At 45.4% G+C, this 93,014-nt stretch carries 84 protein-coding genes, 1 tRNA gene and 3 pseudogenes; 50 read left to right on the forward strand and 38 right to left on the reverse strand.

Going from position 1 to position 93,014, the window contains the following annotated elements:
• Nucleotides 1-235: 235 nt before the first annotated feature.
• The 4 genes from H6F63_RS14405 to H6F63_RS14420 form a co-directional block, all read right to left on the reverse strand.
• Complete coding sequence (locus tag H6F63_RS14405; protein WP_190638314.1) at nucleotides 236-2,071, reverse strand: ABC transporter ATP-binding protein; 1,836 nt, start codon at nucleotides 2,069-2,071, stop codon at nucleotides 236-238.
• Between the two features lie 64 nt (nucleotides 2,072-2,135).
• The gene (locus tag H6F63_RS14410; RefSeq protein ID WP_190418151.1) at nucleotides 2,136-2,369 is read right to left on the reverse strand and encodes a hypothetical protein; all 234 of its coding nucleotides are present in this window, start codon (nucleotides 2,367-2,369) and stop codon (nucleotides 2,136-2,138) included.
• Between the two features lie 14 nt (nucleotides 2,370-2,383).
• Entirely contained in the window at nucleotides 2,384-3,025 is a 642-nt protein-coding gene (gene hisG, locus H6F63_RS14415) for an ATP phosphoribosyltransferase (protein ID WP_190638315.1), read from the reverse strand.
• 259 nt (nucleotides 3,026-3,284) lie between these two features.
• Entirely contained in the window at nucleotides 3,285-5,339 is a 2,055-nt protein-coding gene (locus H6F63_RS14420; protein ID WP_190638316.1) for a 5'-nucleotidase C-terminal domain-containing protein, read from the reverse strand.
• Nucleotides 5,340-5,770: 431 nt separating this feature from the next.
• Here H6F63_RS14420 and rppA point away from each other — a divergent pair, with 431 nt between their 5' ends.
• Nucleotides 5,771-6,463 carry a two-component system response regulator RppA gene (rppA, locus tag H6F63_RS14425; protein ID WP_190638317.1) on the forward strand — a complete coding sequence of 231 codons (693 nt, stop codon included), beginning with the start codon at nucleotides 5,771-5,773 and terminating at the stop codon, nucleotides 6,461-6,463.
• 197 nt (nucleotides 6,464-6,660) lie between these two features.
• Nucleotides 6,661-6,888: a hypothetical protein gene (locus tag H6F63_RS14430; RefSeq protein WP_190418159.1), complete on the forward strand. Its 228-nt coding sequence runs from the start codon at nucleotides 6,661-6,663 to the stop codon at nucleotides 6,886-6,888.
• Between the two features lie 175 nt (nucleotides 6,889-7,063).
• Here H6F63_RS14430 and H6F63_RS14435 read toward each other — a convergent pair whose 3' ends face one another.
• Both H6F63_RS14435 and H6F63_RS14440 read right to left on the reverse strand, forming a co-directional pair.
• Nucleotides 7,064-7,666 (reverse strand): DUF3177 family protein, encoded by a 603-nt coding sequence (locus H6F63_RS14435; RefSeq protein WP_190418161.1) that lies wholly within the window; start codon nucleotides 7,664-7,666, stop codon nucleotides 7,064-7,066.
• Between the two features lie 206 nt (nucleotides 7,667-7,872).
• Complete coding sequence (locus H6F63_RS14440; protein ID WP_190418163.1) at nucleotides 7,873-8,094, reverse strand: Calvin cycle protein CP12; 222 nt, start codon at nucleotides 8,092-8,094, stop codon at nucleotides 7,873-7,875.
• 405 nt (nucleotides 8,095-8,499) lie between these two features.
• Here H6F63_RS14440 and H6F63_RS14445 point away from each other — a divergent pair, with 405 nt between their 5' ends.
• Nucleotides 8,500-9,756, forward strand: coding sequence for an FIST N-terminal domain-containing protein (locus H6F63_RS14445; protein ID WP_190418165.1), 1,257 nt, complete (start codon nucleotides 8,500-8,502; stop codon nucleotides 9,754-9,756).
• 173 nt (nucleotides 9,757-9,929) lie between these two features.
• Here H6F63_RS14445 and H6F63_RS30555 read toward each other — a convergent pair whose 3' ends face one another.
• From H6F63_RS30555 to H6F63_RS14460, 4 genes and pseudogenes are all read right to left on the reverse strand, one after another.
• Nucleotides 9,930-10,664 carry a DapH/DapD/GlmU-related protein gene (locus tag H6F63_RS30555; RefSeq protein ID WP_190638318.1) on the reverse strand — a complete coding sequence of 245 codons (735 nt, stop codon included), beginning with the start codon at nucleotides 10,662-10,664 and terminating at the stop codon, nucleotides 9,930-9,932.
• Nucleotides 10,665-11,010: 346 nt separating this feature from the next.
• Nucleotides 11,011-11,142: a hypothetical protein gene (locus tag H6F63_RS30560; protein WP_277873942.1), complete on the reverse strand. Its 132-nt coding sequence runs from the start codon at nucleotides 11,140-11,142 to the stop codon at nucleotides 11,011-11,013.
• A gap of 135 nt (nucleotides 11,143-11,277) precedes the next feature.
• Nucleotides 11,278-12,054 (reverse strand): annotated as a pseudogene (locus tag H6F63_RS14455) (metallophosphoesterase); the annotation flags it as partial.
• A 101-nt stretch (nucleotides 12,055-12,155) separates the two neighbouring features.
• Nucleotides 12,156-12,482 (reverse strand): annotated as a pseudogene (locus H6F63_RS14460) (metallophosphoesterase); the annotation flags it as partial.
• A gap of 325 nt (nucleotides 12,483-12,807) precedes the next feature.
• On the opposite strand from H6F63_RS14460, the gene trmB reads away from it, so the two are divergent.
• Entirely contained in the window at nucleotides 12,808-13,440 is a 633-nt protein-coding gene (trmB, locus tag H6F63_RS14465) for a tRNA (guanosine(46)-N7)-methyltransferase TrmB (protein ID WP_190638320.1), read from the forward strand.
• 53 nt (nucleotides 13,441-13,493) lie between these two features.
• Here trmB and H6F63_RS14470 read toward each other — a convergent pair whose 3' ends face one another.
• A complete protein-coding gene (locus H6F63_RS14470; RefSeq protein ID WP_190638321.1) occupies nucleotides 13,494-15,014 on the reverse strand; it encodes a phospholipid carrier-dependent glycosyltransferase in 1,521 nt (506 codons plus the stop codon).
• 243 nt (nucleotides 15,015-15,257) lie between these two features.
• Here H6F63_RS14470 and H6F63_RS14475 point away from each other — a divergent pair, with 243 nt between their 5' ends.
• The 12 genes from H6F63_RS14475 to H6F63_RS14530 all read left to right on the forward strand — a co-directional run bounded on the left by H6F63_RS14475 (nucleotide 15,258) and on the right by H6F63_RS14530 (nucleotide 30,157).
• Nucleotides 15,258-16,697: an NCS2 family permease gene (locus tag H6F63_RS14475; protein WP_190638322.1), complete on the forward strand. Its 1,440-nt coding sequence runs from the start codon at nucleotides 15,258-15,260 to the stop codon at nucleotides 16,695-16,697.
• A gap of 376 nt (nucleotides 16,698-17,073) precedes the next feature.
• Nucleotides 17,074-17,373 carry a hypothetical protein gene (locus H6F63_RS14480; protein WP_190638323.1) on the forward strand — a complete coding sequence of 100 codons (300 nt, stop codon included), beginning with the start codon at nucleotides 17,074-17,076 and terminating at the stop codon, nucleotides 17,371-17,373.
• A 95-nt stretch (nucleotides 17,374-17,468) separates the two neighbouring features.
• On the forward strand, nucleotides 17,469-19,394 hold the full coding sequence (locus H6F63_RS14485; protein ID WP_190638324.1) for an ATP-binding protein: 1,926 nt from the start codon (nucleotides 17,469-17,471) through the stop codon (nucleotides 19,392-19,394).
• A gap of 304 nt (nucleotides 19,395-19,698) precedes the next feature.
• Complete coding sequence (glmM, locus tag H6F63_RS14490; RefSeq protein ID WP_190638325.1) at nucleotides 19,699-21,186, forward strand: phosphoglucosamine mutase; 1,488 nt, start codon at nucleotides 19,699-19,701, stop codon at nucleotides 21,184-21,186.
• A gap of 172 nt (nucleotides 21,187-21,358) precedes the next feature.
• Nucleotides 21,359-22,027 (forward strand): methyltransferase domain-containing protein, encoded by a 669-nt coding sequence (locus tag H6F63_RS14495; RefSeq protein WP_190638326.1) that lies wholly within the window; start codon nucleotides 21,359-21,361, stop codon nucleotides 22,025-22,027.
• Nucleotides 22,028-22,060: 33 nt separating this feature from the next.
• Nucleotides 22,061-23,755 carry a hormogonium polysaccharide biosynthesis protein HpsL gene (gene hpsL / locus H6F63_RS14500; protein WP_190638327.1) on the forward strand — a complete coding sequence of 565 codons (1,695 nt, stop codon included), beginning with the start codon at nucleotides 22,061-22,063 and terminating at the stop codon, nucleotides 23,753-23,755.
• A 105-nt stretch (nucleotides 23,756-23,860) separates the two neighbouring features.
• Nucleotides 23,861-24,898, forward strand: a complete 1,038-nt coding sequence (hpsN, locus tag H6F63_RS14505; protein WP_190638328.1) for a hormogonium polysaccharide biosynthesis glycosyltransferase HpsN — start codon at nucleotides 23,861-23,863, stop codon at nucleotides 24,896-24,898.
• A 23-nt stretch (nucleotides 24,899-24,921) separates the two neighbouring features.
• Nucleotides 24,922-26,115, forward strand: a complete 1,194-nt coding sequence (locus H6F63_RS14510; protein WP_190638329.1) for a glycosyltransferase family 4 protein — start codon at nucleotides 24,922-24,924, stop codon at nucleotides 26,113-26,115.
• Between the two features lie 16 nt (nucleotides 26,116-26,131).
• A complete protein-coding gene (hpsP, locus tag H6F63_RS14515) occupies nucleotides 26,132-27,319 on the forward strand; it encodes a hormogonium polysaccharide biosynthesis glycosyltransferase HpsP (protein ID WP_190638381.1) in 1,188 nt (395 codons plus the stop codon).
• Between the two features lie 106 nt (nucleotides 27,320-27,425).
• On the forward strand, nucleotides 27,426-27,599 hold the full coding sequence (locus H6F63_RS14520; protein ID WP_190638330.1) for a hypothetical protein: 174 nt from the start codon (nucleotides 27,426-27,428) through the stop codon (nucleotides 27,597-27,599).
• 123 nt (nucleotides 27,600-27,722) lie between these two features.
• Nucleotides 27,723-28,055 carry a pentapeptide repeat-containing protein gene (locus H6F63_RS14525; protein WP_190638331.1) on the forward strand — a complete coding sequence of 111 codons (333 nt, stop codon included), beginning with the start codon at nucleotides 27,723-27,725 and terminating at the stop codon, nucleotides 28,053-28,055.
• 422 nt (nucleotides 28,056-28,477) lie between these two features.
• Complete coding sequence (locus tag H6F63_RS14530) at nucleotides 28,478-30,157, forward strand: GspE/PulE family protein (protein ID WP_190638332.1); 1,680 nt, start codon at nucleotides 28,478-28,480, stop codon at nucleotides 30,155-30,157.
• A 302-nt stretch (nucleotides 30,158-30,459) separates the two neighbouring features.
• On the opposite strand, the gene H6F63_RS14535 is transcribed toward H6F63_RS14530, so the two are convergent.
• The 6 genes from H6F63_RS14535 to yidD form a co-directional block, all read right to left on the reverse strand.
• A complete protein-coding gene (locus H6F63_RS14535) occupies nucleotides 30,460-31,980 on the reverse strand; it encodes a site-2 protease family protein (protein ID WP_190638333.1) in 1,521 nt (506 codons plus the stop codon).
• 154 nt (nucleotides 31,981-32,134) lie between these two features.
• Nucleotides 32,135-33,055 (reverse strand): N-acetylmuramic acid 6-phosphate etherase, encoded by a 921-nt coding sequence (murQ, locus tag H6F63_RS14540; protein ID WP_190638334.1) that lies wholly within the window; start codon nucleotides 33,053-33,055, stop codon nucleotides 32,135-32,137.
• Nucleotides 33,056-33,067: 12 nt separating this feature from the next.
• Complete coding sequence (locus H6F63_RS14545; RefSeq protein ID WP_190638335.1) at nucleotides 33,068-33,448, reverse strand: DUF3110 domain-containing protein; 381 nt, start codon at nucleotides 33,446-33,448, stop codon at nucleotides 33,068-33,070.
• A gap of 96 nt (nucleotides 33,449-33,544) precedes the next feature.
• Complete coding sequence (locus tag H6F63_RS14550) at nucleotides 33,545-34,252, reverse strand: M15 family metallopeptidase (protein ID WP_190638336.1); 708 nt, start codon at nucleotides 34,250-34,252, stop codon at nucleotides 33,545-33,547.
• Nucleotides 34,253-34,434: 182 nt separating this feature from the next.
• Nucleotides 34,435-34,986, reverse strand: coding sequence for a hypothetical protein (locus H6F63_RS14555; RefSeq protein ID WP_190638337.1), 552 nt, complete (start codon nucleotides 34,984-34,986; stop codon nucleotides 34,435-34,437).
• Nucleotides 34,987-35,414: 428 nt separating this feature from the next.
• Nucleotides 35,415-35,648: a membrane protein insertion efficiency factor YidD gene (yidD, locus tag H6F63_RS14560; RefSeq protein ID WP_190418206.1), complete on the reverse strand. Its 234-nt coding sequence runs from the start codon at nucleotides 35,646-35,648 to the stop codon at nucleotides 35,415-35,417.
• 58 nt (nucleotides 35,649-35,706) lie between these two features.
• On the opposite strand from yidD, the gene H6F63_RS14565 reads away from it, so the two are divergent.
• Nucleotides 35,707-36,411, forward strand: a complete 705-nt coding sequence (locus H6F63_RS14565; RefSeq protein WP_190638338.1) for a phosphatidate cytidylyltransferase — start codon at nucleotides 35,707-35,709, stop codon at nucleotides 36,409-36,411.
• A gap of 651 nt (nucleotides 36,412-37,062) precedes the next feature.
• Entirely contained in the window at nucleotides 37,063-37,755 is a 693-nt protein-coding gene (locus H6F63_RS14570; protein WP_190638339.1) for a hypothetical protein, read from the forward strand.
• A 95-nt stretch (nucleotides 37,756-37,850) separates the two neighbouring features.
• Here H6F63_RS14570 and H6F63_RS14575 read toward each other — a convergent pair whose 3' ends face one another.
• Complete coding sequence (locus H6F63_RS14575) at nucleotides 37,851-38,003, reverse strand: hypothetical protein (RefSeq protein ID WP_190418212.1); 153 nt, start codon at nucleotides 38,001-38,003, stop codon at nucleotides 37,851-37,853.
• A gap of 488 nt (nucleotides 38,004-38,491) precedes the next feature.
• Here H6F63_RS14575 and H6F63_RS14580 point away from each other — a divergent pair, with 488 nt between their 5' ends.
• The 5 genes from H6F63_RS14580 (at nucleotide 38,492) to H6F63_RS14600 (ending at nucleotide 43,504) form a co-directional block, all read left to right on the forward strand.
• Nucleotides 38,492-39,904, forward strand: a complete 1,413-nt coding sequence (locus H6F63_RS14580) for a nicotinate phosphoribosyltransferase (protein WP_190638340.1) — start codon at nucleotides 38,492-38,494, stop codon at nucleotides 39,902-39,904.
• Between the two features lie 61 nt (nucleotides 39,905-39,965).
• On the forward strand, nucleotides 39,966-40,556 hold the full coding sequence (locus H6F63_RS14585) for a nicotinate-nucleotide adenylyltransferase (RefSeq protein WP_190638341.1): 591 nt from the start codon (nucleotides 39,966-39,968) through the stop codon (nucleotides 40,554-40,556).
• The gene (locus tag H6F63_RS14590) at nucleotides 40,529-41,266 is read left to right on the forward strand and encodes an NUDIX domain-containing protein (RefSeq protein ID WP_190440713.1); all 738 of its coding nucleotides are present in this window, start codon (nucleotides 40,529-40,531) and stop codon (nucleotides 41,264-41,266) included. Before H6F63_RS14585 ends, H6F63_RS14590 begins: the two co-directional genes overlap by 28 nt.
• A 45-nt stretch (nucleotides 41,267-41,311) precedes the next feature.
• The gene (locus H6F63_RS14595; protein ID WP_190638342.1) at nucleotides 41,312-41,605 is read left to right on the forward strand and encodes an isochorismate lyase; all 294 of its coding nucleotides are present in this window, start codon (nucleotides 41,312-41,314) and stop codon (nucleotides 41,603-41,605) included.
• Nucleotides 41,606-41,737: 132 nt separating this feature from the next.
• Nucleotides 41,738-43,504, forward strand: a complete 1,767-nt coding sequence (locus tag H6F63_RS14600) for an NAD+ synthase (RefSeq protein ID WP_190638343.1) — start codon at nucleotides 41,738-41,740, stop codon at nucleotides 43,502-43,504.
• 47 nt (nucleotides 43,505-43,551) lie between these two features.
• On the opposite strand, the gene H6F63_RS14605 is transcribed toward H6F63_RS14600, so the two are convergent.
• From H6F63_RS14605 to hetZ, 3 genes are all read right to left on the reverse strand, one after another.
• On the reverse strand, nucleotides 43,552-45,867 hold the full coding sequence (locus tag H6F63_RS14605; RefSeq protein ID WP_190638344.1) for a DUF3488 and DUF4129 domain-containing transglutaminase family protein: 2,316 nt from the start codon (nucleotides 45,865-45,867) through the stop codon (nucleotides 43,552-43,554).
• A 173-nt stretch (nucleotides 45,868-46,040) separates the two neighbouring features.
• On the reverse strand, nucleotides 46,041-47,054 hold the full coding sequence (locus H6F63_RS14610) for a hypothetical protein (protein WP_190638345.1): 1,014 nt from the start codon (nucleotides 47,052-47,054) through the stop codon (nucleotides 46,041-46,043).
• Nucleotides 47,047-48,210, reverse strand: coding sequence for a heterocyst differentiation protein HetZ (gene hetZ, locus H6F63_RS14615; RefSeq protein ID WP_190418221.1), 1,164 nt, complete (start codon nucleotides 48,208-48,210; stop codon nucleotides 47,047-47,049). Before hetZ ends, H6F63_RS14610 begins: the two co-directional genes overlap by 8 nt.
• A gap of 76 nt (nucleotides 48,211-48,286) precedes the next feature.
• Between hetZ and H6F63_RS14620 the strand changes: the two genes are divergently transcribed.
• The 7 genes from H6F63_RS14620 (at nucleotide 48,287) to H6F63_RS14650 (ending at nucleotide 54,087) form a co-directional block, all read left to right on the forward strand.
• Nucleotides 48,287-48,772, forward strand: coding sequence for a hypothetical protein (locus H6F63_RS14620; RefSeq protein ID WP_190418223.1), 486 nt, complete (start codon nucleotides 48,287-48,289; stop codon nucleotides 48,770-48,772).
• A gap of 351 nt (nucleotides 48,773-49,123) precedes the next feature.
• Nucleotides 49,124-49,717 carry a proprotein convertase P-domain-containing protein gene (locus H6F63_RS14625; protein WP_190638346.1) on the forward strand — a complete coding sequence of 198 codons (594 nt, stop codon included), beginning with the start codon at nucleotides 49,124-49,126 and terminating at the stop codon, nucleotides 49,715-49,717.
• A 243-nt stretch (nucleotides 49,718-49,960) separates the two neighbouring features.
• A complete protein-coding gene (locus H6F63_RS14630) occupies nucleotides 49,961-50,824 on the forward strand; it encodes a hypothetical protein (RefSeq protein WP_199298043.1) in 864 nt (287 codons plus the stop codon).
• A 194-nt stretch (nucleotides 50,825-51,018) separates the two neighbouring features.
• Nucleotides 51,019-51,765, forward strand: a complete 747-nt coding sequence (locus tag H6F63_RS14635; RefSeq protein ID WP_190638347.1) for a DVUA0089 family protein — start codon at nucleotides 51,019-51,021, stop codon at nucleotides 51,763-51,765.
• A gap of 4 nt (nucleotides 51,766-51,769) precedes the next feature.
• Nucleotides 51,770-52,645 (forward strand): cyanoexosortase A, encoded by an 876-nt coding sequence (gene crtA, locus H6F63_RS14640; RefSeq protein WP_190638348.1) that lies wholly within the window; start codon nucleotides 51,770-51,772, stop codon nucleotides 52,643-52,645.
• 5 nt (nucleotides 52,646-52,650) lie between these two features.
• Nucleotides 52,651-53,337 carry a cyanoexosortase A system-associated protein gene (locus H6F63_RS14645; protein ID WP_190638349.1) on the forward strand — a complete coding sequence of 229 codons (687 nt, stop codon included), beginning with the start codon at nucleotides 52,651-52,653 and terminating at the stop codon, nucleotides 53,335-53,337.
• 42 nt (nucleotides 53,338-53,379) lie between these two features.
• The gene (locus tag H6F63_RS14650) at nucleotides 53,380-54,087 is read left to right on the forward strand and encodes an HpsJ family protein (RefSeq protein WP_190638350.1); all 708 of its coding nucleotides are present in this window, start codon (nucleotides 53,380-53,382) and stop codon (nucleotides 54,085-54,087) included.
• Between the two features lie 75 nt (nucleotides 54,088-54,162).
• Here H6F63_RS14650 and glgX read toward each other — a convergent pair whose 3' ends face one another.
• The 6 genes from glgX to H6F63_RS14680 form a co-directional block, all read right to left on the reverse strand.
• The gene (gene glgX / locus H6F63_RS14655) at nucleotides 54,163-56,289 is read right to left on the reverse strand and encodes a glycogen debranching protein GlgX (protein ID WP_190638351.1); all 2,127 of its coding nucleotides are present in this window, start codon (nucleotides 56,287-56,289) and stop codon (nucleotides 54,163-54,165) included.
• A gap of 760 nt (nucleotides 56,290-57,049) precedes the next feature.
• Nucleotides 57,050-57,472, reverse strand: a complete 423-nt coding sequence (locus tag H6F63_RS14660; RefSeq protein ID WP_190638352.1) for a hypothetical protein — start codon at nucleotides 57,470-57,472, stop codon at nucleotides 57,050-57,052.
• A 135-nt stretch (nucleotides 57,473-57,607) separates the two neighbouring features.
• A complete protein-coding gene (locus tag H6F63_RS14665; RefSeq protein WP_190638353.1) occupies nucleotides 57,608-59,599 on the reverse strand; it encodes an FHA domain-containing protein in 1,992 nt (663 codons plus the stop codon).
• Nucleotides 59,600-59,616: 17 nt separating this feature from the next.
• A complete protein-coding gene (locus H6F63_RS14670; protein ID WP_190638354.1) occupies nucleotides 59,617-60,168 on the reverse strand; it encodes an FHA domain-containing protein in 552 nt (183 codons plus the stop codon).
• 479 nt (nucleotides 60,169-60,647) lie between these two features.
• Complete coding sequence (nfi, locus tag H6F63_RS14675; RefSeq protein WP_190638355.1) at nucleotides 60,648-61,310, reverse strand: deoxyribonuclease V; 663 nt, start codon at nucleotides 61,308-61,310, stop codon at nucleotides 60,648-60,650.
• Nucleotides 61,307-62,302 carry a glycosyltransferase gene (locus tag H6F63_RS14680; protein WP_190638356.1) on the reverse strand — a complete coding sequence of 332 codons (996 nt, stop codon included), beginning with the start codon at nucleotides 62,300-62,302 and terminating at the stop codon, nucleotides 61,307-61,309. The genes nfi and H6F63_RS14680 overlap by 4 nt, the downstream gene beginning before the upstream one ends.
• A gap of 337 nt (nucleotides 62,303-62,639) precedes the next feature.
• Between H6F63_RS14680 and H6F63_RS14685 the strand changes: the two genes are divergently transcribed.
• Nucleotides 62,640-62,843, forward strand: a complete 204-nt coding sequence (locus H6F63_RS14685; RefSeq protein ID WP_190638357.1) for a hypothetical protein — start codon at nucleotides 62,640-62,642, stop codon at nucleotides 62,841-62,843.
• Here the strand turns inward: H6F63_RS14685 and ispD are convergent.
• On the reverse strand, nucleotides 62,829-63,515 hold the full coding sequence (gene ispD, locus H6F63_RS14690) for a 2-C-methyl-D-erythritol 4-phosphate cytidylyltransferase (RefSeq protein ID WP_190440644.1): 687 nt from the start codon (nucleotides 63,513-63,515) through the stop codon (nucleotides 62,829-62,831). The two genes, H6F63_RS14685 and ispD, sit on opposite strands and share 15 nt — an antisense overlap.
• 96 nt (nucleotides 63,516-63,611) lie before the next feature.
• Between ispD and H6F63_RS14695 the strand changes: the two genes are divergently transcribed.
• The gene (locus tag H6F63_RS14695; RefSeq protein ID WP_190638358.1) at nucleotides 63,612-64,574 is read left to right on the forward strand and encodes a glycosyltransferase family 9 protein; all 963 of its coding nucleotides are present in this window, start codon (nucleotides 63,612-63,614) and stop codon (nucleotides 64,572-64,574) included.
• A 60-nt stretch (nucleotides 64,575-64,634) separates the two neighbouring features.
• Nucleotides 64,635-65,258, forward strand: a complete 624-nt coding sequence (locus tag H6F63_RS14700) for an HAD family hydrolase (protein WP_190638359.1) — start codon at nucleotides 64,635-64,637, stop codon at nucleotides 65,256-65,258.
• A 21-nt stretch (nucleotides 65,259-65,279) separates the two neighbouring features.
• Here the strand turns inward: H6F63_RS14700 and H6F63_RS14705 are convergent, their stop codons facing one another.
• The gene (locus H6F63_RS14705; RefSeq protein WP_190638383.1) at nucleotides 65,280-66,185 is read right to left on the reverse strand and encodes a sugar ABC transporter permease; all 906 of its coding nucleotides are present in this window, start codon (nucleotides 66,183-66,185) and stop codon (nucleotides 65,280-65,282) included.
• A gap of 269 nt (nucleotides 66,186-66,454) precedes the next feature.
• On the opposite strand from H6F63_RS14705, the gene H6F63_RS14710 reads away from it, so the two are divergent.
• The 8 genes from H6F63_RS14710 to H6F63_RS14745 all read left to right on the forward strand — a co-directional run bounded on the left by H6F63_RS14710 (nucleotide 66,455) and on the right by H6F63_RS14745 (nucleotide 77,060).
• Nucleotides 66,455-68,773, forward strand: coding sequence for a bifunctional diguanylate cyclase/phosphodiesterase (locus tag H6F63_RS14710; protein WP_199298044.1), 2,319 nt, complete (start codon nucleotides 66,455-66,457; stop codon nucleotides 68,771-68,773).
• 66 nt (nucleotides 68,774-68,839) lie between these two features.
• Nucleotides 68,840-69,223, forward strand: a complete 384-nt coding sequence (locus H6F63_RS14715) for a hypothetical protein (protein WP_190440633.1) — start codon at nucleotides 68,840-68,842, stop codon at nucleotides 69,221-69,223.
• A 157-nt stretch (nucleotides 69,224-69,380) separates the two neighbouring features.
• The gene (locus tag H6F63_RS14720; RefSeq protein ID WP_199298045.1) at nucleotides 69,381-70,187 is read left to right on the forward strand and encodes a FecR family protein; all 807 of its coding nucleotides are present in this window, start codon (nucleotides 69,381-69,383) and stop codon (nucleotides 70,185-70,187) included.
• A 186-nt stretch (nucleotides 70,188-70,373) separates the two neighbouring features.
• On the forward strand, nucleotides 70,374-72,878 hold the full coding sequence (locus H6F63_RS14725; protein WP_190638362.1) for an EAL domain-containing protein: 2,505 nt from the start codon (nucleotides 70,374-70,376) through the stop codon (nucleotides 72,876-72,878).
• Nucleotides 72,879-72,941: 63 nt separating this feature from the next.
• Nucleotides 72,942-73,538: a DUF4129 domain-containing protein gene (locus H6F63_RS14730; protein WP_190638363.1), complete on the forward strand. Its 597-nt coding sequence runs from the start codon at nucleotides 72,942-72,944 to the stop codon at nucleotides 73,536-73,538.
• Nucleotides 73,535-74,647, forward strand: coding sequence for a DUF4350 domain-containing protein (locus H6F63_RS14735; protein ID WP_190638364.1), 1,113 nt, complete (start codon nucleotides 73,535-73,537; stop codon nucleotides 74,645-74,647). The genes H6F63_RS14730 and H6F63_RS14735 overlap by 4 nt, the downstream gene beginning before the upstream one ends.
• Before the next feature lie 103 nt (nucleotides 74,648-74,750).
• On the forward strand, nucleotides 74,751-75,698 hold the full coding sequence (locus H6F63_RS14740) for a MoxR family ATPase (RefSeq protein ID WP_190638365.1): 948 nt from the start codon (nucleotides 74,751-74,753) through the stop codon (nucleotides 75,696-75,698).
• A gap of 54 nt (nucleotides 75,699-75,752) precedes the next feature.
• Nucleotides 75,753-77,060, forward strand: coding sequence for a DUF58 domain-containing protein (locus H6F63_RS14745; protein ID WP_190638366.1), 1,308 nt, complete (start codon nucleotides 75,753-75,755; stop codon nucleotides 77,058-77,060).
• Nucleotides 77,061-77,256: 196 nt separating this feature from the next.
• On the opposite strand, the gene H6F63_RS14750 is transcribed toward H6F63_RS14745, so the two are convergent.
• Complete coding sequence (locus tag H6F63_RS14750) at nucleotides 77,257-78,237, reverse strand: stage II sporulation protein M (RefSeq protein WP_190638367.1); 981 nt, start codon at nucleotides 78,235-78,237, stop codon at nucleotides 77,257-77,259.
• 77 nt (nucleotides 78,238-78,314) lie between these two features.
• Between H6F63_RS14750 and H6F63_RS14755 the strand changes: the two genes are divergently transcribed.
• Both H6F63_RS14755 and H6F63_RS14760 read left to right on the forward strand, forming a co-directional pair.
• A complete protein-coding gene (locus H6F63_RS14755; protein ID WP_190638368.1) occupies nucleotides 78,315-79,151 on the forward strand; it encodes a DUF975 domain-containing protein in 837 nt (278 codons plus the stop codon).
• A 66-nt stretch (nucleotides 79,152-79,217) separates the two neighbouring features.
• On the forward strand, nucleotides 79,218-80,006 hold the full coding sequence (locus H6F63_RS14760; protein WP_190638369.1) for an RDD family protein: 789 nt from the start codon (nucleotides 79,218-79,220) through the stop codon (nucleotides 80,004-80,006).
• A 54-nt stretch (nucleotides 80,007-80,060) separates the two neighbouring features.
• On the opposite strand, the gene H6F63_RS14765 is transcribed toward H6F63_RS14760, so the two are convergent.
• The 3 genes from H6F63_RS14765 to H6F63_RS14775 form a co-directional block, all read right to left on the reverse strand.
• Nucleotides 80,061-80,142 (reverse strand) — tRNA-Leu (locus H6F63_RS14765).
• Between the two features lie 72 nt (nucleotides 80,143-80,214).
• On the reverse strand, nucleotides 80,215-80,997 hold the full coding sequence (locus tag H6F63_RS14770; RefSeq protein WP_190638370.1) for an SDR family NAD(P)-dependent oxidoreductase: 783 nt from the start codon (nucleotides 80,995-80,997) through the stop codon (nucleotides 80,215-80,217).
• A gap of 224 nt (nucleotides 80,998-81,221) precedes the next feature.
• Complete coding sequence (locus H6F63_RS14775; RefSeq protein WP_190419754.1) at nucleotides 81,222-81,506, reverse strand: DUF427 domain-containing protein; 285 nt, start codon at nucleotides 81,504-81,506, stop codon at nucleotides 81,222-81,224.
• 64 nt (nucleotides 81,507-81,570) lie between these two features.
• Between H6F63_RS14775 and recQ the strand changes: the two genes are divergently transcribed.
• The 3 genes from recQ to H6F63_RS14790 all read left to right on the forward strand — a co-directional run bounded on the left by recQ (nucleotide 81,571) and on the right by H6F63_RS14790 (nucleotide 86,545).
• Nucleotides 81,571-83,733, forward strand: a complete 2,163-nt coding sequence (gene recQ, locus H6F63_RS14780; protein WP_190638371.1) for a DNA helicase RecQ — start codon at nucleotides 81,571-81,573, stop codon at nucleotides 83,731-83,733.
• Between the two features lie 237 nt (nucleotides 83,734-83,970).
• Nucleotides 83,971-85,926, forward strand: a complete 1,956-nt coding sequence (locus tag H6F63_RS14785; RefSeq protein ID WP_190638372.1) for a long-chain fatty acid--CoA ligase — start codon at nucleotides 83,971-83,973, stop codon at nucleotides 85,924-85,926.
• A 169-nt stretch (nucleotides 85,927-86,095) separates the two neighbouring features.
• A complete protein-coding gene (locus H6F63_RS14790; protein WP_190445185.1) occupies nucleotides 86,096-86,545 on the forward strand; it encodes a YlqD family protein in 450 nt (149 codons plus the stop codon).
• Nucleotides 86,546-86,615: 70 nt separating this feature from the next.
• On the opposite strand, the gene H6F63_RS14795 is transcribed toward H6F63_RS14790, so the two are convergent.
• Both H6F63_RS14795 and H6F63_RS14800 read right to left on the reverse strand, forming a co-directional pair.
• A complete protein-coding gene (locus H6F63_RS14795; protein WP_190638373.1) occupies nucleotides 86,616-87,167 on the reverse strand; it encodes a hypothetical protein in 552 nt (183 codons plus the stop codon).
• Nucleotides 87,168-87,210: 43 nt separating this feature from the next.
• Entirely contained in the window at nucleotides 87,211-87,444 is a 234-nt protein-coding gene (locus tag H6F63_RS14800) for a hypothetical protein (protein ID WP_190638374.1), read from the reverse strand.
• On the opposite strand from H6F63_RS14800, the gene H6F63_RS14805 reads away from it, so the two are divergent.
• On the forward strand, nucleotides 87,443-88,759 hold the full coding sequence (locus tag H6F63_RS14805) for a dihydrolipoamide acetyltransferase family protein (protein WP_190638375.1): 1,317 nt from the start codon (nucleotides 87,443-87,445) through the stop codon (nucleotides 88,757-88,759). The genes H6F63_RS14800 and H6F63_RS14805 overlap by 2 nt on opposite strands.
• 80 nt (nucleotides 88,760-88,839) lie before the next feature.
• On the opposite strand, the gene H6F63_RS14810 is transcribed toward H6F63_RS14805, so the two are convergent.
• Nucleotides 88,840-90,105: an EAL domain-containing protein gene (locus H6F63_RS14810; RefSeq protein ID WP_190638376.1), complete on the reverse strand. Its 1,266-nt coding sequence runs from the start codon at nucleotides 90,103-90,105 to the stop codon at nucleotides 88,840-88,842.
• A 527-nt stretch (nucleotides 90,106-90,632) separates the two neighbouring features.
• On the opposite strand from H6F63_RS14810, the gene H6F63_RS14815 reads away from it, so the two are divergent.
• From H6F63_RS14815 to H6F63_RS14825, 3 genes are all read left to right on the forward strand, one after another.
• Nucleotides 90,633-90,926 carry a hypothetical protein gene (locus tag H6F63_RS14815; protein ID WP_190638377.1) on the forward strand — a complete coding sequence of 98 codons (294 nt, stop codon included), beginning with the start codon at nucleotides 90,633-90,635 and terminating at the stop codon, nucleotides 90,924-90,926.
• A gap of 127 nt (nucleotides 90,927-91,053) precedes the next feature.
• Complete coding sequence (locus H6F63_RS14820) at nucleotides 91,054-91,557, forward strand: ankyrin repeat domain-containing protein (protein WP_190638378.1); 504 nt, start codon at nucleotides 91,054-91,056, stop codon at nucleotides 91,555-91,557.
• Nucleotides 91,558-91,581: 24 nt separating this feature from the next.
• Nucleotides 91,582-91,737 (forward strand): hypothetical protein, encoded by a 156-nt coding sequence (locus tag H6F63_RS14825; RefSeq protein ID WP_190638379.1) that lies wholly within the window; start codon nucleotides 91,582-91,584, stop codon nucleotides 91,735-91,737.
• A 60-nt stretch (nucleotides 91,738-91,797) separates the two neighbouring features.
• Here the strand turns inward: H6F63_RS14825 and H6F63_RS14830 are convergent, their stop codons facing one another.
• Together H6F63_RS14830 and H6F63_RS14835 are read right to left on the reverse strand one after the other, a co-directional pair.
• Entirely contained in the window at nucleotides 91,798-92,319 is a 522-nt protein-coding gene (locus tag H6F63_RS14830) for a hypothetical protein (RefSeq protein ID WP_190638380.1), read from the reverse strand.
• A 423-nt stretch (nucleotides 92,320-92,742) separates the two neighbouring features.
• Nucleotides 92,743-93,014 (reverse strand): annotated as a pseudogene (locus tag H6F63_RS14835) (ISKra4 family transposase); the annotation flags it as partial.

A 93,014-nucleotide genomic window follows, 5' to 3' on the forward strand; every position in this document is an offset into this window, starting at 1 on the left:
TTGGGTTTCAATCATTTAATTAATGCAATGAATCAATTTAAACCCTTTTACGCTTCTGGATAATTTTGCTTGTTTCCTATTTTCTCTCTTCGGAGAGTGACAGAAGAGGGATAACTTTGAAAATGGCTCCCTCCGGCTCCCCTTCCCTGGCAGGGAAGGGGCTGGGGGTTAGGTCTGTCACTTGTATGTACGCGGTAGCCTTTTTAAGATGAGGTTGGAGAAATCTCTTTATACCTTAATCATTTCCCAGCATTTGCAATTTGTATAAACTCGCATAAAGACCGCCTTGCTGCAATAATTCTTCGTGACTGCCCGACTCCACCAATTGCCCGCGCTTCAACACCAAAATCCGATCCACATTGCGGATAGTAGAAAGTCGGTGAGCGATGATAATAGCTGTGCGTCCTTCGAGCAACTTATCTAAAGCATCCTGAATTAAAGCTTCTGTAGCAACATCCAGACTTGCCGTTGCCTCATCTAACACTAAGACACGGGGATTGCGGATAGCAGCACGGGCGAAAGCTAACAACTGCTTTTGTCCGCTAGAAATATTAGTGCCTCGTTCTCTGAGTTGGGTGTCGTAGCTTTGAGGTAGCCGTTCGATGAAACTACCAACATTGGTTTTTTCGGCTGCTGCCTTAACTTCCTCGAATGAATAAGTGTCTCCCAGGGTGATATTGCTCTTGACATCGCCAGCGAAGAGAAAACCATCCTGAAGAATAACGCCCATGTGTTCCCGCAGTTCTTGTTGCGGTAAGTCGCGGATGTTTATTCCATCGAGGAAAATACGACCTTGGGTGGTGTCGTAAAGGCGGCACAGCAGACGGATAATAGAACTTTTTCCGGCACCTGTTGGGCCAACTAGAGCAACTTTTTCACCTGGCTTGATGGTGAAGTTTAGGTTTTTGAGGACGTATTCATCGTTTTTGTAGGCGAAAGAGACATTTTCAAAGCGAATTTCACCTTTTCGTCCGTCGTCCGTTGTCCGTTGCCCGTTGAGCGTTGCCAATGACGACTCGGAATCGCGGATTTCAATCGGCTCATTTAGAATATCAGTGATGCGCTCGACAGCGGTAAAACCAGATTGTAGCGCGGTGAACTTTTCAGCAAATTGACGCAAGGGATCGAATAGACGCTGGGCATACAAGACAAAGGCTGATAGGGTGCCAAAATTTATGGATTTCCCCATAATCAGGATGCCGCCTAACCAGAGTACGCCCGCGATCGCTACCAAGGCAACCCACTCCAGTGTCGCCGATACCGCTGAGTCGTGAAAGATGGTTTTATCAACTTCACGGACGTATCGCTGGTTGGTAGTGCGAAACAGTTCGGCGTTGAATTTCTCCCGCCGGAACAACTGCACCACGTTTACACCAACGATATTTTCTTGCAGCGTCGAGTTAAGCGCCGAAAGTTCGTCCCTAGCTTTGTAATTAGCTTTGCGGTACTCCTGCTGGAAGTAAATAATCAAACCTGTTACTGGTACCAACAACAGCACCAGCATCAATCCCATCTGCCATTGCAAGGCAAACATGGTGATAGCAATTACCAAAATCGAGACTAAATCGCTGACAATCCCAACAGCACCTGTAGAAAAGACATCCCCCAAGGCTTCTACATCGCTGGTGAGGCGCGTAATCAATCTCCCTACTGGTGTCCGGTCAAAAAACCGCACTGCCAGAGAAGTTACATGGTTAAATAAATCGGTGCGAATTTCTGCGGTAATTTGCTGCCCGACCTTCTGCACCGTGTAACCTTGGATTGCTGTAAACACCAGCCTTACCACCATTGTTACCAGCAGTAAAAGCGAGAGAATATTGATCCCATCTAATAAAGGTTTACCCCTAAGAAAAGGCCAAACTTGTTCGGAGCGAATCAACGAGATTGCTTGCCCGATTATGATTGGTTGAATGGCTCCTGCTACGGATAGCGGCAGCAACAATATGAGAGAAATTATTAGTAGACCACGACTGCGACGCGCATAGGGTGCTAGTCGTAGGAAAAGCCGCCAGTCGCTTTCGCGCCGACGCGGTTTTGCCAAATTATCCGAAAGAAGCGGGGATTGAGTCATGATCCTTAGTCTTTAGTCTTCAGTCATTAGCCCTTAACTAATCGCTAATGACTAATGACTAACTTTATTCTTTCCCCTTCAGGAGTGCGGTGGCAGCTGCCTGGAGAGATATGTAGGCAGTTTCTGGTTGTCCGTTGATGTAAGAATTACCGTCTTCGGTTTCGCAGAGGAGGCCTATTTTTTGCCCATCAGCACCAACTACCTCTAGTACGTCCTGAATCGTCTCAATGTCAAAACCTTCGACAACTGAACTCCAATCACTTTTGTCAACTGCGCGAATTCTAATAGTTTCTTCCATCTAGTTGCCTACTCCTAACAATTCAACGTTGCGTTTCGCAACTGTTCCACCCATTTATGAATATCGCCACCGTTCAGACGATATGAGAGAGGGTGGGCAATCAGCCGCGCCGTACTCTCAAATAGTGTATCAATTTCTACTAAACCGTTTTCTCGTAGAGTGCGACCTGTGGAAACCAAATCTACAATCGCCTCCGACATTCCCGTAATCGGCCCTAATTCCACTGAACCATACAAAGGCACGATTTCCACAGGTAAATCTAAGCTATCAAAGTATTCGTGGGCGCAGTGAACATACTTAGATGCGACTCTACCATGAGGCGGCAATTCCAGCACAGAACGATATGGACTTTCGGCGCGTACTGCCACGGACATCCGACAGCCTCCAAACTGAAGATCGGCTAAATTAGCTACCAGGGGATTTTTTTCTCGCAGCACGTCATAGCCGACTATTCCCAAATGCGCTTGCCCATATTCAACGTAAACGGGGACATCTTGCGCCCGTACCAGTAGCGCTTTAGCTGTACCTGTGGGATCTTCGATCTGGAGTTGGCGGTTGGCAGAATCTTGAAAGGCGCTAAAATCGAGTCCGACAGATTGGAACAGTCGAATGCTATCAGATAAGAGTGCGCCTTTAGGCAATGCAACGGTAATCATGAATAGTGCAGTAAACGTCCTGCAAAATGGTAGCTGAAAGCTGACACTTTGCACCGTCACTCTTAAGAAGAATGGCAGTGATTTAAGACTTAGAGGATAGGTAGCGCGATCGCGCTACCTATCCTCTCCCTTATTTTAGTTGGGTTTCTCGCCCCTCACCCCTCGGCTCTTGCCGAAAAAGGGTAAAAAGAAAACTCTAAAATATTTTTCTGGCTCCCCTTCTCTGATTATGGGAGAAGGGGGTGAAGCGCATTGTGACTCAGTTAGCCCTACGACGCTTCAGGCGAGTAAGCCCTACAACTGCCACTAAACCTAGTAGCGTAGTCGGTTCTGGTACGGAAACACCATTGCCATCACCAGGTACAATTACCTGGCCCCCAGTTGCAGGAGCAACCAAGGATGAGACATCGCGGACACGAATGCCTTCACCCCTCTTAATATCGCTTTCATCAATTGTGCCTCCCAGATTTCCGCGGATATACTGTTCCAGAGCTTGCTGGTAGGTAACACCTGAGAGCGTGAACTTGCGATTTTGAGGAATATTCGCCAGAGTTGCGAAGTTGTCCCCACCGTTGGCGGTAAAGTTAATTGTTGCCAGATCGAAGAGTCCTTGGTCAGAGTTTAGCAGGAAGCCACCCTGAGCCACATCATAGAGGAATTGTCCCGTCCGGTCATTGTCAGGATCGAGGAAGATACTCTGAATGCGCGAGCCGGGAGTAGTAATGATGCCATCCGCAGTCACCACCTGAGCAGGGCTGGTAACATCATAAACAACCTCTAACCCGGATAGCTGGAGGAATTGACCGCCACCACCCACATCGGGTGCAGTTTGCCCAGAAACGGCTCTTTCTAAGATTTCCAGCAGTTCTGACGCTGTGATGTCTGTAACTACTGAGACAAAATTCGAGAAGGGCAGAACATCGAAAGTGTCAAACTCTGAGATTGTATCACCGGGCAAGAAACGGCGATCGTTGCGAATGCCACCTCCGTTCTGAATGCCTACTAAAATATTTTCTGGATCTAAACCTACACTTTCTGCACCATCGCGGGCAGCATCACGCACAGCATCAGCAATCAAACTACCAGCAAGTGTACTTTTGGCACGAACATTGGTACGGATGCTGTCCAGAGGTACATTCGTTACTCCAACTGGTGTTTGTTGCAGCCTATCAACAAAGGCCGCAACTGGGTTCTGAACTTGCTCTACCAAATCTTGACGGGGAGTCAGCCCATCTAGACTCGTGTTGCGCTTGGGGCCGCTTTCTGGTTCTAAAATGCTTGTAACCCTACCATCAGCGAACTCTACCTGCAAGTTGCCCAGATATTTGTATTCGCCATCTGTGGAAACAATCAGCACTGGTTCGCCCGTTACCGCCACCAGACTGTTGACCTGTGTGCCAGTGCTGGAGTCATAGACCAGGGGGTAAGAGGGAACTGGCGTTTCTCCGGTAAGGGGCAGCAAAGGGTCATCTGGATTTGCTAGACGAGTATCGCTGCCAGCTGCAACGATGATGTCTACGTCTTTGAGTAGACCTGCTAGAGCTTTTTCCTCGTTGATGTTCTGGAGGTGAGAAACCAGTACAACTTTATTGATGCCTTGCTGAGTTAGTTTGTCAACTTCGGTCTGCACTTGGTTGGCTAAGGCGGCAAAACCAGGAGTACCTACCACGTCACCGATTGTCTCCACATCTTCGGGGCTGGAAATTGAGCGCAGTAATGGGGTTGTCACGCCTACAACACCAAGGCGCTCTTGCACTCCATTCACGGTCTTGGTGACAATGGTGCTAGGCTGAATCAATCCTTTGAGGGGATTGTTGTCTGGAATAATCAGGTTGGAGGAGACGAAGGGACGGAAACCAGTACCATCGCCTTCTGGGTCGATGAATCTAGCCAGCACATCTGGGCCAAAGTCAAATTCGTGGTTGCCGATGCCACCGACATCAATGTTAAATAGTTCTAGTGCTTTTGCATCGTAGAATTGCTGCCCTTCTGGGAGGCTCAGGCTTGCCTGGAATTGCGGCCCTGATAAGTAGTTATCTCCAGCTGTCACCAGTAGGTCAAAGTCTGTGCTGCTGGCGTTGCGTTGCCTATCGATTAAATCGGCAAACAAGCCAACGCCACTATACTCAAATGTGGTCGGTGGCGTGGTCGTTGGGGAAACAGTGCCAGTTCGGGTTAGCAGGGAGGATTCGGCATCGCTGAAGTGCAGCAGGTTGAGTGTTAGGGCGTGTGTTGTGGTGGATACTAAGGCACTGGTTAAACTCAAACTGGATACTAGCAACCAGCGCTTGCCACCAGAAAGTTGCTGAAACATTTTATTTATTTCCCTTCAATTACTTAGGTTTCTGCAAGTGGGAAGGTTGGGTCGCTAATAGGTAGCGATCGCGCCCTCTGGGTTGCTCCAATTTCTCCCCACTTTTTTGGGGTTAGATTAATAAAGATTAAGCAAATACCCTATACGTATTTGTACGAGTTAGTTCTGAATATCTGATAAACTTCTAGTAAAGAAGAGATTAATAAACTTAATATTTACTTAATCTTCATATAAATACCCGACTGCTTCACAAAAGCTTTATATATTAAACGGATTGTCAGTTTTTATACTCAGTGGGTCGGAAAAAGTAGCTGAAAGCTGATAAGCAATTCCTTTATAGGTTGTGGCGAGTCTGTCCTTTTTTCGAGGCATCCTATACGTCTCGGAAGAAGAAAATTTTATGATTCATAAAGAAATTGCCATAGCTAATTATGCGGATTCTTTTGGTAGATGATGAAATTGAGCTTGCTGAACCGCTTTCTCGCTTACTTAATCGTGAGGGGTACAGTGTTGATGTGGCTTATAATGGCGCAGATGGCAGCCAGATGGCAATGCAAGGCGGTTACGATTTGCTAATTTTGGATTGGATGCTACCGCAAATGACTGGGTTGGAGATTTGTCAGCAGATGCGATCGCTTAAACTTACCACACCAGTTCTGTTTCTCACTGCCAAAGATACTCTAGACGACCGAGTTCTGGGGTTGGACGCGGGTGCTGATGATTATCTGGTAAAGCCGTTTGAACTGCGGGAGTTATTAGCAAGAGTTCGCGCTTTGTTGCGGCGTTCTGCTGCTGATGCGTCTATAGCACCATCAGCATCAAATATACTTCATGTAACAGATTTAGAGCTTGACTGCGACAACCAGCTAGCGTATCTTCGAGGACGCACTATTGAGCTATCGGAAAAAGAAAGCCAACTGCTTGCCTATTTTATGCGTCATGCTGGGCAGTTGCTAACTCATAACCAAATTTATCACCATTTGTGGGATTCCGGAGAACAGCCCAGCAGCAACGTTTTAGCAGCTTTAATTCGCCTGTTGCGGCGCAAAATTGAGGCATCTGGGGAGACACCACTAATTCACACTGTTTATGGCAAAGGTTATCGTTTTGGCGATGGCAGTTGAACAATAGCGATCGCGCTTGTACAATTCTGCCTACGGAATTGCGATCGCTGTACTGAAGTTGTAATTCAGTATAAATTTTTATAAAAATATAATCTAAACAATGCTCTACAAGGAAATGGCCTTAATTGTTGAGTTGTCTATTTATCTTGACTACAATGAAAATAGCTCAAAATTAAATTACAAAAAACAGAGTTGATATGCCTGAAGATTTTAAAGATCCATTGATAGCTTGGAACTTGAGAAATTTAGATATCATTTTTACGAGTATTCTGTTTATAGGTTTAGCATTCCTTCTGGGCTGGCTAACTCGAAAAAATCCCTATGCTTTGTGGACTACTCTAGTTACTGCTGGCTTAATAATTCTATTATTATTAGTAACGCAGAACGATCATGGTTTTGCTTTTTTCAGCCTGAAACTTGAATAATTAGCTTAGTGTAAAACTAATCAAACTAAACATTTAGTATAGGTTGGGGAGCCACCCCCCCGCTGTGTTCCCCGCGTTGAATGGCGTGGCGTTTGAGGAATCTCACCCAACATTGACAAAATTAAAAATTAAAAAAATATATTAAATTTTTAATTTTTAATTTTTACTTCTTTGATTACTGCTCCATAGCCGAGCGTCCTTGCTTGCCTAGTCGAATCAGGACAAAATAGCTCAAGTACAATACATAAATTATCAATCCTACCATTCCTAGAAAACCTAAAAATTGGGGTGAAGTTGTGGAACCGGAGTGGAAAAACTGTTTGTAAAGTCTGGGGGCTTCCAACCAGACATTGCAAAATGGAGACTTAATCGATCCAGGGGAAAACGCACAAGAAAGGAAAGGTAGAAAAGCTAACGCGCCTAAGGTGAGGTAAACAGTGATAGCCCAACGCCATGCTGTTAGCGCTAGTTTCAAAGGACGCAGGGGCCGATCGTCAATGTCATCGTTGATATCTTCCCAAAACCAGAGAGAGACGGGAACCAGAAGGCGAGATCCGAAAGAAGCGACAAAAGCAATAGGCCATGCAGGAATCATCAGGTAAAGTGCGATCGCCATCAAACTAGAGACGCGCCAGTAGATAATTAACAAGCGGACAATGGCATCAGCTCTCTGGACAAAAGCCCAAATGAGCAGAATCAGGGGGATGATAACCGTAAACAACACTCCCAGTCGGTAGTCCATCCAAACTAGCGGTCGAAACCAGATGTCATTTTGCATGGGCGGTGTATGGCAGAAATGGCGATTTTTACCAATTTATTTTACCTGCCATTAACACCTTGCACCATGCCCATACACTCTCTATGCGATCGCGCTACAGCATAACGCACCCAAAAAACAAGCAAGGAGAACGCCCTTGTTAGACGTTCTCCTTGCTCATATCTCAGAACTATGCCGGAATAGCGGCGTTTAGCACCACGTTAAATCTATTCTTCGTAAATGCGGCACTCAGCAGCGTCCGGATTATCGTCGCAGTATAGCTCAAGAGAGTTTTTCGGTTTTTGTTGACGCTTATGAGACGCTTCTGCTTGCAGTTCTTCAACGGCATCCCACGCAGCAGCGCACTCACCGGAAGTGTCACCCTTGGCATCACAAACAGCCCGGGCTTGATCGCGTTCTTGTTCGATTTGTTCTTGGATATTGCTCATGACTTTATTAGTCCCCGTTTCTTCTTTCAGTTCAGGAAACCTGGTGAATATCGACCTTTGGCGGCATCCAGTCAGGTGTACTACTTAACTTACTCAGTTATTTCAATGATTCCTTATTTGTCATATCTGAATATGCAGTACCAGCACTGGATTGATCTTTATCTTTTAAGATTTGGTCATTTCTCCCTCACCGATGTGCCAGTATACACAACATCTGGCGCATCTAGGTTCATATTAACTAATGTTAATACACCATTACACTAACTTGGTTCCCCCATAGAGATATTGCCCTGGTAGTATAACCAAGCTAACCCGTGCTGGTGTTAGGCTTATGATAAAGCTTTGACATCCTGCCAATCTACCCAAAGGCATCGGATTTCTAGGTGAGACTTTTGTGTAATCCCTATGACTAACCAGATCAAGTGGGCAAACGCCTTATCAACCCGTCCGTCCTTGGAAGCGGCAGTCGAGGAAGTGGTCGAACGCGCCACTAAATCGTTAGAAGCACCTACTGACTTGGGTTTGGTGTTCATCTCCTCTGCTTATGCAAGTGAGTATACGCGGTTGATGCCATTGCTGGAGGAGCGGCTAAAAACAAAAGCCCTGATCGGCTGTGGTGGCGGCGGCATTATTGGGATGAACTCGTCTGGCGAGGTTGAGGAAGTTGAGGGAAAACCAGCTTTAAGCCTCACCTTGGCTCATCTGCCTGGGGTTAAGGTTCACGCTTTTGATATTGCTGGCAATGCTCTACCTGACTTGGATAGCCCTCCTGATGAATGGGTGCAACTGGTTGGCGTATCGCCTGCTGATGAACCGCAGTTCATCTTGTTAGGCGATCCTTTTTCTTCCAAGATTAACGACCTGCTCCAGGGGCTAGATTTTGCTTATCCGGGATCGGTAAAGGTGGGAGGGTTGGCTAGCGGTCGCAACATTGGAGGCAATGCTGGTTTGTTTTGTAACTACCAGTTATACGATGAGGGCGTTGTTGGGGTTGCCTTGAGTGGGAATATTGTTCTAGAAACGATTGTGGCGCAGGGTTGTCGTCCTATTGGTCCGCCTTATCGGGTAATTCAAGGGGAGCGTAATATTGTGCTGTCTGTTTCCCAGCAGGATAATGCTGATGTCAGCAGCAGCGATGGGCAATCTCAGACACCCCTGGAAGCGCTACAGAAGCTAATTGAGAACCTAAGCGAGATAGATAGGCAGTTGGCGCAGGATTCGCTGTTTGTGGGGATTGTACGGGATGAGTTTAAGCAGCAGCTAGAACCGGGAGACTTTCTCATCCGCAACTTACTGGGGGTAGATCCAAGAGTGGGGGCGATCGCTATTGGCGATCGCGTCCGCCCAGGTCAGCGCATCCAATTCCACCTCCGAGATGCCCACACCTCCGCCGAAGACCTGGAACTGCTACTCCAGCATTATCAAAAAGCAGCCACAGGCGAGACACCTACCGCACAAGAAGCAGGTGCCTTGATGTTCTCCTGTCTGGGGCGCGGAGAACGACTTTATCAAAAGCCTAACTTTGACTCCCAGTTGTTCCGTCGCTATCTGAAAAATATTCCTGTGGCGGGTTTCTTCTGTAATGGTGAAATCGGCCCAGTGGCAGGTAGTACCTTTCTACACGGCTACACCTCGGTTTTTGGCATTTGTCGCCAAGGTTAAAATTTTGTATTTCCTCGTTTCCAGCACCTTCATAAGGCGCTGAAACGAGGAAAATTAAGAGCTTATACCAATTTGATTAATATCTGAAAGCTTATACGTGGGTAGGAGCATGGCAGTGCCATGCCCCTACCCTCAATTGATGTGTTGCATTGTTTTTTAAAATTGGTATTACATTACAAAAGTGGTACTTTTTCTGAGTTCTCTGAATTACTATTTCGCTTTTGAATTACCTTTGCAGGAACTCCAACTGCAACTGAGTAAGGTGGAATATCTTTGGTGACAACGGCTCCTGCACCAATGACGCTACCTTGACCAATTGTGACTCCATCAAGTACCTTTACTCCAGCCCCTAGCCAACAGTCATCCTCGATCACAATTCCTTTGCGGGTGACTCCTTGGTTCCATATATAACGAGAGGGATCTGCAAAGTTATGATTGTTTGCATAAATCCCAACGTATGATGCAATTAAACACTTTTTACCAATTTTGATATTACCGGGGCCAGCTAAACAGGTGTAGGGGGAAATGTGCGTACCTTCACCAATTTCAATATGGCAGTTACCTTCGTGAGGAACAACGTTGATATCAACACCTCGATCGAGGCAGACATTAGAACAAATGCGGATCTTACTATTTTTTTCACAAGCGTTTAAACGAACGTCACGGAGAATCTTGACGTTATTCCCAATCTCAATGCAACTAGCACCAATAAATTCACACCCAGTCTGAATATATACAGACTTACCTAACCAACCAAACATTTTAGGGTATAGTAGTTTCCGCATTATAGTGCCTACGGGCCGCCGAATTTGTCCTAATAATATAGTCAATACAGCTTCTTTCACCCGCGACAAACGTGTAAGAGAATGATGTTCCGGTGAAGGAAATTGAGATTTTTCATTATTCATAACAAGACTCATGGTAAATACACTCCCTGATTGTTAAGTAAAATCAAAGCTAGTTTTTAAAAACCAACTTTGGTGATGGCATGTGCAGCTTGTTGGATAGCTTTTTCGACTGAATGAAGTCAGTCTAAAGTAGCGATCGCTTGAAATTATGTAGGAAAACGTTCTCAAAGAAGTTAATACATCAGGCAGACTTCCTTGAGGTTGCTATTAATTTGTTTTCAGCAAAAAAACGTACTTACTAGAAACTGGTATAGTTTTTAGTAGTATCTGTAGGGTATTTATGGAGAAGTAATTTAAACCTACGCAGTTACTTCCCACAGCTGTGTCTTAATACCTGTGACCCAAATTAGGGTGGATTATCTCCAACTTCAGCCATCACGTTAAAATTTACCATCGGTGCAAATAATAAAGGACTTCCACGACGGCTATAGCGACTTTCCTGCAACCAATTTTTTTCTTCTACTGTTAGTGGCTTCACGATGTAGAGAGTGAATTTATAAACTAAGTACAGACAGAGTGCAACTAAAGTTATATGTTTTAAGACTTAATCTAGTCAAGGCAAATATTCAACACCATCCCCCTAATGGTAGATATTAGGAGTAGGGATCGTAAACTAAATGAATAAAATTGTGGAGTTGTCGATAAGCTTAGGGGTGCCATCGGTAGCGATCGCGCCAAATGACTCGAAATATCGCTTTACTGCGGGAGGGAATTCCGAAAAGTCAAATAAAGCGTCGCCGTTAGCAATATCTGCCCAAAAATAGCGCAAATTGGGGACTAATTTTTCTGCTTCTGCTATTGGTAGATTTAAAGGCGCATCGGTTAGCAGTTTGAGCATAAAGGGAACAGAGCGATCGCCCATCCACTCTCTCGATTTCTGCGACAGCATTGGGTAATTTGGCACAGATTCTACCCGTGGTGAATCAATCTGTAAGGATTTTCTACCTTCCTTGTCGGTGCGAAAATCCAATATCCGGTAGGGATGAGGATAGCTAACTAGAGAACCCGTGGTAATATCAAATACATTGCGATCGCAAGCGATATCCTGAACGTGCAAATGCCCTGTAAATACCAGATTTACTCCAGAATCGCGGAGTATTTGCAACAGTAAAGGTGCGTTTTTCAGCATATACCTACGTCCTAGCTGATGTTGCGATTGTTCAGGCAAATGCTCGACAACGTTGTGATGCACCATCACCAGCACCAACTCGTTATCATCAATATCTGCTAACACCTGTCGCAGCCAAGCTAACTGTTGCTCATCTAAACACCCTATCTGTTTTCCCTGATCATCAAACTGATTAGAATTCAGCCCAATTAGCCGCACTCCAGGCAAAATTTCACAAGTATAATACAACTGCTCTGGATTTTTATAACCGAACTGCTGATAAGCTGTTCGTCATTTAAACCTGATTGTCAAGAATTGCCGAATCCTTGTAGTGCGACCATCTTGGTTGGGACTAATAACCAATTTAAAGGAGTAACAGCTTAGTAGTAGGGAAAGTCTTTTAGCCCAATATTTTGCCCAGTTGATACTAAACTCAGTACATCATGATTCCCCGGAACGACGAAGACTGGGAAAGGTAGCTTCAACAGACGCTTAGCAAGCCAAGCGTGATTATCTGGTTCCCCATCTTGGGTTAAATCTCCGGGTAACAACAGAAAATCTAGGTCGAGTTTTTCTATATTTTCCAGTACAATCTCTAGTGCTGGGATACTTACTTCCACCAGATGAAATCGGCTGGGATGATCGGAAATAGTGTGAGGAAGCGCGATGTGTAAGTCGCTGACTACAGCAAAGCGAAAATTCAGACTCATAGAGATAATGCCAAGAAAGATCGAGGGATGTAATAATAACTGATCCCTGTAGATCATAACCTTTGCTACATTACCTTACGACAAAAGCTGGCGCAGAACTTCAGTATGGCGCTATACAAATTAAGCCTGAGGAGAGTAGGCTTATTATCTATAGCAGTCCTATTTGATTCGTAAAAAACGAACCACTTCAGGCGCAGAGGGCGCAGATAAATAAAAGAGAGAGGGTTACAACTCATTTAGGATTGTTATATAGCTTGCTGTCTTCAGGCTTAGTTTGTTCGACCTTGACTTTAGTGGCCGAATATTTGAAAAAGGAGTTTAAATTTTGGGATCTGTCCGAGTTCGCCAACACGTTAACCCACTTTCACAGAAGTATCTTGAACCAGTGAATCCTCCCGACTGGGAGAAAATTTATGCCAATCCGACACAACCGCTGCATTTGGATATTGGATGCGCCAAAGGGCGATTTTTGTTGAAGATGGCAACTGTGGAACCTGATTGGAATTTTCTAGGTTTGGAAATTCGAGAACCATTAGTAGAAGATGCAAATGAACGGAAAGTAAGCGCTGGATTGCAAAATGTCCACTACATATTTTGCAATGTGAATAATTCGTTAAATCCTCTTTTAGGTTCTTTGCCAGATGGCACCTTGCAGCGCGTGACAATTCAATTCCCCGATCCCTGGTTTAAAAATCGCCATGCTAAACGTCGCGTCGTGCAGCCAGAGATGGTAGAAGTTTTAGCAAAATATCTTGTTAGTGGAGGAGTTGTATTTTTCCAGTCAGATATTGAGGTTGTGGCGGTAGAAATGCGTGATCGCTTCTCATCTCACCCAGCTTTTCAAAGGCAAGGTGATACCTGGCTAGATCCTAACCCGTTACCAGTCCCGACTGAGCGCGAAGTATCTACTATTTCTTCTGGTGAACCCGTTTATCGCGCCATATTTAAAAAGCGATAAACGGGTTTCTCTCGTTCTCTAGGCATAAGCTTGGAGAACGATCAATAGCTTTTCTAAACCCAATTTGGCAACCATTGGCGTAACCAAAACGGCACATATTTACCATTGAAGCGCGGCATTCGCCAATTATAAGCTTCCGGTGATAAAGGTAAACCCAGATAAATCGGCATCCAAAATATAAAAGCTAACAAAATTGCCACAATTATTGTGATAGCGATCGCGCGAAACTCAGGTGTCGGACTAAATAGCCATCGATCGACAATCCAAGCTAGCGCCAATGCAGCAAACACGCATGCTCCCATGTAATGATACAAAAAAGTGCAGCGTGTCACTCTCACCCAAGGCAACAAGTTTGCTAACCAGTTAAAAACTAAATACAGGCCTATCCAGGTTGAAGCGCTTGGCGTATATTTCCAACTTTTTTTAGTTAGAAACCGTTGAGTTACTAGCAACAGCAGTGAAATAATTGCCACTGTTGACAGCCACCACAAAATAGGATTCCCCATCGCATGAACATCATAAATTACTTTCGCTGTACCTACAGGCAAAGGTGGTAAATTTGGTACAGTTTCAGTAGTATTTTGAGCGGTTTGGTAAAAGTAAGCAACTGGGCGCAGCATCAACAGCCAACTGTACCATCTGGAGCAGTAAGGATGAACTTTAGGCCCATCACCTACCCCTTGGTGGTACGTCAAAATTTTCTTTTGCACTTCCCAAAATCCAAATTCTGGGTTTAGTTTTAAGTGAGGAATCCAGATGACGGAGTAAAACAGGAAGGGGATTATTGCTAAATTTATTAAAATGTGAATTAACTTTATTTGCGTTAAATTTTGTAGCGGTATTTTGGGAATAAGAGGGGATAAATTATCGGCAACAATTGAAGAATTATCTTTAGCTTTATTTTTAAGTATTTTATTATTAACTATTTGTAGTATCCAGGCAAAACCCCAGATAAAATATACTCCTAATAGAAACCATAAGCCATTCCATTTTATGGCAACTGATGCGCCGAAAAACATACCAGAAAGAGCAAGAGTTAACCAACGTCGTGTTGATTGATTAGCTAATGCCAACAGGAAAAAATATTGTCCTAGCAGCCCGAAAATAACTAGGTAAACGTTATTAAGGGCATAGCGGGACTCTACTAGGAATAAACCATCAGCAGCGGCAAATATGGCGGCGATTAAGGCATAGCTGCGGCGGTAACTCAGCTGATAAGCGATCGCTCCCACAACTAAGGGAATAAAAGAGCCTGTGAGTGCGTTCAGCCACCGGTAACTCCAAGGTGATCGCAAAGAACCCGATAATCCATTCATCCCATCGCCCACAGGGAAGCGATCGCCTATCCACATCCCGACGGCGATGATGTATTTACTCAGAGGCGGATGTCCATCAAAAAAACGAGTTTGAGTTAGATAGTTGTTGGCAAATTTAGCATAGTAAACTTCATCAAATACCAGAGTGTTAAATCGTTCCAAACCCCAAAATCTCAGGGCAAGTGAAACTAAAAATACGCCAGTCATGCCAAGCCAGAACCAGTGGTGCCTGATAGAAAATTTGTTCGATGAGGACATAAAATTACGTTAAAAATATTCCTGATATTCCTATTACAGTGCGGCTAGACAAACAAAGCTTGACAAGAGCAGGCTAACAAAAGGCTAATGCTTAAAGGCTGCTAACGCAGTTTTTTCTCAAGTAGCTGCACCGTTGAGGGTGTCGCCTACTCTCAGGATGCACCTCCTCAAAACTGTGTAGCATCATCCCAAAAGTTATTCAATAAGAGTTTATCCTGAGTGCAGTAGCTGCTGGGTACAACCATGAAACACGATGATTTGAGCGATCGCGAAGTCGTTGCTAGTCGCGGATCTTCTCCGCCGCCGTCTGGGTGGCAAGGCGCGATCGCGAGATTCTTTAAGTTTGACGAATTCAACACTAACTTTCGCACCGAGGTGCTGGCTGGTGTCACTACCTTTATGACAATGGCATATATTCTGGCAGTCAATCCGGGGATTTTGTCAAATGCGATTTTTCTCTCCCAGCCGCAGGATTTGTTTGGCGAGTTGGTAATAGCGACGGCACTTTCCAGCGCGATCGCTACCTTGGTGATGGGCTTAACGGCAAATTATCCCTTCGCTCTTGCGCCGGGGATGGGGCTAAATGCCTTTTTTGCTTTCTCCGTAGTTTTGGCGCTAAAAATCGATTGGCGGGTGGCTTTAAGCGCTGTCTTAATCGAAGGACTAATTTTCATTGCCCTTACCCTATCAAATATTCGCAGCCAAATTATTAAAGCAATCCCCGAATGTCTCAAACAAGCCACAGCAGCGGGAATTGGCTTGTTTATTGCTTACATCGGTTTGGCGGGCGATCCCAAGACTGGCGGCGCGGGAATAATTGTGGCAAACCCCGCCACGAAAACCGCTTTGGGTAATTTTGCTCAACCAACGACTTTGGTAGCGATCGCAGGTATTCTCATCACCGCCGCTTTTGTCGCCCGCCGGATCAAAGGGGCGCTACTGTGGGGAATTCTCGCAACTGCCTTACTCGGATGGATTCTTCGCATCGCACCCGCGCCTTCTGGTATTGTCGCATTACCGCAGTGGCCTGGAGATTTATTTGGGCAAGCTGTCGTAGGTTTGAGTCAAATTGGTAGAACTAATATCTGGGATTTAGTCGCTGTTACCTTTGTCTTTCTATTCATAGACTTATTCGACACCATTGGCACCCTCGCAGGTGTCGGAACGCAAGCAGGCTACATTGATGAAAATGGCGAACTTCCCCGCGCCAGCGAAGCGCTGATGGCAGATGCGGTAGGAACTACAGTAGGTGCAATTTTGGGAACTTCCACCGTCACTACTTACATTGAATCTGCGGCTGGAGTTTCAGAAGGAGGACGCACCGGTTTTACTGCTGTTGTCACCGCCATTTTATTCACCCTATCGATATTTTTTATTCCCCTCCTTTCAGCAGTTCCCGCTTTCGCCACAGCACCAGCATTGTTAATTGTTGGCGTATTGATGGCGGGCAATGTGCGGATGATTCGTTGGGACGACCCAGCAGAATCTATTCCCTCATTTTTGACAATTTTACTAATGCCTTTAACTTACTCAATTGCCGAAGGTCTAGCGATTGGCTTTATCACTTATCCGCTGATTAAATCGTTTCAAGGGAAAGCCCATGAAATTAGTTTAGCAGTGTGGATTTTGGCTGGAATTTTCGTGCTGAGATTTGTGTTGATGGCTGTAAGAGCAGGTAGTTGAAGAATGCGATCGCATTTTACCCTAAACGCGATCGCTTCCTACCTACTACAATTTTTCTTCTTTCTCTAAATTTTTAATGTATATCCTCCTCTGTAATCCGCTAAAATTGCTTTCTGCTGAAAATACTTTATATTACACAGAATTTATCCCCCGTAAACAACACCTTGCAGCGGTAAAAAAGTTGGACAAGCCCATCATATTGAAATTTTTAATAATACGATGCCTTTAATAATTTATTAATAAAATAAAAAAAACCATGCCTTTATCTACAAATTTAGAAAACTGCATGGGAACTATCTGGTATTTTATCTATCATTAGAATAGATCGCTACTTGTGTAATAATTTATTACTATATATTGACCACTAACAATTTATATGAGCAATTCTGTAGCACAGCGTCTGGAACAATACACCGTCAAGCGATCGCAAGAGGTTTTACTTGTCACCGTTTTAGTTGCTGAGGAAGAAGATCAAATTGCCATTTTTAAAGGATACTCTAGTTCTTTGATGCGCCCCACAGCTTTTGATCCCGATATTCCGGTGCTGCCAGACCATGCAAAAATTATCTCTATTGATAGGCTATTTGCCCCCTATAATCCCTCTTCTCCCCATTATATACAGCAAGGCTTGACGTGGGAGACACTGCAACCGCTCTTGTCTGAGGTGGGAGTTTGAGCAAAACTAAGTTAGGCTGATAGTAAAAGCAGAGTGTAAATTTAAGTAGTGACAGGTTAAGAATAGTATTTAAGTATTTCACTTAACGCTTGACTATGCCACCTCAAGACCCTGGTTGTTCCCCAAGAAGCAAAGTTGTAGCTGATAATCCTGCGCTAGAGAGTCAACCTCAGCTCTCACAACCTTCATCCCAATGGGTAAGCAAACTTATCCATCATTCCAGTATTAGAAAAAAAATTGGCCTTGGCTATGTCCTTGCCCTTTCTGTAGCCATTGTAGGAACTAATATTGGGCGTTTAGTAGGAGGTTATTTATATGAAATTCAGGCTAAGGAAAAGCTAGAGCTTGCCCGTAAAGAAACACTTCTTTTCCATGAATTGAGGTCTAACGTATTAGAGGCACGAAACCACCAGCAACAATTTATATCTTTTATATCGCAACCAGAGGAATTTAAAAAACACTATTCCCACTATATTGAGCATTCAGATGAAGTTGTGCATCTGCTGTCTGAAATAAAAACTTTAGCAGATATCACAAATCGCCAGGATTTGCAGCAATTTCTCCAAAATCAGAACAAGCAAGTAGAAGGCTACTTTCAGCAAGTAGAAGCCCTTTTAAAGCAAATTAACTGGAATAATTTAAAACCAGAAGGAATTCCAGCGGCACAACAGGCACTGATCGCTTTTACAAACGAAAGCGTGGCTACCGATTTCGATGAATTTTCTGAAGATATAGAAAACTTGATTGCGATTGCTCGCAAGGCAGAAGACGAAGCCTATCTTGCCCTACAAGAGGCAGAGACTTTAGGAACAAAGGTGGCAATTATCGTAATGCTACTGTCGATCGCGATCGCTACAGTGATCGCCATTTCTACCAGTCGCGCGATCGCTCGTCCCATTGAAGCTGTCACCAGAGTAGCGCAAAAAGCGACGGAGGAAGCTAATTTTGATTTGCAAGCTCCTGTCACCACCAAAGATGAAGTAGGCGTATTAGCGATCGCTTTCAACAATCTCATTCACCGAGTAAAAGACTATACCGAAAAATTAGAGCTATCTCGTATGACATTGGAAAGACGAGTAAAAGAACGCACCGTCGAACTTTGGCGCAAACATGAGCAGCTAGAGGAAGCTCACGAAGATTTGCAACAGCTAAATATGGAATTAATATCTCAGGCTGACGATCTCAATCAAGCTCTGCAAAATCTCCGAGAGACCCAGGCACAGCTGATTCAAACAGAAAAAATGTCCAGCCTGGGGCAGATGGTAGCAGGAGTGGCACATGAAATTAATAACCCAGTTAACTTCATCTATGGCAACCTGTCATACGTCAATGAATATACTCAAAATTTATTAACTTTAATCGACTTTTACCAACAACGCTATCCTAATCCTGACCAAGAACTCCAAGACTACATGGAAGCCATTGAACTAGACTTCTTGGGTGAAGATTTACCGAAAATGCTTTCTTCGATGAAGATGGGAACTGACCGCATCCGCCAGATTGTTCTTAGCTTGCGGAACTTTTCTCGTCTCGACGAAGCTGCTATGAAATCTGTCGATATTCACGAAGGAATTGATAGTACGCTATTGATTCTCAATAGTCGTCTCAAGCAGGGAATTGAAATTACTAAGAAATATGGAAATTTGCCTTTGGTTGAGTGTTATCCAGCTCAACTAAATCAGGTGTTTATGAATATCTTGAGCAATGCGATTGATGCCCTGCTAGAACAAGTAGAGCAACCAGTCAAACAGATAGTGATTCATACAGAAACTGTAACTCCAGAAAATAATATCCCATCTGTACTGGTGCGGATTTGTGACAACGGCCCCGGTGTTCCTCCAGAAATCCGAGCTAAACTATTTGAAGCGTTTTTCACCACGAAGCCAGTAGGAAAAGGCACCGGGCTAGGGTTGGCGATTTGTTACCAGATTGTTGAAAAGCATGGCGGCAGAATTGAGGTAATTTCGCAGGTTGGACAAGGAACCGAGTTTGCGATCGCATTACCTATTCAACATTCTTAAAATAGAAATCCATTCATTCTCTTTTCCCATACTGTGGGCGAATGTGGAACCAAACGCACAAAGCTGGCTCAGATTCTGAATCTGGGTTTAAATACTTAATATTCGGCAATTGAAAGAAAATATATAAAAAGCTATATGGGGTGAACCCAGAGGCAGGGCAAGAAAGCAACCTGCCTTCAAAATCGTCCCACCATACCTAGTGTAACTGCCAAGCGGCTAAATATCTGTGCCTATAGCAGTAGAGTGTCAATCCTGAAAGTGCTATTCTCCACTGTAAGTGTGTTGTGTGGAGTGATTATAAAATATGGTTTCATCCCCTATTCGGACTCAGCCCTCTGGCCTGTCTGAATCTACCTTGTCTTTGGCTGATGCGGCGCCAGCTGTAAAAAACCTTAATGTTAGAGCTGGTTCGAGTCCCCTAGCATTACCAGCGACACCATTGTTTGGCACAGATGGGATTCGTGGAAAATTCGGAGAACTGCTGAGTGAAACGCTCGCCTTGCAAGTGGGCTTCTGGGCAGGACAAGTGCTGCGAGCATCGGCAAAAACAGCCGGGCCAGTGATTATTGGGCAGGATTCGAGAAACTCTAGCGATATGTTGGCGATGGCGCTTGCTGATGGTCTGACCTCGGCAGGGCTTGAAGTTTGGAATTTGGGGCTATGCCCAACTCCCTGCGTTGCTCATCTGGTGAGCGCAACGGATGCGGTGGGAGGAGTGATGATCTCTGCCAGCCACAATCCGCCAGAAGATAATGGGATTAAGTTTTTTGGCTCAGATGGTACGAAACTGCTCCCGGCGATGCAGCAGGAGATTGAAGCGGGGTTGAGAGGAAATGGGAATTTTGCAATTTTAAATAAAAGTTGGGGACAGCACTATCATCGACCGGAATTGGTGAGAAATTATGTTGACTCGCTTCAGCAAAGTTTGCAACCATCGATAAAATTACAAGGTTTGCGGGTTGTGCTGGATCTCGCTTGGGGTGCTGCTGTGCATCTGGCACCTGCGGTATTTAAAGCTATGGGAGCAGAGGTTATTTGCTTGCACGATCTTCCTGATGGCGATCGCATTAACGTTAATTGCGGTTCCACTCACCTCGCCTTCCTCCAGTCAGCCGTAAAGCAGCACGGTGCAGATATAGGTTTTGCCTTTGATGGGGATGCTGACCGAGTGATGGCAGTTGATTCCCAAGGTCGCGTTGTTGATGGCGATTATATCCTTTATTTCTGGGGAACAACCCTCAAAACATCGGGGCAGTTGCCTGGGGATTTGATTGTCGCGACGGTGATGGCAAATTTAGGCTTTGAACTGGCTTGGAAACAGCTAGGCGGCAAATTTGTTAGGACTTCTGTAGGCGATCAGTACGTCCAGGCAGAAATGCTGCGGACTGGCGGAAAACTGGGCGGCGAACAATCAGGGCATATCCTTTGTCACCATTACAGCCTCACCGGAGATGGACTGCTGACCGCTTTACATTTGGCGGCTCGTGTGCGTAGTACCGGAGAATCCCTATCGCAATTGGTAGATAAAAGCTTCCAGACATATCCGCAGGTGTTGCGGAACGTGAGAGTCGAAGATCGCGATCGCCGTCGGCGATGGCAAGAGTGCGAGCCACTGATGAATGCGATCGCTAAAGCCGAAGCCGCAATGGGAGACTCTGGACGAATTTTAGTTCGCGCCTCTGGCACCGAACCCCTCATTCGCGTTATGGTAGAAGCCCAAAGCGCCGAACTTACCCACCACTGGACAGAACAGCTGGTACTAGCGGTTGAGAAACACCTAGCCGTCTCCTGAGACCTCAGCAATTCACGCAATTAAATCTTACTGGGAGGATAGGAAAAGCCTGTCCTCCTAATTATTTTATTTGCCAATATAAACCTGAGGCAGCTATCTTGGAATGGGCATCTTGCCCAGCCCATATCTGCTCTTTTAGGCTAACATCAACTTTAATTGAGAAAAAACAACGATGAATCAGGCGATGGAGATGAATAAAAATGGAATTTGTTTAAATATTGGGTGTTGGATAGATGTAGCGGAAGGATGGGAAAACATCGACGCATCACCCTACGTTAAAATTTCTAAAATTCCTCTCATCGGTTCCCGCGTTCTCTCGGCTATCGGTGCTCCAACCTTCCCAAAGTCTATCAAGCATGGTGACTTACTAAAAGGTCTAAATCTCCAGCCGGAAAGTTGCGAATTGATTTTTGCATCCCACGTTCTTGAACACTTGAGCTTGGCTGATTTTGATGTAGCACTAAAAAACATTTACCTTTATTTGCAGCCCGGAGGGATTCTGCGAATCATCGTCCCAGATTTGGAAAAGTATGTAAAGACCTATCTTACTCAGCGTTCCGATAATTCATTATCAAGCAAGGCAGCTCATAAGTTTATGCACAACTCCTTTCTGGGAAACACAGGAAGTAGAATTACTATTAAAGAGCGGCTTAAAGAATTATTCTCTAATTCAAGACATCAATGGATGTGGGATGAACCATCACTTACCGAGGCCTTGACAAAGCATGGCTTTAAGAATATACGACGGTGCGAGTATGGCGATTGGTCAAATCCCAAATTTGGAACTGTCGAAAGGAAAGATAGGCATGGGGATGCTATCTGTATAGAGGCAATCAAGTAATTATGCGGAGTATTTTATAACTTTTACTCCACCATGCCACGTAAAAAATCAACATCGAAGAGTAAATCTAAAAAGCAGCCAACGCCTGAAACTCCAACTCTTACTAAGAAGGAAGAATCAGCACTAAAGCGTAAGGCTATTAAGGAGCGCGAAGAATTCATAAGCTATACCAGCGCCACCTTATTTGGCTCTCTTTTTCTGGGTTTATTCCTGTTTCCATTTGGCGGTCCGAAAATAGCGGGGGGAGCAGTTGGAGCAATAGTTTCTATAGCTCTTTCCTACAAATATCCCCGTAAAGCTCTTTGGTTATTCCTGATATATATGCCCTTCGGAGGAACGGTAGTATATATGGCTGCTGGCGGAAATGCCCTATTTCAGGTAGCTAAAGATGCTTTTTATATTCCAGCAGCGATCGCCTTCTATCAAGAATGTAAAAAGAAACGCTTACCCTTCCTGCTTCCCAAAGGGCTGAAGACACCCTTAAACCTTTTGTTGGCGTTCTGTATAGTGACCTTGCTGTTAGTAAATGGGTCTCAGCAGTTTATAGGCAAAAGACCAGGCGATCAGCCGATCGCAATGGGGCTTTTAGGTTTGAAAGTTCTGCTGGGATACCTTCCCCTGATCGCTTGTGCTTACTATCTAATTCGTAACAAGCGAGAGCTACTTTTCCTAACTCGATTGCACGTAGTTCTCGCTATTATCTGTTGTGTGCTGGGATTGGTACAGTACAATATGCTACTCACTGGGATCTGTAAGAGTACAGAAGCTTTTGCTGTTGAAGGAGCAGATTTATTTAAAGCTAGTCTGGAGGCAAAGTGTTTAGTCGGCGGCTCTCTACTGTATAGTACGTCGCAGGGAGTGATCCGCTTGCCTGGTACGTTCGTTTCTCCCTGGCACTGGGCATGGTTCCTGATATCAAATGCCTGTTTAACTTATGCTACTGCCTTCAGCGACCCTAACATTCTCTGGCGGTTCGGAGGTTTAGCAGGTATGGCAATCGTGTTTGTGAATGCCGTTATCTGCGGTCAAAGAATTTCCCTAATGTTGGTTCCTACTGTCACAATAATCCTACTGATACTCACAGGCCAAATAGCTAACCTGAAAAGATTTATACCAATTGCAGTAGGATTAGCTGTGGTTATAGCAATCGGGATGGCAATGTTTCCTGGCATAGTACAAGAGCGGTTAGATAGCGCTGTTGCACGTTGGAATGCTTCGCCACCCACAGAATTTATTGCCTCTCAAGCTGAATTTACATCTAAAGGTCAAGAAGGAATTTTTGGTAATGGCTTGGGAAGAGCAACAGCTTCTACCCGCGCCTTTGGCAAAATTAAGCTGATAGAGACATACTATCCAAAATTGCTCTATGAAGTTGGACCAGTGGGAACAATCGGGTTCTTGGCGCTTGTCACCACACTCACGGTAATTACTTTCAAAATTTACCGCTCTGTTAAAGAGCAGAATTTACGAAGCTTTGGAGCGAGTTTCTGGGTTTTTATTTTGATTATCAGTTACAACACCTATTGGTATCCACTTGATACAGACCCGGTGGGTATTTATTACTGGTTTTTTGCCGGAGTTATTTTAAGATTGCCAGAAATAGAGCAGCAAGAACAGGAGAAACTAAAAGCAGCTCTGGAAAATGAGCCTGAACCTAAAAAGAAAAGAAACCTCAGTAAATCAACAGTTATGAGTCATGAATCAGAAGTTGAAATTCAACCCTCATAATTCAAAACTCGCAGCGGGCGGGTTTATGTATATTATCTGTGAGATGCCAGCACTATCATCAACCCCGCCTCTACAACTCATAACTTTTGCAAGGAGCCGTAAACTATGAACTGGCCTTTGATTTCGGTGATTATTCCCACCTACGGACGTGAGGAGCCTTTGCAAGATACGCTAAAGGATGTTTTAAAACAAGATTACCCAGCTTTTGAAGTGCTGGTAGTTGACCAAACCGCCACGCATAAGCCGGAAATTCAAGCTTATCTAGAAGAGCTAGCAGAGTCGGGAAAAATTCGCTGGTATCGAGTTGATTGGGCTAGTTTACCTGGGGCGAGAAATTATGCTGCACGGCGCTCATCTGGAGAAATTATTCTGTTTATTGATGATGACGTACAGATGCCAATTGAATATTTAACAGCCCACGCTCGCAACTATTTGGAAAACCCAGAGATAGGGGCAGTAGCTGGAAGGGTATTCGACCGAATGAAACTGGCAGATTCAAAAAAGGAAAAATCGGGCGATAACCTTTACGAAATTGAATATTTACCTTCGGAAGCGATGGACCCTGGAATTGCCTGGTATCATATTGATTTGGTGCATACGGTGAAGCCGCAGCAAGTGCTAACAGCTAGAGGCTGTAATATGTCCTTCCGCCGCGAAATTTTCACTAAGTATGGGCTGCGGTTTGATGAGCGATTTCGTGGCAGTGCAGTCCGAGAAGAATCAGATTTTTGTCTGCGGATACGGCAGACGGGTTACAAGATTTGGTATGACCCAGAGGCTTATTTGGTACACCTGGGCGAAGAAACTGGTGGATGCCACGATATTAGTACGCGATCGCTCAAATATCAAATCACTTTCTATCACAACCACTTCTTGTTAGGGCTGAAAAGCCTTACCCCAACTCAATGCCTACGATTCTTTGCCAAGCTTTTTGACTGTCACGTACTGGGACATCCCCCTTGTAACAAAAGCGGTTCCCCCCTAAAAGTTCTCAGCCGCTTTGGTTCCTACACTTTAGGCTTTCTCAGCGCTGTCTGGACACTCATACAATCGATTGGAAACGATGGACAATCTTACACTAAACAAGATGTTGAAACAACTGAAGAATTAGCCGCATCTTATCAACAATCTCCGGCTCAGTAAAAGTGAAAGCTGAGAAAAAATATATGAAGCTAATAATTCTTGCTTCACATCCAGTGCAGTATTATGCTCCTGTGTTTCGGGCTGTTTCTGAACAGTTAAGTCAAGCAGGGTCAGAATGTTTAGTGGTTTATTTGTCGGATTTTTCCATTCAAGGATATCGCGATCGCGATTTCGGAACTGCCTTTGCCTGGGATGAGCCTTTATTAGAAGGGTATCGCTCAAAAGTCTTAAATCAAGAGTCGCAACAGCAACCTAAAGGCTTTTTTGACCTGAAAGCACCAGGTTGGCAACAACTGCTACAGACAGAAAAGCCAACTAGACTGATGCTGACAACTCTGAATTATCAAGGAGCCATTAGTGCGGCAATTCAAGCACGGTTTCGGGGTATTCCTGTCACTTTGAGAGCCGAAACCAATGATGCAGCATTCATGCGCTCAAAATCAAAACAAGCTGTCCGCTCTATAATTTATAAAGGTATTTACAACTTATTTGATTCAGCGATCGCTTTTGGTTCTCTCAACCGCCAGCACTTACTAAATCATGGCATTAACCCCAAGCAAATCGGGTTGAGTTATTTTTGCGTTCCTGACCGCTTTCAATCCATAAGCTCAGAAGAAAAACAACGACTGCGGGAAAATTTACGCCGAGAGCTAGGTTTTTCTGAGGAACAAACAGTTATTTTATTTAGTGGAAAACTGATTTCCAAGAAAAACCCAGAGCTGTTATTAGAAGCGGTGAAAAAACTGCCGCGAAAGGAGCGATCGCAACTGGCAATAATTTTTCTTGGCTCTGGAGTTTTAGAAGAAAAACTGCAATTAAGTGCTGCTAATATACCTGATATTAAAGTGCATTTTGCTGGCTTTAAAAATCAGCGGGAATTACCGCCTTATTATTTAGCAGCCGATTTGCTGGTGCTACCTTCCCAACGGCAAGGAGAAGTTTGGGGTTTAGTGGTGAATGAAGCGCTACAAGCCGGGCTGCCCTGTATCATAACGGATGCTGTTGGTTGTGCCGCCGATTTTGCTGAATTGCCTGATTTTCAAATTATTCCAGAAAATGATGCGATCGCATTCAGTCAAGCGATCGCATCATCAATCGGTAAACCCCGCGATTTTGAGCGCTATCGTCTGTTGATGAAAGAGTTCTCCGTTGAGCAATGCGCCCAGAACATAACTGATTTTCTACTCAATTTACCCACCAGTGGAAAAAACCATTAGCCGCATGAGTCCGCCTCTGAGAATTTTACAAATTATTCCTTCGATTTCCCTCGTCTATGGTGGCCCTAGTCAGATGGTTCTAGGACTATCGGAGGCGCTGGCGCAAGAAGGTGTAGAGGTGACGGTACTAACAACAAACAGCAACGGAGATGTCGGTCAGCCGCCGTTGGATGTGCCTCTCGACCGCCCGGTGGAACAAAACGGCTATCAGGTGCGTTATTTCCCCTGTTCCCCGTTTCGGCGCTATAAGTTTTCCCTGGATTTGTTGCGCTGGCTAGCGGGACACGCGACTGAATTTGACTTAGCTCATATCCATGCTTTATTTTCGCCCGTAAGCACCGCAGCGGCGACTGTGGCGCGATCGCGTCATTTACCGTATTTAATGCGTCCTCTGGGGACGCTAGACCCCGCAGACTTACGCAAGAAGAAGAGAATCAAGCAGATTTATGCGGCGTTGCTGGAACGTCCCAACTTAGCAGGCGCGGCGGGAATTCACTTCACCAGCCCCCAAGAAGCTAAGATTTCCGAACGCTTCGGAACTTCAACGCCAGATATAGTGATTCCCTTGGGCGTAAAGCAGCCAGCGATGCTCCCAAAAGGTCAATCTAGAAAGGAATTAGGCATTCCGGAGACTCAGCCTTTGCTGCTGTTCATGTCGCGGATCGACCCGAAAAAGGGGCTAAATTTACTAATTCCAGCCCTGGAAAAACTTTTAGAAGAAGGTGCTGATTTTCACTTTGTGCTGGCGGGTGGCAATCCCCAAGATCCAGCTTATGAAAACAAAATTCGAGAACAATTGCAAGCGTCACCCTTACGCGATCGCACTACTATAACCGGATTTGTAACTGGTGAGTCGAAAACTGCCTTACTACAAGATGCCGATTTATTTGTCCTCCCTTCTTACTACGAAAACTTTGGCATTGCTGTAGCAGAGGCGATGTGTAACGGAACCCCGGTGGTAATTTCTGACCAAGTTTATATCTGGGAGGAAATTCAACAAGCAGAAGCTGGCTGGGTTTGCGCCTGTGATGTAGAGAGTTTAATTAAGCAATTGCGCGATTCGCTGGCTGATGCTTCCGAACGACAACGCCGGGGAATCAATGCTCAAGAGTACGCTTTGAAAAATTACAGTTGGAAAGCGATCGCTCAAGCAACCATTAAAGCTTACCAACAAATTCTTACAAGCAAAAGTAGGTTGGGTTGAGGTACGAAACCCAACATCACATCCGATATTTGTTCAATTTCACTAAGCTCGATCGCATCTCATCGTCGCTGAGATGGAAGCACAAAAATCAACATCACATTAGATATTGGTTCAATTTCACCAAAGGCGATCGCATCTCATCATAGCGATCGCTCTATCATGGGGTTTGGGGGGTGGGGTCGATGTACCAGCCGATGCCATTGGCGTTGTGGTCAAGGAGGAGGGTACCGCCGTTGGGGCGTCCAAAAGGGTCGAAGGAGGTAATTTGAGCTTCGGCTAGTTGTCCAGTGGGGAGGTCGGCGATTTGGAGGTTGATGTTGAGGGAAGGAGTGGGGTTGAAGAGGGAAGTCTAAAGGTTTTGGGCGCTATTGTTGAGGGTGTAAATGGATGCGACAGATGAGTTATGGATGCTGAGGAATTGCTCGAACGGTACAATGCTGGGGAAAGGGATTTCAGTGGCGTTGACTTGAGTAGAGCTAATCTGAGTGGAGCTAATCTGAGTGCAGCTAATCTGAGTGCAGCTATCTTGTGGGGTACTGATTTGAGGGATGCTAACTTGAGTGGAGCTGATTTGAATCGGGCTGACTTGAGAGTTAGTCGCATGGAAGGGGTCAATCTGCAAGACACCAACTTGAAAGGTGCTAATTGGCATGGCGCTGAGATGTATGGAGCTTTTTTCTGTAATACTGTCATGCCCGATGGGGATATTGTTGCTGAACCTAACTGGCTTGAGTGAATCAGGATCAAATTTTGTATTTTCTCCATTCAGATTCTCTGCAAGTGCGATCGCATTGCCTCGTAGTAGCGCGTCTAGGCTAAAATGCTGGGTTGAACAAATGTGGAAAAGGTTACATTTCGAGCTTTTTAGCCCTCAGCAAACCCAGCAAATTAAGCTTGTCGCGCTAGTAGGTTGGGTTGAGGCAAACGTTACCCAACACCACATCCTCAACTAAAAATAATTCAAAGTGCGATCGCATCGCCTCGTAGGTTGGGTTGAGGCAAACGTTACCCAATACCACATCCTCAACTAAAAACTATTCAAAGTGCGATCGCATCCCCTCGTTATAAGTGCGATCGCGTTCTCCTGTCAAAGAGCGATCGCATAAGCTAAAACAAGGTAGTCCCCTCTACAGCTGTTGGTTTTAGTTGGAAACAACAATGCAAACATCCTCTGCTACTCCCTCCGCTTGGCAACGGCTGAAAAATCGCGAAATTGACTGCGAACAAGCCCTAAAGCTCCTGATCGATGAGCAAGGAAGTGTTAACCTAGCTCTACTTGACCGAGAAGTGAGTTATCGGTTTTTTAGGGAATTTCAAGATAGAAAAGTTTTGCCCCCAGTGGTTCCGCTGCTACTCTGGCGAAACTGCTACTACCTGGGAAGCCCGAAAACTGTGTCGTTGGAAGCTATCAAAGAAATAAGCGATCGCACCTTCACCGACATTAAAATTATCCCAATTGCCGACAAAAGTTATCGCACCTGGTATCACACCCAAAATCTTAACCCCAACTGCATTTCCTCGGCTCCTCTGGTAAATCCCCTCACCGGAGAACAGGAACAAGAAAACATCAGCGAAACCACAGAACTATACCTTTCCAAAGCAGTTGACCAAATTGGGCGGATTAAAACCCTAATTTCCGGCGCATTGCGGAACCGCGCCAGCGACATTCACATGGAACCCGCGCCAGAAGGCTTAAGAGTCCGTTATCGCATTGATGGCGTACTGCGAGATATTACCACCCTGCCGCTCAATGTTAGCCGCAAGGTAATCGTCGCCCTGAAAGTCATGTCTGAGATAGACATCGCTGAAAGCCGCCGTCCCCAGGATGGACGAATTGGAGAAAAATACGCTTCGGGCGAAGAATTAGAACTGGGAATGGATATGCGCGTCAGTACCCTCCCCTGCGTGGGTGGGGAAAAAGCCGTAATTCGCTTACTACCGCGCAAAAATCCCTTTTCTAAAATCCAAAACTTAGGCTTCACTCCCACAACTCTTGAAACTTACAAAAACTGGTTGGAACAGCCGCAGGGAATGATCATCCTCACCGGCCCGACAGGGAGCGGTAAAACCAGCACGCTGTACACCAGTCTGCAATCCGTCGCCAAGGAACACGTCAATGTAGTGACGGTAGAAGACCCGGTGGAGTACATTTTGCCCCGCATCACCCAAACCCAGGTGAATGAAGCAGCGGGAATGACTTTTGCTGCTGGTTTACGGGCAATTTTGCGCCAAGACCCGGATATCATCATGGTGGGAGAAGTCCGCGACCATGAAACCGCAGAGACAGCCGTTAGAGCAGCGCTCACTGGTCACTTAGTTTTTACCACGCTGCACACTAATGATGCTCCTGGTGCGATTCCCAGAATCAAAGATATTGGCCCAGATCCCGGTTTAATCAGCGATGCTCTCTTGGGAATTGTGGCGCAGCGTTTGGTACGTCGCGTTTGTCCCCACTGTTCGGCACCTTACAAGCCCACTGCCTCGGATTTGAAGGTTTTGAGTTTGGAGCCAGAACAGGCAAATTCCACTACTTGGCGGAAGGGTAAGGGCTGCGCTCAGTGCTTCAATTCTGGTTATCTGGGACGAGAGGCAATTGTTGAGTTGCTGGATGTGGATGATACGGTGCGCGAAATTATCTATGACGGTACGATGACACAGCTGCATCGCTATTTGCGGGAAATCAACTTTTTCTCTTTCGGTATGGCAGCTGTACAAAAGGTGACAAATGGGATTACAACGGTTGAGGAAGTGTTGCGAGTATTACCCCGCAGCGCCTTCTCTCGCCGTAAGTCTCTGGCTGTACGCACGGAACAGTTTACGCCGTTGGGTGTAGGATAGCGATCGCGCTCCTGTTGCGGGAAGGCTAGATAAGCAAAGTTTTTCTTTGCAGGCTTCAAAGCCTGATGTTTCCCCAAAGGTACTATTTAACCCGAACTCACGTTAGACTATCTGCCCTGTACCCCATTTAAATTGGTATCAGTTGGGTGGAATATATCGCGGTTGTTTCGTTTTAGCCACCTTGGTAGGGAACATGGCAACACCATGTCCCTACAGATGTATCGCACCCAGCCCTTGAATTGCCATATCCTTCAGCAAACTGGCTAACAACTAATGGGAATTCACCAATTAGCAATTAGCAATTAACCGCCAATGCCCAAACTTCCCGCCAAGCCTGGAGTCAGGGGTAGGAGAGTCGCCACCATCAAGAACAGAGCCAATAACCCTAAAGCGGCTCGTGCATCATCGGGTTCAGAAATCTCATTCAGGCTAGGGCGTTCTAAACTTCGCTGCAAGAACAGAATTACAATTCCCCAGTACAGCAGCAAAGGATTCGCCGGATTCACTATTGAGATAATCCCCAGCAAAATTAAAGTTGCTACCGTAGCCCGACGGGCAATTTGCCGCCCGTAGATTGCCTGAACAATTCGCCCGCCGTCGAGTTGTCCAGCTGGCATTAAGTTAAATGCACTTACCACTAAACCCAACCAACCGATAATCGTCAGGGGGTGGACATCAACCAGGGTTTGCTGGAGGGCGGAACCAAGGACGACTCGCGCCAGCGTTCCCACCAAAATCGACCCTTGGAAAAACTGAGATGGCACTTGAAACAGGCTGCCTTCATGGGAAAGGATTAAACCTGCAATTAGCATTAACAGGGAAATAATACCACCAGTAGCAGGGCCAGCTAAGGAGATATCAAATAGCACCTGACGATTAGGCAACAGCGATTCAAAGCGGGTAATGGCTCCAAAAGCGCCAATTTGACCGGATGGGATGAAAAAAGGCAGACTCAGACGGATTTTGTGACGACGTGCTAGTAACCAGTGACCGATTTCGTGAGCGATTAAAACTGTCCAGATACCCAAGCTGATGGGTAGAACTTCTTTATATCGACTCAGGTTGTTGAAGAAATCGAAACCGAGGAAAAGCCCTGCGGTTTCTAAACTGCTGGCAATTGTGGCTATGAACAGAACACCTGCGAGAAGCTTCTGAGTTAAGGTTGCCTTTTGGGGATCATTGCTGCTGGGGAGAACAATGACAACTGGCTTCTCTTCTGGATTTTCTACTAAAAATAGGCGATAGCGATCGCCTAATCTCTCTTCCAAATTGGCAGTCAACCGGGAATGCACTGCATCAGGTTCACCCCGCAGATTCCCCCGAAAAATCGCACCCTCTTGATAGGAAATGGTTTCAGTAGCAAAGAATGTATCAATCCCAAAAATTCCTTGAATGCTTTTCAAGTCTTCGTCTGGGATGGGAACTACCTCAGAAGTGACGCGATTTAGTCCATCTGTAGGTGTCTGGGGCGTTTCGATGTCTTCCTCAGACTTATTTTCTGTAGGGTTCGATTCCTGGATCATCTTCACGACTTGCTCCCGCAGGATAGCATCCTGACCAGCGGCACGCAGTTTCTTGCCGATGAAGATATACAACCCAGCTGAGGCTACCAACATAAATAGGATGCCGACTAGGTTGATATAAATCCCGGCGGCGAACAACCCAAAGAACAACAGCCAGGGAGCCATCAACACGACTGACTGCAACCAGGCATATATTCCCAATTTGCCGAAGGGCTTGGCTCGATAGAAGCCCCAACCCAGGATGCCGAAAGCCACCAGCGCAATTAAACTTGTTGTAGCAGTCTCCGATCCAGTAAACATTTTTTATAAAACCGTGCAGCTAGTAGAGCTAATAAGTCTACTCTAACTGAGTGCGATACCGTTGCAGGTAATGCGATCGCTGTGAGATCCTACAAGTTTTGCTTATGCCAAGATTCACGTCAGTTTTACTAATCGTGTAGCAACCAGCCAACTTCTACTCTGGCTTTTGGTAACTCGAAACAGCGGCTCTGAGATTCCCGTGATGTTCCGCAAGCAAACTCGCGCTTTGTTCCCTTTCTAACCCTGTCCAGTGCATCAGTAGCGCTAACTTGACAGATCGCCCACTTTGCTCTAGTAAATAACTAGCATCTTCCCGATTTAAATCGGTGAGGTCTTGCAACATTCTTAAGGCGCGATCGCGCAGTTTTTTATTGGTGACGGCGACATCTACCATGCGATTGCCGTAGACTTTACCCAACTGCACCATCACGCCTGTGGAGATGATGTTTAAAGCCATTTTCGTTACGGTTCCGGCTTTGAGGCGTGTCGAACCTGCCAGCACTTCTGGCCCCACTATCAGGCGAATATCTAAATCTGCCTCAATGCTGACTTGTTCAGCGGGGACACAGGCAATCAAAATTGTAGTTGCTCCCCGCCCGCGTGCTGCTTGAATCGCACCGTGGACAAAGGGAGTCGTTCCCCCGGCGCTAATTCCAACGACGACATCGAGATTGGTGATATGGCGTTGCGCGATCGCATTCGCTCCATCTTCATCTTTGTCTTCCAAATCTTCAGAGCTACGAATTAAAGCGCCCGCACCACCAGCAATAATTCCTTGTACCAAATCTGGCGGCGTACAAAAAGTGGGCGGACACTCTGCTGCATCCAACACGCCTAAACGTCCACTCGTCCCAGCACCGATATAAAAAAGCCGTCCCCCTTGACTTAAGGCACTAGCTGTAGTATCTATTGCTTGGGCTAGTTCAGTTCTGGCGGATGCGATCGCCACCAGTGTTTGAGCATCCTCGCGATTGAACAAATCTACCAATTCCAAAGAACTCAGTTGATCTAAGTTCTGACTATTGGGGTTAATTTGCTCTGTTAAAAGATGCCCCCGCTCCTCCAGATTTTTCATCCTCGATCCTTATTACAACAGTCCTTCTAGTTGACGACGAATTTTGTCTAAATCCGAAAGCTCCGGTTCAGGAGCATCTGGTTCCCAATCGGTTTTGGAAAGGTTATTTTCCGGTGGAGCTAAAAAAAGACGTTCTACATCGTCTTCGGGAACAAATCCTTCCGGAATTAGCTTCCAGTCATAATCTAAGTCTTGACAAATTTCCTCAATTTCCTCTAATTCCATTGGCTCCACAGTGGGAGTAGCAAAATCTTGAGCTTCTAGTAGCAGAGCATAGCGAATAGCATCATCTTCTGCTTCAAACAGTAAGAGCAAGTTGCGATCGCCAATTCGCAGCGAGTGCATCCCCTCGTTTTCTGTCCCGGTATTAAATATTAATACGTATCCGCGCATAGTACCGCCATAATTCTTTTATCTATCTTTCTTTAATTTAGGATATCTGGCAACTTATTCAATGTCCTAACTTCTGTAAAGACATATACACCATCTCTACACTAATCTTCCATATCGTGCTGTCATTGGTTGGGCTGGATTTTCTTGATTGTAAGCCCAAGCCCACATCTGATCGCCTAGCGAGAAGTGCCACCACTCATTAGGATGACGACGAAATCCAGCTTGACACATCACAGAGTTCAACAACTGCCGATAAATATGATACTGCTGTTGGGCGGCATCAGTGCTATCGGCATAATAATCTGGATACGACGCGGGAGATATTTCATCAATCTGGGTTCCCATGTTAATAGTCTGCCCAGTGCCGTCTACTAACGTCACATCAACCGCAGCACCAGTGCTATGAGGCGGTGGTGTTGTTGGGTTCAAGTTGGGGAATGCCCAAAATTGATAAACTTGTTCCCAAATCTCTTGACGCTGTGCTTCCGTTAACTCAGTTAAATTTAACTTCCGCGCCTGAACAACTTCAGCAAAGGTGTAATCTACCATAAATTGCTGGACTTCCACCGGGCGATAAGCGTCAAAAATTTTGATTTGCCAACCCTGGTGTATTTGTTGCAGGAGAGTTTGGGCTACCTTTAAGCTATCTAGAACGCTTTGGCGGAGATAGTATGGCGAAAGCGCTCCATAACTAGCACCCAACTTTTGATAAGGATGAGGAGACTCTACCGCAAATTGCTCCAAAGGAATTGCAGCGATCGCTTCCCCACACTCTACAATTGCAATCTCCTGATAAGGTTTCATGCTCAGTCTCCTCTGTCTGACATCGTTCTTATTATGCCCTGTAGCAAATACACTTAATACTCTTTATTTATTTATATTGGGTGATATTAATCAATCAATACGGCACAATTGATAACTATCAAATTTGAGGAATTAAAAGTTGAAAATTAATAACTTCTAACTCCTCACTCTTAGATTAGCAATTAGCTACATCCTTCTACAAAATTTACTTCAGGAAGTTTACCGGATCTGATCTGAGTAACACGCTTGCCATCAGTCTCGAATAGTATGCGATAGTTTCTGTCAGCGGCATCTCGTGGCACGAATGTCAGATAGTGTCCTTTAGGAAGGTATTGATGTGGAGTAACTTTAATTTGCCCTGGATAAAGTGACTTGATTCGTGCTTCAGTATCGCCGATACGTGCGCCTCTGAGAGTAGTAATCGTCCTATTTGTCCATACATCTACTCTAGAAATGCGACCGTTTGTTACCATGAAACCAAGACCACTGGGGCCTTTTTGCGGTTTGACGTACTGGCAACTGTTATTAGTAGGGTATTCGCCAGTTGAAACTAGCCGAGTACCCGCAGCTTGTGAAGCTTGGGAAACAGTCATGCCAATTCGGACTGCTCCGATCCCTCTAATGACTACTTTTGATTGATTTGTTAGTGCTGCTTGCACTAGAGTAGCCGACATTACAGAAGAAACTGCAAGTGAGCTAATGCAGAAAGTCAAAATTTTATTATTGTTAGACATGGCGAATATTTAAGTAATTCTGGGTTTTGCCTAAATGTATCTACCAATTAAAAAGGTAGAATTCCAGATTTTAGTTTTCTTTTAAATAATTTTTATATAGGGATAAACGATAGTGAAACCAAATAAATGTTTATAGCAGCTTGGTTTTGCATCATCAATTTTAACCTACGTTTTTTTACATTTTTAAGTGTTGGTATTTATAGATAATAGGATAATTTTGATTAGCCATATAGTTAATTTTTCGATACTTTAATGGACTGCGATTTGAATATAAAATCTATCAAAATGCCTAAAAAACTATACCAATAGTTAGATTACAGGAACAATAATAAATGACCATATTGAGGACAGCATTGAGAATTTACCCGATAGAGTGATGGTAAGCGATCGCGATCGCTCACCATGACCCATAATCTCAATGACATAATTTAATCTTTAGTTGTTTCGGGCGCAGGTGGCACCGGATCGTAACCGCCGGGGTAGAACGGATGACAGCGCAAGATGCGGCGAATCGCAAGCCAACCGCCGCGCCATACTCCAAATCTCTCTACCGCCTCTATTGCGTACTTAGAACAAGTCGGCTGAAACCTACAAACTGGAGGAAACAGCGGAGAAATCAAAACCCGGTATCCTTTAATTAACCAAATCAGTAATATTTTCATTCTGGCACCTTAATCTAATAGATTGGTAATAGAGCTTTTTCCCCTTTGAATAAAGTCTTTGTTGAACTCTGTGTCTTCGTTAGAATCATTCCCACAGCTATGGCTCCAAATTGCCTTAATTGGAGTCTGTCTTGGCGTTATTGTACTACTAGCAGAGGGACTACATCGGTATACCTCGACAGATCCGGAACGGGTGCGGAAGGTAGTACACATTGGTACTGGCAATGTGATTTTGCTTGCCTGGTGGCTGAATATTCCCGCTTGGGTAGGTATTACGGCTTCGATTCTAGCGAGTAGCGTTGCCCTTTTATCATACAAATTCCCAATCCTTCCAGGGATTAACAGTGTTGGGCGCAAGAGTTGGGGAACATTTTGCTACGCCCTTAGTATTGGGATTTTAGTTGCTTGGTTCTGGTCTATAAACCAACCCGAATATGCGGCGCTGGGAATTTTAGTAATGACTTGGGGGGATGGGCTGGCAGCACTGATTGGGCAGAAATTTGGTAAGCATCCCTATCAATTTGGGGGGAGCAAAAAAAGTTGGGAAGGCTCTTCTACAATGTTTTTGGTTAGCTATGCAGTCAGTAGCTTGATTTTACTCGGCGTTCATGGCAATATCTGGCAAAGTTGGGCGGTGCCATTGGCAGTTGCCATAGCTGCTACTGCCTTAGAAGCATTTTCCTGGTACGGTATTGATAATTTGACAGTTCCTGTAGGCAGTGCAGCGATCGCATTTTTCTTGACTGGGTTGCTGCTAACCTGAAAATATTGTCTCAGCTTATAGTTACAACATCGCCTCCGCCAAATCACTATTTAAACCTTTCAACTTTTCTTGAAAAAACTCGGTTTCTCCCAGAAACCGGGTTTTTTAATGGTCGAGTTTTTCTCAATACGGTTTAGGTTTACTTAAAATCCAAACCTTGGGATTTGTTGGGAAAGAGGATGCAGAACCCAGTACCCATAAGCATTGGTTGAGTTACACTTGGGTACTGCTACGCCAAAGCAAGCTAGATACTATTCCCTAAAAACCTTCTTAAGTAAACCTCAAATTTATTTCTTTTGCCTGTTTAATTATTCAAAGCTTATGTATATAGACTTATTTTTAATGCCATTAATAAGCAATTTGTATATTTAATTACCGTTTACTCTAAAGTATTTACTACCATTGATAGATTAAAAATAGACAATATCCTTTCCACTGGCAGATTCCCGATAAAGGCTTATTAGTACAAAATTAAGCATTAACACAATACAAAGCTGTCATAAATTTAACTTGCATATTAAATTGCTTGCGAGAGCAATTATTAGCGAATAGTCATGGGCTAGATTCTTCCCCTGTGCTAATTGCTTAAATCTTCTTATGTGCAAATTAGATAAACAGCAACTTATCTATCTATTATTAGCAGCACATCAAATGACTTTTTTTAATTCCACAGTACCGCCTCTGCGCCGCAAACAAAAAAATCTTGATTTTCAGGATCTCCAAGGCCTTTGGCGTATTCATTTGCAGATCGGAAACACTACGCTTTATTCCACGTTTTATACTCGGATCGACCAAGCTTGCATTTTCTGGGGTTTGATATCAGCCGCGATTTTTTTCACCGCCCACTTTTTCCCTTTGAGTTGGAATATTCAAGCTGCTTTGTGGTCAGCGCTGACTCTGATTGGTACTACTGTAATGGTAGTATGGACGCGCTTTTGGGTTAAGGTGGAGCAGGTTAGCTGGGTGCTGTATTGCTGGGTAATTTTAATGTTAGTGGGGCTTGTCCTGACTGACTTGGGTATTTTCTTGGGCTGGGGGAATGTTTTGATGCGCCTGTGTCCGTTGTGGCTGGGGTTGAGCGCTTTTGGCTATTTCTTGACTGGTTTAGGGGTGCGATCGCGTGCTATCCTTCTGGCTGGAATTGTTCACCTGCTATGTATATTTCTCCTTCCCTACTTTTGTGGTTGGGAGTTTCTGATCGCTGGAGGCGTGATGGTGATTAGCTTGTTAATCTTAGCTGAATTTCAGTGGGATATGCGGTCGCCTATTAGTTACGATGCGTTGACCCTAGAACAAAAACAATTCAATCAACAGCAACATCAGCTACGCCGAATGATTGTTTAGAAATATTTCAATAAAATTTGGTGGAGAAGAAACGCTTTTCCCCACCAAATTATTTATTATTGACCACACGACGACAGAAAAAGACATTCGCTTGACTACCAATCAGCCCTTCTAGTTTCTTTTAAGGGGTCGCCTGAAAAAGGCTGCACTCCAGTCACAGGATAAGCATCGTCACTTGGGCCAAAGATGCGGGCAATCGCTTCGGAAAAATACTGGGTGATACTATCCATCATTCGGGTAATACCCATATACTTACTCTCCCGGTTTGTTTTTAGACTTGAAATGTAAATTAGCTTTCTATACTTACCATTATGAGTAGTTTTGGATTATTGACGTTTATTTGCAATACTTGTTTGATTAGGTTTGCAATACTTTGCTTGTCGTTGATAAAAGCTGTGCGTTTCATTAAAACTTTTACAAGTTTTTTAAACTTACTTATATTTTCAACAATTTACTTTAAAAGTTATGACTTTTAAAGTAAATTGCTCCTGTTATGGAGAGCATCCAGCTTTCTTCAGCGCCGCGCAGTTAGAGTTTTATGCGATCGCTCTTTATTTGTCTATTTTAAATAAAAATACTATTAAGAATAGTATACAAAGGAGATAAGTAGCCCTAAGAGGTCATGTAACCTACCTGATACATCTATCTTCTTTAAGAGATTATCAAAATACCTTGGCAGTATTTTGGTGAATAGCACTATAATCGTAGAAACTATTCTTGCCAAGGTAGCAAGATTATGAAAATTTCCCTTGACGGACTTGCAAAGCACCCGAACCCTCTTCATGAGCAGGTTAGGGCAGAAGATCGGGAACTGGCGATCGCGCCTGAAGATTATAGCCTCCTGACCGACCTCTACCAGCTGACGATGGCAGCTTGCTACACAGGCGAAGGTTTGGAGCAAAGGCGCGCCAGCTTTGAGCTGTTTGTGCGGCGGCTACCAAACGGCTTTGGCTATTTGATTGCGATGGGGCTGGCGCAGGCGCTAGACTACCTGGAGAAATTCCGCTTTACACCAAGTCAGCTGGAGGCTTTGCAGGCAACAGGGATTTTTGCACAAGCACCAGCGCGATTTTGGTCGCTGCTGGAGGAAGGTCGCTTCACAGGCGATGTGTGGGCAGTTCCAGAGGGAACCGCTGTTTTTGCTAACGAGCCGCTGCTACGGGTGGAAGCACCCTTATGGCAAGCTCAGTTGGTAGAAACCTACCTGCTGAACACCATCAACTATCAGAGTTTGGTGGCGACGCGGGCGGCGCGGATGCGCGATGCGGCTGGGGCGCAAGCGACACTGCTAGAATTCGGGACGCGACGGGCGTTTAGTCCCCAAGCCTCTGTGTGGGCGGCGAGGGCGGCCTTGGCAGCTGGGTTAGATGCCACTTCTAATGTATTGGCAGCGATCAAATTGGGTCAAAAGCCTAGTGGAACGATTGCTCATGCTTTAGTGATGGCGATCGCAGCCACATCTGGAAGCGAACAAGAGGCTTTTAAGGCATTCCACCGATATTTTCCTGGTGCGCCATTGTTGATTGATACATACGATACAGTCGCTGCTGCCCAAGGTTTGGCACAAATGTTAGCAGCAGGGGAAACGCAATTGGCTGGGGTGCGGATAGATTCGGGTGATTTAGTAACTTTATCTAAACAAGTGCGATCGCTTTTACCCGATGTTCCCATCTTTGCCAGTGGCGATTTGGATGAATACGAAATTGCCAGATTGAAAGCAGCTGGCGCTTGCATCGACGGTTATGGACTGGGAACTCGACTGGTTACGGGAACAGCTTTAAATGGGGTTTATAAACTGGTGGAAATTGATGGCATTCCCGTGATGAAAGAATCGAGCGGTAAGATAACTTATCCTGGTCGAAAGCAGATTTTTCGCCGCCATCAGGGAAGTCAGGTTAAAGCAGACAGATTGGGATTGTTGACGGAAAGCCCGAATGGAGAAGAACCTTTGTTGCAGCTGATGGTTAAACAGGGCGAACAGGTGCAGTTACCAGATTTGGCGGAAATTCGAGAACGTACAACTGCATCAGTTGCTAGTTTACCAGCTCTGACGCGATCGCTTGATTCTCCCATTTCTGTATCTGTGGAGATTTCTGAGGCGCTGAGGTTGTTGACTGAAAAAACTCGTCTTGGTTCATCGAAGGAATGAACCGCCTTGGCTATGCTAATGCGCGTTAGCGCTTAGCGCTATATAAACCCAAAGGAAGAAAATGAAGAGAGTTGCTTTGTTTGGTACAAGTGCCGACCCGCCGACATCTGGACATCAGGCGATCCTTAATTGGCTGTCTCAACACTACGATCTGGTGGCGGTGTGGGCATCGGATAATCCGTTTAAGTCTCACCAAACGCCGCTGGAACATCGATCCAGAATGCTACGGTTGCTGATTGAGGAACTTAATTCGACTTGGCACAATATCTGCCTGTTTCAGGAACTCAGCAGCCCAAGAACTCTGGAGACAGTGCAGAAGGCGAGGGCACTTTGGGGAATGTCGGTAGACTTTACAGTAGTAATTGGTTCCGACTTAGTTAGCCAGATGCCGCGTTGGTATAGAGTTGAAGATTGGTTGCGGCAAGTGCAACTGCTGGTAGTACCTAGACCAGGATATCTGATAGAAGACTCTAGTTTAGAGGAACTGCGGCAGATGGGAGCGCACATAGCGATCGCTCACCTTAACGCGCCAGCGGTTTCCTCTACAGCGTATCGTGAGAATGGAAACACCAAAGCCTTGACGACCACCGTCAAAGATTATATCAATAGAGAACGTTTATACGAATGCCAGGACGCGGCTCGAAAAAAATAGCACAACAACCGACATTAGCCGATTTTAAAGTCGGAGTTGATAACGTAATTTTCTCAGTCGATACGGCGCAAAATCGACTGTTAGTTTTGTTAGTAATGCGCCAAGAAGAACCCTTCTCAGGACATTGGTGCTTACCCGGTACTTTAGTCCGTCAAGGAGAATCTTTAGAAGATGCCGCCTATCGAATTTTAGCTGAAAAAATTCGCGTCAAAAACTTGTACTTGGAACAGTTATACACCTTTGGCGGGCCAGGACGCGATCTGAGGGAATGTGATGACAGTTATGGGGTGCGTTATCTATCAGTTAGTTACTTTGCTTTGGTACGGTTTGAAGAAGCTGAATTAATTGCCGATGGCGTTAGTGGTATTGCTTGGTATCCCTTAGAACAAGTGCCGCAACTCGCCTTTGACCACAATAAAATTTTAGAGTATGGTCATCGGCGGTTGCGAAATAAGTTAGAGTATAGCCCAGTTGCATTTGAAGTGTTACCAGAGGTATTTACTTTGAGTGACTTATATCAGCTTTACACGACAGTTTTAGGGGACAATTTTGCAGATTATTCCAACTTTCGCGCCCGGTTGCTGAAGCTAGGTTTTCTTTACGATACTAAAGTAAAAGTGTCGCGTGGTGCCGGTCGTCCAGCAAGTTTGTATCGGTTTGATGCTGAAGCGTTTGCCCCGTTTAAGGATAAGCCTTTGGTGTTTATTTAAATGCCAAGGTATGCAAAGTAATTTAATCTTCTGCCTAAAAAAAGTATGGAACCCGAAGAGACTTTAGATATCCAAGACATTCGTAATGAGATTGATAAAATTGACCAGAAAATTATTGAACTTCTTGGCAAGCGATTTGAATATGTGAAAGCTGCTGCCAAGTTTAAAACCAGTGAAGAAAGTGTAAAAGCCCCAGAACGGCGTAAGGCTATGATGCAGCAAAGACGTGTTTGGGCTGAAGAACAAGGCTTAAATCCTGATGTAATTGAAAAGTTATATCAAGATTTGGTCAGTTATTTTATGAATGAAGAATTACACCATTGGAAATCAAGAAAATAAATAATGTAATATATTCAAATACAGCAAACCTTATTTATATATAAAATCTTCTTTTTCTTCCTCTGCGTTCTCAGCGTCTCTGCGGTTCGTTTTAAAAAAGTAGCTTTCACACATCAAATAGGATGGCTATATATGAAAATTGCGATCGCTCAACTTAACCCCACAATTGGCGACCTCGCCAACAACGCCCAACAAATTCTCAATGCTGCTAAAATTGCCGCTGAGAATAATGTCCGTTTATTGCTAACACCGGAACTTTCTTTGTGCGGTTATCCGCCACGGGATTTGCTATTAAATCCCAGCTTCGTTGAATCAATGGCAAACGTTTTACAGCAATTAGCACAAGATTTACCGCCAAATATCGCTGTTTTAGTGGGAACAGTTGAACCAAATTCAAAAGCGCACGTTGCTGGCGGGAAACCTTTATTTAACAGTATCACCTGGTTAGAAAATGGTCAATTACAGCAAATTTTTCACAAGCGATTGTTACCTACCTACGATGTTTTTGACGAATATCGATATTTTGAACCAGGGCTGCAAGCTAATGCTTTCACCCTCGACAATCTCCACATCGGAGTAACAATTTGCGAAGATTTGTGGAACGATGAGGAATTTTGGGGTAAGCGCAGCTATGCCATAAATCCAATTGTTGATTTAGCTCAATTGGATGTAAATTTTATTGTGAATTTATCAGCTTCACCTTACAGAGTTGGTAAGCACAAGTTGCGAGAATCGATGTTGCGACATAGCGCGTCTCGCTTCAACAAACCAATCGTATATGCTAATCAGGTTGGGGGAAATGATGACTTAATTTTTGATGGGTGCAGTTTCGCTTTAAATCGTACTGGTGAGGTAGTTAGTCGCGCTTTTGCTTTTGAAACAGATTTGGTGTTAATAGAATTTGATGAGGAAAAGCGGGATCTGATCCCCTCCAACTCCTCCTCGTTAAGAGGTGAGGGAGGGATATCGCCTTTACCAGAAACTGAAGATGAGGAAATTTGGGGTGCTTTGGTGTTGGGGGTGCGAGACTATGCGCGTAAGTGCGGCTTTTCTAAAGTAGTTATTGGTTTGAGTGGTGGGATCGACTCGGCATTAGTGGCAGCGATCGCATCCTCTGCATTAGGATCAGAAAATGTATTCGGCATTCTCATGCCTTCTCCCTACAGTTCCGATCATTCTATTAAAGATGCGCTGGAATTAGCCGAAAATCTGGGCATTGCGACTGAAATTCTGCCGATTGGCGATTTAATGACAGGTTACGACAAAACTCTGGAAAAGGTGTTTGCTGACACATCTTTTGGACTTGCCGAGGAGAATATTCAATCGCGGATTCGCGGTAATTTATTGATGGCGATCGCTAATAAGTTTGGCTATCTGCTACTATCTACAGGCAATAAATCAGAAATGGCGGTTGGTTACTGTACGCTTTACGGCGATATGAACGGCGGATTAGCTGTAATTGCTGACGTACCTAAAACTCGCGTCTATTCCCTTTGTAATTGGCTGAATGCTGAGGGACTGGGGACTGGGGACTGGGGACTAGGGACTGGGGAAGAAAAGAATGCTACTCTTTCCTCTATCCGAAAAGAAATTATCCCAACCAATATCATCTTCAAGCCTCCGAGTGCGGAATTAAAACCCGGTCAAGTCGATCAAGATTCTCTGCCGTCTTATGATATTCTGGACGACATTTTGCAACGATTAATTCACGAGTATCAATCATCAGCCCAAATTATCGCCGCCGGACACGATGCAACTGTTGTTAACCGAGTAATGCAGCTGGTAGCGCGTGCGGAATTTAAGCGGCGACAAGCACCTCCGGGAATTAAGATTACAGATCGCGCTTTTGGTACTGGTTGGCGAATGCCAATTGCCAGTCGTTGGGCGGTAAATAATTAAAGACTTCAAAGCCAAGAAAGTAGACAGGCATCTTGCCTGTCTACGGTTTATTGTTTTACGAGTTTTAAACGCGATCGCTGCTCCCAAACCTTCTTTATCTGAGATTTTTTCAAACTTTGCAAGCGCGATCGCAACTGTTTTAAATTCGGTGTCTCTCTGCCATAACGCCATTGGACATATGCCTGAGAAATTTCGTTGATGACTTCGGCTTTGTCGGGTGAATGGTGTTGACGTGCTTGATAGGCATACTCTAGGGGAGTGTGTGCTGGGTGCTTGGCATATCCTTGGATACTCAACTCCTTAAGCATTTGCTGGTAGATACTTTCCATCGGCGGCAACTTACCCAGCCAGAGACGGTAACGCAATGCTTGCAACCTGTTCCAAGCCAGCCAACCCAGGAACCCCAGGCAAATTGCCAAGATAATACCAGTAAACAATCCCACCCAGCCATTGGAAAGCAGCGCCCAGAGCCAGATTATCGCCCCAATCAGCCAAATGATAATGGCACCGAATACGTTATTTAACCAACTTGATACAGGTGAAGGCAACCACCCAGCAACCCACTTCCAGAACTGGCGCAACACGCTAAAGGTTTGGTCTTCTTCAACTGAGGGGGGAATTAAGGGATTACCGGGAATCGGATCGAAGGCAAACCAGCCGTAGTCGGGAAAATACACTTCTGTCATCGCGTAAGCGTCGGTGTTGCGGACGACATAGAAGCCAGTGAAGGGATTGAACTCCCCTGGTGAAAAGCCTGCTACTAGCCGGGATGGAATGCCAACCGAACGCAACATAATTGTTAAAACGCTGGAGAAGTGGTCAGGATAACCTCCTTTGTGTTTGAAGAGAAATGCTTCTACTAAGTCTTCGTTTTCATCCAAAAAAGGCAAGCCAAAAGGGTCTTGTGGGATGGTGTAGTTTTGTTTGAGATACTGAGCTAAGTAGAGAGCTTTTTCGTAGGGAGATGTGATGGGTTTTCTCGATTTGGCTAATATTTCTTCGGTTAGCTGCCGCACTTTGTCAGAGATTTCTGGAGGAACTTGCAGATAGTAATTGCGGATTCTTTCGGAATAGTTTGTTGATGTTTTCGCCAAAAGAGCGCGATCGCGTACTGGTACTTCAGAAATCACGGTGTAGGTAAATCCTTCTCCCAAACCTGTAGGCGCTCGCAAACCGCTCTCCGTATCCATTGCTACTTCCTGTGTGGGAAAATACAGTTCTTTAGGATAGGATAAGGCGGGAATCAGATTCGGCAGTTCAGACACTATTGTGTAACTCTGAATCACCTGTTTAGTTTTCCCACTGAAGATAACCTGTCTGGGAAGGAAAAATCGGTACGACCAGGCCGGACGTTGCACAGTCTGGGTTTGCTTGTCGCGGGAAATTTCCCAACCCTGACCAGTGTAGCGATCTAACGCCAGCACTCGCCAAAATCCCTCGGCTTGCGATCGCACTCGCATCACCACTTTGGGCTTCATCTCCCCCCGGAGATTCTGGTTAATTTTGCTGCTAAAGCCGTAGTAGAAGGTATCATCCATCTGCCCGGCGCCCCTTTCTCGGTTTTGTCCGCCGCCTCCACCTCTACCTTGTTTACCTTGTCTGGCGTAACCAGGGTTAACTATGGCGCGGCCGTTACTAGAAAAATTTTGTTGTTCTAAACCTTGAGGCCCGCTAACTGGAAATGTTTGTAGTTGATAGCCAGGAAACCGGGGCATCAATGCAAAAATAGTTAGTCCCAGCCCGACAATTAAAGTAAAAAGTAAAAAGTAAAACTTGAAAGTGTTTTTAATTTCTTGGGGATTTTGTTTAACTTTTGTCTTTTTACTTTTGCCTTCAAGTAGACCTAACCGAGAGCGATAATCTAGCACCAAAACAGGCAGCGCTACACCCAAAAACAACAGCAAAATTGGTGCAAAGGTTAATGTTTGGCTGACTGTAGCAGCAACGCCCAACAAAATCAGCCCAATCACCATCGAATAACCCAAATCTTTGCGACGCGGGAGGTCAAAGCTGTGCAGCACTTGCAGATGAATTAACAATTCTGCAAGCACCAAGCGTGTATCATTCAAAGCACCAAACAGATTTCTTAGAAAAACTGTTAGTGCTACCACCATCCCAATCGCTATCAAAAATTTTACAGGCACATTGCGATCGCGTCGTCGATAGTAACTCCACGTCGCACCAAGTAGACTCAACGGCACAGCCCATAAACTAATCTGAGTTTCCGCCGCTACATCCGTGGCAATAATCCCCACAACTACGAGTGCCTGCACCAGCACCCGTAGCAGGATTGATTCTTCCGTTTCCGGTTTCGGCGTTGTTTCTAGCCGTTGCCGCACCCGATGCAAAACTGAATTAGTCATTAGTCATTAGTTATTGGTCATTAGTCTATTGTGCTTTGTCCGCTGTCAGTTGTCCGTATGTGTTGCAAGGTTGGAAAGCTGTTAGAACGAGAATCTCTACCCAACGTTTCAACTCGACAACCCTTCAGTGACGATTGACTGCTGACGAATTACTAATGACTACGAACTAATGACTACGAACTAATTGCGATCGCAAAAATCAGCGGTGGTTGATCCACTTCTGACAAGCGAATTTCCAGAGGATAAGTCTGATTAGGTTCTAAATCAAACGATTCTACACTCAGGTAGCCTGGATAGGAACGCTGCGCTGTTGCTTCTGCAACAGCAGTTCGCAGCGTCAAACTGCCGCCACGAGGTAAGCGACTAACAATCCTGCACCTGGGAACCTTACCCTCTACCTGGTATTCTGCCTGGACGCTCATGATCCCCAGAGATGTTTGCCAATGTCGCTCCACAGGCTTCGAGTCGGACGATACTGGCAACGTCAGCGCCTTGATGATTTCTCGAGCCGCCAATAAGGACAGCGCCATCTGTTGGCTATCTGTAGCTTCTTCGTAACGATTGGTGAAAAGCTGCTGCTCTTGGGGAGAACGGGTTGGGTACAGCAACACCATTCCTGCTAACTGGTTTAGTGTCTGGCGTTGTTCTGGAAACAAGGCACTAGCGGCACGCACCAATTTCGCTCCCTGCGCTAGCGGCGACTGCACGACCTCCTGACAGGAATCTAGCAGTTGTGTTAAAACCGTTTCGGGGAGGGTGACAGGCAGACTGAAGTTAGAAAGCTGTGGTATCCACAGGGGAACAGAGCTTTCAGCCTCGCCGTCTAAATAATCGGGTTCGTAGTTGCAAATTTCCGTCTCCCAAGGAAAAAGAGGTGGGTTACGTTCAATTTCAACTTGCAGTTTGCGCTTCAAAAGGGTATGGAAACGATTTTGCACAGTCGGTTTTTCTCCTCCCAAGTTGAGTGGTTGACAGCCTTGGGCCGCTTCATCGAGGTGGTCTAATACTAGGCTCAGGTCTTCTGAGTCTAGGGGATCAGAATAATCCAATTCCATTGCCTCCACAGGATCGCCTTCCAAGTTAGGGTCTTGTGGTGGTTCTGCTGCTGTGGGGTTAGAATCCTTTAGCAGCCATGCTAGGAAGCGGTTATCTATCGCTTCGGAATTGTTATCTAGGTCACTATTCATCTTGAGATGCACTTGCTCCGGATACTGAACGATTGCGAATTTCCCAGGCAAGCTCCAGCAGCTTAAACCATCGCTTTTCGACCTGAGAAACTGTACAATTTAAAGTCTGAGCGATCGCTGCTGGTTCCACTCCCTGTTGCTTTAATCGTAGTAATTCAGCCTGTTGAGCGCTCAAAACTCCTTGAAACACCTGCCATTGCTGGGGTGTTAGACCCAAATTGCGCTCCAAATCCGCTTCTAACCACTGATGCACCAGTTCCCAGCGATGGGAAAGGGCAAACCGAATTAAATGATATTTGAAGCGTTGTTGCAAATAATCCCTCTGGCGGGGAGTCAAACCCAAAATCGCCTCAATTTCCCCGGCGGATAAATCTTTCAGGCGCAGCGTAAAGTAATCGACGCATTCATGCTGCTGGCGGTCTTTGAGATATTTCATCAACTCCTTAACCACCGTTTGGCGCAGGCTCTTTTCCAACGGTTCCGGTTCATGACCTACCATTGCCTCCCGCACCTGATGCACCGTTGCTTCATTCCAAACCGAGTCTGACTCGGTACCGCCTCCCTCCGCCGCCTGCTCCATATCTACGGAAGTTTCCGGAGGTTGCTGTTGCGAAAATGTCTGCGCCCGCAGGATGATTAGTTGCTGAGTGCGATGGCCCGGAAGGGGAATGCGTCGCTTGCCGTAGCGTTCGGCAAAAGCCATGTATTCTGCCAACTCTAAAAGAGTATGGGGACGATACTTGGTAACAATCGCATTCTCGCGGCGAAACGCATTTAAGGATTCCGCATAGAATCCTTGCAAGAAATCTTCAATCAGTACCAGCCGTGCCTGATAGCTCGTTGGCACTTGTGAAGGTGTAATGTAGCGATAGACAATCGCACTCAGAGTAGCGTGTAATTCCACTCTTCCCCGATGTGCGCCCATCTGATAATAGTGAAGACATTGCTTCAAGCGAAGACGAGCCAGCGTCGTCGCCCAAGTTTCCACATCTCCTGAATCTTGGATGCGTTTACTCTCATGACAAATTCGGGCGACTTCACTGGCTATCCGCGCCGCCACCTCACGACAGTTATCCTCCGAGGCTTTTGTTGACTCTCGGAGTTCGTTAAATAGTAGTTTAAAAATTGCCTCCACGCGCTGGTAGATATTCCCCACACTGGCTAAATTGTTACCAAGACCCTAGCATACCCAAACGTCATCCGTTAACAGCACAAGCCCTTAAATTAACAATATGAATTTAGACCAACAGATTCTAGCACTGATTGACAAAGCGCAACTTTATGGTGTACCACCTGAGTGGATTACCCAAATCGCACCCGTTCTCATCGAATATGCGACCGGGTTGCAACATTTAGAGTATTACATTCTCCAAAGCCCAGAATCGGGTTGGTTATTGACAACCCTTAGTAATCGCGCCGAACCCGATGTCCAAAAAAAGGTGATACACGCTTTCTCAACTCTTGAGGACGCTAAGGGTTTCCAGTTAGTGCCAGAGCCTCAAATTGTTGCCCAAAGAGAGCCTGTGACTCACATTTTGTTTGAGACGGTCGGCAGGGAGGTTATAGACAGCACAATTTTCTTTGATACTCCTGGTAATCGTACCACTGGCTATGAAATTTTTCGGGTAAATTTAATAGAGCGGATCAAAGAACATCAGCAAATACACCGACCTTCCCCCAAATCTAACCCCAGAAACTTGCCTCCAGATATTGCTTGAGCAAGGTTTGTTATGGTGAGCTTTATTCATCAATGCTTTGAAGCTTTAACAAATGTAATCAAATGTCCGATTTGTATTAATCGTTTACGCTCGTCTACTTAAAGCCGAGCGTAAATAAACGGAACTAAAAAACCGGGTTTGTAGGGTTCCTGCAATCTCGGTTTAATCATGCTCACCTCCTTAGCCGCTAAAGTTAATTGCTCTTGTAAATGTTTGTAAAAATAGTTTCAGAGGTTCCTGGTAAGTAGAAAAAGTTCTGTAGACGTACTTATTGATTTTGGATATTGGATTTTGCGAAGGTCGGATATATTCCCAAAGCCTCCCATAAGGCAAAATCTCTTTGATATTGTTTTGACGACAGCACTGTTATACTTACCATCGAGTGCTTACGCAGCAGTTTTCAACATCGCCTCAGGCGGGCAGATTTTCGATTTTTCAACATCGGTTTTTACTTTCAGTGTCTCCGGCGAGGGAACCATCACCGACCTGAACGTGAGGTTTTCCGCCCAGCATACTTATGATTCTGACTTGACTGTTTTCTTGCGATCGCCAATTGGAACAGAAATTCAACTGTTTTCGCAGGTGGGTAGCTTTGAGGACAACTTCCAGGATACCCTGCTCGACGACCAAGCAGCGATCGCTATTACCGCGGGGAACGCCCCGTTTATCGGTGCCTACAGACCGAGTAACCCCCTGAGTGCGTTCAATGGGCAGAACCCCAACGGAACCTGGACATTGAGCATTGTTGATGACTTTGCCTCGGAGGATGGCTATTTGTACCAAGCAGGCGACGCAGCACCGTGGGGGACTGCCCTTGGTACGCAGTTGAGTTTTAGTTCTTCTACTCCAGTGCCTTACGAGTTTTCACCAACCTTGGGCATATTGGTGCTGGGCGGTTGGGGCGCGGCGACTCAACTCAAAAAACAACTGCAAAAACGCAAATAATACTTACGCGATAGCAAATTTTTCTAGTTGTTTCTAACAGTATCAAATTCCAAACTACCCAGCACTTACGAATAGTTACTGAAATTAAAAGCCACCCAACTTTAATTAGATTGTTAGCCAGTAATTACACTGAACTTTTCAGGGAAACCCTCTATCTCTCGATAGATTGTCCGGAAGTTCAAACCAGGAAGGGAAAGATGAACCAGGACGTCCTGATTGAACTTTACACTGGGAAATTATCACATGGATATTCGTTCGCTGCCCATATTTTGCAAACTGCAATTAGCCAGTTTGAAGAAAGAGCAGCCGATCCTAGACCGTGAAACAGCTACTCCAGATCGTCAGCCTCAGCAACTTAAACGTCCACTCACTTTCCACAGAAGTTTAGCATTTCTTGGATTAACAGCAATATTAGGACTCAGTGGAGGCACTGCCCCTCAAAGTGCGATTTCTCAAACTAACTTAGTTTCATCAATAGGCAGTAATGTCACCTTTTCCTGTAACGATTCTGAAGCAACAATTCGAGCTAAAAACGGACCTAAAGTCACCTTTGGATCGTCAACCATATACATCGGCTACCAGCAAGTATCAAGTATTAACCAAGACCCGCGAATGGTGCGTTTCGACAATGGTGTAAGAACTTGGTGTAAAACAGACTACGACACAACAGGTGCTGATGGTCGAGGCTACGGTTTACTTTGGAATGGCAGCAGCATTTTATATGCTGCATTCAGCACCGACGGCACACAGGGAACATCCAGCCAAGATTTCCGCCGCTTTGCTACAAATGGTTGGTTAACTACCTATGGAGAAGGTGGGGGTAGAAAAGTGGCAATTCTAGCACGGATAGATCCCAAAACTGGTAACGTTCTCAATGCGACATTTTTATCAGCTTTGCTAAGTAATGGAGAAAGCAATTCTTTAGCTGTAAAAGGCTTCTCTTGGACAGGCACAAACCTTGTCGTTCAGGCAGATTCATATTTTGCTCCTCGACGACCAAATAAAACTGCCATGACTTGCACTGGTTCTTCGCCCTTCCAATACACGGCACAATTCACTAGCGACTTAAGAACTGTGGTGCAGGCTTCAGCACTAGGTTGTTCTTAAATTGGGACTGCCAATTAACGCAATGTGCAATCCCGATTAAAACTCCCCTTAAGAAGGGCGCAAGGGGGATTATTACCTGAGTTTGTCTAGTGTAAATCCCCTCCAAACTCCCTTTTTAAGGCGGATTTCTAAAAGTGGCACCTTAAGCGAATTACTAATTGTTAAAGGTTAATTCCTAATTGGGAGAATAAAAAGTGAACAATTATCTCTTTTTGCCTTTTGCCTTTTGTATTGTGCCTTTTTTAGTTGGAGAAGTGGCACGAGCTGCTACATTTACTGAGATTGGGAATGCTGGCGAATTGCTATCAACAAGCCAGGCTGTAAGTACCCAACCGCCCGGAACACCCCTGACCAGCATCTTAGGCATAATAACGGCAGGTGAAGATATTGACTTGTTCCAAATATACGTAAATGGTGTTAATCCATTTTCAGCTACAACAGTAGGTACTGGGACTACAATTGACACGCAGTTATTCTTGTTTAATTCAGCGGGCATAGGTGTTTTTGGAAACGATGACGATGCAGGTACTCCTCAGTCAACTATTTCTTCCACTTTGTTATCTGCTGGGGTTTACTATTTAGCAATCTCTACTTTTGGAGACTCGCCAATAAGCGCTGGAGGTGAAATTTTTCCTTCACCATTGTTGGGAGTTCAAGGGCCAACTGGTGCTGGAGGTGCGTCGCCACTTAGTGCCTGGTTCAGAGATAGCTTTGATGACAATATTGGCACCTATACTATCAATTTAACCGGGGCTGAGTTTACTACTGGTTCTACTCCTGTTCCCTACGAACCGCATTCAGCACTGGGAGTATTAGCGTTGGGTGTTTGGGGTGCTGTTTCTAGATTTAAAAAAACACGAAAATTAGCCAGAAAATCATGTATGGCGGGCAATACCAGCCAAAGCGGACAACTTGCTAAAAAGCCAGAAAAGCAAGTTTAAATCTATGAAAAAACGTACTGTCAGCGTAGGTAGGTTATTAGGAAACTCAAAGTTATGGTTGTTTGCGATCGCTTTCGGCATAGCTGCGGTTCAAGTAATCTTAACCTGGAAGCTAACTCGCGATAGCGATCGCTTAAGCTTAACTGTCTTGTCTTGGTGTGCTTTATTCTCTTTGCTGTGGAAAAAACGTAATACTTTAAAAGTAGAAAGTGATATTCTTTCTACTTTATTTGGTGTCTTACTGATTGCTATCAGCCTCATCAAAAGCACATCTCTGTTTTGGTTTGAATCTTCATTTATTAAAATAGCTGTAGTATTTTTTGCTTTAGGATTGGGTTTGATAGCATCTGGTTTTAAGGGATTAAAGCAATATTCGCTGGAATTTATTATCGTGTTCCTTCTTGTTATTCCTGAAGAATTGCTTTTACAGCAACTTGAAAATCTAATTAATACCAGCTTACTAGCCGCTAAGTTTTCAACCTTCATGCTTTGGTATTTAGGATTTACAGTTTCTCGCCAAGGCGTAAACGTGATTTTACCCAATGGCGCTATAGAAATATATGCCGGATGTTCTGGATTAAATGCGATGTTCCTACTGTTACGGTTGTCGCTGCTTTTTATTTTAGTATTCCCTACGGAAATTTATAAAAAAATCTTATTACCCATAGGGGCTATTTTATTAGCATTTCTAATCAATGGGATTCGAGTTGCTTTAATGGCGGTTTTGGTAGCATCCTCAAATCAACAAGCATTTGAATACTGGCATGGATCTGAAGGCAACCAAATATTTTCTACAATTTCTATTTTGTTTTTTGGTATTTTGTGCCAATTTTTGCTACATGAAAACAAACCGGAAAATCCAGATAGTATGGAGTTTTAAAAGCAATGATATTGAGCAAAGAACTCCGAGGCATATTACTAGCCATAACTTTTTTCGGAATTATTTTAACGTTTTTAAAGTTAATTTTAAATCCAGAAGCAGGTAATAAAACTGTTAGCTTGTTCGCTTTTCCGCCAACTGTTCCATTAACTGAAGCTCAACTATTGGAAAGTAAACCTCTGAATGATACAGTTAATCAGCTACCTGGACAATACGATTCTGTTATTGCTGGAAGGCGATATCGATATATTAAAAATGGCATTTCTATCAATATAGAGATGCGCTATGTGGTAGGTACTCTGGGAAATATCGATAGCTTGCTGCAAAAACATACTGATGTTAAGCTACCTCGTGGTGAGATGATACAGGCGTTACGCCAACAAAATAAAATGGGCTTTTATAGCCTCTTTGTTTATCGGCATCAAGCTTACTTGAATGCCTGTATTAACCCACGCGGAAACAGTACAGTTACTATGCAACAATTTTTGAAAAATCAGGTTACTTACGACTTACAAATAAGACGTTTGATGCCTTGGTTATTAGGTGAAGAAACTTTGCGCGATCGCCGTTGTCTTTGGGCACATTTATCCACGCCTTTAAATGCTACTAATCTTGAGTCTTCCTACCAACTTTTGGAACAAGCTTGGGTTTCCTGGTTTCGCTGGTGGAAACCGCGTTTTCCCAAACAATAGAGAGTTTTGAGTAATAACAATTTAGAAAAAAGTTTTACTTCTATGAATCAATTAGAAAGCAAAGAAATCCAGACTATTTCTCTTTTGCGGGTCGCAGGTTACGGCTTGTTGATGTTAGCCTTCTTTGATTTTTCTCAGATTCTTGTTCCGCCACGCTTTACTAACCCAACCTGGGAATTTCAGATGATGGGTTCTCTCGTTGAAAGAGTTCCTGTACCTTTGATAGGACTGGTGTTAGTTTTTTACGGAGATTTAAGTTATCGCCGCAAATTAGAAATAACTATTTTAAAACTTTTTTCCTGGGTTTCTCTAGCATTGGGAGTATTATTTTTGCTGCTAATTCCTTTAGGAGTTAATAACACTTGGCGACTTTACAATCGAAACAATGCCCAAATCAATTACCAATCATCTCAACAGTTATCGCAAATTCAACAATTTAAAGGTAGGTTAGCACAAGCTACCACTGAAGAAGATATGAATCAGCTTTTTGCGGCTTTAAATCCCCAAGAGCGATCGCCTGAAATTAAAAATACTGAAGGCTTCAAAAAGAAACTACTTGCAGAAATTGGTAAAGCTGAGAAGATTGTCACTACCCAAAATCAAACAACGCGCCAAAATATGCGCCTTAGCCTAATAAAAAGTTCTCTAAAGTGGAACTTAGGTGCGTTGGTTTCTGCTACTTTGTTTGTTTGGATTTGGCACGCCACACGCTGGGCGCGACGCAAGCGGAGCAAGAGCATTCGTAATTAATACGTTATGGTTTATCAACCCTAAAGGAAGGCTTCGCCTAAGAAAAGGCGAAGCCTATTTAATTGGTCTTGAGTTCTATGGCAGACAGCGTAAGACTACTAGCGATCGCGCCGTGACTGGCACAGCTTTATCACCCGTGTAAATAGCTCCGTCTTCTACGAAACTAGCCTCCTTAGTATCAATCTCAACCATCCACCCTCGCTCTTGCAAATCAATTGGTAAAGTAAACTCAATCATTTCCCAGTGAGCATTAAAGAACAACAGAAAGCTCTCATCAATAATGCGTTGACCTTGGGGGCCAACTCTGGGAATTTCCTCTCCATTCAAGAAAACCCCAATTGCCTTGGAAAAACCAATCTGCCACTGTTCCTCAGTCATCTCGCTACCATCAGGATTGAACCAGGCAAGATCGCTTATCGTCCTACCGTGGATCGGTCTTCCTTGAAACCACTTGCGTCGCTGAAATACCGGATGTTTGCGGCGGAAGTAGATTAGCTGGCGAGTAAAATTTAACAGCTCAGCTTTTTCATTTTGCAAATTCCAATCCAACCAGGAAATTTCATTGTCTTGGCAATAGGCATTATTATTACCCTTTTGGGTTCGCTGCATTTCGTCCCCGGAAACCAGCATCGGTACCCCTTGGGAAAGCATTAACGTCACCAGGAAGTTTCGCTTTTGTCGTTCCCGCAACGCCAAAATTGCGGGGTCATTGGTTTCCCCTTCTACCCCGCAATTCCACGAACGGTTATGGCTATCGCCATCGCAGTTGTTTTCTCCATTCGCCTCGTTGTGCTTCTCGTTGTAGCTGACCAGATCGTAGAGAGTGAAACCATCGTGGGCAGTTATAAAGTTGATACTGGCATAAGGACTGCGCCCATTGGTCTGGTATAAATCAGAGCTACCCGTGAAGCGGTAGGCAAATTCCCCTAAGCTGCCATCCTCACCGCGCCAGAAATCTCGCATGACATCGCGATACCTGCCATTCCACTCTGACCACAGCAGGGGAAAGTTGCCGACTTGGTAGCCGCCATCTCCCACATCCCAAGGTTCGGCAATCAGCTTCACATCCGCGATTACAGGGTCTTGGTGGACAATGGTAAAGAATGCTGCCAGATTATTCACGTCATAAAGTTCTCGCGCCAGTGCCGAGGCCAGGTCGAAGCGGAATCCATCGACGTGCATCTCCAAGACCCAATAGCGCAGACTATCCATGATTAACTTCAGGATTTGCGGATGGCGCACGTTCAAGGAATTTCCGCAACCCGTGAAATCCATGTAATAGCGGGGATCGTCCTCTACCAGGCGATAGTAAGCGGCATTATCTACCCCCCGCATCGACAATGTAGGGCCTAGGTGATTGCCTTCGCCCGTATGGTTGTAGACCACATCCAGAATGACCTCAATTCCCGCTTTGTGCAGTGCCTTTACCATTGCCTTGAACTCGCGTACCTGACCCCCCGGAGTTTTATCGGCACTATAGCCAGAGTAGGGGGCAAAATAATTGAGGGAATCGTAGCCCCAGAAATTCCTCAGTCCCTTGTCAGCGAGATGTCCGGGAAAGCCTAAGAAGTGATGCACGGGCATCACTTCTACTGATGTAATTCCTAGGGTCTGGAGATGAGCGATCGCGGCCGGATGCGCCAGTCCCGCGTAAGTACCCCGCAGTTGTTCCGGGATATTCGGTTGCAGCTGGGTAAATCCTTTGACGTGGGTTTCATAGATGATCGTCTCGTGGAATGGGATTCGCAGCAGTTGATCCCCTTCCCAATCAAAGGACTCATCAATAACAACCGATTTTGGCATCAGATGGGCGCTATCAGTTTCGCTGAAGCTGAGGTCTTCTTTTGGGTCATCCCAAGAGTAGCCAAAGAGTTCTGGTCCATTGACGACATCGCCATCAATCGCTTTCGCATACGGGTCGATCAGGAGTTTGTTGGGGTTGAAGCGATGACCTTGAGATGGATCGTAGGAGCCATATACACGATATCCATAGCGTTGTCCCGGCGCTATCCCCGGCACATAGCCGTGCCAAACCCAGTTGTCTACTTCCGTCAGGGTGAGGCGTTTCTCCTTACCGTCTTTGTCAAACAGACAAAGTTCTACACCCGTTGCGTTTTCACTGAACAAAGCGAAATTTGTACCTTTGCCATCCCAGTAAGAACCTAAAGGATAAACGTTACCAGGCCAGAGTTCTAGGTGCATATATGGAAAAATTCACGAAAAATTGATAGTTAGCTAAAATCAACTCCTTACAGCGTCAGTTCACTCCAGGCAAACGCATCTAATCTCTCAAGTCTTGCTAAATGAATGACTTAATTGTAGGAATGTTGTTATTCCACGCTGTATCTTATTGATTTAATTGATGTTCAAAATTTAGATGTGTTTGCCTTACTAATCGAGTTAAAAGTATTCTTGCATATCCGTGATGGCAAGTTTTTATATTTGGGTATCAAGTTTATCATAAATTGTTTGGTTAAAAGTTCCTATTGAAACAATCTCCTCTCTTCATCAACCGCAAGCAGCATCAGCAAATGCCCATTATTGTGCGTAAACCGAAGAAAGTCTTAGACACCATGACCCTTGATTACCCACGTGTTGTTTAAAATAATTTAACTGTTACTGTTTTCTGCGGCTTCTATCCGAGAATGGAACTAAGGTTAAGCTTAAAGGTGATTTTAAATACAAAATATCTTCATATTAGTTATGGCTGATACCTAGTAGCATTCAAATAGGTCGTTTCAGTTCGCTTTACTCAGGATGACATAGCACGTATAAATGCAACTTTGTATGAGTAGTATTTTCGGTTAAGTCTGAGCGCGATCGCAAACATAAACAGCAAGAATTCAGAATTCAGAAAAATGAGGGTACAGCAAAAACGTTTCAAGGGCTAATTGTTTTAGCTGCCTATCGTTTGATCCAAGACTTTCCTAAATCTGAAATAGATAACTAGCAACGGGATAATCTACAGCCATTGTCCGCCCCGAAAACGCCAGCGGGGAAATATAATTCGCATAATTGTTTGCGATGCTATATAAACAGCAAGCCAAACAACGCTGTAGTGGAGTGCGAACCATTGCAGCGGTAAATCTCGTCTTACACCTGGTAAGCCAAATATTTTTACTAATAGCACTATAAATATTGCTTCCCAGATACCAGCAAGTAATTGCAAGACTCCGGGCCAATCGCTATCCCAGCGAAATTTCTGGATATAGTCATAAAGAACATCCCAAGCCAGTCCAAAGATAGCAACATCTAGCAATACCCAGAAATAAACTGGATTCGCTGGGCCGATAATGCCCAAATAAAAGGGTAAAGTTACTAAAACGCCTACTGTTGCAAGTAGTAATAACCGAGTTTGCCAGCGACCAAACAGAGTTGGAGTCATAGGATTTTGGATTTTAGATTTTTAATTTTGGATTGCTCCGACGGATGATGGAAACTTGCAAATTGTTGCTTTTTAGCAGAATTACTGAACGTGTATTTCCGGATAATCGCCTAACCATCGACACAGGAATTAATGCTAAGGGGATTGATTTGCTGCCCATTTTAGCCATTGTCCAAGGGAACTAAAAAGGTTTAATCGGTGCATTCCAGGCGATCGCGCGGCTGCGAGGCTATCAACTGTACAAAGTGCGGCATACTGCAAACCGAGGAAGCTATCAACAGCCGCATAGGGGCCACCTAGTGTCATGGCACCAGCAGCATACATTCGCCCGCGTGAGGCGCGCATATCAACGATTTCAAAGTCGTTGGCGACGGCTATGCGCCCATTTTCGTACAAGGGGAGGTTGTAATGGCTAACGAGGTCGTTAAGCAGGGGACTTGCTTTGACTTTGGCATCGAGTCCGGTGGCATCAATGATAAAGTCAGCTTCCAGCCGAATTTGCCCTTTTAAGCCTTTCTCTTGAATGTAGGTGATGGTGTGTCCTGTTGCTGATGATTGCGGGTCGCGTTCGACTTTTTCAACTGCACCAAAGGCGATTTGATACCAGCCTTGGCGGATGCCTTCTTCTACGATGCGCTTCCAATCTCCACGATCTGCGGTGGTGGTGCCTCCCCAGTCTGCTAGTAGGCGCGATCGCGCTTGGGGGTCGGCTTTTTCGAGCATTACCCGCAATTCGCCACCCCAGCAGGCTTTGGGCCAGTTAAAGGGTTGAAATTCGTAGTGATTTTCGACGGTACGCTGAGAGGTACCAAATTTGTTGCCTTGGGGTTTGGGCGATCGCATCAAGTGTAACAGCGCAATATTCTGATTTTTCTTTCTAGCTTCATAAATTCGCTGTACAATCCGCGAGGCGACAATTCCCCGTCCCCGAATCATCACCGTCCCGCCATATTGCTCTAAATGTTCGTAGACGTGGTTATGTTCTTCGTAGGCATTCACCACTGATTTGAAATCGCCTGTTTTTTCCCGGTATTCTTGCAAATCTGGGAGAAACTGAATTGCTGGATAGCCAGTTGCTAGTTGTACGTTGCGGGCGATTAAAAAAGCATGGTCGCGGCGGTTGGCGCTGGTGCGAGAATAAGCGATCGCATACCTTCCATCCTCTGTTTTCCGAATCGACCGCACGCTTCCGTAGCGAAATATTTGCTCCCAACCAATCCGTTTGGCTTCTCTATCTATTGAGTCAAATACATTACCAGCGCGGGGGGTGTAAGTTTGGGCAAAGGTTGGTTCAGCAAACACTTGCCATAAATACCCTAATGCTGTACTAATACTTCCCTTAAACAAGTCGCGCCAAGCTTCCCGTAAAGCATAGCTGGGCCAACCCCAAATATTATCTGGACAAGAATCTGAGTTTGAGCGCAACCGTTCGTGCAGAGGAATTTGCGAATTCATGCAAAGCCGCTGGTAACGGGCGTAGGGCTGCGCCTCCATCCCCAAAGCCGCAATGCGATCGCTTTTCACCCCGGAAATTCTCAATAAATCCACCCAGACAAAGCTGCCCAACCCCGCCCCAACTGCCGCATAGTCCACTTCATCCACCGACAACCCGGTAGCATGGAGGTCTTGTACTACAACTTGGTCTGCCCCAAACACAGGCGGGGGAAAGCTACTACTAACCGCCACCACTGGTTGAGGTGCAGGCTGACTAATGTTGGGGTCGGGTAAATCGGTGTCTGGGTTAAATAAAATCTGGGAATTGCCAGAAGGGGACGGCGCTGGTGTACTGGCAGCGAAAGTAACAATAATTTGGTAGGGGCCCATTTGCAGCGTATCGCCGTTCGCCAAAATGCTCCGCGTCTGACGTTGCCCATTGACAAAGGTGCCGTTGCTGCTGTTTTGGTCAATTACCACCACGCCGCCTGCATCCTGTTCAATTAGGACGTGGAAGCGGGAAACCTCAAGACTATTAAGAACCATCCGGGAGACGCGACGCTCGTTTATTTCGGCTGGCATCTGATTAAATTCTCGTCCTAGCGCAATTGGGACGGAGAGTATTGGTTCGCGTCGTTCTCCCGTTGCTGGGTCGTCCCAGCTAAGCCGAAGGCGCAGGGATGCGGGATTCATTCTTTATGACCTAAATATTAGTTGCCGTTGGGAGTTACTAATACACTGAGCGCTGCTGCTAAGGAAGTGCCACACCAGGGACATCCCAAATTTAGCTGCTTATACGGAGAAACTTTATTACAAGCAAAACATTGCAGCCCATAGGTTACAGGGTTAGGGCGGGTAGTTCCCGGAGCTACTGCTTTTGCTGCTGGGGAGGACGGTGGCATTATTATAGTGGCGGGAACAGTGATCGCGCCCAGACAAACAGCAGTGACTTTTAGTTCCATCTGCCCTAAGTAAAAAATGCTACCCTGACTCAGAGCCACTTCGCCTTGAGCAATGCTGCATCCATCCACTAGAGGGGGATTACTTTCTCGCAGGGAACGCAAGTAGAAGCTTTGCTGCTGCGCTTGAAAAAAAATTTCGACGTGCAGCCCCGATACTGTGGGATCTGTCAGTACGATATCGCATCGAGCTGGGTCACGACCGATGCGGATTGTTCCAGGGTTTTTACCGATTTGGTGGTCGTTAATTGTCAGGCTTTTTACCTGCGTTGCTTCGTACCACTCTAAAGTTAGTTCGTTCATCGCTCTAGCCTTATATATTGTCTACTTCTATAAAGTGCTTCAAGTTAGCCTGTTCTGATTTCTAACATGAGCTAGAAGAGAAATCCGAAATTGTGTATGAAGTTTAAAGAAGGAGGGATTGGGGACTGGGGATTGGGGATTGGGAAGACCTATACATTAAATCCGGTTAATTTGGAACCCCAGAACCCTACCCTGCTCTTCGTTGAGGCAGGGTGGTTTTATACAATGAGAAAAAATATCGAAAATTGCAACACTTTGTAGGGGCATTGCCATGCCCCTACCGCCAACCAAAATCAACGTTATAGAATTTTCTTTTAATCAATGAAGCCACTCTGCTTTTTAAGGGAGATGCAAGGGGTATCTTGTAGGGCTTGCTACAGCCAGTGGGACTTTTAAAACATCCTTTTAAATCAGTCCCATTGCACCCTACCGAACTTCAGCGGAAGGTTCCCCAATCCCCAATCCCCAATCCCCAATCCCTACCTATTCGATGCCAATTTATCAGCCCAGCGGGTTGTCTCTGGCAAACGATATTTCGGCGTACAACGCATTACATAATCTATTGCCGTTGTCAAGCTTACTCGATGTCCGCTAGAGACATAAACTGGTTTAACGCCTTTGCGAGTCCGCAAGACTGCGCCGATTGTTTCACGGCGATGGATTAAAGGTTGCCAATTGCCGCGTTCTAAAGGCAATTCCTCATGCTTCCCAACCAGCAAGGATTTCGCTACGCCAATAGTGGGAACGTCTATCAGCACTCCCAAATGGCAGGCAATCCCAAAGCGACGGGGATGGGCGATGCCTTGACCATCACATAATATCAAGTCAGGCGCGATCGCGAGTTTCTCTAGCGCGTCCAGTACGGCGGGGATTTCTCGAAACGAGAGGAATCCGGGAACATAGGGAAAGGTAGTAGGACGCTTTGCGATCGCTTGCTCTTTTAGCTCCAAGTCTGGAAAACTGAGAACGGCAACAGCTGCGCGTGAGATGCTAAAAGAATCCTCAAAGCCCATATCGACACCAGCCACATACTGCACCGATTCCAACTGATCTGAGGTGATTACTTCTTTTCTGAGCTCTTGTTGAATAGGCAGCGCTTCTTCAACTGTAAGAGGCCATGCGTGACGTTGGTGGATTTTCATTGATCAACTTCGACATCCTGATTTTTTTCCAGCCACTCAATTACTCGTGCTTCTTCTGACAGTTTCGCTTGATTTTGCCCAACTGCCCTAGCGCGGACATTGATCAAGCCAATCGGGGTACTCAACAAATCTACAAGCGTGGCTTTGCCAGCGACGCACATCGCCCCTTTTATCGGCAATTCCTTCACCAGCCACCGTCCCAGCCGCACTGCATATTGCTTGGGAGTTGGTTCGTGCATCAATTTGACACCATGCAATTCGTGCAAGTAGCGATTTGAGCGACCATAGCGCCGCCATTGGCTTTGGAGTTCTGGCACTGTGGAACGGTGGCGATGCCGGACAATAGCTGTAGGGGCAAAATGTAGCTGCCAGTTGCTTTCCCTCTGGATGCGCCAACAGATATCAGCATCGCCGCCAGTTGTCAGGTGAGGGCGAAATAAACCCACCTCTTGGAAAGCTTTTTTGCGAATTGCTAGGTTTGCAGTTTGACCGTATGGGCAGAACGTATTAGCTAAAGTATGTTTCTGGGACAAAACATCTTCTCGCTGGGCGTGTTGTTCCAGCAGAGTTTTACCCGGCAAAGCCATAATTTCGCCTACGACAATACCAATATTGGGATTCTCGAAAGGCTGGATTAAGCCTGCTAACCAATCTGGTTCTGGACGACAATCGGCATCGGTGAAGGCAAAAATGTCAGTTGTTGCTGCCCGAATTCCAGCATTTCGCGCCGCATAAGAGCTTTGGATTTTGTTTTCGGTAATTGGGCGAATTGTCCACCCAGAGGAGGCGGCTGACTCGGCGGCTGACTGGAGAAGGCTGAGGGTGCGATCGCTACTATTATTGTCTACCAGCAAATACTCTACATTCTCGGCTGGATAACTTTGCGACAAGAGGCAGCTGATTAAACCTGACAAGTCCCTTTCACCATTGTAGATCGGGACTATTACTGAAACTTTGGGCCCAAAAGGCTGTGTCATGGGGCGGGAGTTCATGCCGTTTTTTAATACCGTTTCTTATAAATTTAGGCGGCGAAATTTACCAACCAAAAGAAATACTGATTTTAGTTGAGTCGGTAATGCTTATTTTACTTTTTGGTGCAGTAGTTTATCTTCAGCCGTTTCCAGCCGCATCTCACCTCCTTTCTATGTCTTCTAACTGATGATGCTTGCTGTTCTAAAATAGCAAAGTTCTTATAACTAGGGCATCTTGCTATACCAGCTCTCGCCTGAACCTATTTATCTCCGAAGATGGAGCGTTCCGGGGATCAGCCAGTGTTACGTTAGTTTACAAGTTTTTAAAAAAATTGAAATTACTGATGGGAGGTTAGCAGTGCCTAGCAGAAAGATGAAAAAGCTAAAAGAAAAAAATGTTTGGAGCGATATTGACTTTCAGAAAGTTAAGCAAAGAATTAATAAAATAACTCAAAAGCTGGATGAGGTTCAAAGCAAGTTTGAACCCCAAGAGGACAAATTCAAATCGATGTCGCAGGAATTCAATCAAAGCGATCGCATTGAAAAATCAAATCGTTCCTAAGCGCTGACGCAAAATAAATTCAGCCAAACTTAAATCCATCGGGGTCGTCACCTTCAGATTCGTCTCTTCCCCCTGCACAATCTGTACTTTCAAACCGCATTTTTCAAACAAGGCAGCATCGTCTGTAACTTCCCAGTGTTGCGATCGCGCTTCGGCATGGCACTGTTGTAACAAATCAACCTTGAAACCTTGAGGCGTTTGCGCCGCCCACAACTGTTCTCTATTGGGCGTACTCTCAATTAATCCAGTTGCATCCACTACCTTAATCGTATCTTTCACAGGCACAGCAGCAATTAAGCCGGGAACCTCCACAAGTGCCTCAGCACAGCGATCTAGCAGTTGGGGAGTTGCTAGACACCGAGCGCCATCATGAATTAATACTAACTGAGCTGCTGGTAATGCTTGCAAGCCGTTATAGACAGATTCTTGGCGCGTAGTACCACCGACAATCAGCTGCACAGGCTTAGTCAGAGAAAGCTCAGCTAAAATCTCCTTAAAGTCGGGAAAGTCATCAGGGTGAGCAATCAAACCGATCCAGCTAATGTGCCGTGAGGCTTCCGCCGCTAGGAGAGTCCAGGTAATCAAAGGTTTACCCAGTAACATTAGCAGCAGTTTGTTGCGATCACTTCCCATCCGCCGCCCCATGCCCGCGGCTGGAATTAATAAGTGCATAATTCTCCTATTTTAGGCATTAGGTCTTCCGGTGTAGGGTGTTATGGGTATATATTCCCTTAAAATTAGGCTCAGAAGTACCCTCAGTAACTCGAGATGAGAATACTAGCCCTTGTTCCCGGCGGAATTGGCGACCAAATTCTATTTTTCCCTACACTGGACGATCTAAAACGGAATTACCCCGAAGCCCAGATAGATGTGGTTGTGGAACCCAGAGCAAAGGGTGCATACCGTGTTTGCAAGTCTGTCGATGAAGTCATAGCCTATGATTTTAAGGGTAGCAATGGCCCCGCAGACTGGGGAAATTTACTCGGTGTCATCCGCGATCGCGAGTATGATATCGTCCTCTCTTTGGGGAGTAGGTGGAGTGTAGGCTTGTTGCTATGGCTGACTGGCATTACCACCAGGGTTAGCTACAGTGGCCCAGGCAATTTGTTCCTTACAAACCCTGTACCCCTGAAGCCAGCCCAGTATGCCGCCCATATGTACCACGACTTGCTGCAAGGTGTAGGCATAAGTTCCCCGTGTCCGCCACTAGCGATTAATGTGCCTAAAAAAGATATCGAGTGGGCAGAAATACAACAGCGACAGCTGGGGATTGATGAAACTGGCTACATCCTGATTCATGGTGGTTCTAGTGCCTTGGCTCAGTCCAAGGGAATTGATAAAATCTACCCAGCCAAGAAATGGCAGCAGATTATTCAAGATATTCAACAGCGACAACCTGAATTGCCAATTGTCATCCTCAAAGGCCCAGAAGATGAGCAGTTGGTCAGCGAACTGATGCAAACCTGTCCGGGTTTGAAGGTGAGTTCGCCACCGGATATCGGGAAGTTAGCGGCTACGATCGCCGCTGCTAATTTAATGTTGTGTACGGATAGTGCGCCGATGCATCTAGCCGTAGCCGTTGGGACTTACACGATTGCGTTGTTTGGACCGACGGAAGCGAAGAAATTGCTGCCCCCAGATAGCGATCGCGTTCGCGGTATGCAATCCCCCACTCGTTGGATAGCTGACATTGCTCCGGCAGACGTTCTGGATAAAATTTGGAACACATAAAGAATTAAAAATTAAAAATGCAAAATTTTTAATTCTTCCTATAGTTCATTCTGGAAACAAATGGCTAGATCGGCAGTATTTTTGGATCGGGATGGCGTTCTCAATGTCGAAGCTGGGTATATTCACCGAGTAGAGGATTTGCATCTGATACCTGGTGTGGCTCAGGCGGTGCGACAACTCAACGATCGACAGATGTTTTGCTGTCTCGTCTCCAACCAATCTGGCCCAGCCAGAGGCTACTATCCGGCTAGTCATGTTGATGCCCTGCATCTGCGCCTAGCGCAGCTACTCCAGGCTGAAGCTGGGGCGCATTTAGATGCTTTGTATTACTGCCCTTATCTGTCTCCAGAAGAAGGAGGAATGAATCCAGAATTTACCCGTTGGAGTACCTGGCGCAAGCCAAATACTGGAATGTTGGTGGCAGCTGCTTGGGAACACGACCTTGACATAACAAGTAGCTTTATGGTGGGGGACAAAGCCACAGATATTGACATGGCGCACAATGCTGGTTGTACGGGAATTTTAGTGCAAACAGGCTTTGGCGATCGCGTCCTCACTGGTGATTACCAGCACCACACCAAACCCGATTACATCGCCCCAGATTTAGCAGCTGCCGTTGACATCATACTGAAAAATCCTCGTTCCCAGCCTCAGTCTGGGAACGAGAAGGAAAGAAAATTGTGAGGCTGGAACCAACGAAAGTTTTTAATTTGGTATTCTATTTGTCAGCTTCAAATTCAAAATCGACAAGCCTAAGATTACCAAAAACAGCACCAATCCAATTGTGCAAGCATAGCTCATTTCTAGTTCTTGAAAAGCCTGCTCGTAGAGGTAATAAACAATCGTTTTGGAACTGTTTAACGGGCCTCCCTGAGTCATAATATAAACTTCTTCAAAAACCTTAGTAGCCGAGATAGCAGAAATCACAGCTACCAGCACCATATACGGTTTCATCAACGGAATCGTAATGTCCCAGTGCTTACTGATACCATCAGAACCATCAATCGCCGCCGCTTCATAAACATCCCCTGGGATAGATTGCAACCCAGCTAGATAAATCACCATGTAATAACCTAATCCTTTCCACACCGTCACCGCCATTACGCTAAAAATTGCCCACTTAGGACTGGTTAGCCAGGGAATTCCGGATTGTAGAAACGGGATGAATCGTGTCTGGTTAATCATCTGATTTAGTAAACCATTTTCCGCATAAAGCCACTTCCAGGCAAGTCCAGCAACCACCATTGAAATTACTACGGGCGTATAATAAAAAGCCCTAAACCAGCTGATCCCACGCAGCTTTTGGTTTACTAAAATCGCCAGCATCAGAGGTGCTATAACTAAAATTGGCACTACACCAGCAAGATACAACAGTGTATTTCTGAGAGTCTGCCAAAATACCGCGTCTTTCCACAACAACCGGAAATTCTTAAAGCCGACCCACTGCGGCGGTTGACTTAGATCGGTGTACTCGGTAAAGGACAGGTAAAATGCTTGTAATGCAGGCCAAAAAACGGTCAAGCCCAAGACTAATAAGGCAGGAAACAAAAACAAATATGGAATTAGTTGTTGTTTATTAACGATCCAATTTTTCGGTATCCAATGAAGCATATTAAAAGTAGTCATTGGTCATTAGTCATGGGCTAATAGCTAATAGCTATTAGTTTATTGCCATGAACGATTAATCATTAGCGATGAGCCAATAACTAATGTTGAGCAGGGTGTAGTCTATTTTACTGTTGTCTGCCTAGTAAAGCTGGTAAAGGTAGTTTAATATACATTAACGTTGGTTTAATTAGGTATAGTAAATTACAGCCTGATTTTAGCCAACGAGCATTCTAGCACCTTTACATTTTTTATTCTTATGGGAGATGTTGGAAGTGGAGCGGTTAAAACCAGTTGATCTTCAGCAGCAGATACAGGTACTGGAAACACCGTTTGATATCACGAATGCTTTGCAGGGAGAAGATGCCTGTAAAGAGAGCGATCGCGAAGCGGTATTGCTCGTAGCACGCGCCTTTTCTACCCTGATGAGAAACCTGCCAGGCATAGCGTACCGCCGCCGCAACGACCAGAAATGGACAATAGAGGATGTCAGCGAGGGCTGCTATCAGCTTACCGAATATCATCCCATAGAACTAATTGGAAATCAGCGAATCTCCTGGGAGCAGCTCATCCATCCCGACGATCGCTCCTCAGTATGGAACGATGTACAAGCTGCTTTGGAAGATAATAGCCAATACCAGCTGGTATACCGTATCACCACAGCCTCCGGGTTAGAAAAATGGGTTTGGGAGCAGGGTTGTGGGGTTTCAGGATCGGGAGAACTGCTAGATTTAGAAGGCTTTATTATCGACATCACCGAGCGTAAGCAAGCCGAGGAGGCCTTGCGGCAAGCAGAAGCGAAATATCGCAGTATCTTTGAAAATGCAATAGAGGGCATTTTCCAAACAACGTCACAAGGGTGTTACATCAGCGCTAATCCCGCACTGGCACGGATTTATGGATATGAGTCACCAGCTCAACTGATGGCGCGGCTAACGGATATTGAGCATCAACTATACCTCGATCCGAATCGTCGGGCATATTTTGTCCGCCTGCTGCAAGAAAACGATGCTGTTTCCGGGTTTGAGTCGGCTGTATATCGAAAAGACGGTAGTGTAATTTGGATTTCGGAAAATGCCCGTGCTGTGCGCGATCGCGAAGGCAGGTTGCTTTACTATGAAGGCACGGTGGAAGACGTTACCGAGCGCAAGCGAGTTAAAGAGCAGCTGCGAGAACGCGCATTTTACGATGCTTTGACAGGGTTGCCTAACCGAGCTTTGTTCAGGGAACGCTTGAGTCAGGCGGTGGAGCGAGCTAAACAGTTTAAAGACTATTGTTTTGCTGTGTTATTTTTGGATTTAGATCGCTTCAAACTGGTGAACGACAGTTTGGGACACCTAGTTGGCGATAAATTATTGGTAGCGCTGGCTCGCCGTCTAGAAACCTGCATCCGCGCCCAAGATACCGTAGCTCGTTTGGGAGGAGACGAATTTACCATCCTCCTAGAAGGCATTGAAGATGTTAGTGACGCCACCAGTGTCGCCCAGAGAATTAACGCAGAACTCACATCCCCTTTTCACCTAGACGGACACACAGTTTTCACCGCCGCCAGCATTGGTATTGCCCTCAACCGGAGAGAGGAAGAGGAGGTAAGGGACAAGGGACAAGAGACTGGGGACAAGGAAATCCCCAATCCCCAATCCCCAATCTCTAGCACTGAAGATGACCTTTTGCGCGATGCCGATAAAGCTTTATATCGTGCTAAAGCCTTGGGTAAAGGACGCTATGAGGTGTTTGACAAAACCATGCACCAAAGCACTCTTCCAATGTTGCAGTTAGAAACCGATCTACGGCGGGCAATTGAAAATCAAGAATTTCAAATCCAGTATCAGCCAATCGTATCGCTTTCTAGTGGCAAGATTACAGGCTTCGAGGCGCTTTTAATGCTTTGGCATCCCCTCAAAGGCTTCGTACCCACTGCCGAGTTTATGCCAATTGCCCAAGAAACAGAATTAATGATCCCGATTGGCTGGTGGATGCTCCGCCAAGCCTGTCGTCAACTAATTTCATGGCAGCAGCAATGCCATGAGCAAAAATTAACTCTTCATGTGAATCTGTTTAAAAAGCAGTTTTTGCAACCAGACTTGCTATCGCAAATTGACCAAGCACTTCAGGACATGAATCTCGATGGAAGTAGTTTGCATCTAGAAATTCCTGAAAGTTGCCTGCTGGAAAATGGCGAATCTGCACCACAAATTTTAGCGCAGTTAAAAAAACGTAATATTATAGTCGGCATTGATGACTTCGGCAAAGGTTATTCTTGCTTGAGTCAGTTGCATCAATTTACCGTCGATGCTCTCAAGTTTGACCGTTCGTTATTAGCAACAGACAAGCGTACCCGCGAAAAGCCTCCCTTCAGGGAAAAAAGCAATTGGAATAATGAATATAGGCTGCCAATTGTACAGGCAATTGTAATGCTGGCTCACAATCTGGGGATGAGCGCGATCGCCCAAGGCATAGAAACAGCCCAAGAGCTGGCTGAACTCCAGCAGATGAAGTGCGAATATGGTCAGGGAAACTATTTCTTTGAGCCGATGGACGCAGAATCAGTTGGAGCTTTAATAAACAGCTGTCAGCTAATTGCTAATTTCTAAGAATCTGTGTAAAACTGCTGTGAGTCGTTTATTACCAAAGAGTCGCACCGCGATCTCAGCGCCACAATGCAGCCGTTGAAACAAACCCTGCTTGGGTTACTGCAAGCTTTGATTTTTCTATCTGTGAGCTGGCTGGTAAATAAACCTTCCCGTTCTCAAAATCTTAATCTTGAACCTATTCTCCAACCTCAGACGGAAGACGGCGTGACTGTTCTGGGACAACCGTGTGAAAATCCCTATGTCGTTGCGATTCCCTCCTCCAATCCCCAAGTTCTCGAAAAGGTGCAGCAGTATGCTCCCTCTGCATTTTTAACCGATTCGCCGCTGGGATTGTATATCCAAGCTGGCTCTTTTTCTGACAGAGCGCCAGCAGAAATTTTGAGTCTTACACTGCGACAGTACAACCTAGACGCACGAGTTGCTTATCTACCAGTACCTTGTAACCTATAGGGGGGGGAGGGATTGCGTCTTCACTTTATAAAAGACATTCTGATTAGGGTAGACCTACAGCTAAAATTTTATGAATTTGTCTTTTTTAAATTTTATTTTTCAACCCCATTCCCAGCAGCCGAAAATAAATAGTTTTATTTATTTTGCATTAATATGCTTGACTTCTAATTTTTTAGGTGTCCAAAAACCAAGTTTTGCCATCCAAGAAATACGAGTTAATCGCTGGTTGGAAGTCCGACAAATGATCGGTAATGTAATTTATTATCAAGGAAGTAAATCTTTTGCCGCTAGGGTTGGTACGCGACTTCAGAATGTCGGCGATGCTATTGAAACTGGTGCCAAATCCAGTGCGGTTATCGCTGTAGACACGGAAATGGGTGTTATAAATGTTTCCGAAAAAACAACCGTGCGCGTCCAAGAGTTACACAGTACAGGGGACGGAGGGCGAGTGACGCGGCTGCAAGTAACAGGCGGACAAGTCCGCTTGCGATTGGTGCCATTTACTAATCCGGGTTCGCAACTGGAAATTCAGACTCCGGCTGGTGTCAGTGCGGTGCGCGGAACTGAATTTGGTGTAATTGTTCATCCTGATGGGAAGACGGGGGTAGCAACCCGCGAGGGTAAGGTTCTCACTATTTCTCAAGGAAAAGGTGTCTTAGTAGGCGCTGGGTACTCGATATTGATGATACCTGGTCAAGCGCCTTCACCTCCGGTTGCTATGACTGGGGATGTTGGGGATGCGAGTTTGAAACTTCAATTGCTGACGACTGAGGCTAACCAGATGGCGCGCATTACAGGTAAGGTGGAGGCGACAAATCTGGTGAGTATTGCTGACACTCCTGTAGCTACAAACTTGAACGGGCAGTTTGATGTGAAGGTGCCGATACCTTTTGATCGTCGTATAGAGGCTGTTGTGACAACACCTTTGGGAAAGCGACAGGTGTATGAATTGGCAGTGCCTTAAAGAAAGGAAATCAGATTGTAAGTTATTTACTTGTTTTCAGGCGTAAGTCCGAAAGAAGGATTCTTGAAGGTTGTGTCTCCACCCTCACAATATAATAAGTTACCCAAGATGTGAGGCGACCACCTCACATTTTGCATTCCCAGGCCGCAGCCAAAGAACGAGAATAGATTTTTAGGGTTGTTACTAATGGCATCAGAAGATCGCAATATGGGGGAGAAAACCTCTCCTAGACAGCCACATTTTTTAAACAAAAGTGAGTTGGGTGACGAAAATCCTGACTCAGTAAAAAAATGGTGGTGGCGATCGCTTGGGGGTGCGATCGCTACTTTATCTGTCGCTGGTGGTTCTGTTCTGGGTATTTGGCAACCATTGGAACAAATTGCCTACCGTGGTTTATTCCACCTCCGAGGGTCGATTAATTGGGATGAACGGGTAGCATTAATTGTCATTGATGATGCCAGCTTAAGGGAACTGGGTCGCTTTCCCTGGCCTCGCAAGCAATACACCAAGTTACTAAATAAATTGTCTTCGGCAGAAGCAAGTGTGGTGGTGATGGATGTGCTGATGCCGGAAAGTAGTCCGGATGATGGAGAATTGGCGGCGGCGATGCTGCGGCAAGGTCGGGTAGTATTGGCGCAGGGGTGGGACGCTACTGGTGCTGCTGTGCTTCCCACGCCAGTGCTGAGAGAAAGCGCGATCGCTTCGGGTCATGTTTTAAACAGTCCAGACACTGATGGCATAACTCGCAAAGTCAAACCGCAAGTCGGAGGCGTACCGATTTTAGGCATTACGGCCCTTCGGGTTTACTCGCTTACTAAAGAGTTGGTGAAACTACCAAATATGAATCAACCCCTGTGGGTGAACTGGCCGGGGTCGATGGGTCAGATGCCGCAATATTCCTTTGCTTCTGTACTTCAGGGCAAAGTGTCTGCGAGTGTCTTTAAGGGCAAAATTGTTTTGGTGGGTGCTACAGCACTTGCTCTTGACCCGATAAATACGCCGTTTGACGGTCATCCCCCAGCGAGTGGCGTTCACCTTCACGCAACGGTTGTTAATAATATTTTGCAACAAAACTATCTGCAAATTGTAGATGAGCGATCGCTGCTGGTTTACCTGCTGTTGGGCGGGATAGTCTTGAACTGCTCTCTCAGCGTCTGGAATGCTAAGCAACAACTGATCGCAGTTGCGAGTCTTTGTAGCGGCTGGGTGATGCTGAGTTTATTGCTGTTGCACACTGGTTACTTGATACCGATAGCAACCCCTTTGGTATTATTTGGTTCAACGGCAATTAGTTTGAGCGTCCAAGAGCGGCTGAAGATGAAGGCCCAGCTGCAACGTATCGAAGGGCAGCAGCAGCAAAGACGGCTTTACGATTCCTTGACAAGTTTACCAAATCGTGCCTTATTTCAGGAGCGTTTGCAGCTGGCTGTAGAACGTTCCCAGGAGTGGGAGGATGATTTATTTGCCGTTTGTTTACTGGATCTGGATCGGTTTAAGGTAATCAACGAGAGTCTAGGTCATACGGTGGGAGATCAACTGCTAGTAGCGATCGCTCACAGGCTATGTAGCATTATCCGCCCAATTGATACAGTGGCGCGTCTTGGTGGAGACGAATTCACCATCCTGCTTGAAGATATCCACGACTTAAGCGATGCTACCCGCGTAGCTGAGGATATCAATTCTGCACTAGCAGCACCGTTTCACCTCAACGGATATGAGATATTTGCCACTACAAGCATTGGGATTGCCGTAAATAGCAGCAAGGGACAGGAGGAGAATAGTAAATCCGACCTTTTGCGCGATGCTGATATTGCGTTGTATCAAGCAAAGGCGCAAGGTGGAGGGCGTTATGTAGTGTTTGACGCGAGTGTGCAAAAAGATGCGATCGCGCTTTTGCAATTAGAAACAGATTTGCGGTTGGCAATAGGCGCTTTAATCAATACGCCATCAACAATTAGTCAATTTGCAGTATATTATCAGCCCATTGTCTCTCTCTCTACAGGCAAAATTACCGGGTTTGAGGCGCTGGTGCGGTGGCAGCACCCAAGGCGGGGTATAGTTTACCCAGGCGACTTTATCCCGGTAGCAGAAGAAACCGGACTAATTGCTCATCTGGATTGGTGGGTAATGGGCGAAGCTTGTCGTCAGGTGCGTGCTTGGCAAAAGCAATTTTCTAGTAATAATCCCCTGACGATTGGGATTAATCTCTCTAGCAGGCAGTTTGACCAATCTGATATGGTTGAACGGATAGACGAAATTATTCGGGATACTGGCTTGGAGAGTAGCAGTTTGAAGCTAGAAATTACCGAAACCTGCTTGCTGGAAAATGCCGAGAAAGCGATCGCGCATTTTGAGCAGTTGAAAGCTTTGGGAATTAAAGTAGCAATTGATGACTTTGGCACTGGTTACTCATCCTTAGATCGTCTGCATCGCCTGCCTATTGATATCTTAAAAATTGACCGTTCTTTTGTTAATTCTAGAAGCGATGAGACTGATAAATGGGAGATTGTGCGAACAATTATTATGCTGGCTCGTAATTTAGGGCTGGATGTCGTTGCTGAAGGCGTGGAAACGACAGATCAGCTATTTCAGCTTAAGCAGCTGCAATGTGACTATGGGCAGGGATACTTTTTTTCTAAACCTGTGGATGCTATGGCTGCTGAAGCATTGTTGGTGTCCCAGTTTCAGTAATAAGTAAGGTGGGCATTGTCCGGCTTACAGAATATCGCTTGCTACACAAATATAAATAAACTTATGCCTACAGGTTCTTTTGAGAAAAATAGTTTTAGTTGGCAGATACAACAGCTGCAACAACGAATTCAGGAGTGGCAAGAAACGATAAATTTTCCCGGCTTAAATAAGATGTCCTTACCATCTTGGTTGAACTCTCCTATTTTACAAACAATTGCTAAATTCGCCTTTTGGACGCTCCTGGGTTTATTCTTAGTCTGGGCTATTTGGCAGATTGGGCAAATGTTGCGTCCTTATTTTTATGCTGCTAAAACCCAACCGAAACAGTCAGATGTGACTACAAAAAGATCAGAAAATGAATTATCCCTTGCTCGTTGGTTAGAGCGATCGCAAAAATTCCAGCAGCAAGGTAACTACCGCGAAGCCTGTCTGTGTTTATATATGGCTATGTTGCAACGATTAAGTGACACTGAAATTGTCCCTCACCAACCCAGCCGAACTGATGGGGAATATCTGCAATTAATCCAAAATTTACCTCAGCAAAACCCCTATAAAATATTGCTTATGACGCACCAGCAGCTATGTTTTGGAAATGGGGAAGCTTCGCGCTCAGTCTTTGACAAGTGCCAGCAAGCTTATCGGGAAATTGAGACATTATGAAATCAAAGCGGCGATTATGGATATTCGGAGCGATCGCTATTGGCGCAATAATCCTGATAACTTTCCTAGCTGCGCCTGCCAATAATCAGCAGCAAAGCGGTTCTACTTATGCTCGTGACCCCGCAGGCTATGGCGCTTGGTACGCTTTCATGTCAGAACGAGGAAGCCCTATCCAGCGCTGGCAAAAACCTTTTGAGGATTTAATTGATAGCGAGGCGAAACTTCCCATTACCTTGTTGCGCGTCTACAGCCAGATGGAAGCAGAAATTTCCAAAACAGAGCGAGAATGGGTAGACAAAGGTAATACTTTGGTGGTTCTGGGAATCCGGCATCCAGTTACAGAAGCCGCTTTTAGTACCCGCCATAATAGTCCGCAGGGAATCATAAAGATTGACACGCGGCGAAGAAAAATAGATGCGGAAGGACTTTTAAGCGATCGCTTTGGTGCGATTGTCTGGGAAGAAAGCATCGGCAAAGGAAAGGTTGTTTACGCTACTACGCCCCATCTAGCGGCTAACGCTTATCAAGATTTCAAAAGTAACTATGAATTTCTAGCACAAATTGTTACGGAATCGGGAGAAAGTAAGAAATTATCAATTCCCAACCAGCTGTTAGTAGATGAATATCTCCACGGTTACAAAGATCCAGAAGTAATCAAGCGGGAACAAGGGGAAAACATAATTATTTATTTCACAAAAACGCCTTTATTTCCAGCTTTAGTACCGGGATTCATCCTCCTACTCGTCGCCATCTGGGGTGGTAATCGTCGTTTTGGACAACCTCTCACCTTGTCAGCACCAGTAATAGATAATAGCGTTGCTTACATCCAAGCCTTAGCAGGTGTCTTGCAAAAAGCCAATAGCACTGAGTTTGTTGTCGAGGTGGTAGGCAAAGAAGAACAGCTACAACTGCAAAAAGCTTTAGGATTAGGACAGGTTCCCCTCGACCATCAATCTCTTATAGACGGTTGGGTACAGCAAACGGGACATCCGGCGACCGAACTAGAATCATTGCTAAATTCACATTCGCGAAAATCTAAAATGAGCGAGTTAAAATTGTTAGCTTGGTTAGAAAAATGGGAGCAAATTCGTCGTCGCCTTCCATCTTAGGAGCGTGGAGTCAACAAAATGCAATTTTATTTGGTAGAGTGGGTTACGCTTACGAAGCACTCTACAAATTTTAAAAAATGGGGAAATTATTAACAACTAAATTATGAATGAAGCCACTATATTTACCCGCCTGGGTCAAACTTTAGATAAAATAATTGTCGGTCAATCTTCCCTGGTACAGCAGTTACTAATAGCGCTGCTAAGTGGTGGACACGTAATTATTGAGGGAGTACCAGGAACGGGAAAAACCCTACTGGTAAAAGTGCTGGCAAAGTTAATCCAAGCAGATTTTCGTCGGATTCAGCTAACACCGGATATTTTGCCATCAGATATTTTAGGAACGAATATTTTTGACATAAATAGCCGCAGTTTTACCTTGAAAAAAGGGCCAGTTTTTACCCAAGTTTTGCTGGCGGATGAAATTAACCGCACACCACCAAAAACCCAAGCAGCGCTGTTAGAAGCAATGGAAGAACAGCAGGTGACGCTAGATGGGGAAACTTTGCGGCTGTCTGATTTATTTTGGGTGATTGCTACCCAAAATTCTCTAGAATTTGAAGGAACTTATCCTCTACCAGAAGCACAATTAGACCGATTTTTATTTAAACTTGTTGTAGATTACCCAGATACAGCAGCAGAAAAGCAAATGTTGCTGAATGTTCAATCCGGGTTTCGCTCAAAGGCGATAGAATTGGCTCCTCTCAAACCTATAGCAACAGTAGAGCAAATTATTAGCGCTCGTCAAGCTGTTCAAGCTGTCAAAGTGGAAGATAATATATTAGATTACTTGTTGTCTTTGGTGCAGCGATCGCGCAAACATCCCGATATCACCTTGGGGGCTTCCCCTAGATCGGCTGTAGCTTGGTTGCAAACAAGTAAGGCGCAAGCTTGGTTAGCAGGGCGAAATTATGTCACTCCTGATGATGTGAAGGTAGTTGCGTCGCCGCTTTTGCGTCACCGCCTGATCCTGAAACCAGAGGCGCAGTTGGATGGGATACAGATTGACTCTGTAATTGCGTCGCTACTAAATCAAGTATCAGTACCAAGGTAAATATTAACTTTTCCAGGCGATCGCTTGGGAAGGTGACACATCTTGCGAGGTTTTATGATTCCTTCACAACGCCTCTATTTTCTATTGCTGCTAGGAATTGCGATCGCTATCATACTAGCTATCATTTGGGACGAAAAAACCAGCATTCTTATCACCCTGCTATTCGATATTTTGATATTACTTCTAGCTGTCTGGGACGGACAACGGGTGAAGTCGAACGCTGTAAAAGTGACGCGCTATCCCTTACAGCGACTTTCGATTGGGCGGGATAATCCGGTTGTTTTATCGGTGCAATCGGGAAAGCAGTCGGCTAAAATCCGCTTGCGGGACTACTATCCGTTAGAGTTTCAGGTTTCTAAACCAACCCTAGAAACAACAATCGACCCCAACAGCACTCAGGAACTAACTTATACTGTGCGTCCAGATAGTCGCGGTGAGTTTGTCTGGGGAGATATTCAAGTCCGCCAGCTGAGTCCTTGGGGTTTAGTTTGGCGTGACTGGAAGATCCCGGAAAGTCAGGAAGTGGCAGTTTATCCAGACTTAGTGGGGTTGCGATCGCTTTCAATTCGCCTCACCTTAGAAAACACTGGGACAATGCGCCAATCCCGACGCTTCGGTATGGGTACTGAATTCGTCGAACTGCGAGAATATGGTATCGGTGACGATACCCGCTTAATTGATTGGAAAGCAACCGCCCGCCGCAGTCGCCCACTGATGCGCGTCTTGGAACCAGAACGCGAGCAAACTCTGATTATTTTACTCGACCGGGGACGCTTGATGACGGCACGAGTACAGGGTTTGAAGCGTTTTGATTGGGGAGTAAATAGCACACTCTCCCTAGCACTAGCTGGGTTAAATCGAGGTGACAAAGTGGGAGTCGGCGTTTTTGACCGCGAAATAATTACCTGGATTTCCCCAGAACGAGGTCAGCATCAGCTATCCAAACTAACTGAACGTCTCACCCCCATTCAACCAGTGTTGTTAGAACCCGACTATGTTGGTGCTGTAACAAAACTGGTAACTCAGCAAACTCGTCGCGCCTTGGTAGTTCTAATTACAGACATAGTTGATGTCACCGCTTCCGCTGAACTGCTTGCTGCACTAAGCCGCCTCACGCCCCGTTACTTACCTTTTTGCGTCACTCTGCGCGATCCCCAAGTTGACCGACTGGCGCACACCCCCACCCAACAAGTTGAAGCTACTTATACTCGTGCTGTCGCCCTAGATTTACTCGCCCAGCGCCAAGTAGCTTTTGCCCAACTCAAGCAAAAAGGCGTTTTAGTCTTAGATGCACCCGCCAATCAAATCAGTGAACAACTTGTAGACCGCTATCTGCAACTCAAAGCCCGCAATCAGTTGTAATACCATAGCAATCCTTCTGTTTCTTCTCTTCGCGTCTTTGCGTCTAAAGAAAAAATTGTAGCTTGGGTTGAGCATTGTAAAAAAAAGCTAATCAGAATTTTAAGTATTTAGTCAAGCCTGAATATAGCAATCCTATTTGAGTTGTGAGCCAGCCCTTCAGATCCGCGACTTCTGTAAGAAGTCGCGGATCTCGCCCTCACGAATCCTTTAGGACTGCTATATTATCAAATCTTTTACGGCTGCAATATATTACTAAAAGGGTAAAAAGCACTATACCAGTAACATACTTAATCGCAGATGGAATCACTGGACTAGGCGAGAAAAAGCCCTCAATAGTACCAGCAATAATCAGCATCGGTACAATGCCAAATAATAACTGAGCCGCCTGCAAACTATGAACTTTTAGCGCATCAGCGCGACGATATTTACCGGGAAAAAGAATAGCTTTACCTATCAATAAACCAGCCCCACCAGCTAAAAAAATCGCAGGTAATTCCAGGGAACCGTGAGGAAAAACAAACGCCCAGAAAGGGTAAGCCAAATTATGTTGAGCAACTAAAGCAGCGATCGCGCCAATATGCAGCCCGTTGAATGCCATGAGAAATATCGTATAGGCACCAGCAGTGATACCACCACCAACAGCACCAAAGGATACCGAGATGTTGTTAATCATAATGCTGCTAGAAGCTAAAGGTTCAATTCCGACAATCGACCCCATCCATAATTCTTGGCGATCGCGTACCTGTGAAATCAATTTTTCTGGAACAAGCAGCGACAAAAACACCGGATCTTGCCAAGCAAACCACCACGCAATCAGCGCCGCCAAGAAAAAAATCGCCGTCGCTACCGCCGTGTAACCAAATGTCTCTTGCACCACCGCCGGAAAACCCCAACGCACAAAATCCCGCACCGCTTCCCATTCCTGACGGCGCGAACCTTGATAAATCTGGTTATATGCACGAGATGTTAATTTTTGCAAATCTTGCACCAGGATATTTCCCACGTTGTTTGTCTTTGCTCTAGCCAAATCTGCCGCTACAGAACGATATAAACTAGCTAGATCCCCAATTTCCGATGCTTGCAGAGACGCAATCCCTTTTTTTTCGACTTGTCTCAAAAGGGCATCTAAGCGGTTCCAGTTCGGTTCCCGCCGCGTAATCCAACGTTGAATATTCATGAAATTTCCCAGAATTCTCCCAGACTTGGCCTAAGATAGCGTTAAATTTTGCGCCTCACACAACTGGAGAAATCCTCATGTCTAAGAATCCCAGCTTTAGCCAACCCGCAGGGCCGCTGAGTGTAGGCAATGTCGTTAGCGCTGCTTTGCGGATTTATCGCGATCGCTTCAAGTTATATTATGGTCTGGCGTTCACCGCTTATCTGTGGATATTAGTTCCGATTTATGGTTGGGCAAAATTCTCTGCAATCTCAGCGCTAATCTCGCGTCTTGTTTTTAGTGAATTACTCGAACGTCCGGAAACTGTAAATGATGCCCGCCGTCATGTCAATCCTCGGATGTGGCGTTTCTTCTGGGCAGGAATCTTGGTTAGTTTGATACTTTCTGGAATAGCGCTTGCCGCCAGTATTGGCTTTGGTCTCCTGGTAGTGGTGCTGGGTGCTATCCTTGGACGGAATCCTACGGCAACTATCATTGTGAGTCTGCTGACAGTTATTGCCGTAATTGTCTTTTTGGTTGTATATATCCGGCTTATTTCCCGCTGGTTTATCGTGGAAGTGCCGTTGGCGATTGAGAATAATATGACTGCAAATTCAGCAATTAGTCGCAGTTGGCAATTAACTGAGGGATTTGTCGGGCGACTGCAATGGATAGTCTTTGTTTCCTTTTTAATCACTCTGCCTATATCCATTGTTGTTCAAATACTTACGACTATGATTCAATTGCTATTAGGTGCTTTGTTTTCCGCAGACTCTCCCATCTTTGGGGTGCTGTATTTAGTGCTATTTTTAGCGCTAACCATAGCAAGTGGGGCGCTTTTAATACCCTTCTGGCAAGCGGTTAAAGCAGTTATCTACTACGATCTCCGCAGTCGCCGGGAAGGTTTGGGTTTGAATTTGCGCGATAATAATTAGGTGTTTTACCTATCTTCGCCGGCTGACACTATTACCTAATTCAATCTCAAGCTTTGCTCAACTGCTATGCACTTTTTTAATCGAGTTACGCTCCAAACTCCGGAAAGCGTAGAACTGGACTTTACTTTAGCAGGAATTGGCAATCGAGCTTATGCGCTGTTTATCGACTATATTTTCTTAAGCGCAATTCTGCTGGTCTTCCTAATCGTTTGGGCAGTATTTTCTATTCAATTAGTAGCTTTAATTGAAAGTATTGCTTTAAATAACAGTAGTTTAAGCCTTTGGCTAATAGCCATTCTGTCCTTAATTACCTTCTCAATCTATGTAGGTTATTTTGTTTTTTTTGAAGCCTTCTGGCGGGGACAAACACCTGGTAAGCGCTTTGTCAAAATTCGCGTAATTCGTGATGATGGTAGACCGATAAGGCTACAACATTCAACGCTGCGGGCTTTGTTACGCCCTGTTGATGACATCTTGTTTCTGGGAGTGTTTTTAATCACACTTACCCGAAAAGAGAAGCGCCTGGGAGATTTGGTGGCGGGAACTATTGTGATTCAAGAAGAACAGCAAGTTATTGCTAAAACTTTCTCAGTTTCCGAGAATGCAGAAGTTTTGGCTGATAAGTTGCAAATAGAAGCAGATTTGTCAAGCTTATTGCCAGAAGATTTTGCTGTAATTCGAGAGTATTTGCAGCGGCGTGAGGCGATGATTCCGGAAGCAAGAACGGAATTGAGCCGAAAACTGGCTAAACAGGTTAAAGAAGTCATTGCTTTGGAAAATGTGCCGCCTGGAGTAAGCGCTAATTTATTTTTGGAGGCTGTATATTTGGCATATCAGCAGCAATCATCAACCTAATAGAAAAATAGTCGGGATGTACAGCTGTACATCCCGACTATTTTTCTTTGGTAATGCGGATGAAAGGACTTGAACCTTCACTTCTTGCGAAACTAGAACCTAAATCTAGCGCGTCTGCCAATTCCGCCACATCCGCATGGTGCGATCGCTATCATAGCAAAAAGTTTCACCACTGGCACGATTTTTCGCAAACACGCTGATTTCCGTTCTACCCCACCAGCAACGACTGGGTGCCATCAATCCACATTTCCGTGCCGCTGATGTGGCTAGAATTATCGGAAGCTAGAAATAATACTAGCTGAGCCACTTGCTCTGATGTTCCAGATTTACCGTCTGTTAAGGGAATTTGTCCTTCGGGATACTCCACAGGTTCCCGAATCTCTTCCAATTCGCGACGCTCAGTGTTTTGGTCTATATTTGTGTCAATTGCCCCTGGACAAATCACATTGACTCGAATCTTGTGTTCCGCCAGTTCCAGCGCCACCATTTTAGTAAAGGCGACCTGGGCGGCTTTGGTGCAGGCGTAGGCTGTCGCACCCGTGTTGCTAAACATTCGCGTGCCGTTGACGGAGGAGGTGACAATCACCGAACCGCCTTGCTTTTTCAGATGAGGCACGGCATATTTGACGGTAAGGAAGGTGCCTTTGAGATTGACATCCATCGTTTTATCCCATTCTTCGGGTGTCAAATCCTCCAGCGATGCCCAGACACCGTTAATTCCTGCATTGGCGAAGACTATATCTAAGCGTCCCCACTGATTTACCAATTGTTCCACAGCTTGTTGCATCTGCTCTGGCTCGGAGATGTCAGCCTTAAGCGTTATGGCTTCCCCGCCAGCAGCCTGAATGTCGCTAACAACTGCTTTGAGTTCGTCGTCACTTCTACCTAATGCGCCTATTTTCGCGCCTTCTTTCGCCAGCAGCACCGCCGCAGCTTTGCCAATACCCGAACCAGCACCCGTGATGAGTGCCACTTTTCCTGTAAGTTGCATCGCCCCCTCCTCTGCTTTGATTTAATGGTTTAACAAAAAACAGGAACATTACATCCGTCTACTGGGGGAAGGATATCTTTCTGCTTCCCAGTATCCGCCTGGGAATGGCTATTTTGTTACTGAAGCGCCGCTGTGGGTCAGATTATAGTAACACCCCGGAGGCTGAGACTGTTCTAAGAGCGTTCCCAGGCCGCAGCCCAGGAACGGGGTTGGGGAGAGCTTTTTTAAGCTTCGACTTTTACACCTTTCCAGAAGGCGATGTAACCCTCAATGTTCTTGGCTTTGTCTTTTGCCTGGGGATAGTACCAAGCCGCATCTTTGTTAACCTGCCCATCGACTTCGATGGTATAATAGCTGGCTTGCCCTTTCCAGGGACAACTTGTATGGGTGTTGCTTTCTTTGAAATATTCCCGGTTGATGGAGTCGGCTGGGAAGTAGTGGTTGTTTTCCACTACTTCGGTGCGATCGCTTTCGGCTAAAATTGCACCATTCCAAACTGCTTTTGGCATAACTTTACTTTGCTTCGTGATCTATTAACATTATGAGGGGAAAAAGCAGAAGCCCTCGCTAACAATGTCTCAGTTTCAATCTCTCGAACACGCGCTAAAGCGATTTTTTGGCTACGATAGCTTTCGCCCCGGACAACGCCAGATAATACAACAAGCGCTCTCTAATCGGGATTTGCTGGTTGTGATGCCTACAGGCGGTGGGAAATCTTTGTGTTTTCAGCTACCAGCACTACTGAAACCAGGATTAACTGTGGTGGTGTCGCCTTTAATTGCCTTGATGCAAGATCAGGTGGAATCGTTGCAGGATAATGGAATTGGTGCGACATTCCTCAATAGTAGTCTGAGTTTGGCGCAAGTGCGATCGCGGGAACAAGACATCCTCAACTGTCGCGTAAAATTACTTTACGTTGCCCCGGAACGGCTGCTATCGGAGAAATTTCTGCCATTTTTAGATTTAGTACAGCATAAAATTGGCGTCAGTGCGATCGCAATTGATGAAGCGCACTGCGTCTCAGAATGGGGACACGACTTTCGCCCGGAATATCGCCAGTTGCAATTGCTACGCTATCGCTACCCAAATGTCCCCTTTTTAGCTCTCACCGCCACTGCTACCGAGCGCGTCCGCCAAGACATCATACAACAGTTGGTGCTGCGGCAACCAAATATTCACATTGCCAGCTTTAATCGCCCGAATCTCTATTACGAAGTTCAGCCAAAACTAAAAACAGCTTACTCGCAACTTTTGCAACAAGTTCGCGCAGCTAAAGGTTCCGGAATTGTCTATTGTCTGAGTCGCAAGCGGGTCGATGAAATTGCTTTTAGGCTACAACAAGATGGCATCAAAGCTTTACCTTATCACGCGGGACTAAGTGATGAAGACCGCACATCTAATCAAAGACGTTTTATTCGGGATGATGTGCAAGTGATGGTGGCGACAATTGCCTTTGGTATGGGCATTAATAAGCCTGATGTGCGGTTTGTAATTCATTACGACTTACCGCGCAATTTAGAAAGTTATTATCAAGAAGCAGGAAGGGCCGGACGCGATGGAGAACCTGCTAGTTGTACAATATTTTTCGGCTACGGCGATATTAAAACTATTGAATATATTATCGACCAAAAATCAGATCCCCAAGAGCAAAGAATTGCCCGTCAACAGCTCCGACAAGTTATAGATTACACTGAAGGAACAGATTGTCGCCGCACAATTCAACTAAGTTATTTTGGAGAACGTTTTGAAGGTAATTGTGCCAATTGTGATAACTGTCGCTTTCCGAAACCTCTAGAAGATTGGACAATTGAATCCCAAAAGTTTCTCTCTTGCGTAGCGCGTTGTAAAGAAAGATTTGGGATGAATTATATCATTGATGTGCTGTGCGGCTCGAAAAATCAGAAAATTCAGCAAAACGGACATCACGAACTTTCTACCTATGGTATTGGTACAGATAAAAGTGTAGACGATTGGAAGATGCTGGCGCGATCGCTTTTACACCAAGGACTTGTAGATCAAACCAGTGACGGTTATTCTGTCCTCAAGCTTAACGCCCTCAGCTGGGAAGTATTGCGCCGTCAGCGTGAAGTTAAAATTGCGGTTCCGACTGTAGCAGTGATAGAGGAATCACCGCAAAGAGTTGCTGAAGTGGAAATGTTGTATGAAAGACTGCGCCAGCTTCGCAAACAATTAGCAGACGAACAATCTGTCGCGCCCTACGTTGTCTTCTCAGATTCTACATTAAAGTTGATGGCGCGATCGCAACCCCAAACTTCAACAGAATTTTCTAGACTTTCCGGCGTTGGGGAATATAAACTAGCGCAGTACGGGGAACGTTTTGTAAGCGAAATCCAAGCTTATTGTAAAGAGCAAGGAATTACCCCACAAACCCCGGTAGCAACAGCAACAACTCCGTCAAAAAATCAACCCAGCTACACCCAACTCAAAACATTGGATTTGTATATGCAAGGTTTGAGCGTTGCGGAAATAGCCCAACAACGTGACTTGCGTACAGGCACCATTGTAGATCATTTAGCTGAATTAATTGCCCTGAATCAGCCAATAGATATAAACTCGATGGTTTCCCCAGAACGTCAGCTAGAAATTTTAAAAGCTATTGAAGTTACTGCTACTGAATCTCTCACCAAAATTCGCGAATTCTTAGGGGAAAGCTATAGCTTTGATGAAATTCGACTGGTACGAGGAATGTGGAAACGAAGGAATAAAAATTTTTAAGGCGAAGGGTTGCAAAGAAAACCTCCGCTTACCTCTGTGTTAAAAAAAGTGACTTTTTTTTTGCGCGCACAGATTCCCATTCTATTAGAATACACTGTCAAGCTACAAAAGTAAAGTATAAAATACTACCAAGTTTAAACCGTATGGCAAAATAAAATCTGTCTGTCAAAATTGCTATCCGCTCCCCCCAAAGGAGTATGTTGGAAACACAGCGATTAGCTATAGGAGAAATTGAGTATGTCGAAAGCTCCCACCTTCCGTCTCAGCGAGCGAGAGCGTGCTAACCTCAGCCATGTGGTAGATTACAGCTCAGCCCAATCTCTACCCGAAGTCTGGAAAAAAGCGCGATCGCATTTTGGGGATGCCATAGCCCTCCACGACCCGCACTCTCAACCAGAAGTTGTGCTAACTTATACCCAGCTTGCCGATAAAATTCAACAATTTGCGGTTGGATTGCAGGTATTGGGAGTAAAACCAGAATCTTGCGTAGCTTTATTTTCTGACAACAGCCCTCGCTGGTTCATTGCCGACCAAGGTATTATGACAGCGGGTGCCTTTAACGCTGTTCGCAGCGCTCAGGCAGAGCGCCAAGAGTTACTATTTATACTCGAAAATAGCGGCAGCACTGCCTTGGTAGTGGAAGATTTAAAGACGCTCTCAAAACTTTGGGAAAACCTCAAAGATTTGCCAGTTCAGTTGGTAATACTACTATCCGATGAAGAACCACTCCAAGACTCCACTGTGAAAGTGTTGAACTTTTCTGGAGTTATGGCAGCTGGAGCAAATCAATCTTTACAAAGCGTCACGCAAACCCTAGAAAATCTGGCGACATTAATTTATACTTCCGGCACCACAGGCAAGCCGAAAGGTGTGATGCTGACTCATGGCAACTTAATGCACCAGTTAACCACCTTGGGAGCTGTTTTACAACCGCATAAAGGCGATCGCGCTATCACCATTCTCCCCACTTGGCACAGTTTCGGACGTATTGGCGAATACTTTTTTCTCTCCCAAGGTTGCACCCAGATTTACAGCAACATTCGTCACATCAAGCGAGACTTCAAAGAATATAAACCTCAGTACATGGTTGGCGTTCCTCGGCTGTGGGAATCAATTTATGAAGGTGTCCAAAAGCAGTTCCGCGAACAACCAGCTAACAAACAGAAACTGGTTCACAACCTACTAAATATAAGTCAGCGTTACATCAAGGCTCGTCGCACCTTCTCAAAGTTACGCTTAGATAACCTATCTCCCTCGCTTCCAGAGAAAATCTTGGCTGGAATACAAGCTTTAGCTTTGTATCCTATCCATGCTCTTGCTGGAAAACTCGTGTATGAAAAAATACGCGAAGCTACAGGAGGAAAAATGAAGTATGTTCTCAGTGGCGGCGGTTCCTTGGCCATGCACTTAGAGAACTTCTTTGAAATTACTGGGCTTCAGGTACTCGTAGGGTATGGCCTTACGGAAACTTCTCCCGTCACCCACGCCCGTCGCCCTTGGCATAATTTGCGAGGTTCATCCGGACAACCAATTCCCGGCACAGAAGCTAAGATTGTTGACCCGGAAACTCGTCAGCCGCTTCCTGCCGGTCAACGAGGTTTAGTGTTGTTGCGAGGCCCCCAAATTATGCGCGGCTATTACAAAAATCCTCAAGCCACCGCTAAGGCAATTGACCCGGAAGGTTGGTTTGATAGCGGCGACTTGGGTTGGCTGACGGTGGGGAATGATGTGGTGCTGACTGGAAGGGCGAAAGATACGATTGTCTTGACTAATGGCGAAAATATCGAACCGCAGCCGATTGAAGATGCTTGTCTGCGTAGCCCTTACATCGACCAGATTACTCTAGTAGGACAAGATGAGCGATCGCTTGGTGCTTTAATTGTCCCGAATGTGGAAGCGTTGGAAAAGTGGGCAGCTTTACAAAATTTACACTTGCGTCTACCAGACCAACCATCCCCAGGCACACCAGAAATAGACCTCGATAGTAAGATCATTCAGGACTTAATCCGGCAAGAGTTGAACCGAGAGGTGCAAAATCGCCCTGGATATCGCCCAGATGACCGTATTGGCCCGTTTAAGCTAATTTTAGAACCCTTTTCCATTGAAAATGGCATGATGACCCAAACCTTGAAAATCAAGAGACCTGTCGTAATGGAACGCTACCGCGATATGATCGACGGGATGTTTGCCTGATTCAGTTGGAAAGTTGAAAAGTTGGCAAGTTGAAAGTTAATAAGTTAAAAATTGGTTAAGTTTAAACCTGTAACTTTCAACCTTCAAACTGATCCTACGGGAACGCCGTAGGCGGAAAAACTTTCTAACTTTTCTGAGTACTCCTTTAATTTTCTCAAGTACAACGGATATGGATGTTTCTCAATCACACCTGCTGCTGAAGCGACCAGTTACTATTAAAGCGGTTGTCACTCCTCGTTGGAAGGAGGAAGCACAGCAGCAACTACAGACACAAATTAATCAACTTGACTCTCAGCTACAACAGCTGGAGATGCAAGGACAGAGGGCAATATCGGAAATCCAAAAACAGAGTTTGCAGCCCCCTGGCCCTCAAGTGATACAACAAATTGACAATATCCAAATCCAAGTCAATCAAAAGAAAAGTGAATTCCTAGAGCAAAAGAATCAGCTGCTGCAACAGTTGCAACAAGTGCAAATGATAGACCTCAACGACGAGGTTAATCACGGTCAAATTGAAGGCTTCTTTAAAGTTGAACCGGGAGACAACCTGATTCAAAAAATGCAGGTAGAAATTCTTCTGCGGGATGGAATTGTCGAAGAAATTCGCGGGGAAATTTAAGAATTTGGGAATTGGGGATTGGGGATTGGGAAAAAGTCTTACCTAGCCCCTAGCCCCCAGTCCCCAGCCCCTATTGACAAATTTCGGTTGACCAATCTTGATGACCCCGCCCCACATGACACTTTACCTGGGAACCAACCCAAGCTATCGTCCATTCTTGGGGCTTTTGGGCTGATGGAGAGGTTGGTGCAAATTCTACGCGATACTTAATACTACCAACAGAGTCATCTGCAACCCCAGTTTGAGTAATAATTACAACAGCTCGATCTGGTTGCGGATACTCAAGCCTAACATCCCGCGAGCCTCCCTCGGATTCAATGTCACCGAAAGCTGCAAGCGCGATCGCTTGCGGGTCACTTCCCTTCAAAGATTTAGCATCTTTGATATTCGTTAGCGGTATAGTTTTATACTTTTCTCTCTCTGCCTCTGCACTAACGGGTATACCTTGGCTCACCTGTGTCGTTGGCGATTGTAACCCAGGCGTAGGACTATTATTTATATCTGAACCTATAGCTGGATTTATAGCTGACCGAGGGTATTGTTCACGGATGTCGTTGCAAGCACCCAAACTCAGCGTCATACTTACTAAAACCAAAAAGGAAATTCCAAATTTGCCAGACATTAGATATAATAGAAAGTTTCAATTTAGTTCTATATATCCCATTCTAGCCAGCAGCACCAGCGTCCGGAGGAATCGGCGTTGTAAGGTTGTCAGCAATACAGACATATAGACCGTGGTAAGGTCTGATAGTAGGAGAGAAGCATCCCAAGCGAAAAATTTGGGATAAAGTCAGAAATTGTTCCTCGAATGCTTCGCCCCTAAGCCATCCGTCAAGATACAATATTCGTCTGGCTTTAATCTTGTTCTTGTAGACTGTCGATCCGGAAGACCACCCCATGATTCACGAAGTTTTCATGCCCGCTCTTAGTTCCACGATGACCGAAGGCAAAATAGTCTCTTGGGTCAAATCTCCAGGCGACAAAGTGGAAAAAGGCGAAACCGTGGTCGTTGTAGAGTCAGACAAAGCCGATATGGATGTGGAATCCTTTTATGAAGGCTACCTGGCTACAATCATCGTACCTGCTGGGGAAGCGGCACCCGTTGGGGCAGCGATCGCGCTGGTCGCAGAAACCGAAGCCGAAATCGAAACAGCCCAACAACAGGCTCCCAGTGCTGGCAGCGCCACCCCCACACCTGCACCAGCCCCCACTCCCCAAGAACAGCCAGCAGCCGCTACCGCAGCCGTAGAAACGCCACCAGCGGCACGCCGCAACGGACGCAGCATCATCTCACCCCGCGCCCGTAAATTAGCAAAAGAGCTGAAAGTTGATTTAAGTAACATCCAAGGCAGCGGCCCCCACGGGCGCATTGTTGCCGAAGATGTAGAAGCAGCAGCGAACAAAGGTAAACAACCTGCCGCCGCAACTGCCACACCAACAATGGCACCTGTTGCACCACAGCCAGCACCAGCATCAGCACCAGCACCAGCACCAGCTGTTAAACCCGCAGCAGCAGCCACTATACCAGCCGTTGCCGTTCCGGGTAGTGTCGTCCCCCTCAACACGCTGCAAAATGCCGTCGTGCGGAACATGGTAGCCAGCCTGCAAGTGCCTACTTTCCGCGTTGGTTACACCATCACCACCGATAATCTAGACAAACTCTACAAGCAAATTAAATCCAAGGGTGTCACCATGACAGCGCTACTCGCCAAAGCAGTAGCCGTAACCTTGCAAAAACATCCCTTGGTGAATGCCAGCTACTCAGAGCAGGCAATCCATTATCATAGTGCGATTAACGTAGCCGTAGCCGTAGCAATGGACGACGGCGGCTTAATTACGCCAGTTCTGCAAAATGCTGACCAGCAGGATATTTACTCTTTGTCCCGTACCTGGAAAGATTTAGTAGAGCGATCGCGCAGCAAGCAGCTGCAACCCGCTGAGTACAGTTCTGGCACCTTTACCCTCTCCAATTTAGGAATGTATGGCGTAGACAAGTTTGATGCCATATTACCTCCAGGGACAGGTGCTATCTTGGCAATTGGCGCGTCACGTCCCCAAGTCGTCGCCACCGAAGACGGGATGATGGGAGTGCGGCGACAAATGCAGGTAAATTTGACCGCAGATCACCGAATTATCTACGGTGCAGATGGCGCAGCTTTCTTGCAAAGTTTGGCGAAGTTAATTGAAACTAACGTGCAATCTCTGACAATGTAACCACTAAGACAAAATTGGCGATTTGTAGGGGCATTGCCATGCCCCTACGCAGGAAATTGACGGTTAATAAATCCATGCACCTAAATTTCCAAGGCAAAATCTGCATACATTGCAACACACAGAATAAACAGTTGGTTGTTGGCATCATGGAAGCGGGCTGAGACAGTGACGCACAAATCTCCCGACGGCCGCGGTACATAAAGCTCGGTCGTATAATAAGCGAATTGTGCTTCCAGCAAAAGATAATAATATTCCTTTAGCGAGTGATCGGTGCCTTTAACGGGCGCAGGAAAAATAATTGTCTTTTGTGGTTGCAAGTGCCGCAGGTTGCAGATGCAGTCACTAACTTGTATGCCCGTTTCATCCAAAACGTGGATCGATTCCACTGAAGGATAATGACCAATGATTTCGTTCAATTGCCGATCGAAATCTTCCACCTTAGTTGTGGTCAATTCCCTCAAGCAAGCGTCCACAATCGCCAAGCGTTCCTCCTGCTTGGATTTGCGGGCTTTGATTTTAGCCAGCTTATGGCTTTTGAATTTGTTTGCCGTGTCGTTGATGGTGTCTTGGAAGCCGTTGTCCCGTTCGGCATCAATGGCGTGGGGTCTGGCGAAATAATAGCCTTGCAGCAAGTCCGCACCTAATTCTAGGACTGCGATCGCTTCCTCCTGGCATTCTATCCCTTCCGCGATTACCCAACCGCCGATTTTTTCCGACAACATGACCAGCGACTTGAAAATCTGCTGCTTGTGGTATTCGTTGTGAATATTTTGTACCAAACTGCGGTCGATTTTCAAAATGTCCGGCTTGATAAAAGCAATGCGGTCGAGGTTGGAGTGACCGCAACCTATGTCATCCAGCGCTACTAAAAAGCCATGCTGCTTGTAGCTGTCCACCATCCGACTCAACGCTTTGATGTCGTCGATGTGCGACTCCAGAATTTCGATGACGATGTTGTGCGGATTTAGATTTAAGTGTTCCACCACATCCAGCAGTTCGCCGCAGCCCTTTAAGTCACTAACCACCGTAGAAGGGTGAAAATTCAAAAACAAAATCAGCTTTGGGTTGGCAGCATGGAGGCGTAGGAAGTTTTCCGCAGCCGTTTTGCTGCAAAGCTTGTCTAAATCTAGGATGGTGTCCAAGACAGCAGCCAACCCGAAAAGAGTGTCTGGAGAAATAAGCGAACCGCCTTCCCCAAGGCCTCGCGCTAACGCTTCCAGTCCAATAACATCTCTTCTACGGATTGAAACGATTGGCTGGAAATGAGGTTGCAGGCGCTTGTTTTGAATAATGTCGCGGATGCAACAGGGGGGGGAATTATCAGAATCCACATTGGCAACTTGCATGGGTGAACATTTACTAGCAATTTCTAGCAGACATCAAGTTGAAACCGCAGGAATGCAGTTACTGTCTCTAGCAATTCTTGATTGGGTGTAATACATCTGTAGGAACATGGCATTGCCATGTCCCTACCAAGCTGGCCCGAACGTCAGAACTGCCATATATTCCACTGAAAAACCCTATACAGGGCAATATGGTTTACTTAATGTGTGCGATATTCAAGTCCAATGAACCCTGGCAATTGCTGCTTTCCTACTTCTTTTATATTACAGGGCAATCTTTGAAAGAACTGTATCATCCTTACAGCTTTACCTCATCGACACTTAAGGAATATCTTTGGTAAATATAGGATGTTATTTTAAAAACAATAATTCTTTTGTTAAAAGTTTTGTTTGGTGTTTCCCACCAAAATTAACCGATAGAGGTCATCTCTCAATTATACAATGCCCCTTGTTCCGTGTTTTCGCGGTTGTTGTTTTCAACCTTGATCAGCCAAGCTCTTAATCGAAGAGTATTATCAGGTTTGATTCAAATGCTAAGAATTTTTCGTTGGACGTTTGCCCTATCTACCTTTTTGATTACACTGACAACTAAGGCTGCTTTTAGTCTTCCAGCATCGCAACTACAGTCTCATGTTGACACGCCATTTTGTTATATGCAAACAGCAAATGGTCAAATGGTAAATTTAGAAACTTTGTGCGGTAAATCAGCAACCGTACCACCAGCTAACAATACTCCCGTTTCATCTACCTTTCCACCTATACCTTCAAATCTCTCTAATTTGTCAATTCCACCTTCAGGTCTTGCTAAGAAGTTAAAAACGTAGGTTTGGTTGAACGCGAGTGAAACTCAATAGATATAGGGTGTAATGTTGAGTTTCGTTCCTCAACCCTACTAGGCGATGCGATCACACTCATTTAGGATTGCTATAGCAGCACAAACGAGATAATATCATGGACACCAATTTGTTGATGCAAGAGATCAGACAGGCTATCAAAAATAGTGATCAGTCCAAGTTAGAAAGCCTACTTGCTTCTGCGCCATCCCAAATTAATGCAACAACTGTATTTGGGAATTGGCTACATTTTGCCGTTTCTTTTAATGCCCGTATGGAGATTATAAAATATCTTATTGAAAAGGGAGTAGATATTAATCAAAAAGCAGGATTTTTGAAAGGAAATGCCTTGAATATTGCTGCCACAGAAAGGCGAATAGATGTCATTAATTATTTGTTAGAAAAGGGGGCAGAGATAGATATATCTCTGCCAGAAAGAAATCCCTTGTTTAGTGCAATTTACAGCGGTAGCATAGACATCGTAGAGGTTCTGATCACGCATAAAGTTAATTTTAAGATAAAGTACACAGGAGAGCGTATGAAAAATATGGACGCATTAGCATATGCAAAAGAGAGAGGGCAGATAGAAATAGCAGAGATGCTTTCCCTGTTATCTGAATAACTCTATAAAATATTATTAAATTTCTTGACAGCCGCACTTCAAACTCATTCAGAAGCAGACAATCTAATAGATGAACTAACTGTAGATACTATCAGTACCGATACTGCCATCGGGCATGATGGTTTCATAAAACACAACATTCTCAATCCTAACTTCATTCAATCTTCTAGCTCCCCTTAAATCAGTGCGATCGCATCGCCTCGTAGGTTGGGTTGAGGTACGAAACCCAACATCACATTTTCAACTAAAAACTTGAGAGCTAAAGTAAGCTTTGCCGTCGTGTTGGATGTTGAGGAAGGAGTCAGTTTGAGTTAGTCCGGTTGCGGTACCGACTAGCGAGGTGTAGGTATTGGTGTCTAGGAGTGCTACCTCAAAGGCATCTGGTGGGTCGAGGGGACTGGTGCCGAGGGTGGTATCTAGTAGGGTGAATTGTAGGTATTTGGCTGCTTGGAGGACGATGAAGGTTTGAGAGAAGTTGCTGAGTAGGTGGGGGTCTTCGCTCAAGATTGCCTGTCCGTTAAGGATGGCGGTTGCGCCTCTGGTTGACCAGCCGTAGTCGGGTTCTGTGGCGTTCCTAGAGTCGAAGTTACCGTTGAGAATGGCGATTAGGGGGTCAGAGTCAAGGGGTGCGTGTAATAAGGTATTTCCCCCCTCTCCTACTCTCCCACTCTCCCACTCTCCAAGTGAGCGGGCAGCGTTAAGGATTTGCAAGTCAAGAAGAGAGGGTAACTTGCGGACGCCAGAAGTTAGCGTCGGGTTCATTAGGTCGTAGGGATAGAGCTTGGGGTCGAGGTGGCTGCCATCGGGGGTGAGGGTGGCACTGAAGTTGTCGCCGACGAAGAGTTGAGAACCGTTGAGGGTTTGGATGTGGCTGTCGAAGGCCCAGTAGCCATCGATGAAGCCTGCTAGGTGTCCGATTTCGTGGAGGATGGTGGTGAGGAGGTCGTAGCGTCCGGCTGCGGGGGAGTCGGATGTGGCGCGGAAGGCGGTGTTGGTGAGGGTTGTGGTGAATTCGCTGTGGTCGAGGGGGGTGGGGTCGATGTACCAGCCGATGCCGTTGGCGTTGTGGTCGATGAGGAGGGTGCCGCCGTTAGGGTATCCGTATTGGTCGAATTGAGTAATTTGGGCTTCGGCGAGTTGTTCGGTGGGGAGGTCGGTGATGAGGAGGTTGATGTTGGGAGCATGTCAGTTTTGCAAACCAATTAATCCATTGAGGTAAGCACAGCGATGTACCAACACTTGCGGGACATTCTCCCGATTCCACTGTGCCCCCGATATTTGGATGCGACGGTCAATCTGTTTGATGGCAGATTCGACAGCACCCGAACCAATTGAACAAACCCCTTCCGCCTGGAAGTAATCGTAGTTGACAATGCGATGTCGATGCTTGTGCAAATACTGACAAAAGTTCTGGGCTTGCTTTTTGTGAGATGCTTCAAACAACTTCAGAGTCTCAT

This window comes from Trichocoleus sp. FACHB-40 (genome assembly GCF_014695915.1).
Lineage (GTDB): Bacteria > Cyanobacteriota > Cyanobacteriia > Cyanobacteriales > FACHB-T130 > Funiculus > Funiculus sociatus.

What these genes read in the sequence shown, in the direction of transcription:
- H6F63_RS14805 (WP_190638375.1), top strand. Translation starts at nt 87,443, where the DNA reads ATGATTCACGAAGTTTTCATGCCCGCTCTTAGTTCCACGATGACCGAA.
- H6F63_RS14715 (WP_190440633.1), top strand. Translation starts at nt 68,840, where the DNA reads ATGCAGCCGTTGAAACAAACCCTGCTTGGGTTACTGCAAGCTTTGATT.
- H6F63_RS14705 (WP_190638383.1), bottom strand. Translation starts at nt 66,185, where the DNA reads ATGCTTCATTGGATACCGAAAAATTGGATCGTTAATAAACAACAACTA.
- H6F63_RS14585 (WP_190638341.1), top strand. Translation starts at nt 39,966, where the DNA reads ATGAAGAGAGTTGCTTTGTTTGGTACAAGTGCCGACCCGCCGACATCT.
- H6F63_RS14430 (WP_190418159.1), top strand. Translation starts at nt 6,661, where the DNA reads ATGCCTGAAGATTTTAAAGATCCATTGATAGCTTGGAACTTGAGAAAT.
- H6F63_RS14645 (WP_190638349.1), top strand. Translation starts at nt 52,651, where the DNA reads ATGATATTGAGCAAAGAACTCCGAGGCATATTACTAGCCATAACTTTT.
- H6F63_RS14700 (WP_190638359.1), top strand. Translation starts at nt 64,635, where the DNA reads ATGGCTAGATCGGCAGTATTTTTGGATCGGGATGGCGTTCTCAATGTC.
- H6F63_RS14820 (WP_190638378.1), top strand. Translation starts at nt 91,054, where the DNA reads ATGGACACCAATTTGTTGATGCAAGAGATCAGACAGGCTATCAAAAAT.
- H6F63_RS14745 (WP_190638366.1), top strand. Translation starts at nt 75,753, where the DNA reads ATGATTCCTTCACAACGCCTCTATTTTCTATTGCTGCTAGGAATTGCG.
- rppA (WP_190638317.1), top strand. Translation starts at nt 5,771, where the DNA reads ATGCGGATTCTTTTGGTAGATGATGAAATTGAGCTTGCTGAACCGCTT.
- H6F63_RS14570 (WP_190638339.1), top strand. Translation starts at nt 37,063, where the DNA reads ATGACTTTTTTTAATTCCACAGTACCGCCTCTGCGCCGCAAACAAAAA.
- H6F63_RS14695 (WP_190638358.1), top strand. Translation starts at nt 63,612, where the DNA reads ATGAGAATACTAGCCCTTGTTCCCGGCGGAATTGGCGACCAAATTCTA.
- H6F63_RS14495 (WP_190638326.1), top strand. Translation starts at nt 21,359, where the DNA reads ATGAATCAGGCGATGGAGATGAATAAAAATGGAATTTGTTTAAATATT.
- H6F63_RS14755 (WP_190638368.1), top strand. Translation starts at nt 78,315, where the DNA reads ATGTCTAAGAATCCCAGCTTTAGCCAACCCGCAGGGCCGCTGAGTGTA.
- H6F63_RS14650 (WP_190638350.1), top strand. Translation starts at nt 53,380, where the DNA reads ATGAATCAATTAGAAAGCAAAGAAATCCAGACTATTTCTCTTTTGCGG.
- hpsN (WP_190638328.1), top strand. Translation starts at nt 23,861, where the DNA reads ATGAACTGGCCTTTGATTTCGGTGATTATTCCCACCTACGGACGTGAG.
- H6F63_RS14405 (WP_190638314.1), bottom strand. Translation starts at nt 2,071, where the DNA reads ATGACTCAATCCCCGCTTCTTTCGGATAATTTGGCAAAACCGCGTCGG.
- H6F63_RS30555 (WP_190638318.1), bottom strand. Translation starts at nt 10,664, where the DNA reads ATGAATAATGAAAAATCTCAATTTCCTTCACCGGAACATCATTCTCTT.
- H6F63_RS14410 (WP_190418151.1), bottom strand. Translation starts at nt 2,369, where the DNA reads ATGGAAGAAACTATTAGAATTCGCGCAGTTGACAAAAGTGATTGGAGT.
- glmM (WP_190638325.1), top strand. Translation starts at nt 19,699, where the DNA reads ATGGTTTCATCCCCTATTCGGACTCAGCCCTCTGGCCTGTCTGAATCT.
- hisG (WP_190638315.1), bottom strand. Translation starts at nt 3,025, where the DNA reads ATGATTACCGTTGCATTGCCTAAAGGCGCACTCTTATCTGATAGCATT.
- H6F63_RS14440 (WP_190418163.1), bottom strand. Translation starts at nt 8,094, where the DNA reads ATGAGCAATATCCAAGAACAAATCGAACAAGAACGCGATCAAGCCCGG.
- H6F63_RS14535 (WP_190638333.1), bottom strand. Translation starts at nt 31,980, where the DNA reads ATGTTTACTGGATCGGAGACTGCTACAACAAGTTTAATTGCGCTGGTG.
- H6F63_RS14810 (WP_190638376.1), bottom strand. Translation starts at nt 90,105, where the DNA reads ATGCAAGTTGCCAATGTGGATTCTGATAATTCCCCCCCCTGTTGCATC.
- H6F63_RS14605 (WP_190638344.1), bottom strand. Translation starts at nt 45,867, where the DNA reads ATGACTAATTCAGTTTTGCATCGGGTGCGGCAACGGCTAGAAACAACG.
- H6F63_RS14815 (WP_190638377.1), top strand. Translation starts at nt 90,633, where the DNA reads ATGCTAAGAATTTTTCGTTGGACGTTTGCCCTATCTACCTTTTTGATT.
- H6F63_RS14595 (WP_190638342.1), top strand. Translation starts at nt 41,312, where the DNA reads ATGGAACCCGAAGAGACTTTAGATATCCAAGACATTCGTAATGAGATT.
- glgX (WP_190638351.1), bottom strand. Translation starts at nt 56,289, where the DNA reads ATGCACCTAGAACTCTGGCCTGGTAACGTTTATCCTTTAGGTTCTTAC.
- H6F63_RS14725 (WP_190638362.1), top strand. Translation starts at nt 70,374, where the DNA reads ATGGCATCAGAAGATCGCAATATGGGGGAGAAAACCTCTCCTAGACAG.
- H6F63_RS14420 (WP_190638316.1), bottom strand. Translation starts at nt 5,339, where the DNA reads ATGTTTCAGCAACTTTCTGGTGGCAAGCGCTGGTTGCTAGTATCCAGT.
- H6F63_RS14680 (WP_190638356.1), bottom strand. Translation starts at nt 62,302, where the DNA reads ATGAACTCCCGCCCCATGACACAGCCTTTTGGGCCCAAAGTTTCAGTA.
- H6F63_RS14790 (WP_190445185.1), top strand. Translation starts at nt 86,096, where the DNA reads ATGGATGTTTCTCAATCACACCTGCTGCTGAAGCGACCAGTTACTATT.
- H6F63_RS14760 (WP_190638369.1), top strand. Translation starts at nt 79,218, where the DNA reads ATGCACTTTTTTAATCGAGTTACGCTCCAAACTCCGGAAAGCGTAGAA.
- H6F63_RS14660 (WP_190638352.1), bottom strand. Translation starts at nt 57,472, where the DNA reads ATGACTCCAACTCTGTTTGGTCGCTGGCAAACTCGGTTATTACTACTT.
- H6F63_RS14610 (WP_190638345.1), bottom strand. Translation starts at nt 47,054, where the DNA reads ATGAATAGTGACCTAGATAACAATTCCGAAGCGATAGATAACCGCTTC.
- murQ (WP_190638334.1), bottom strand. Translation starts at nt 33,055, where the DNA reads ATGAAAAATCTGGAGGAGCGGGGGCATCTTTTAACAGAGCAAATTAAC.
- ispD (WP_190440644.1), bottom strand. Translation starts at nt 63,515, where the DNA reads ATGCACTTATTAATTCCAGCCGCGGGCATGGGGCGGCGGATGGGAAGT.
- H6F63_RS14775 (WP_190419754.1), bottom strand. Translation starts at nt 81,506, where the DNA reads ATGCCAAAAGCAGTTTGGAATGGTGCAATTTTAGCCGAAAGCGATCGC.
- H6F63_RS14830 (WP_190638380.1), bottom strand. Translation starts at nt 92,319, where the DNA reads ATGAACCCGACGCTAACTTCTGGCGTCCGCAAGTTACCCTCTCTTCTT.
- H6F63_RS14590 (WP_190440713.1), top strand. Translation starts at nt 40,529, where the DNA reads ATGCCAGGACGCGGCTCGAAAAAAATAGCACAACAACCGACATTAGCC.
- H6F63_RS14435 (WP_190418161.1), bottom strand. Translation starts at nt 7,666, where the DNA reads ATGCAAAATGACATCTGGTTTCGACCGCTAGTTTGGATGGACTACCGA.
- H6F63_RS14600 (WP_190638343.1), top strand. Translation starts at nt 41,738, where the DNA reads ATGAAAATTGCGATCGCTCAACTTAACCCCACAATTGGCGACCTCGCC.
- H6F63_RS14530 (WP_190638332.1), top strand. Translation starts at nt 28,478, where the DNA reads ATGCAAACATCCTCTGCTACTCCCTCCGCTTGGCAACGGCTGAAAAAT.
- H6F63_RS14550 (WP_190638336.1), bottom strand. Translation starts at nt 34,252, where the DNA reads ATGAAACCTTATCAGGAGATTGCAATTGTAGAGTGTGGGGAAGCGATC.
- H6F63_RS14800 (WP_190638374.1), bottom strand. Translation starts at nt 87,444, where the DNA reads ATGGGGTGGTCTTCCGGATCGACAGTCTACAAGAACAAGATTAAAGCC.
- H6F63_RS14475 (WP_190638322.1), top strand. Translation starts at nt 15,258, where the DNA reads ATGAAACACGATGATTTGAGCGATCGCGAAGTCGTTGCTAGTCGCGGA.
- yidD (WP_190418206.1), bottom strand. Translation starts at nt 35,648, where the DNA reads ATGAAAATATTACTGATTTGGTTAATTAAAGGATACCGGGTTTTGATT.
- H6F63_RS14545 (WP_190638335.1), bottom strand. Translation starts at nt 33,448, where the DNA reads ATGCGCGGATACGTATTAATATTTAATACCGGGACAGAAAACGAGGGG.
- H6F63_RS14750 (WP_190638367.1), bottom strand. Translation starts at nt 78,237, where the DNA reads ATGAATATTCAACGTTGGATTACGCGGCGGGAACCGAACTGGAACCGC.
- H6F63_RS14525 (WP_190638331.1), top strand. Translation starts at nt 27,723, where the DNA reads ATGGATGCTGAGGAATTGCTCGAACGGTACAATGCTGGGGAAAGGGAT.
- H6F63_RS14665 (WP_190638353.1), bottom strand. Translation starts at nt 59,599, where the DNA reads ATGAATCCCGCATCCCTGCGCCTTCGGCTTAGCTGGGACGACCCAGCA.
- H6F63_RS14740 (WP_190638365.1), top strand. Translation starts at nt 74,751, where the DNA reads ATGAATGAAGCCACTATATTTACCCGCCTGGGTCAAACTTTAGATAAA.
- H6F63_RS14730 (WP_190638363.1), top strand. Translation starts at nt 72,942, where the DNA reads ATGCCTACAGGTTCTTTTGAGAAAAATAGTTTTAGTTGGCAGATACAA.
- H6F63_RS14785 (WP_190638372.1), top strand. Translation starts at nt 83,971, where the DNA reads ATGTCGAAAGCTCCCACCTTCCGTCTCAGCGAGCGAGAGCGTGCTAAC.
- H6F63_RS14510 (WP_190638329.1), top strand. Translation starts at nt 24,922, where the DNA reads ATGAAGCTAATAATTCTTGCTTCACATCCAGTGCAGTATTATGCTCCT.
- H6F63_RS14480 (WP_190638323.1), top strand. Translation starts at nt 17,074, where the DNA reads ATGAGCAATTCTGTAGCACAGCGTCTGGAACAATACACCGTCAAGCGA.
- H6F63_RS14630 (WP_199298043.1), top strand. Translation starts at nt 49,961, where the DNA reads ATGGATATTCGTTCGCTGCCCATATTTTGCAAACTGCAATTAGCCAGT.
- H6F63_RS14670 (WP_190638354.1), bottom strand. Translation starts at nt 60,168, where the DNA reads ATGAACGAACTAACTTTAGAGTGGTACGAAGCAACGCAGGTAAAAAGC.
- H6F63_RS14445 (WP_190418165.1), top strand. Translation starts at nt 8,500, where the DNA reads ATGACTAACCAGATCAAGTGGGCAAACGCCTTATCAACCCGTCCGTCC.
- H6F63_RS14470 (WP_190638321.1), bottom strand. Translation starts at nt 15,014, where the DNA reads ATGTCCTCATCGAACAAATTTTCTATCAGGCACCACTGGTTCTGGCTT.
- nfi (WP_190638355.1), bottom strand. Translation starts at nt 61,310, where the DNA reads ATGAAAATCCACCAACGTCACGCATGGCCTCTTACAGTTGAAGAAGCG.
- H6F63_RS14620 (WP_190418223.1), top strand. Translation starts at nt 48,287, where the DNA reads ATGAATTTAGACCAACAGATTCTAGCACTGATTGACAAAGCGCAACTT.
- H6F63_RS14555 (WP_190638337.1), bottom strand. Translation starts at nt 34,986, where the DNA reads ATGTCTAACAATAATAAAATTTTGACTTTCTGCATTAGCTCACTTGCA.
- recQ (WP_190638371.1), top strand. Translation starts at nt 81,571, where the DNA reads ATGTCTCAGTTTCAATCTCTCGAACACGCGCTAAAGCGATTTTTTGGC.
- hpsL (WP_190638327.1), top strand. Translation starts at nt 22,061, where the DNA reads ATGCCACGTAAAAAATCAACATCGAAGAGTAAATCTAAAAAGCAGCCA.
- H6F63_RS14580 (WP_190638340.1), top strand. Translation starts at nt 38,492, where the DNA reads ATGAAAATTTCCCTTGACGGACTTGCAAAGCACCCGAACCCTCTTCAT.
- H6F63_RS14735 (WP_190638364.1), top strand. Translation starts at nt 73,535, where the DNA reads ATGAAATCAAAGCGGCGATTATGGATATTCGGAGCGATCGCTATTGGC.
- crtA (WP_190638348.1), top strand. Translation starts at nt 51,770, where the DNA reads ATGAAAAAACGTACTGTCAGCGTAGGTAGGTTATTAGGAAACTCAAAG.
- H6F63_RS14770 (WP_190638370.1), bottom strand. Translation starts at nt 80,997, where the DNA reads ATGCAACTTACAGGAAAAGTGGCACTCATCACGGGTGCTGGTTCGGGT.
- H6F63_RS14485 (WP_190638324.1), top strand. Translation starts at nt 17,469, where the DNA reads ATGCCACCTCAAGACCCTGGTTGTTCCCCAAGAAGCAAAGTTGTAGCT.
- H6F63_RS14795 (WP_190638373.1), bottom strand. Translation starts at nt 87,167, where the DNA reads ATGTCTGGCAAATTTGGAATTTCCTTTTTGGTTTTAGTAAGTATGACG.
- H6F63_RS14575 (WP_190418212.1), bottom strand. Translation starts at nt 38,003, where the DNA reads ATGGGTATTACCCGAATGATGGATAGTATCACCCAGTATTTTTCCGAA.